Consider the following 115,343-nt stretch of genomic DNA (forward strand, 5'->3'; position numbering starts at 1 on the left):
TGCGCCCCAGCTTCTCCCGGACATCCGGCATGGCCAGGACCTTGCGCACGGACTCGTACCATTGCGCGGCCACGTCGGGCGCGGTGCCCGCGCGCACGTACAGCAGGTAACGCGACGAGGTCACCAGGTTTGGAAATCCGGATTCTGCAAACGTGGGCACGTTGGGCAGCGCGTCGGCGCGCTTGTCGCCGGCCACTGCCAGCACGCGGAGCTTGCCCGCGCGGTGGTATTCCATGAAAGTGGTGGTTGCGTCCATGCCGGCCGATATCTGGTTGCCCATCAGGTCCGTGACAAGGGGTCCGCCCCCGCGGTAGGGCACCAGCGTGCTGCCCGTATGGGACTGTGCGACGAACTCCACCGCCAGGAAATGGAGCAGCGTACCAACCGTACTGATGCCAATGGAATGCTCGGAAGGCCGGGCCTTGGCCGCCTGGACAAAATCGGCCAGTGTCTTGATCGGCGAACTTGCACTCACCGCCAGCCCGAACTGAACGCCGGCCACGTCGGTAATCGCCTTGAAATCGGTGACGGGATTGAAGCGCATGTTGTTGTAGATCAGCGGGCCGATGAACATCGGATCCACTGGCGCCAGCAGCACGGCGTTGCCGTCGGCGGGCGCGTTCTTCAGGACTTCCGCCGCCACGCGGGTGCCGGCGCCGGGACGGTTGTCGACGATTACCGTGTGGCCCATCGCGTCCTTGAGTTTCTCCGCCAGCAAGCGTCCCATGAAATCGGCCGGCCCGCCCGCCGGGAACGGCACGATGATGCGCGAGACGGTCTGGCCCCAGGCCGCGCGCGAGATCACGCTGCCGGTACACAGGACGGCGGCGGTACCGGCCAGCATGGCCCGGCGCGAGAGGCGCACGGCGTCGAGAGGGTTGTGGTCGTTCATGCGTTGCTCCTGGTTTGTTTGCGGGGATTACCGGGCGGTGAATGGGGTGAAGTGCGCTGCGTCTTCGATGACCTGGCCTGCTTGCAGCAGCAGGTCTTCCCTGAAGCGCCAGGCCATCAGTTGCACGCCAACAGGGATGCCGCCGGCCATGCCTGTGGGTACCGAGAGCCCCGGCATGCCGAGCATGGCTGTGGCGAGCAGGGGGCTCTGGGCATCGAGCAGCGCGTGTGTTTGTTCCAGCGTGCCGATGTCCGCGTCTTGCGCGCAGGGGCGCTGCCATGACACCGGCATCAGCACCAGCGGATAGTCGTGCAGGAAGACCGACCAGTTGCGCGCCAGTGTCTGGCGCCGCGCCAGCGCATCGAGAAAGCCATCGCGGCTGGTTGGCGCCATGCCCTCGATCATGTTGCGCTGGCTGCGCCACATGGCTTCGTCGCCGTGGTGTTCCACGCCCGCGATGATGTTGCGGCGGCTGTCGTCCGTGATCAGCGTGCGCCATAGCGCCGCGGCTTCGAGGAAATCGGGCAAGGCGGCGTCTTCCACCGCGTAGCCGGCTTGCTGTAGCCATTGCGCGGCACTGTCCAGCGCCTGGCTGACCGCAGGATCGATGGGGATGCCCGGGCAATGCTTGAAGAGCGCCACTCGGATCGGGCCCACGGGTGGCGGCAACTCCAACGGCGCCGGTACCCACGCTGGATCGCGCGCGTCGTAGCGGGCCATGGCGTGATAGCCGAGCCGCAGGTCGGCCATGCTGCGGGCCATGGCGCCCTGCACCGACATCAGTTGCGGCGTGATGCTGCGCTCGGCGCTTGCGCTGGGGTTGTAGGCGGGCACGCGGCCTACCGTCGGCCGCAGGCCGGGCACGCCGCACGCATAGGCCGGATAGCGGATGGAGCCGCCGATGTCGTTGCCATGGGCTAGCGCGCCCATGCCGCAAGCCACCGCGGCAGCGGCGCCGCCACTGGAGCCGCCGGGCGTGATATCCGCATCCCAGGGGTTGAGCGTGCGGCCGTGCAGGCCGTTGTCCGTGAACCAGCGCGACGAGTAGGTGGCCGTATTGCTGCGGCCGACGATGATGGCGCCGGCATGGCGCCAGTGCGCCACCTCGGGCGCATCTTCGCGCGCGATGTTGTCCTTGAGCGGGATCACGCCGTTGGTGGTGGCGTGTCCCGCCTGGTCCACGTTGATCTTGATGGTGACCGGCACGCCGTGCAGCGGGCCGAGCTGGGCGCCGCTCGCGACCAGCTGGTCGGCCGCATCGGCACTCCCCAGCGCTTCCTCGGCCAGCACCTCTGCCAGCGCGTTGATGCGCGGGTTGAGTTGTGCGATGCGTGCAAGCACGCTGGCCGTGGCCTCGCGGCACGAGATGTCGCGGCTGCGCACGGCGGCGGCGATGTCGACGGCGCTCCAGCGCCACAGCGTTTCGGGGGTGTTCACGTTGGGACTCCAGGAATTTCGGGCAAAAGGATCCCGCCCCCATGCAAAGCGGGAGTTCGGCGAGGCGGACGGTGGGTGCCGGCGGGCAAAGCCCGCGCGACGGCGGGTTAGTCGCTCGGGTGCATCAGCAGGCTTCCCCGGTCGACGCGTGATTCGGCCTCAAGGGCGAGGGCTTCGGCGTGCTCCATATGCTCGTGCATGAGCGCGCGCGCACGGTCGGCATCGCGCGCGCGGAAGGCGTCCATCAGGCCCGAGTGGCTGTGGATGATTTCGTCGTCGAAGCGGTCGAAGCTCTCCTGCGCGTTGCGCACGACAATCACGCGGCGAATGATGTCGTTGAGCAGGCGGCAGAACAGCGCCAGCATGGGGCTGCTGCACGCATCGGTCAGCCGGTCGTGAAACAGCAGGTCCGCTTCGCGCCGCTCGTTCCAGTCCGCGCTGCCGCCGTGCGCCGGATGGCTCAGGCCGATCAGCGCATCGAGATCGGCCAGGTCGGCGTCGGTCAGGCGCAGTGCCACGTTGGCAGCCAGCTCGGGCTCCACCGCGCGCCGCAAGGCGTAGAGCGTGGCGATATCGACCGGCTGGAAGTAGAGGAAGTTGGAGACGGCTTCCAGGCAGCGGTCGTACGAAGGCTGCGCCAGCGTGGCGCCGCCGTTGGGCCCGGTGCTGACGGTGACCAGGCCCTGCACCTGCAAGGCGGCCAGCGCCTCGCGCACGGTCCCGCGCGCCACGCCCATCTGCTCGATGAGCGCGGCCTCCTGCGGCAGCTTGTCCCCCACCTTCTGGTGCGTCTGGACGATCCAGCGCTTGATGTCGGTGACCACCTGGTCGGAGCGCTTCACGCGCCTGGTGCCCGATATCTTGGGCTTGGGATCCTTTGACATCACTTGCAGCCTATTTATGATCATAATTATCATGATTATGATCGGCTGGCTGGTTCTTCCAATACGGGTATTCCCTGCGGCGTGGCCCAGCGCCTACAGGTCCTGCGCCCCGCAGGCCCGCTCGGCACCCGCAGTCGCCTGCGCATTGCCAACCAGGGCCAGCAACCCACGCTATAGAGCGTGGTGGATTTCGTGCTTGAGGCTGGGATCGGCTGCGGACATGGTGGCTCGGAGTCCGCCTGAAGGGCGTGGGCTGTTGTGCCGGAGGGAGGATTGCGGCGGCGAGCCCTACGGCGGATGGCGCAGCTATCATTTGCCTGGTGCCCAAATGACGGCAAGCAAAAAAATGAACCGTGAGATCACCGACGCAGCCACGCTGCGGGACGCGCTATCAGAGTTGGGAGCGGATGACATCGATCACCATGGTCGCGCGCTGTCCGCGCATCTGCTCGGAACCTATGCGCTTCTTGGCGCCTGGGGCAATCCCCACTTCGTCGCGTTAGCTGGGGCGTTCCACAGCATCTATGGCACGGAAGAGTTCGCGGCCAAGGCACAGCCGCTTTCGCGCCGCGGGACGATTGCTGGCCTGATAGGGACCGAGGCGGAGAACCTTGCCTACTCCTTCTGCATCGCCGACCGGAGAGCGCTATACAACGTGCCGATCGAGGGCCCATTTCACATTGTTGCGCCAGAGCATGGGCATCGGGTTGCCATCAGCAGAGGCACCTATGCAGCGCTGTTGGAAATCGAGGTGGCCAATATTGTCGAGCAAGCCGCAAACCAGAAGGGCGTTTCTCAAGCCGTGGTTCAATTCTGGCTGCGCGCATTTGAGTCACGGCGGCCGTTTCTTTCGAGTGGCGCCGTTGCGGCTTATCGGGTGGTACTAGCTGATTACGAGGTTCGTGGGGTGTAGAAAAGCCCGCGCCAGCCAGGGACGTCCCCCGGCACCAATGCACTCCATAGACAAGCCTGCCATGCCAGAGACCCTGAAAATCCGGAAAGCAACCAAGGCAGATGCCCCGGCGCTTTGCTCTGCCGAGCGGACAACAGCCGCCACCCCGGCCTGCTTGTATCGCGGCAACATGAGTTCCATGAATCCGCATTCGAGCAAAAGATCGAAGCCCTATCGACAAAGGGCTCCTATCTCGTAGCCGAGGTCAACGGGGAGCCGGTTGGCCACGCGCTGCTGGAGCCGTTGGGACTGGAATCCGTTGCGCACGTCTTCACGCTGACGATCGTCGTCCATCCCGGGCACCTTGGCCTTGGGATCGGAACCGCGCTGATGGCGGCACTGCTGGCATGGGCGGATCGCACACTGGCCGTCGAAAAGATAGAACTGCGCGTGCGCGAGACCAATAGGCGGGCTCGCATTCTCTATGCGCGTTTTGGCTTTGTTCAGGAGGGACGTTTCGAGAAGCGGATACGTCTGCCCGATGGGTCATATCTGGCCGATATCTCCATGGCCAGATTTCCTCAGCCTGAATAGAGGCCAATTGGCGCCCCCGAAAGCGAAGCTGGAGACACCCGACGCCGGCCACCACGCGCCCAACTGGCTGCCACGCGTTGGTGACTCGCCCGGCACCGCCTACACTTCGCGACACCAGCCGGCGTTTCATCGCAGCGACCTGCCCACCGCACAGGTGTGCGCCGAACATGAGCACCATCGCGTTTCCGACAAGACTCTGACAAGACTGGAAGCCCACCATGCTCACCGGAATCCTCCACCACACGCCCCTCCGGGTCTGGGCCTTGCTCGCGGGCCTGATCGCGCTCGGCCTCTCGCAAACCGTCCCCAGGCGGATGACGCCGGCCCGCGCCACGGCAGTGCCCATCGCCATGGCACTGGTCTCGCTGGGCGGTGTCATCTCGGCCTTCTCGCGGCAGCCGCTCGCGCTGCTTGGATGGGGAGTCGGCGTGGCTGCCGCCATGACGCTGGCCAATGCCATCGGCTCGTGGAACGGCATTCGCTGGCTGGAGGCGGATCGCCGCCTGATGGTGCCCGGCAGCTGGGTGCCGCCGGGGTTGATCCTCTGCCTGTTCATCACCCGCTTTGCCGTGAACGTTGCCATGGTGGTGAACGCCGGCTTGCTGTGGCATGGTGGCGTAGCGATGCTGATCGGCTTTATCTACGGTGCCGTTAGCGGTATCTTTCTGTCACGCAGCCTGGTCACCTGGAGGCTGACCCGGCAGGCTATGCCCAACAGCGTGCCGGGCTGATCACTCAGGCCGCCACGGAAGCCAGCAACCGCTGTCCCGAACCACGTCCAGGCCTGCAGTCATGAACGCACTCGAGAAGTTTCAGCTGTTTATCGCGGCCCCGTCGGTGCTGGCATTCGCCTTGATCGAGGCCATCATCCTGTCGCGCCGCCAGCGTTACGACTGGCGGGCGTTCGGGGTGTCGGCGCTGGACCTGGTGGCGCGCATTGCGGTGGGGATTGCCTTGCCGCTATCGATCGCGGCGCCACTGGTGCGCCTGGCTTTCGAGCACCGCTTGATGACGATCCATCCCAGCGGCTGGATCGCGCTGCCGCTGCTCTTTATCGGGCAGGAGTTCTGCTACTACTGGTATCACCGTGCGGCGCACAGGGTGCGATGGTTCTGGAGCAACCACGCGGTGCACCACTCGCCGAACCAGCTGAACCTGTCGGCTGCGTTTCGCATCGGGATTCTCGGCAAGCTGACGGGCACGGCGCTGTTCTTTGCGCCGCTGGCGTGGATCGGCTTCGAGCCGCGGATTGTGTTTGCCGTGTTGTCGCTGAACCTGCTTTATCAGTTCTGGATACATGCGACGTGGATTCCGCGGCTGGGCTGGCTGGAGGGGATCATCAATACGCCGTCGGCGCACCGGGTGCATCACGCGTCCAACCTTGAGTATCTGGATGCGAACTATGGCGGTGTGCTGGTGGTGTTCGATCGCTTGTTTGGCACCTACGTGAAGGAGCGCGCAGACCTGCCCTGCCGGTATGGCCTGGTGCATCCGATCGAGAGCGTGAATCCGCTGCGGATCGAGTTCACGCAGTGGGTGCATCTGTTGCGCGACCTGGCCGGGGCGCGCAGCCTGCGCGCGTTCCTCGGGTACTTGTTCATGCCGCCGGGCTGGGCGCCGCATGGCGAGGGCAATACCACGGCGGAACTACGCGCGCGGCGCCCGCAGGCCGAGATGTCGCGGGGGTTGCCGGTGGCTGACATCCGGCCACAGCGCATCACGCGCTATCCCGCTAAGGAACTGGCCTGGCTGTGGCGCGAACTGCGGATTGGCGTGCCGGTGGCGTTCGGCGCCGCCGGCTTCTTCACCATCTTGTTCCGCGAGCCGTTTGGCGCGAGCCTGGCCTATTCCCTCTGCATCACGGTGATGATCCAGCTCCTGATAAAGGTGGGCCGCTATGGACTGCTGCGCTGGCTGCCGGATCACTCGGCAGGGGCCACTCCCGGCGCGCCCGCCACGCAGCGGCGCTGGCCGGACTGGAAGTGGATGGCCCCGTGGATTGTCGTGTCGGGCGTGGCGGGCTACTTCGGCGGGCATGCGATCGGCGACGTGCTGACCGGCGGCCGTGGCGCGCCGGCGGATCTGGCGCAGAATCCGCGCGCCCTGCTGCTGAGCATGACGGTGGTGCTGGTGCTGGCATTCGCCATCTCCTACTTCCACTATGCACGCGGCCGCCTGGCGGCGGCGGAGGCACGCACGCAGGCGGCCATGCGCAGCGCCGCGGAGAATCAGCTGCGGCTGCTGGAGTCGCAACTGGAGCCGCACATGCTGTTCAATACGCTGGGCAACCTGCGCGTGATGATCGGGCAGGACCCACAGCGCGCGCAGGTGATGCTGAACCAGGTGATCTCGTTCTTGCGCGCCACGCTGCAGGCGTCGCGCTCCGGCTCGCATCCGCTGTCTTGTGAGTTCGATCGCATCGCGGACTATCTGGCGTTGATGCAGGTGCGCATGGGCGCGCGGCTGCAGATCGAGCTCGATCTGCCCGCCGGCCTGGCCAGCCTGCCTGTGCCGCCGCTGCTGCTGCAACCCTTGGTGGAGAACGCCATCAAGCACGGGCTGGAACCCATCGTCGCGGGCGGCTGGATCAAGGTGACGGCGCGCCGCGAAAGCGGCATGTTGGTGCTCGGCGTGCGCGACACCGGCGTGGGCTTGAGCGAGTTGCCGCCCGGCTCGGATTGCTTTGGCACATCGCAGGTGCGCGAGCGGCTCGCCCAGCTCTATGGCAAAGCGGCGAGCTTCCAGTTGCTGGCTGCCGGCGATGACGACGGCGGCACGCTGGCCACCGTGCGCCTTCCGCTATCCTGACTGACTGCTGCCCACCCTGCCCGATATCGCCTCCATGCAAACCACTGCCCTGATCGCCGAAGATGAAGCTTTGCTCGCCGCGGACCTCCAGGCGGAGCTGGCCCGCTTGTGGCCGGCGCTGAACATCGTCGCGACCGTAGGCGACGGCGAGGCCGCCGTGGCGCAGGCGCTCGCGCTGCAGCCTGATCTGCTGTTCCTGGATATCCGCATGCCGGGCATGAGCGGACTGGAGGCGGCGCAGACCCTTGCCGAGGATTGGCCCGACCCGGCCAAGCCGTTCCCCCTGATCGTCTTCGTGACGGCTTACGACAAATACGCCTTGCACGCGTTCGAGCATGCAGCCGTCGACTACGTGCTGAAGCCCGTGCAGGCCGACCGCCTGGCAAAACCTGCGCGCGCCTGCAAGCCACGTTGCAGCAGCGTGCGGCCCCCAGGCCGCACCGCCATCGCTGGACGCCACCATGGATCAATTGCGCGCGCTGCTTGGCGTCGGGATGCCCACGGCGCTCGCCGCGCCGGCCGCCAGCCCGTTGCAGGTGATCCAGGCGAGCGCCGGCAATACCATCACGATGGTGCCGATCGGCGAGGTGCTGTATTTCGAGGCCGCGGACAAGTATGTGCGGGTGGTCACCGCGCAACGCGAGCACCTGATTCGCATGTCGCTGCGGGAGCTGCAGATGCGGATCGATCCGGCGTGCTTCTGGCAGGTCCACCGCAGCACCATCGTGCGCTGCACGGCCATTGCCAGCGCGCTGCGCGATGACAGCGGCAAGCTCACCCTGACCTTGCGCGACCGGCCGGAAAAGCTGGGCGTCAGCCGGCTTTATGCGGACGCGTTCAAGGGGATGTAGGTGCCATGCCGCCGTAGCCGCATCTGCGCCCGTTCTACAGCCGCCCCCTATGTTCGTTCCCGCACTGACCGAAGGACAAGGTAGTGCATAGATAGAGCCACTTTGCCCAGCAAGTCACATGACTGCGCCTCATCGCATCGAGAGCGGGGCGCTTGGAGCGACAGATGGCACATCTTCCTGATAGTCCCGGCGACGAACACGAAAGCGAAATCACGCTGGTGCTCAATATGGAGCCCGAGGTATTCATGGGGGTGCGCGATGAATTTCTCGCACGCCTTCACGCGGTACTCGGGGTGGAACCTGGCGCCATCGAGATCACCAGCATCCGGCACGGTTGCACCAAGGTATCGCTAAAGAGCAGCAGCAAGATCGCCGCCAGGATCCTGGCGCTGGCGAACGCGTCCGCGCTGGCCGAGCAGGAGGAGTCGGAATTCCGCATCTGCTTTCGCGTGCGCTCCGGTCACTTCAGCGAGCACGAGGTGCTGATCCGGCGCGACGGGCGCGAATTCACGTGGCTCCATCTGTCGGACGTGCACTTTGAAACCGCTGCGAACGCCCATGCGGGCAGCCAGGACCGCGTGAAGAAGGCGTTCCTGGACGATCTCGAATCCGTCCTTGACGATGACGATCTCAAGCCGGATGCCGTCTTTGTCACCGGCGACATATCCAAGACCGGGACGCCCGCGGAGTTTGACAAGTCCTTTGATTTCTTCACGCAATTGCGGGATAAGCTACCCAACAAGGGGGCTCGCTTCCTGTTTGTCCCGGGCAATCACGATGTCGACCGGGGCGTCGTCAAACGCTTCACCCGGGAAGAGGAAAGCGCCAAATCCCGGCTCACCGGCAACGAGGCGATCATCGACTACCTCACCTCCCCGGCCTGCAAGGACGATCGCGATCGCGTGTTTGCCAGGCTGGAGAACTATTTCGTTTTCCTTGGCAAATGCCAGGCGCTGGGCCAGCCCGCCGTCAATCACGGGTACTTCTACACCGACAAATGGCAGCACAGCGGCATCACCGTTGGCGTAGCAGGCATGAACTCGGCCTGGCGCTGCAGCTCTGACGGGGATCGCGACAACCTGATACTTGGCGTGCCGCAGATCGACGCCAGCATCGACGGGCTGGCCGGCGCGGATCTGCGCATCTTGCTGCTGCATCATCCCGCGGAGTCGGACTGGTTTATCCGCGACGACATTCTTTACCAACGGGCAAAGCTGGGATCGTTCGATTTCGTGCTTCGCGGGCATGAGCACGATCCGCACGGCGCGTCCCTGCGGCAACTGGATGCGGATCCGAATTTCCGCTTCGCCGCCGGTGCGCTATACACGCACGAGAAGTACCCAAAGAGCTTCAACGCTGTGCGGGTGAACCTGGATCACGGATCCGCACGCCTGTTTTACTGGCGCCTGTCGACGGGAAAAATGGAATGGGTGCGGGACGTGGATTTCCACAGGGATGGCAGCATCCAGTTTCCGCTCGGCCAGAAGATCAAGGCGCGCCTGGCGGCGCGGGCTTGACCGCATCCACAGGCGTGGCGGGCGCTTGCGCGCCACGCCCGCCCTCCCTTGCCCGGCCACATCTTGTACGGCGCGGCTCACGGCAGCCTGCAGCGCTGGCCTGCTATCGGCCAGCGCGCTCCCCTTCAGGCTGGCCCGATGGGCGTGAACGGCGAGCAGCTTGCATGCCAGGCGCATCTGGAGATCATGTGCTCCGGCGATAACCCGATACCAGCAAGGCTATCCCCTCCCGTATGATCCTGCGCTGGTGTCTGGGTGTCACCGACTTCTTGCGCAGCGTGTTGGCGCCGCACCATCATTTCCGGCCGGATTTATGCCCGCCCGCGCACACTGCGCGGCGTTGGGCCGTGGCATGCCGCGTGCGTAGTGAAGGGGAGCGCCGAGCCCGGCGCTCCTCCACCACAACCCACTCAGGAGAGAACCATGTCCACCCTATCCATCGGGAACCTGCCCCGTCTCAGCGAACTTGAGCAGGCCGCCCGGATTGCCGTGACCGGCGGCACCGGCGTCTACCCCATGCCCATGATCATCCGCAGGGAGCCCGGCTATGGCGAGTTTCCGAAGCTGCCCGAGATGCCAGGAATGCCAGCGATGCCAGAAATGCCCGCGGTCCTGCGGCCGTTCCCGTGCGGCTCGCCGATCTATCACGGGCCAATGATGGGGCCCGACTCCGGCGAGCCCAAGGTCATTCCGCTATGACCTTTTCCCCGTTGCCCCCTTCAACCCCACAAGATCCAAGGCCGCATAGATGCCGAACCCCGCTTTCAAGGAGCACGCCATGCACAACAAATCTGCCAATGCCGCCATCACCGCCGCCGCCGCGCTTGCGGCCGCTTTGCTCGCCGGTGCCGCCCAAGCCGCCACCCCACAAGACCGCGCCCTCTACGGTGACCGTGACGGTGACCGTTACGGCTACAATTTCCATGTCGGCAAAGTCGACCCGTACACCGACGGCGGCCGCACCGCCAAGTTCGACTCGTTCGGCGAAGGCGCACGCCAGGTCGACCCGTACACCGATGGTGGCCGCACCATCGCCGGGATGGACCGCAGCGGCGTATCGTCCGATCCGGCGCGCAACTTCGACGTCTACACCGACGGCGCCAGGGCCTGAGTGCCGGCCAGCGAGCGAAAGCACGCATCGCCGTGCTTTCGCTCGATCAGGCTCAGGATTTCAGCACGGGCGGTTCCAGGTTCCACAGCTTGCTGTCGCTGGTGGACACCGCCACGGCGCCTTCCCGGATCGCGCTGCGGATATCGTCCTTGTTGCAGACGAACCCCGAGGTCACGATGGGCGGCGGCGCCTTGCGGTCCTGGGTGGAAAGATGCGCGAACCGCCAGGAATTTTGCGAGTATCAGCGGGCGAACGCGGCCCCAATTGCGCGACTTGCGAAGCGGCAAGCTGCAGGTTCCGCGTCATGGGCCCGATCCCGGCGCTCAATGCGGAATTGGAAAATGCGTCAAGGAACAAGCCTCCCAGCGCGAGCCACCAGATAAAGCCGGCTCTGCCTTTTATGCCCGGGCATGCATCAATAATGTCAAGAAGAGGAATCCCAGCGGCAAGCGCGCTTTTTCCCGCCTCTATCAGTACGATGTATGACGGTCTGTCGGCAGGCGCATGACCTGAATTTCCGGTCCAGTACGGGTTTCGCAGGAACTTGCTACATTGCTGACTGCTGGCAAAAAGGCGGCCTCACATTGCCGCCTCGCTCACCTCGCACCGACAGACCAAGGAGACATCAAATGCACGCCGCACTTCAACTTCGTTCGCAAATCAAGAGCAGCGGTGAACTCGAGCTGTCGCTAGACAGCATCGACACGCCGCACCCCGGCCCGGATGAAGTGCTCATCCGCATTGAAGCCTCTCCCCTCAACCCGTCCGATCTCGGCCTGCTGTTCGGCGCGGCCGACATGCGCACGGCCAAGGCCAGCGGCACGGCCGACCGCCCGGTGGTCACCGCGCGTGTGCCCGAGGGCGCGATGCGCAGCATGGCGGGACGCATGGATGCATCCATGCCGGTAGGCAATGAGGGCGCGGGCGTGGTCGTCGAGGCAGGCTCGTCCGCCGCGGCGCAAGCGTTGCTCGGCAAGACCGTGGCGGCCGTTGGCGGCGCGATGTACTCGCAGTACCGCTGCATTCCCGCGGACCAGTGCCTGGTCCTGCCCGAGGGCGCCACGCCCGCCGATGGCGCGTCGTCATTCGTCAATCCGCTTACCGCGCTGGGCATGGTCGAGACCATGCGGCGTGAAGGACATAGCGCGCTGGTGCACACCGCCGCGGCCTCCAACCTGGGCCAGATGCTCAACCAGATCTGCCTCAAGGATGGCATCAAGCTGGTGAACATCGTGCGCAAGCAAGAGCAGGCAGACCTGCTCAAGGCACAAGGCGCGGTCTATGTTTGCAACGCCGCATCGCCCACGTTCATGCAGGACCTCACCGAGGCGCTCGTCGCCACCGGCGCCACGATCGCGTTCGACGCCACGGGCGGCGGCAAGCTCGCCGGCCAGATCCTCACCTGCATGGAAGCGGCCTTGAACAAGACGGCCCGCGAATACAGCCGCTATGGCTCCACCACCCACAAGCAGGTCTACCTCTATGGCGGCCTGGACACCAGCCCGACCGAGTTCAACCGCAACTTCGGCATGGCGTGGGGCATGGGCGGCTGGCTGGTGTTTCCGTTCCTGCAGAAGCTCGGGCGCGAGCGGGCGGACGAACTGAAGCAACGCGTGGTGGCAGAGCTGAAAACCACCTTTGCCAGCCACTACTCGAAGGAGATCTCGCTGGCCGAGGTGCTGAACCTGGATATGATCGCGGCCTACAACAAGCGCGCGACGGGGGAGAAGTACCTGATCAACCCGAACAAGGGCCTGGCCGGGTAAATCATCCCGGGGCGCCTGGCGCGCCCACGGTGCCAAGAATCAGCCGTTGCGCCGCAGCCAGCGGCGCGGCGCTGCCGGCCGGCAATGGGTGAGCGCGTTCCAGCTCCGCGGCGTTGTGGAAGCTCACCCAGGTGCTGCCTTGGCCGTCATCGCGCACCAGCACGCGCAAGGGCAAATCCAGCGCAACGCTCGGTGCCGCGAGCATCAACGGCGTTCCCCCTTTGGGGTTGCCGAAAATCAGCACCTGCGTGGGCGGCATCGCCAGCCCGGCATTGCGGGCGGCCTCGGCATGGTCGATCCGCGCGAAGATCGTCATGCCTTTGTCCTTGAAGGCCGCGAGCAGGCGCTCCACGGTCGTCTGAAAATCGTAACGGCTGGGGAAGGTTTCCATGACGTTGCCTTGTTGGTTGCCTGAATCACTGTATATCCCCGCCTCTCGCCTGCCGCGTATAACCTCGGACAGGGCCTTGAATGAAGTGCGCGATCAGGACCCCGGCATGAGGCGGAGCGCATCATTCATCACAGCAAGCCGGGCGGCATACGTTTTTTGCTCCGACACATAGCCTTCATAAATGCGATTGATTTACATTTACAATTAGCTGTATCGCGCCCCAGTGGCAACAATCAGGTAACGGTGCCCCGGGGCAGAGCGGTTCGCTCACCTGCCGGCGTCATAGTTCCGATCGAACGTCGCTTAAATCACGCAAGCCATGCCGCCGACTCCTGACCAATCCGCCTTGTCCGCCATGCCCGCCCTGCCCGCCAACCCGCGGCTTGCCCCGCCGGCAATGCCGCGCCTGGCCTACCTGGGCGCCGGCGCCCTGGTCGCGGTTGGCTACATGGATCCCGGCAACTGGGCCACGGCCATCTCCGGCGGCGCCAGGTACGGCTATAGCCTGCTGGCGGTCATTGCGGCGTCCAGTCTCGTCGCCATGCTTCTGCAGTGGATTGCCGCGCGCGTCGGCGTGGTCACCGGGCGCGACCTGGCGCAACTCAGCCGGGAACGGTTCTCCCGGCCCGTGGTGCTCACCCTGTGGGTGGGCAGCGAGATCGCCATCATTGCCTGCGACGTGGCCGAGGTGGTCGGCTGCGCCGTGGCGCTGCAACTGCTGCTGCACGTGAACCTGTGGGTCGGCGTGCTGATCTCGGCGGTGGCCACCGTGGCCATGCTGGCCGTGCACCGCGAAGGGCGGCGCACGCTGGAAGCGCTGGTCGGCACGCTGATCCTGCTGGTGGCGCTGTGCTTCGTCGCACAGTTGGCGATGGCGCAGCCGGACTGGGCGGCGGTCGCCGACGGCTTCGTCCCCACGCCGGAACTCGTGCGCGATGCGGGCATGCTATGGCTCGCCGCCGGCATCGTGGGCGCCACCGTGATGCCGCACAACCTTTACCTGCACGCCTCACTGGTACGCAAGCACAGCCCTGGCACCGTGCAAGGACAGCCGCCTTCGTCCACCGCACCGGCACTGGTGCAGGCGCTGCGCGGGGTCAGCATGGACACCTTCGGCTCGCTCACCTTCGCCTTCCTGATCAATGCCGCGCTGCTGATCGTGGCGGCGGCGGTGTTCCACGCCAGCGGCATGACCCAAGTGGCCGACCTGGCCGACGCGCATCGCTTGCTCGACCCCTTGCTGCATTCCCGATGGGCCAGCTTGTTGTTCGCCGCCGCGCTGCTCGCCTGCGGCCTCAACTCGACCCTCACCGGCACGCTCGCCGGGCAGGCGGTGATGGAGGGCTTCCTCAACCTGCGCATGTCGCGCATGCGCCGCGCGCTGCTGACGCGCGGCCTGGCGATCGTGCCCGCCCTGGTGGCAGTCGGCGTCTTCGGCCAGCATGGCTCGGCGGAACTGCTGGTGGCCAGCCAGGTGGTGCTCAGCATCAGCCTGCCGCTTGCCGTGCTGCCGCTGATCGGGTTCGCCTCCCGCGCCGACCTCATGGGCGCGTGGCGCGTGCGCGGCCTGCCGCTGGCGCTGGCGTGGCTGAGCGCGCTCGCCATCCTGTTGCTGAACTGCGCGTTGCTGTGGCAGAGCGTGATGGCGTGATGCCGCGCGCTAGACACCAAGCGCCGGGACGATCGCGGTCCCCCTCCACCTGTCTTGAAATGAACCCCGTTGCGGCCTAGCTTAAAGCTATCGGCGAGGGGAGCGGCCAGGTTGCAGTGGGAGATGAGCATGCCAAGTCCAAAGGAAGTCGCGCAAGCCACATACGATGCGTATCGCCGGGGCGATATCGACACCATCATGGGGTTCATGGCTGAGAAGGTCGACTGGAAACTGGTCGGTCCACCCAAGCTCATGCGCTATGCCGGGCAGCGCGAGACGCACCCGGAGATTCGTCGGGTGTTCGACCAAATGGCGGAGGACGACACCATACAAGTATTCCAGGAGCGCGAGTTCATCGAGGCGGGCGACGAACTCGTCGTACTGGGCTTCGTGAAAGGGTACACAGTGCCAGCGGGCAAGTCCTTCGAAACCGAATGGGCGCATGTCTTCACGATCCGCAACGGCAAGATTACGCGCTGGCGCGGCTTCTACGATACAGCTACCCGATGCTGCTAGCGCGCTAGCGTGCTGGCGCGGTGTTGCGCCGCCATGACCGGCGCAGGGTAGCGCGGGCGTCCGATTTACAATCGAGGAATTCAGCACCGGATCGAATGTCCAGAGGGGATTCTTTTGCTTAAGGTTTGGGGGCGGCGCAGTTCATTCAACGTGCAAAAGGTGCTGTGGCTGATCGGCGAGCTCGATCTTGCGCACACGCACATACCGGCCGGCGGCAGTTTCGGCATCAACGAAACGCCTGGCTTCCTGGCCATGAATCCGCATGGCAAGGTGCCTGTCATCGACGATGGCTGCACGGTCGTCTGGGGTTCGCACAGCATCTTGCGATGCCTTGCCGCCCGCCATGGCCGCCCCGGTTTCTGGGACGAAGATGCCGGCAGGCGCTCCGCGAGCGGCCGCCGCTTCCCTATGTGGAGGCATGGTACGAGCGGCTCAAGCAACGTCCCGCCTATCGCGAGCACGTGATGGTTCCGTTCGATGAATTGCGCGGGCGGCTCGACTACTGATTGACCGATCGCGCGCCAAACCAAAAACAAGAAGCACAGAGGAGACTACCCATGCCCCACCCGTTGATCCGCATCACCCTGCTGTCCGCCGCCCTTCTGCTCGCCTCCATCTCCGCCCTCCCCGCCCATGCCGACATCCGCGTGGGCATCGACGTTTCCACCACCGGCCCCGCCGCCTCCATCGGCATCCCGTCCAAGAACACCGTGATGATGTGGCCGCAAACCCTCGGCGGCCAGCGCGCGCAGTACGTGATCCTGGACGATGGCTCCGACCCGGCAGCGGCCGTGCGCAATGTGCGCAAGCTGATCTCCGAGGAGAAGGTGGATGTGGTGGTGGGCCCCAACATCACGCCCACCGCCATCGCCGCGCTGGATGCCGTGGCGGAAGGTGAGACGCCGATGGTGGCGCTGGCGGCATCGGCCGCGATCATCGAGCCGCAGTCGGACCCCAAGCGGCGCTGGGCGTTCAAGATGCCGCAAAACGATTCGCATATGGCCACGGTGCTCACCGAGTACATGGGCAACCATGGCGTGAAGACGGTGGGCTTCATCGGCTTCAGCGATGCTTACGGCGAGAGCTGGTGGCGCGAGTTCTCCAAGCTGGCGGACGTGCGCAAGCTCAAGGTGGTGGCCAACGAGCGTTTCTCGCGCAACGACACTTCGGTGACCGGGCAGGTGCTCAAGCTGATGGCGGCCACCCCGGATGCGATCCTGATCGCCGGCGCGGGCACGCCGTCGGTATTGCCGCAGAAGACCCTGGCCGAGCGCGGCTACAAGGGGAAGGTCTACCAGACGCACGGCATCGCCACCTGGGATTTCCTGCGGGTGGGCGGCAAGGATGTCGAGGGCACGCTGTTCCCGACCGGGCCGGTGGTGGTGGCGCGGCAACTGCCGGACAACCACCCGGTGAAGAAGGTGGCGATGGATTTTGTGACACGCTATGAAGCGAAGTACGGCGTGGACAGCATCACGCAATTCGCCGGCGATGCCTGGGGCGCCTGGATGCTGCTGGACGACGCCGCGCGCCGTGCCGGCAAGAGCGGCGCGCAGCCGGGCACGCGCGAGTTCCGCCACGCCATGCGCGATGCGCTGGAGACGACCACCAACCTGACCATTCCCAATGGCGTGATGAACCTGAGCGCGAAGGACCATCAAGGCTTCGACCAGCGCTCACGCGTGATGGGTGTGATCCGCGACGGCAAGTTTGCCTACGCGTCCGACAAGTAAGGAAGCTTTGACATGAGCAATACGAGCAATACGAGCGGTATGAACGTTATGACGATTGGCTTTATCGGCCTTGGCGCCATGGGCACGCCGATGGTGCGCCGCCTGCTCGCCGGCGGCCACGCCGTGCGCGCCTTTGTACGCCGCCCCGAAGCCGCCGACATGGCCCGCGCGCTTGGCGCCGTGCCCTGCACAACACCGGCGGAGGCCGCGCGCGGCGCTGCGGTGGTGTTCACCAACGTCACGTCATCGGAAGACGTGCAGGCCGTGCTGCTGGGCGAGCACGGCGTGATCGAAGGCGCGACGCCAGGCACCATCTGCATCGACCACAGCACCATCTCACCCATCGTCACCCGGGAGATCGCCACACGGCTGGCCGAGCGCGGCATCGAAGCGCTGGACTGCCCCGTCTCGGGCGGCACCGTGGGCGCCGAGGCCGCAAGCCTCACCATCATGGTGGGCGGCAAGGCCGAGATGCTGGAACGCGTGCGGCCCCTGCTCGCGCTGCTGGGCAAGACCATCACCCATATCGGCGACCACGGCGCGGGCCAGGTCGCCAAGCTGTGCAACCAGATCGCGCAGGTGGTCAATATCGAAGGCATCGCCGAAGCCATGCGCTTCGCGCAGGCGCAGCAGGTCGACAGCGGCCGCGTGCTGCAAGCCATGGCCACCGGCATGGCCGGCAGCCGCATGCTCGACATGATGGGGCCGAAGATGGTGGCGCACGACTTTGCCCCCGGCATCGAGGCGCGCCTGCACGACAAGGATTTCGGGCTGGCCGCCCAGATCGCGCAGCAGCTCGGGCTGGAACTCCCGGCCATGCAAGCCACCTCGCGCCAGCTCGCCACGCTGATGGACAAGGGCTGGGGCAAGGACGATACGTCGTCGTTGTTGCGGGTGCTGGAGGGCTGAGGGGCTAAGCCACCCCCATCATCCGCCGCACGGCAAGCAGCAACGGGCTGTCCCGGTCGGCGAAATCATCCATCACGTTGAAGTGGTGCCTGCCGGGCATCGGCACATGCGCCGAGCCCGGTGCCGCCGCGTTGGCGGGCCAGCCGGCGCGCAGCAGGTCCGTCTGCCGGTGGTATTCCTCCGGTTCCAGGCCGCCCACGGCGGTTACCAGCAGGGCATCCGTGGCCGGAGGCAGGAAGGCCGGCGAGAGCCGGTCCACATCCCCTTCCGACAGCTTCAGGTCCACCTGCAGGAAGTCCGCGCGGCGCAGCGGCTCCAGGTCGTGCAGGCCGCTCACCGAGACCACGCCCTTGACCAGGTCGGCCGGCAGGTCGCTGCCCACCCGCTGCCACAGCGTGGTGAGCATCATCGCGGCCATCTGGCCGCCGACCGAATGCCCGGCCACGAAGATGCGCGACTTGTCATGGCCAAGCCGGTCCGCCTCGCGGTACAGCCACGCCACGCTGCGCACCGCCTGCAGCAGGATGGTTTCCACGCTCACCGCCGGGCACAAGGAGTAATTGGTCACCGCCACCGAGACGCTGCAGTGGGGCAGCGCGTTGGCCACCAGGCTGTGGTCGCGCTTGTCCAGCGCGCGCCAGTAGCCGCCGTGCAGGAACACCAGCAGCGGCGGCGCCTGGCCGGCAACGGCGCCAGGTTCGGCGGGGAAGTAATCGAGCCGCTCGTCCGCGTCGTGCGGGCCGGGCTCGGCGCCGGCATAGCTCAGGTCCTCCAGCCAGCCGGCGCGCTCGCGCACCTGCCGGGACATCTGCGCCCAGCGCGCCATGTGGACGACGTTGTCCGGCACCTGGGCGCGGCTGTTGTACTGGACCGCGAAGTAGGCGGGATCCTCCGACGGCAACTGGGCAAGGCTGGCAAGGGACGGCAGGGCTGGCATGGTGCTCCGGCATGAAGGGGAAAAGCCGGGCGGCGGCGCGGCTGCGATAATGCTATGCGAGTTCGCACACCGCCAGGTATCGACAGAATCCCGGATATAGCAACACCAGCACATCACCGTCGCACCGCCCATGGTCGTCAAACGCCATCTGCGCGCCGGCCAGGACCAGCAGCAAGGTCCGCCCGCCGGCGCCTCGCCCAGCACCCTGCCGCCCTGCCCCCTGTGCGGGCGCGCGATGGTGCCCGGCCCCAGCACCGACCTGCACCATCCCGTGCCGCGCAGCCAGGGCGGGCGCGCCGCCGTGGCCATGCACCGGGTCTGCCACCAAAAGATCCACTCGGTCTTCACGGAAACCGAGCTCGCCCAGGCCTACCACGACTGGCAACGCCTGCGCGGCCACCCCGCCATGGCGGACTTCATCCGCTGGATCGCCCGCAAGCCGCCTGAATACTACGATCGGAGCCGCGCCACGCGGGCCAGGCGAGCCCGGTCGGGAGGCCCTGGCCGGGGCTAGTTGTGACCGGGCGGAATTTGCGGCATAATTCCCGGCTCAGCACCATGCTGGCACGCCGGTTCGTCGGCAAATCAGCCAGCATCCACTCAGCCCGGGTGGTGAAACAGGTAGACGCAGGGGACTCAAAATCCCCCGACGAAAGTCGTGTCGGTTCGAGTCCGACCCCGGGCACCATCAACTTAGGCGCAAAGCCTTATCCCATAAGCCTTTCAGGGCAGTTCAGTCGTGTTTCTGTGGTAACTTCAGTGGTAAGTTGCCCATGCTAATTCAACACGGCGTCATCTCCATCACCTTGAAATACTGCTATCTCCGCTCTGGGGTCTACTACTTCCAGCGGCCCATCCCACGCGACCTCCAGACGCACTACGGTAAGAAGCTGATGAAGGCCAATCTCCGCACGTCTGACATGGCTACGGCGGCGCGAACGATTGACCGCATGAACAAGCAGCTTGAAGCCGATTGGGCGATGCTCCGCGCTGACCCCAGCTCCTCGCTTAAGGCCACGAGGAAACACGCTGAAGCGTTCCTAGCGTCTTGGGGTGTCGCCCCCACTGGGGAGCGCGATGAGACCACCGAGGCTGCCATCGCGCTCCTACATGACTACCTAGACGGAAAGCGCGAAGCTCACGCAGAAGGCGACGAGAAAACGTACCGGACCGCGAACGGAGCCGAATACCTCACTCCGGTCGAGAGCACCGCCATGCAGATGCTCGCTGGCACTCTCAAGCCCACCCTTAGCGATATGCTGGACCTCTACCTAGAGACCCACCAGAAGCGGGGAGATGAGAAGTTTGAGGCCTACGCCAAACGGGCTTTTGGGGGACTACTGGCGGCAGTCGGAGATAAGGCCATCGATGATCTGACGCGCGACGATGCGCGCTTGTACATCGCCAAGCAGCTGGAAAAGGGAAACAAGACCACCACAGTTCGCAGACGCCTGAACACCTTCAAAGCGGCCATGACCATCTATATCCGCGAAAAGGAGATACATCGGGCCAACCCTTTCGAGGCCATCCGAATTGCGGCTGAAGGGTCTGACGCTGAGGGCCGGGAGCCATTCACAGCGGTGGAACTGGCTACGCTGGCGAAGAAATGCAAGGACCATGACGATGACATGCGGTGGCTTCTTGCAATTCTTGCAGATACTGGTGCGCGGCTTTCGGAGATTGCTGGGCTCACGCTCGCGGAGATTGATCTGAAGGCCGAAGTTCCGCACATCGTGCTTGAGAAGCAGCCTTGGCGCGGCCTAAAGAATGACTGGAGCGTTCGCGCAGTCCCTCTTTTGGGTCTCGCCCTGTGGGGAGCACGGCGCGCGATTGAATCCGCAAAGCCCGGGCAGCGCTTTGCCTTCCCCCGCTACACCTCAGAAGCTGGCTGCCGAGCTGAGTCAGCATCCGCAGGCCTTGCCAAGTGGCTCCGCACGAATGGGCTTGATCACACCGTACATGAACTGCGCCATACCATGGCCGACCGCCTACGGGAGGTGAATTGTCCTGAGGAGGTACGCCACTCTATAGGCATCTCCTTATACAGAAGTCATGAGTCCTCAGCCCGTAGCGCCAGGATCATGAACGCAGCATCCATGGTTCGCTGCATGCCGATCCAGATCGTTTTGGCGCCGGGCTCGCCATCACTCTTGCGGCCCAGGAAACCACCCAGTGACGCGATCAAGCGAATCATTTGATTGAGCGTGACGGGCGTCTTTGGACGCGCCTTCTTCGCGAGTAGATACGCGCCTCGTATCTCATCGGCATCAAAAAATAGCGACGCGTCCAGGTCAGGGCAGGTTCTGCCCAAACGCATCAGCCGGGCAACGCGCCACGCCACGACCATGTAAAACACCAGAGCCCGTTCCACGCGGTCCATGTGGGATAACTGTAAAGCTTCCACCTTGCACCCGTTCTTCAGGACATTGAAGAACATTTCAATCTCCCACCGGGCTCGATACCAATCGATCAGCTCGACGACGGCATCTGTATCTTGCGCCTCCCGGTTGGTCAGCAGTCGCCACACGACAGGGGTAACGCCTGCCGGGGCGCCGATCTCCTGGGCCACAATGCAGGTGACGGCGGGCCCCGTCTTACCCGGCAGCTTCACGCGTTGCGCACGTAACTCCTGCTTGACCTCGCGCGCCTTCTGGCCTGCGCGCCCCGGCAGGATGAAGCCGATCTCCCCCAGAGCTTCGCTGGCGTCTACCGTGTCCCACAGCTTGCCTGTCTCACCAAGGCTGCGGTTGTGTTGGGAACGTATCAGCCAGTCTGCAGGATTGCCGAGCTCATTAGCACGCTCCATCATCGCAGCGATATCGCCTTCCCGATCCGCCACGTAGACCAGGCGAGTCTCAGGCAACATCGCGGCCTGTTCTGCAACGCGTTCGTAGCTTTCAGTCCACCGTACGCTCTCTGTAATACCAACCCGCTGCCCGTTTGCATCCAGCGGCTCCCGGGCCCACATCCAGGCGTCGATCACACCGAGTGGTTCCCGATCCGGCGTCACAGCATAGGTCGGATGGAGATACATCCCCTCTGCGCTTCGTAGCTCAAGGGCCCGAGCCCATCGATCTCCTGGCCGTTAAAGTTCAGCTCGGTCGTGTCTGCAATGCACAGCACCACCGGGAATTGCCGCGCCCGCCCTGCCGTGCGCTCCCAATGCGGCTGCATCATGTCTGTCCACTCGACTTCCTCGTTGCCGAAAAATCGATAGGCAGCGATGGTCTCTGCCCAGTCCTCGCATGCGCCCGGAATGCTCGCAGTCGGCCTCGCAGCCAGTCGCTTCAGCAGCCCCTTCGCCCGTCGGTCCCGCCTTGGATCGCCAAGATCCAGCACCTCAAATTCTTCGTCCACCCATGCCCCCGACTCGTCGTTCATTCGCGCTCGAAAATCTAGGAGTAAACGCGAGTCCGCGCGAGTTTACAACCCCTCCCGCCCAAGTCCCATCAAATTCTGGCCGCACTGCGCCCGGTCAGGACGCTGGACTTCTGTATAAGGAGATGCTCTATAGGGGGTGGGCGACACGCGGGGAAGCGGCTAAATATGGGAAAGGATATTCGCTGTTAGTTAAGCGGCAGTGGCTTGCCAAGGTGACAAGTGGCACCCAGTAGAAAAACTCGGAGAGGGGCGATGAAAGCGATTGGCCGCGCAGCATTTGTACTGGTATTTCTTGTAGGCGTGATTGCGGTGGGGCTCCTCGCTATCAAGGGGGTTGCTTGGGCTGCCACTACTTGGCTCCCTGCCCTGATAAAAGCAGGGTGGCTAGTGCTCGCGGTGGACGTACTGATTCTCCTCCCGCTGTCCATCTTCAAGCGCTTGCGTGGATTCACTGGCGGCGGCATCTTCGCGTCGTCCTACCTATTCGGCCTCATTACATTCTTGATGGGTTTCGTAACCACTTGGATGCTCTGGGGGAAATGGGCGGTAATCGTCGGCATCCTGATGTTCGGTGGGGCCGTGGTCCCATTTGCGCTGCTAGCCGCCTTGTTCGATGGGATGTGGGGCCTGTTCGCTACGCTTCTGAGCCTCTGCGCCCTAACGTTCGGCGCAAAACTGGTAGCGGTGATGCTGTGGGAGTCACGCCCAGCCCCTGACACTATTGACGCTTAGGCAATAACGCGATTGGGGCCGCACTAAGGTCCCAGCAGCCGCAGAGCAGCGGGAAGCACAGTGCATGTCTTTCCCTTGTGGAACGCTAGGCCCGAACGGCGAATATCAAGTCTACTCCCGGGGCTTCATCAAGCCCCCTCCCGCTTGCTACGGTCACACCCTCTGTCACGCAGGGGAGTCATGCCCACGGTTCGAAAGCGCAACAGCGGACGTTTCCAGGCCATTGTCCGTATCAAGCCGCACCCCGACTATTCCAGAATGTTTGATAGCGAAAGCGACGCAAAGGCGTGGGCCGCTGAGCTGTCTGAGCAATTGCAGGCTGTACGCAAGGAGCGGAAGATACGCGCCTCCCGGTCCCTGACTCTGGGCGACGCTCTAGCAAAGTATGCTGAGGAAGTCTCATCAGAGAAAAAGAGCGCATACCATGAGCGCAAGCTCATCAGGGTGTGGCGCGCGCACCCACTGGCCGCTCGGCCGCTGAGCGAAATTCGCGGCGTAGACCTCGCGCGGCACAAACAGACTCGACTGAAGGCCGGAAGGGGCGGAAATACCATCCGGCTGGAACTGGCTATTATCTCGCACCTGTACACCGTAGCCAGGACGGATTGGGGTCTGGACTATCTGGTCAATCCCGTAAAGACCATGCGAATGCCAAAGCTGCCGAAGGGCCGAGACCGCAGGCTGAGAAGTGGGGAGCTGGAACGGCTGCTCCAGCATTGCAAGGGAAACGGTGATACAGCCCTTGCCGCCGCTATGGAGTTGGCAGTGGAAACGGCCATGCGCAGGAGCGAGCTGGCGGGTCTCGTGTGGTCTGTTATTGATCTGAAGGACCGCACGGCATACCTCGCAGATACAAAGAACTCAACGTCACGCACGGTCCCGCTCTCCCTGCGTGCTATGGCCGTGCTCGAATCACTTGAGAGGAAGAAGGAACGCGTTCTAGGACTAAAGCCTGACACCATTTCCCATCGCTTCAGCGCGGCCTGTAACGCCTGCGGCATTGAAGGCCTACGATTCCATGACCTCCGGCACGAAGCAGTCTCGCGGCTATTTGAAAAGGGCTTCAGCATGGTGGAGGTGGCAACCATCACCGGACACCAGACAATGCAAATGCTCAAGCGATACACGCATTTGGACCCGAGGACGCTGCTGGACCGCCTGGGGTAGCTCAGCTAGACCACCCAACTCTGCCTTTAGTTGCGCTCTTTTAGTCGTTAGCGGGCTGGGGGAGCCCCAGCTTGTGATAGAAAAAAGCGCGCAGTTTCATCTGAAGTTCATCCAATACTTCCTGCGGTGCAACTTCCCCTTCGTAGGGGGACAGCGCTTGCTCAACTATCGCCCTGATGTGAAGCCCATCAGCCCGCGCATAGTGGCGAGAAAGCAGGCCAAGGAAGCGAGCTTGATATGCCTTACGCGCAGACGCATCTGGCACCTCCGCGCCGGAGCCAAATGGCGGCAGAACGTGTGCATCAAAATGTGGGTTCCGTATCTCTGCCGGATTCCCCTCCCGAGTGGGGTCGACCAAGTATGCTAGCTGAAATTCTTCGCCAGCAAAGCTATCAGACAAACGAATCAGAAATGGAATGCTTCCAAAAAACTGAACGATACCATCAACGCAGCCGCCCGTTGAATAGACACCGACGAAGTGATCGAACTCTCCAATACTCGGTACCGAGAAGTTCTCGTCAGTCGTAGCCCATCGCACATAGCTGCATGCTTTTCCCCTTCCTTGCAACACAAAATTCCTAACGCTATCAAACGCTGACGACAGAGCCACCTCCGTCATCTCCTCCCCCAGTAGATTGAAGGCCGATTTCAATGCACCGCGGAAGAAATCGTCGCCTCCCAGGCCAGACCGAAGCCTGAATCGCTCGGAGCAATACGTTTCCTTCACGACCCTTTTCCCGGTCAACTCACTCGGTACAATCGAATGGGAGGGATACCTCTCCCGCAGTTGAGCCAGCGCCCATCCCAGTTGCCTTTCATCACCAAGAGCGATATCTACATCGAAGACGTCGCCATCCACTGTCGGGGCGGAAAGTATCGGTCGTGCGATTTGCGGAACACCACCCGGCTGAAGATGGTATTTGTTTCCATTGCTGCCTTCGATATTCCTAAGAATAGGCCCACTCTCCCCTCTACCCATCTCCTTATACAGAAGTCCAGCGTCCTGACCGGGCGCAGTGCGGCCAGAATTTGATGGGACTTGGGCGGGAGGGGTTGTAAACTCGCGCGGACTCGCGTTTACTCCTAGATTTTCGAGCGCGAATGAACGACGAGTCGGGGGCATGGGTGGACGAAGAATTTGAGGTGCTGGATCTTGGCGATCCAAGGCGGGACCGACGGGCGAAGGGGCTGCTGAAGCGACTGGCTGCGAGGCCGACTGCGAGCATTCCGGGCGCATGCGAGGACTGGGCAGAGACCATCGCTGCCTATCGATTTTTCGGCAACGAGGAAGTCGAGTGGACAGACATGATGCAGCCGCATTGGGAGCGCACGGCAGGGCGGGCGCGGCAATTCCCGGTGGTGCTGTGCATTGCAGACACGACCGAGCTGAACTTTAACGGCCAGGAGATCGATGGGCTCGGGCCCTTGAGCTACGAAGCGCAGAGGGGGATGTATCTCCATCCGACCTATGCTGTGACGCCGGATCGGGAACCACTCGGTGTGATCGACGCCTGGATGTGGGCCCGGGAGCCGCTGGATGCAAACGGGCAGCGGGTTGGTATTACAGAGAGCGTACGGTGGACTGAAAGCTACGAACGCGTTGCAGAACAGGCCGCGATGTTGCCTGAGACTCGCCTGGTCTACGTGGCGGATCGGGAAGGCGATATCGCTGCGATGATGGAGCGTGCTAATGAGCTCGGCAATCCTGCAGACTGGCTGATACGTTCCCAACACAACCGCAGCCTTGGTGAGACAGGCAAGCTGTGGGACACGGTAGACGCCAGCGAAGCTCTGGGGGAGATCGGCTTCATCCTGCCGGGGCGCGCAGGCCAGAAGGCGCGCGAGGTCAAGCAGGAGTTACGTGCGCAACGCGTGAAGCTGCCGGGTAAGACGGGGCCCGCCGTCACCTGCATTGTGGCCCAGGAGATCGGCGCCCCGGCAGGCGTTACCCCTGTCGTGTGGCGACTGCTGACCAACCGGGAGGCGCAAGATACAGATGCCGTCGTCGAGCTGATCGATTGGTATCGAGCCCGGTGGGAGATTGAAATGTTCTTCAATGTCCTGAAGAACGGGTGCAAGGTGGAAGCTTTACAGTTATCCCACATGGACCGCGTGGAACGGGCTCTGGTGTTTTACATGGTCGTGGCGTGGCGCGTTGCCCGGCTGATGCGTTTGGGCAGAACCTGCCCTGACCTGGACGCGTCGCTATTTTTTGATGCCGATGAGATACGAGGCGCGTATCTACTCGCGAAGAAGGCGCGTCCAAAGACGCCCGTCACGCTCAATCAAATGATTCGCTTGATCGCGTCACTGGGTGGTTTCCTGGGCCGCAAGAGTGATGGCGAGCCCGGCGCCAAAACGATCTGGATCGGCATGCAGCGAACCATGGATGCTGCGTTCATGATCCTGGCGCTACGGGCTGAGGACTCATGACTTCTGTATAAGGAGATGCCCTCTACCACCTCGGGTCCCAAGCAGGTTTCTTATCTCCCGCAGCCCCTTCTCCAGAGCAACGTCAATAGTCCTACCGAACAAGTCCTGTACCGGGTCAGACGATATGCGCTTCGATGTCCAGCGCGCCCCAAGAAAGTTCTGCAGGATGTGTTCACCCGCTGCTTCGTCAAAATCTTCGAGGCTGTATATGCACCTATTCATGTTCCTTTTCGCCAAGTTCGCGCCAACATTGCCGACAGCGGATACGTTGCTTTAGCCCGTACCCAATGGCTAGCTTACCTTACGACCCCCACTTATGGAACTGAGAGACAAACTATAGGTATATAGGAGAGACTGGCTAGCGATTGCCTGAGCAGTGGAACTATTACTGGTACTCACGCTCAGCCACAAAGCAGTGACAGCCAGCAGCGTCACCAGTGGCCTCCCCAAAGATGCCTGAGCATTGACAACTGGATAGCCTGCTGATTACCTCACTCTACAGTTACCAGTCCTTCCAGCCCTGTATGTAGCTTGAACATTGCCAACATTGCAGCCTCGGCTTCATCAGCCAAGTCTTCCCTGACAACCAGCGCATCGTGAACCGGAAGAGCGACTACCCCCTTGTCGCGGAGCGCTAGCAGGATGTCAACGATGATATTGCTCTCCACGCGCATCGCCTCCATGCCCGCCCTACGATAGAAGTAATCAGCGATTGGGGTATTGTGGTCTTCAATGGCTTTGCAGACACGCGACATGCTCATGCCATCTGGCAATGGGCTGGAAATGTCTTCCAGGCGATTGAACCTGCTCCCCACATGGGTCATAGCTCCGAAGACTTGCTTCACCAAGGAGCGATGCTTTAACAGGCTAGGAACAGCATAGGCATCGCCAATGAATGGCATGCCAGCCATCCCGTAGATGATGCGTGGTCCCATCTGCGAGAAGTCCAGCATTATTGTATCCATGCCATCAATGAGGATGTCCCGCCTCTCCCGCTTCCCCATTTGCTGCCAAAACCCGCCACCCAATCTCCCCCGTGGTCAAAGCGGCCATTGTTGAACACGCGGTGCATCATGCGGTCCTGAGGGTTCACGCCGGGGATGTCTTGAGCTAGCTCGATGTCGGCCTGAGAGAGCCATACATTGAGGGCTGCAATCTGGCTGCGGAGGGCAATGGTCTCCTCAGTGTCTTCATAGCGCACAAGCATGCCCTTCCCTTGGACCTTCTCCGACCTGAGGACAATGACCTCCTCCAGACCATCCGTACCGAAGTCGGAGAACTGTAGGTCCAGATGGGAGGCCCGCTCCAGGAGCCGCTTGGATGCCCTGAAGGTGGTCTGCTTGATAGATGCGCCCCGATACTTGCAGACATCCCCCAAGCGAACCTCCAACAGACCACACCCATCCAGCAGGTCCATGACCATCGGGAGCTTGTCACCCATGACCGAAGAGCGGTAACGACACCTACGGCCCAGCACGGTCTTTGATCGTGATGCGGTGAGCCACTCTCCAGGCTTCGTCAGGTTCCGCAGCAGCGCATCACAGAGAAGCGCTTCCGCTTGCCGCTCAAAAACATCTTGGTCAGCGGCACGCCGCGCCCGTGTGCGGGGCATTACTGCTGCCTCATGCTTCTCCATCTCGGAAACAATCGCCCCAACGAACTCCGACAGGTCCGCCAACCTAGCAATCCGGTGGGGATTGAACCAGCGGTCTCCCAGCCCCTTCTTTTTCTTCTGGATCATCTAAACTCCTAGCGATTACTGTGCGTGCCTTGGCCCCTTCAGCGAGGTCAGCTTCTTGTCCTTCGCCAGTTCCCTCATCAGTTCCCTGCCGACTGCCGTAACGAATACCACAGCACGCCCATTCACATCTCTGGACTCGAACCAGCGGCGGTCTCCAGCGCGGGCCTTGCGTGGGACATACTTCCCCTGCCTGCGAATCAGATAGCCGAGGTCATGGAGGTCCCGGCTTACGGCAATCGCATTGATCCCATTGAGGGTCTTGGCGAAGTCGATAAGGGGCACTGGCGGCTCTGGGTTCACGGGCGCATCCCAGTCAATCCAAGCAGGGCCGGAGGACTCCCGGACCTTGCGGGCCGCAGCGGGGCTAGCAGCATTCGGGTTATTCAGGCCCGCAAGGGTGGCGGCGGCCTTGGCTTCGGTCAGTTGGTCTTTTCCCTCCCACGGCGGCAGGGATTCATCTTTAATGGTGGTGTTCATGGGTCTTGTGGAAAGGAATAGGAGCCCGCGAAGGGCTCAGGAAAGCAGCCAGCCGCACTCAGGCCCAAGGCTTCACAATGCCAGCGCTGTAGCCCAACGCCTCCGCCAGCCAGGCTGAGTCCGCAGCCTCAGGGACCAGAGCAAGAAACTCAGGCTCCAAGCCGGGGCATCCATACCAGCCGCTAGTGTTCAGAGAAGTTGCACAGTCCGCAGCACTTGGAAATAGCCAGTACCAAGAGCTATCGCCTTCAGCGGTGCGGATGAGTCCTGACACGGCAACAACACCGCGAAGCTCTGCCATCGTCCGAAAGTGTTGGGGGCCATGCCCTGTGACTAGCTCACCATCAGCAAAACGCACGTGGCCGTATTCCGAGCGCGCAATGGCGCCCATGAGCGCATCCAGTGCGCCCTGTTTGGGTTCATTCATAGGTAACCTGTGAGAGGGTAAAGAAAGGAAAGGGCCAGCGCAAACCGGGGAGGCCCAAAGGGGGATTACTGCGAAGTGCGGGAGGCTTCCCGGATGCCCTGCACGAACGCGCTGGGTCCCGCCATCATCAAAGACCGAAGCTTATTTCTTCGTGTGTCCTCCACGCGGTTCCCTTCGGAATTCACGTAGGTGACCTTAAGCGCATCCCTGAAACCCTGCGCATCGCCCTCAGCGAGCTTCCAGAGGGCTGTCTTGAACTGAGCGGGATTCCCTGTCTGATAGGCAACATCCGCCAAGGCAGCACGCTGGCCCTCGCTCATGTTCGCCCACATGCCAGGCTTAATGGCATCCACGGACTGCTGTGCGAGGGACTCATAGCGCGGTTTGGTGACCCGCAGGAGGCGAGCGGCTTGCTCAGGGGTAATCTGCACAGTGCCAGCCTTGATGCCATCCAGCTTCTCCACGGGAATCCCAGCACGCCTGAAGTCCTCCGCAACGGTGGCCGCGTTGGCATTCAGGTTGTACCCGTAGCCGATGTTGTTCCCGGCTTTCGGGTTCGGGTCAGCCGTGGCTTTGAGTACCAGCCCTTCGCCCATCGCAGTGAGGGCTGCGAAGTGTTCGCCCTCAGCCACAAAGGAGGCAGCTTGATTCACCTGAATCTTCGAGCCCTGTCCGGTAAGGCGGGACCCGGCGAGGCCGGTAAAATCGGGCCTGTCCATAGGGAAGAGAACCCGCCGCGCGTTCGCAACAGAGAATGCCTTCTCCCGGACCTGCTCCATCTGCGCCGTGGTGGTCTCATTGATTTGCCTGAGGCTCCTGGCCTTGGCGATTACATCAGAGCTTTCGGCTAGGTCCTGCGCGGTTGCAGTACCTGCACTCAGCTTCTGCTTGAGGGCGCTGAGAGATGATCGCTCGGTGTCGCTTAGTACCTTCTGGGCTGCATGCTGGGAAATGATTTGGTCAAAGGTCACATCCTCCAGCTTGTGGATAGGATTGCCATTCACGAAGGCTCGGAGCTGGTACTGTCCATCCTTGCCATGGACGAGGCCCACGGACTGAATGGGGTCACGCTGACCGGTGATGAATCCGCCAACGGCGTCCATAGCGCCATGAATCAAGCCGTCATTGGGAACCATGCCGTATTTCACCTGCGCCTTCTTCACGTAGGCCGTAACGGCTTCGGCAACATCCGCGCTGGCCCGGCCCTCAGGCACCTCCACATTGATGCGGTTGGCCTGGTCATAGACGAAGGCAGAGCGGACACGATTGACGATATACCTATCGGCCTGCTCGGGGGTGGCATTTGGATTCCGCAGGTAGTACCGTTGAAGATCAAGCTGTGCCCAATTGGTTACAGCATTCTCGTTCACTGCCGCCCCCTTCCAAAGCGCTCGGCTACCCAGCCTGTAATAGGCCAGTGCTGCCAACCTTCGGTGGTCAGGTTTGCGACTGTCTTGGCTGTCTGTGCTTTCCATTCAGGGTTGCTGGTGAGTTCCTTGGCGGCCTTGACCGCTTCGGCGGAGACAGACCGATATGCATTACCCACTGCGGTCTGCGCGTCGATGCCGCCTTGCCTGTCCTTCACATAGGAGCCGTACACCGAATCGGCCTTTTCATCGAAATACAAGGCGCGAACTTGGTCCGGCATGCCAGCATAGAGCGCGGCTGCAAGCATGAACTGGCTGGATGGCTTGCCGTCCTTGGGCGGTACAGCATTAACCGTACCGTCAATCATGCCCTTCAGACGTGAGTTAGCAATGTCGCTCCGGCCAGACCGCCCGGTAATGTCCACAATCGAGTGGATTGCCTGGCGCACTTCAGGGGCTTGTGAAAAGTCCCCGCTCTGCTGCGCAGACGCGGCCCGAATTAGTAGATCAGTATCAGGGCCTGTGGCGGTATCGATGGCTGCCTGAGCGTGTTCTTTGGTAAGCCCCCATGCTGTACCGTTACCGACAGCTAAGACGGACTGCGTGGTTACCTTCGCCTTCTCTGCCAGCTCTTGGTCACGCCGCCACGCGGACAGCGCAGCGTTCGCATCATGGAACTGATTGAGGGGGCCGATGCGGCTCACGTAGGATTCGATAGATGGAGCATTGCCAGACTTGGCCGCTTCTTCATCCGCTACGGACTGCTTGAAGAAGTCAACCTGCTGACCCTGCTGAATCCGCTTGTTCTGCTGACTGACCGCCTGTTCCCGCGCCGATGCAATGTGCGCCTTCAGCTTCGGATTCATATCAGCCATCGTCAGGCCCGTTGCGGGGTCCTTGTGATTCGTGAAGATGTCGAACAGCTCAGGCTGACCGCCCGCCTTGGACGAATTCATCTGAGCTTGCTGGAAGACCATCTCCGCAACCTCCGCGCGGGTCTGTAGGCCCATCTGCTTGCGCACGGGCTCTACGTCATTGACCAGCGCTTGATACTGTTGCTCAGGTGTCTTCGAGGGAGCCATTGCGGAGCCCACGAGGGACGATAGAGTCTGCGTGGCGTTCTCCTTCAGGCGCTGAAGTTGCACCTGGCGGAAGTCACTCCGGACGCTAGCGGCGGTCGCAGCGATGGACTTAGCAACAGCCTCACGGATGGCCGGGTCAGTGATGCCCTGCGTTTGCTCGCGGGTGTGCTGGGCGAGGAAGGCTTCGGGGTTGAAGTCCTCCGCGTTCTTGCCCTGCTCGTACTGGCCCAGGATGTCATTGCTGATCTGGTTACCAATCTTCGCACCGACAGCCTGGCGGTAGCCCGCTGAGAACGTAGGGGCAAACGCTGGGTCTACCTTCTGGTCCTCAGGGAGCGGTGGAACCTGAATAGGGCCGTGCTCAATGGGGCCAAGGGTGTCCGCTAGCTGCCCCTGCGCGGTGCCCGCCTTGAAAGCTGCATCAGCTTCCTTGGCTCCCTGCACCTGTACGTACTGCTCAAGGGCAGGGTTGAAGCTCTTCAGGCCGGTGATGAGACCGTTCAAGGTCTGGTCCTGAATGGGCGCCGCAAAGGTGTCTACCGGGCGCGCTTGGGGTGTCGAAAAGACTTGGCGCTGGGCGGCGCTAGCGGGGCCTTGGTGGCGTTCAGTGATGGACCGAGGAAGTTGCTGGGGGTCAGGCATAGGATAGCGAATAGTGGAAAAAGAAAGAGCCCGCTAAGGGCTCAGAATCACGAAGAAACAGATAGGCTCATGCAGAAGCATAAACATGGGAGAGGCAGCACAAGCACCGCCTCGCACCTCAGGTAGAACCCTTCACTGCTGCGCTCTTGGCCTGGTCGACCTTGGCTTGTTGACTTACGTATGTCCCCGCGATTTGCAACCCAGCCCCGATGAGGCTCGGCTGCTGAACTTGGGACTGGCGGCTTACGGCTGTCGCATAGCCGCTACGGGCTGCTTGAGCGAGTTGCTTTTGGGCGGCTTGGGAGTTGCCCTGAATGGCTGCAATGTCTTGCCCAGCGCTGAAGTTGGCCTCATTGGTTACGCGGTCGTTACTGCCACCCGTGGTTCCAGACTCGTTCGCTAACGCTTGAAGATGACCGGTCTCAATCATGGCTTGGCGCGCGCGCTCAGACATCTGATCCTTCGCCTGTGTGTCCTGCTCGACCTGCTGATTGCGGGTCTGGACCACGTTGTCATCGTAGGCCGCTTGAATTGCGTTGGTCTGCTTTCGTGCTGACTCACCTTGAATGGCCAAGCCCGCAATCGCAGTAGCAGCGGCAACAATGGTTACCGGCTCACACATTCGAGGGGCTCCGATGGAACAGCCAGAAGGCCTCGCCAGGCTTGCCGAACCCAGAGCACACGTCGCCAATGGTGAAACCCAAGTGCTTGAGCCATTCAACGGTGGCCGTGTTGTGCTCGCTAACGGCATTGCAGAGCATGCTGTAGCGGCCCTCAATACTGCTCAGCCAAGCTCGGGGATGTTCCAACATGAGGCGCGGGTGTCGCTCCACCTCAGGGGCACACAGCATCCAGACCGTCCCCAGCGTGCCATTGCGGCCCACACCGATGATCCCGATTACCTCTCCGTCCTTGAGGCAGGACCAAGATTCATCGGAGAGCCTGACGCCATCTAGGAGGCGGTCAACGATTGGCCGGTCACTGACCCGGGCGAGTTCATCAAGGTCACTAGCGCGAAGCCGAGGGGCCAGTGCTGCGGCGTCTTCTGGAGTTGCTGGGCGGTACTTGAGACCGTCCGGAGTGGGCTCAGGGGGCCACGATGGCGAGGGCTTGCCTCGCTTTGCGCGATGGTTGGTAGCTGACATGGGTTTAACTGGAGGATGAAAGGGAAGCCGCAGGGATGGCAGATGCCACCTCCACGGACCTGACCGGCAGGGAGTGTCTATCCCCCAGTGGCGCTGAATTGGTCAGATGGGAAGCGCCAGGAAATGCGTACGGGCGGTAATTCAGCGCACGAATTCATGTGCTGCCCAAATTTGCCCTATTGCGAGAGGGAGGTTTTAGAGGCCATTTCCCCGCTAGCCCTTATTGGGCAAGGCTTTATGGGTGCCAGAAACACAAAAGCGCCAACCGATGACCGGAAGGCGCTTTGTAGGGAGACTGCTGGGGCCGCTTGGGGGCCTAGAGCGAGGGTGGGTTTTAGCCTTCGACGGAGGCAGTGACCAGCCAGCGGCGCAGGATGAGCATTTCCCAGCTACCCTTTTCTTCCCCTGCACACGCTTCGAACAGGCGCGGGGTACGGTCGCGGGTTACATAGTCAGGGCAGATGTGCAAGGCACGCTTGCCGATGCGGAGGAAGAAGCTGCGGGAGCCGTCGATGGACAGCGAGAAGGGAACGCGGGAGATGCTGAGGATGGACATGCGGGACCTTTGCAGGTATTGGGGCTTGCGGGATGCTCGCCACACAGGGAAGCCATGATAATAACCCAATGGGTTACAGGTCAACTAGTTTCTTCTCGGGGTGCCTGCCCAGCTTCAGAAGCAGCAATTCCCACACAGCAAGGGGAATCCCGCGATGGTTCTCTGAATCCTTCGGGAGGACCCACTTGTGAACAGTTAGCTTGGATACGTGGACAAGCGCTGCGAAGTCCTCGCGGCTCAAGCCGGAATCGTTCAGCAATGCGCGTACTTCTTCAGGGGTGGGCTGCTTGAGTTCAGTCATGGGGGCCTAGCGTGGTCAGTAATGAGTGACTGAAGTTTACGCGCTCCCGGTTGAAGCCGTAAATGTAGGTGAGCTATACAAGGCTAATGGGGGGTACAAAAAAACTTTGCGTCTCCTATAGTCTGGACTTCGGCATGGCTGAATCGACCGAAGTTAGGTAGCCAAAAACGAACAGCAGCATTCCTTAGGGGTTGCAATGGCTCTTGAATACCGGAACTTGGATGACGTGACGCGCCAGCTGATGGCTGCTGAGGTAGCCGAGGACTTGAGAGGAAATAAGCTCTATTTCAGTCCTAGGCTGAGTCCAGTTGGCCGCGCTGGCTGGGCTGAGCTATTCGCGGAGGCGATTAACGCGAACCACGATGACTGGCTAGCGCAGGAGATTTACAGGCGCCGCTTTCTGAACGAAACGGAGGAGCGGCACTACCCCGCCACCGGAACGGTGTCCGTAGCAAAGGTCCCTTCCAATGCCCATGAGGTACTGGCTGAAGGGGAGTTCAATCGGTTCTATATGCGGGGCATCTGCCTACGTGCGATAGACATCAATACCCGCCCAGTAGCGTTCCGAGCGCGCTATTCGGAGAAGCCTCGATCAGAATCCGAGAGGCTCATCGGACAGGCGTTTGAGCCAAATGCTCTACTTGCTGCGCTTCGAGCTGAGCCCTATGTTGACAAAGCGCTCGGCATGCCCCTGGCCCGAATTCCGGATTGTCGATTTACTTACCGGCCTAAGTGCCCATTTGAAGCCATGGGAGGGAGGCGGAGAGATTCCCTCCCCAAAACGCTGGGTCACGCTGCGCTGGATACGGCCGTCTCCCGAATCCGCATGATGGTCGGCCTGCCGGTGTCGAACTCTCGCGCCAACGCCGATACAGCTTCCCCTTGAGCTAGCATGCGGCTAACTTCCCCCGCTGCTCATTGGTCTGCGCTAATGGCTTAATATGGTCTCCCTACAGATTTCTCCGGAGCCCATAAGTGGAAGCAGACAGCCCAGTCTCGGTTCGCCAGAATCCCCCAACTGCCCAGCGTATTTTTTCAGCTTTGCTAAGCGCACGCGCGGCTATGGGCGTGCTGCTGACTGTCAGCGGCTATTTTGTTGGGACCATGTACTATTCGCGGTACCTGGCGCGCTTCCACTTGGACAACCAACTATTTCCCCTGGACGCATCCGGCAATTTCGTCATGGGAGCTGTTGCCGTTTTCAGGCTGAGTACGCACATCCTGCATTCACTCAATACGCACCCGTTTCTGTCGCTGCTTGGGGCGCTTGGTTCAGTTCTGTACATAATGTGCTTGGCCGCCATATTCAGCACCAAGCCGCGCACAAGCCTGGCGCCAGAAAAGAGCAGCAAGATGCGTCAACAGATGCGCGACCTTTGGGCAACAAAGCATTGGCTTCGAGCTGGTGCAAAGGGGGCACTGATTGCAGGCTTCACTGTCTACGCCACTTTCGTCTTCTTGCTGGCAGTTATTTTCGTTATCGCAGTCCCTGCCATCATTGGTCAAACCGCTGCCGACCTCGCGTATGACGAAGCGGTAAAGGCGTATGCCGGAGGCTGCGAGAAGCCCGGGAAGGCCGTTTGCCTCCGTTTGGACCAGGACAATAAGCCAGCGGTTGAGGGTTTTCTCATTGCCGCGTCGCCCGATCAAATTGCCCTCTATAGCTCCGGAACTGTCAGCGTCGTCCCCATGAAGGGGAACAGGCTCGTATCGTTAGGATTGGCTCCCAAGCGCTAGCCCCCCAGCATCCGCTCCCTCAGCCTGCCTCAGATATTGATATAGGGTCTCCCTGCTGATGCCTAGGTCACGCGCAATAGCGGCCTTCTTATCGCCCGCTGCAGCCCGCTGCTTCAGAGTGGCGACTTGCTCAAGGTTCAATGCGGCCTTGCGGCCCTTGTACACCCCTTTCTCCCTAGCGATGGCGATACCCTCACGCTGGCGCTCACGGATCAAAGACCGCTCGAATTGAGCAAAGCCGCCAAGCATGGTCATCATCAGGGTAGCCATAGGGTCATCGCTCTGGCCGCTGAAGGTGAGCCGCTCTTTCACAAACTCCACGCTCACATGCTTAGCGGTCAGCTCACGGACCATGCGCAGGAGGTCTTCAGTGTTCCGCGCCAGGCGGTCCATCGAATGCACCACCAGCGTATCGCCTTCCCGCACGTAATCTAATGCCGCTTGGAGCTGGGGCCGCTGGATATCCTTGCCGCTGGCCTTGTCCGTGAAGGTCTTGTCCACTGCCACGCCTTCCAACTGGCGGTCCGTGTTCTGGTCTACCGTGCTCACCCGCACATAGGCAACCCGCTTACCTGCGCTCATGTCCCTGCTCCCATCCCAGAAGTGTCAGAATGGACTCTAAGACCCATTACTGATTATGTCAAGAAAATCCAAATAAGGCCCTAACCTGACAGATGCGGCGGGATGATCCTGACGTCCAGTTGGCGTACACCTCAGCCTGACATTCTAAAGGAGGGCACCAAAACGGCGGAGTATCGCAGACAATACTTCCTTGCCCAATCAACCTGAATCAAGCATGGCGACCATAAATGACAATGGGCACGTTATTGCGCACTGCCCCACTTGTAACGGGGCACTAACCGCGTTCTTGATAGGGGACCCTATGCGCGGAGAGTTCGGGCAAATCTTCCGCGCCGCTGAAGGGGGCAGGAGATATACAGGCTCGCTCGATGCTCAGGATGCGGCGCTGGCGCGCTCATTACGCTAATGGGCTACGCGGATCACCGTGGCTACGTTGACTTAGTTGATTTCTACCCAGAGGCGGAAAACCGCTCAACCCTTCCTGAGGGAGTTCCAACGGGAATCGTCAAAGAATTCAGGGAAGGCGAAGAGTGCGCTGAGGCCGGATGCTACCGCGCGGCTGCGGCACTGTTCCGCTCGGTGCTAGATAAAACTCTCCGCGCAAATGGGTACAAGCTGAAGAAGGGCACGCCACTGGAGCAGCAAATTGATCTAGCCGCGTCAGACGGAGTGATCACTGCCGCGCGTCGCAAGCGTGCGCACGATGAAATCCGGACACTAGGAAACTACGTCCTTCACGAGGAGTGGCGTGAGGTTTCCAAAGCCGAGGTTGAGACTGCGCGGCAGTATGCGGCACACCTATTGCACGACTTTTACGATGATCGAGAAACGGTACTGACAGTGCTGCGCTCCAAGCAGCGCGTTGCAGATGATGACCAGCCAGTGGACGTCGATGAAGAAGCAAACGGCGAATAACGGGAGTCGCCAGGCTAACTCAGCGGCCAGCTAGAGGGTACGCGCACGGGCGTCTAATGGGCTGCACGTGTCTGAATGGCGCGGGTGCATACGCTGGCGCGCGAGGGGGCACGGGGGGAAAGCCAGGGTGTGGCTTTATCAGATACCCTCTCGGATTTTTGGGGAATTTTATTTGCCCTCCTCAACTCCATACAGTACAGTCAATTACCCCTCAAGGGTAACTACCAAAAATCAACCATACCTGATATGGTTATTATATTAACCTTACTTTCGAAAATTTAACTCTCAGGGGAAAACCTGTGGTTCAAAGCTTCGCAGATCACTTCGGAATTCCAGTGGAAGTCTTTGATGCCACGGGCGCATTTGATCCAGTGTTAAGTGTCGATACGCGCCTCTTCATTGATCCAAGCCACTTACGCCATACGAATGTACCCGAACTGGCACCCAGCTACGAGCGAGTTTCTGCCCATTTCGGGAACGTCTTACGTGTCATAGCTGGAATCAACAAGAAGGGGGATGCCTTGTGGCGCGCTGCGGACAAGATGCTAACTTTTCCCGAGGTCAACGGTCTTTGCATTGGGTACGCAAAGAACAGCACGGGCGGCAGCGGCATGGGACCCAAGCTTCGAGGCCAACTTTGGGGACAATACATGAAATTGTTCAGGCTGGCGTAAAGGACCCGGCTCTGTTTGAACTCGTGGGCGCCTTTGAGGAAAATATCGGACCTGATCGTATTAGCGACATGATCGCACGGATTATTATTCAGGACCTTATCGCCTTCACTCAACGCGTTTGCAGCGACTGTGGCATCCCAATGGAGGCACTTCCAGTCGTCAGGGGTGAACCGAAGGAAGACATGCCGAGGAATCCCTTAACTGGTACTGCAGTGATACTGGTTCCGAGAAATGTCTTACGCGACCTCCCTGTAGCAGAAGAGTTTGGCGACATCTATTGGATCACACAGCAAAATGATCAACTACGGAAGGAGATGAATCAGATTTTGGGTGATTCATGGGGCAAGGCCACGGTCACTGAGATGAAGTATGCCCTGCGCAAGTCCTTCATCAGCCAGCCAGACGCTCTTCGTGAGGTTATTGAGGCGTACCTAAAGGGGCAGAGAGATCACTACGATTTCGAAGAAGACCGCTCGGGCGAAGTCGCTTGGTATAGAGCTTCACGGCAGGTTGTAGACAACGTCCCCCTCCCGTTGAAACTCTCCGAGCAGCCCCCGCTGGACGAAGTTGAAGGAGTGGTTTTAACTATCTGCAATCACTTCAAGAAGCTCCTTGAGGACAACCAACTCTGCAAGCTTCTCTATGACAAGAATGGGCAGCGCAAGCATGAATCAGCAGCCCAACTTCTGTTCTTCGGCGTTGCCTCAGCCTACTGCCGCGCAAACAACTTGGACCTCTCGCCCGAAAGCGACGGGGGACGAGGGCCGGTGGACTTCAAGGTAAGCCGAGGGTTCGAAGGAAAAGTGCTGGTCGAGATAAAGCTGACGAGCAACTCACAGCTCGTGCACGGATTCGAGCGGCAACTCCCGATTTATCAGCAGGCGGAAAAATGCAACTCGCGGGGTATATCTTGTCATCGACAATGGAGGGGCATCCGATGCCAGGATTGGTGGATTCAGGAATAAGATCATCGACGCGGAGGGGAAAGCGCCAAAGGTCATCTTCGTGGATGGCGTCCCAAGACCCTCCGCAAGCAAGGCTGACTTCTAGAAAATCATGCCCAGTGGAGGTGGCGCCTACCGCCAAATGGGAAAGGACTATTGAGTGGGATATACAGCGGAAGATTCTGCACGGTTCGTGCATGAGTGTGGGCATACCCTAGTCGGGCTTAGCGACCTCATAGAGCGGTGCGTTATCCAAGCACGTGGGCAAACCGTGCCTGTAATTGAACATTTGCAACACGGGGCAGGCCGCCGCCTGCAAGTCATGGCTCGGGCGTTGACTAACATTTTTCGCCTGTTCCCGCCCGACATACAACACCCGATGAAAAAGGATGATCTGGAGGATGTCCAGATCAATCTGCATGCTTACTTCATTAATCTCTATGGAGTGTTCGAGAACTTCGCGTGGGCGTTCGTCCACCGCCACGGGCTGGACGCTCAACTAGACATCCGTGATGTCGGGCTGTTTCACAGGAAGACGAGGAAATTCCTCCCGCAGAAACTTGCGGAGTATGTAGTCTCTGCCCCCACGGCGCGCTGGAGGGATGAGTATCTAAAGACGTATAGGGATGCCTTAGCCCATCAGGTTCCACTTTACGTTCCACCGAGCGTCTTCACACCAGAGGAAGGCGAGTTGTTTCAACGTCTGTTCAACGACGAGATGGCGCTTCTCCAAGCTCATGAGTTTGCCAAGGCTGATGAGATGTCCGCGCGGCGGCTTGCACTTGGGAAGCCAAGCTTCGTCTTCGTTCCTGCATTTTCGAATATGAACCAACAGCGTCCCGTCTATCTCCACCCGCAGCTCATCAGCGACAGCATGACCGTGATGGAATGCGGGCAGGTTTTCTTTGATCACTGGCACCAGCACGCCTGATTGGGGCTGCTGAGTCGAGTTCGTGGTAACCTCTGTGGTAACTTTTCAACCCGCCACAGCGCGCGATCAGTCCCCATAAGGCTTTCCGGCCAGCGCCCTAAGTTCGAAAGTCCGACCCCGGGCACCACTGCATTTCCCAAGAAAAACAAGTAGATACGATACGGCCGTCCGTAGGGGAATGGGTTGCAGTTGCGGCAGTCCGTGGCCGCATCGGTGGCATCCCGGCTCGGCAAATGACTCAACCGGGCAAGACGAATTCCGCTTTGAGCGTGTGCAGCAATTCAAAAGTGTTCAGCACCTGAACGCCAAAGTGCCGACAGACGTTAGGAATTAGGAATTTCCTCTTAACGTCCGGATTGAATGCCTCATGGGTAACAACCGCCGCACCGGTCACCATGGCTTTCGCGATCAACCACGGGTCAGCACCGGACAGAAAATCTTCCAAGGCGCCCACCTTCATGCGAGGGGACTGGGCAGCAACTTGCGCAGCGACCGTAGCGAACGCCTCTTGTGTCGGCGCATCGGTTATCGGAACAAAGATTCCTGCGTGATCGGCCGCCCAGTCCCTCAGTTCGTCGTAACCACGCAACAGTTCATCCGCGATCATTGTGATGCTGCCAATTTCCCGCGTCTGATTCTTGTGCAAGATCCACTGCCAGTAGCCTGGACAGATGGCCATATGGTAGTAGCGGTTCTTCGCCTCAATGAGCGTATTGGAGTCAAGCAGGTACCTCATTCGGCCAGAGTCTCCGCATAGTTCCGTATTTTCGCTGGCTGCATGCCCAACAACTTGCCGGCATCACGAAGAAGTAATCGACCGCTCATCGTCTCTGCCAATACAGCCCGGCTGAAACGTGGACTATTCTTGGCGCCGGCGTTGCGATAAAAGCTCCCGCCGGATTTCTCCCTCTGGCGGAAGGCCTCCAGTTCCTGAAGGTAGTATTCGGAATAGTCTTCTCGACTGATATAACCGAGGTCGGCAGCGCGCCGCACGATTACTAACTTGCTGACATGAAATCGAGTAGCCAATTCCGGCAGATTCAGATGCCACTCTTCGCGACTTAGCCAATGCCGGCGGAACTCCAGCTCCGGCACCAGGAACTCGCCAGCAACTGCATTGCAGAAAGTCTCTTCTCGTCGGATATTCGCGTGCGAAACATTCGAGACACCACTGCTGCCTATCCACACATGGGCCAGTTCGTGGATCAAAGTAAAGAGGCGCGCCGCAGGTGCGTCGGCACTGTTTATGAATATGGTTCGTCAGAAAAATGTGTGGGTTGACGGAGGCTCAGGAAGATTGCCAAGTGCATGATATAGCGCGATTTCCGTCGCCCTGAAGGTTCGGAATCCGTACGATTTTCTCATGGTGACTTTGGCCTTGTTGTTCAGACCCTCGATGATGCCGCTGGAGAACTGCTTGCGCGCATGGAAGTAGTTGAGGATCAGCTCACGGTGGGCACGCACGGTGCGGGCGAACTTCTTCATTGGCTCGATGCGCGAGCGCATCACCTGAGTACACCACTGGTCGAGGAATTTTCCGGCCCAGACCGGTGAGATGTAATCCCAGAGCTGCTGGAATTCCTCTTTGAGCAGCCAGGCCCGCACGGTGCGCAGGTTGTACTGCAACAAGTCACGCATGCGCAGTCGCTGTCTGTCGGTCAGGTTTTCCGGACGTTTGAGCAGGCACCAGCGGGACTTCTTGAGCACCGGCTCGTATCCATCGCGGACCATGCGGCGTGATTCGTCAGCGCGGACCTCATCGATGGCCTTATTCATCTTCGCAACGATGTGGAAACGGTCCAGGATATTCAGCGCATTGGGGCAATGCAGCGCTATCATCTCAAGGTAGGGCTTCCACATGTCCGAGCAGACGAACTCAACCTTCTCACAAAGCTGTTTTTCGATCATGGCGAAGAACTTCGCGAAGCTTTCTTTCGTGCGCTCCTGCCCAACCCATAGCAGACGGGTGCAGCCAGCCTCGATCTGGTAGACCAGTGTGAGGTACTTGTGTCCACGACCATACTGGATTTCGTCGACGCCAAAGGCACGGATCGTACCGAGTTCGCGATGGCACAGCCCCCAGTCGACCACCCACTCCACAGCGTTGAAGACTTTCTCCCAACTGGTGCGGAAGCTTTGTGCCGTCTCCTTCCACGACAGCTTGCGTGCCCACTGCGCCAGGAGTCGGGTAGCAGCGGCGCATTACTGCGCCGCTGCCCCTAAGAACCGGACAGGCGAGTTTCCCCGCATCCGGCTCAAGCCATTCCGATCAGCACCATGGGCTGGCACCGGGCAATCCGGCAGAGCGTTTCGAGGTTCGACGACGGGCGAAATAATCGTGCCATTCCGGGTCGAACGGATTAGCGGACGCGCGAATCTTGATGTGGCGGGTGATCGCCACCGTCGATGCACTGAAGAGTCTAAGACCAAAGATTTTGCCCCTGGCTGCGCTCATCGTGGCGAAGTTCCACTGCCGGCTTCCGTCCGTGGGGAAGTACCTATCTTTAACCCAACGTGCTCCTTTATTGGGGTGCCTGCGCATTGCCCAATTCCAGAGCAGGCGCCAGATGTGGTGGTCGATCGATGTGAACACTGCTTTCGCCACGATGTGACGGTGGTACATGGCCCATCCCCGAATAACTGGGTTGAGTTGCCGTATCAACATCTCCTGCGTGGCGCTCGCATTGTCCTTGATGATCTCTCGGACCTTGCTCAGCAGCGACTTGATGCTCTTATTCGCTGGCTTGATCAGCAACTGGAGCCGTACTTGCGTACGTTCTGCCCGAGAAAATCGAATCCCTCCGATATGTGCGTAATCCGCGTCTTCTCCTCCGACAGTTCCAGCCCGCGCGCCGCCATAAAACGACGGATAGCGGGGAGAACTTTGGTTTCGAGAACTTCCTTCGACGCACAGGTCGCGACAAAATCGTCAGCGTACCGGATGACGTGAACCTTGAGCTTGAGTCTTCGGCGCGCGCCTGCCGACAATCCGACACTTGCGTAGATGGCCGCCTCCAACCCGTCCAACGCCATATTCGCGATCACGGGTGAGATGATGCCCCCTGGGGTGTACCCGCCCGCGTCTCAAACAAAGATCCCTCATCGATGTACCCGGCCTCCAGCCATTTGCGCAGAACCGTCCTATCCATCGGTATGTGCTCCAGAACCCAGGAATGACTGAAACTGTCGAAGCAGCCTCGGATGTCACCCTCTAGAATCCACTCCGCCGAACTACGTAATGACAGAGCGTTGAAACACTGTTCGATGGCATCGGCGGTCGAGCGTTCAGGCCGGAAGCCATAGGAGTTCAAGTCCGCCAGGGTTTCCGCAACAGGTTCCAGCGCGAGCTTCCACAAAGCCTGCATCGCCCGGTCCCGCATGCAAGGAATTCCCAACGGACGCCGTTTCCCATTGCTCTTGGGTATGTAGATGCGCCGCAACGGCATCGCTCGATAGCCGCGATGCCGCAGCGACAACATCCCTTTCCATCTGGCCGCCGGGGATTTCCAAATCCTCCCGTCCACCCCCGGCGTTCTCTTACCTCGATTCTCCGTCACTCGCTTCACGGCCAACATCTTGCCGCTATGCGAGCGGGTCAACAGACGTTGCAAGACTTTCACCTTGCCCCATCGGCCTTCCCGAACTCCCTTGGCGATACGCATCTGAAGCCGCTTCACTTCCGCCTCGATGTGGGACCAGTCCACCTGATCCCACATTTCCGCGGCAGGCGAGGACGCACCATCGCCCGGCACATTCGTGTCGTTCGCTGTCATCTGCTTTCCCTCGTACAACGGTTTTTTCAAGATTCTCTCGCCATGAATGACCATGCGGAAGTCTGCCCGCTTTCGCGTAGGATGATGTTGTCTTGCGACGCAATCCCTATCCGCCAGATTACCCAGCGGCCTTCGCTTCTTCCGCAATCCTCTGCCCGCACCACTCACAGTCTTCCTTACGGTTGACCTGCCCAACCGGGCAGCGATACGGGTTTACCGTGTTCCGCGTAATTCGCACGAACGGGTTAGGTTCCGCTTTTCCACCGGTAGCGCTTTCGTCCGTGCTGCCCCATGCCGTAGAGAGCAGACCCGCTACATTCCCGTTTTGGGTAGGGCCTGTCAGTGTCTTTGGCCCGTTGCTTATGACGGTGTTTATCAGCGATTCAGATTCCTTAACCTTACCGTCCAGCCTAGCGCCCCCTCCGCATTGACACTTGCAGAGGAACGTCGATCTCACGATCTCCGTTTGGCTATCGCCGGGCTACATTGTCTCGGTGGCTTCACACTCAGCCGTTGCCAGCCACGCATGCACCGATAGACTACGGGCGACGGAACGCCCGGTTTCCTCCCGTCAGACTTCGACGGTAAAACAACGAACTACGCGACTTTCACGTCGCACACAGCATGTAAGCCCGCGTGAGCGTGTGCTTGCCATCGGCCCACGGCAGGGCTTCGACCTTGACGCCACAGTCACGACAATCGACGCGCCGCATGGTATAGAGCAAGAACACGGCAAAACCCCAGACCGGAATAAACTCGAACCTGCGCTGTGCGAGCGTGTCGTAACCCCGCGCAGGCTGGCTACAGCATGAACAGATCGGCTTCGAGCCCTTGCGCGGCCGTACGTCGATCTCGATGGACTGGGTTGCCTCGCACAGCCGCGCACCTTCATAAACGAAACCGGGAATATGATGACAGGCATTCAGCAGGCGGGTCAGCAACATGGTTAGCAGGGTCAGAAGCGACAAGGGCAAAGCCGCTATTGTCGCCCCGGATCTCGATGCACTGGCGCGCTACGTCCCGGACCTTAAGGACTGGCCCGCTTCATGGCGCTTCGACAACGAGGATATCCCGCCTGGCCAGGCGATCGTAGAAGTGTTCACGCCTTTCCTGCAACACCTGCTCGCACAGGGATATGCGCGCAAGACGTTGTACCGCCACCGCGATAACCTCTGGATACTCGGCGGCCATCTCATTGAAGTCCGTTACGAAGACAAGCATGCAGCCGCGATGGATGCCAATGCGCTCGTTCTCAGCCAGATCCATGAATACGGTGGTCCCTTGATAACTCGGCATCTTAGTGAAGATGCCCAGAGCTCTTTCGACGCGACCTGCAAGAAGCTCTATCGCTTCCTTTGTCCCTCGTAAATCGCCTCAAACTACCCACAGATTCCCCCGACGAGCCATGAATATAACTGGCGCCAAGGAGTCGCTTACAGCGAAGCCGCGGAATTCGCCAACGTCGAGCTTGCGGCGAGTGTGGGTTCCGACTATGCCGCTTCGCATGACGAGGATGCCGAGGATGCCGAGTGCCTCCGCAGAACGCACTAGCCTACGAAAGTACTCGTCCCCGCTTTGACTTCGGTCATCGTGATCCACGCCAAGCCTTTTCCGCATGTCATCGACGACTTCACTGACCAGCGACTTCACCGTGAATCGACCGACAAAATCCAGCTTTTCGCGCTCTTGATCGTTCAAATAGTCGAGGTACCAGACTTGTTTGCGCAACACATCTCGAATTGTATCGAGCAAATCAATACTGGGCCGCGGTGGAGGATTGCCCCCACCGTTCGCAGATCCGGCAAAGGCAAGCTCTTCCTCGGTTGGCGCAAGTAGAAACAAGAAGCCAAAAGGTACGTGCGCAACGGAGGCCCACTACTGAGCTTGCTTGAACGTCGGCAAGCTATCCCCGGCTTCCCATGCAACCACCTGGTCTGGCTTAACGGACAATCCCTGTGCGAGTGCATGCTGAGTTAGCCCGGCGCGTTCCCGCGACCAACTCAACAGAGCAGGATTGATGTGTGCATGGGTGATCATAGGAGCGATGTTAAGCGACCTGCAGCCGGCTGTCATCCGTCTCCAAGCTTGCTTAACTTCGCCGCACGGTGGTCACCTGCGGCGACGCATCGTTGAGCGCCAACCAAGGCTCCTCGCCATCAGCGGTGTGATTCATGGTTGTACGTCGATACGAGGACGTCTGCAAGGCAGGTCCCCGCGGAGGATCTCGCATGGATGCCATCGCGCCCTTCTTCGTCTGTGCGGCGACTACGTATAGAAAAACTCAACCCGCTCCCCTGCCCCCTCCATCGACTGGCCAAACGTAATCCAGCCATGCCCTCTCAGCGCGACCTCATCGCGGCGCAGGATGATTTCGTCATCGCCGTCGATGGCGATATGCGTGCCATTGGCGCTTCGGTCGATCAGCATGTATTTTCCTGCCCGGAACTCGATGGTTGCGTGGAACCGCGAAGTCTGCGGATCCGCCACGACGATCGTCATCGCGGCGTCGCGCCCTATCGTGACCGGCGGCGACGCGCCGTTCATCCGGACCTCCTTCTCCCGATACCGTAGCGTGAGCAGCGCGGGGCGGCTCGCGCGCGGGTTCACTTCGGCGAGGATGGTCATGTCGGCGTTCTGCTGCCATATCGCTTCGAACAACTCCACGGGTTCGGCTTTGCCGCGCACCTGTATCGGGTAGAGGTAGCGCATCGCCTTGCGCAGCCTGGGCGGCAGATGCGCCACGGCGTCCTTGCTGGTGATGATCTGTCCTTGCGATGCGAGCTTGGCGAGGCGCGCGGCAAGGTTGACCGTGTCGCCGAACACATCGCCCGATGCGTCGCGCAGGATCGGGCCGTGGTGAAAGCCAATATGGATCGACATGGGAAGACCGGATACCGGTGGCAACGCGGCAATCGCCATTTGCATTTCGAGTGCAGCCTGCATTGCATTTTCGGCGGAGGGGAAGACCGCCATGACTTCGTCCCCGATGGTCTTCACCACCCGGCCTCGCTGCGCCGACGAGCAGGATTTCATCAGGGCGATGCATTGCCCGATGGCGCCGAAGGCGGCCGCATTGCCGGCCTTCTCATACAGCTTGGTGCTGTTGCTGATGTCCGCGAACAGCACGGACCCGTCTGAGTCGGACACCGCAGGCATCGATTCCCGGTCCATATGCGTCTCAACCTGTTTGCTCACCGCGCGCCTCGCGTGGCGCTCTGCACTGATGGTAGTACGCGGCCGAACGCTTAAAGGAATGTTTCCGCGATATCGATCGATGAGCGCTGGCCGAGTGCGTCGAAATTTGCCGAGAGCCAGGCTTCGGCCCGCTCGCGCCCTAGCGTGAACAGGCCGCGCAGGAAGTCCCAATCCGCGTTGAACTTGCTGGACGCGCCCAGTCGCGCCATCTCGGCTTCGGCATCGATGCTGTGGATCAGCATGCGGCGGTAGCGTGCCGGATCGAGCGCGCCTTCGTCGATCAGCCGGGTGATGAATTCGATGGCGCGCATCTCGCGCATCAACGAGGAGTTAAAGCTGAGCGTGTTGATGCGGTCCAGGATTTCGCGTGCGGTGACAGGCACCTGGGGAATATGGATCGGGTTGAGGCGGATGATCAGCACATCGCGGCTGTCGGTCTCATAGATCAGCGGATAGATCGGCGGGTTGCCCATGTAGCCGCCGTCCCAGTAATACTCGCCGTCGATCTCCACGGCCTGGAAGAGCGAGGGCAGGCAGGCCGAGGCCATCACGGCCTTGGCGCAAACCTCGCCGGTGCTGAACACGCGGATGCGCCCGCGCAGCACATTGGTCGCGCACAGGAACAGCTTGACGCTCTTGCTGTGCTGCAACACCTCGAAATCGATGGTCTCGTCCAGGATGTTCTGCAGCGGGTTGAGGTTGCACGGGTTGAGCTGGTAGGGCGAAAAGAAGCGGGTGAGATGGTCGAACATCATCCACGCTGGCGACATCTCCATATGGCCACCGCCGCCCATCAACCTGTCCAGCCAGGTGGGTTGCAAGGGACTCAGCCTGGCGCACTCGGACACCTTTCGCCAGCACGTCTCCAGTGCCTGCCGCGCGCCCTGCGGCCCACCGCTTGCGAGGCCATAGGCAAGCACGGTGGCATTGACGGCGCCGGCGCTGGTGCCACTGATGCCGTCGATGCCGATGCGCTTGTCTTCCAGCAGCCGGTCCAGCACGCCCCAACTGAATGCCCCGTGGGTGCCGCCGCCTTGCAGCGCGATATTGATGCGGCGGATCGCGGGGGTTGTGTGGCTTGCATGGCGGCCTCCAGTTTGAGTGCCTTGGTGCTTCTACTGCCCTTGCGTGCCGGGGAGCGGCGCTGGCTGGGCGAGCCGCCACGCCAGGTTGCGCCGGGCGCTGGCTTCACAGCGAGCGTGGAACACCTCCGTATGGTAGATGCGGGGGCGCGCCAGCAAGGCATGCAAAAAGCACGGGCGCGGGCGTCGTAGCCGGCATCGTCCAGCCCGGGCTGCTCGGCCCGCAGCTTCGCCTCGTTCTGGAGAAACCGTGCCAGGCTTCCGCCCATGTCCGCCAGGTCGATATCGACGGTGAAGCGGGCACCGGCGTCCGCAGGCGCGGCGTCGTGTGTGGTCGCCATGATCATCTCGGCGACGTGGGCCACTGTGGCGATGCGGCCGCCGGCGTGGTGCGCAAGCCACGCGACACTGCGCGGCTCGTTGTCTGCCGCGCCGGGGACATAGATCACGTCGTGGCACCACAGCGCCAGCTCCACGGTGTCGGGATCAGGTATCTGCGCGCGTGCCCAGTCCAAATGGCGCAGGCAGCGGCGAATATGATCGAGCGTGTGATAGTGACGCACCGGCTCGGCGTAGTGACGTGCCAGGCCGGCATAAACGGCTTCGGCGTGCGTGCCGCCGCAGCGCGACCACAGCGCCAGGAAGCGAGCTTGCGTATCCATTGCCGTCTCCTTCGTGCCAGGGGCGCGGCCCGATCGTCCATGCTGGCCATCATTCAACTACCCCTATCGCAGCGTAGTGCATACGGGAGAACAACTGGCGCATTGCCTGGTTTCACAGTCCATGTGCAGTTTAGGATACAAGAGACTGATCAGGTACAAGTCGCCGCCCGTACGCAAAGCGCAAAGGCGCCGATGACAGGTTGACGCTGGGCCGATGCCGGCATTGTCCTGCATTGGCCCAGCGCACACCTCTGGTATGGTGCGCAGTCCGCCGTCCGCCGCCTAGCCGCATGCCCCCTTCCCTTCTTGCTTCCTTCCTGCCTGCGTCCTGGCTTGCCCCGCTAGAGGGCGCCATGCCGATGGACCTGTCCTGGTTGTTGCCATCGATCTTCACACTGGCGGAATGGGCGATCCGCCTGGCCATGCTGGTCTACGTGCCGCAGCGCCGCGCGCCCGCGGCGGCGCGCACCTGGTTGCTGCTGATCTTCTTCCTGCCTTGGGTGGGACTGGTGCTGTATGCGCTGTTCGGCCGCATCTACTATCCCAAGTCGCGCCGGCTGAAGCTGGCCCGGATCAACCAGGGCATCGCAAGCGTACGGGACCGGGTGGCGCGCTTCGCGCCATTGCAGCCGCTGCCTGCCGCGGTTGCCGCCGATGCGGCCGGCCTGATCGAGCGGCTAGGCTCGTACTCGCCGATGCGGGGCAATGCCGTGGCGCTGCTCGACAACTATGCCGCGACCGTAGCGGCGATGATTGCCGATATCGACGCCGCCAGGCGCCAGGTCCATCTGCTGGTCTATATCTACGCTGCGGATGCCACGGCCGGCGCCTTCACCGACGCCCTGCTGCGGGCGAGTGCGCGGGGCGTGCGCTGCCGGTTGCTGGTGGACGCGCTAGGTGCCCGCTCTGGCTGGCGCGCGTTTGCAGGCAAGCTGCGCGAGGGCGGCGTGGAGGTGGTGCAGGCCCTGCCGATGCGCTCGCTGATGGCGGTGCTCAAAGGCAAGAGCGCGCGCTTCGACCTGCGCAATCACCGCAAGATCCTGGTGGTGGACGGCAGCATTGGCTATATCGGCTCACAGAACGTGATCGATGCCGAGTCGATGCCGGGATTGCCCAATGAAGAACTGGTGGCGCGCGTGACGGGGCCGGTGGTGGCGGAGCTGCAAGCAGTCTTCCTGGCCGACCGCTACCTGGAAACCGGCGACAGCAACTTCGACATCGACAGCTTCCCGCCCATGGCCGAGCAAGGCCCGCACATCGCGCAGATGCTGCCCAGCGGGCCCGGCTACGGCACGCAGAATGCGCAGATGGCGCTGATCAGCATGGTCCACCGCGCGCGCAGCGAAGTGGTCATCACCACGCCCTACTTCGTGCCGGACGAAGCCTTCCTGCAAGCGCTGCACCTGGCCTGCTACCGTGGCGTGGCGGTACACCTGGTGTTGTCGCAACGGATCGACCAGCGCTTCACGCAGGCCGCGCAGGAGGCTTACTTCGGCGTGCTGCTGGACTCGGGGGTGCAGATCCACCTGTACCGCCCCGCCTTCCTGCACGCCAAGCACGTCACCATCGACGATGAGGTCGCCATGGTGGGCTCGACCAATATGGATATCCGCTCGTTCGCGCTCAACGCGGAAGCCGCGCTGGTGATCTATGACCGCGATGTGGTGGCGCGCATGCGGCAGATCCAGCAGCGCTACCTGGCCAACAGCGAACAGGTGGTGCGCGCGGTGTGGCAGCGCCGCCCGCTGCATACGCGCACCTGGCAGAACCTTTGCCGGCTGGCGGATTCGCTGCTGTAGATGGCCGTAGATGGCTATAGATGTGACAACGCGACCCGTGCTGCCATTGGCAACACGGGTCGCGTGAGGTGCTTCCTGCCTTTCCTGGTTTCCCTGCCCGGGCTTAACGTGCTTCCACGTAGCCCAGCATCGTTTCCAGCATCGTCTTCAGCGTGGGCTGGATGCGCGTGGCCAGCGCTTCGTCATAGGCGAAGGGATAGGTCTCGCTCATGTAGGCCGACTGCGTCAGCTCCAGCTGCACGGCTTGCACGCCCTGCGCCGGCGCGCCGTACTGGCGCGTGATATAGCCGCCCTTGAAGCGCCCGTTGAGCACGGAGGTGTAGCCCGGCAAGGCGCCGGCGATATCCAGCAGCTGGTTGGCCAGCGCGGCGTCGCAGCTCGCGCCGTTGGCGGTGCCCAGGTTGAAGTCGGTCAGCTTGCCTTCGAAAAGCGCGGCAGCACCGAGCGGATCGAGTGGGCGTCCCACAGCGCCACGGTGCCGTGCTCGGCGCGCAAGCGGGCCAGCTCCTCGGCGAGCGCGCCGTGGTACGGGCGCCAGATGGCGTCGCGGCGCGCGGCGATTTCATCGTCGGCGGGCAGGCTGCTGGCGTCGGCGTAGATCGGCGTCTTGTCGAAGGTATCGACCGGGCACAGGCCGGTGGTGTCCTGGCCGGGGTAGAGATTGGCGTTGTCGGGCGGGCGGTTCAGGTCCACCACGTAGCGCGAGTGGGTTGCCACCAGGATGGAGGCGCCGAGCTCGCGCGCGAAATCGTACAAGCGTTCAAGATGCCAGTCGGTATCGGGCACGGTGCGTGCCTCGGCGGTCAGCCGGTCGGACACGGAGGCCGGCAGGTGGGTGCCCACGTGCGGCATCGACACCAGCATCGGGCGCGTGCCGCGATGCAGGGTGAAAGCGGGAGTATCGGTCGAGAAGGGCATGTTTTCTTGTTTGCAACTTTGCAACGAAAAGGCGCTGTGCTCAGCAATGCGGACCTGAAGCTTGTAGCGTCAAGCATCAGGCCGCATGGTGCGCCGGGTTTTAGTCGGACAGCAGGCTTGCGCGCGCAGCGGCAAAGCGCTTGCCAGCGTCGGCCTGCAAGGCGTGCGTACCATGCTGCACGCGCGTGCGGCCCGCCGTGCGGACTTCCGCTAGTGTCTCATGCCCATGGTTGGTGAACACATGGACCGCCAGGGCCTGGCTGCCGGACAAGCCCGAGAGCGCGGGATGCGCGCCGTCCAGCACGACGAAATCTGCCTGCTGCCCGACGGCAATCGCGCCAATCTCCCGGCCCGACGCACGCGCACCGCCGAAAGCGGCATCGAGGTAAAGGCGATCCGCCACCTGCTTGTGCGCGTCGGACGCCAGCACATTGCGTTTTTGCAGCGCCAGCCGCTGGCCGTACTCGAACAGCCGCAGCTCTTCCACCACGCTGACGCTCGCGTGGCTGTCCGAGCCGATGCCCCAGACGCCGCCCTGCCCCAGGTACGGCGCGGCATCGAACACGCCATCGCCCAGGTTGGCCTCGGTGGTCGGGCAGATGCCGGCCACCGCGCCGCTGTGCGCCAGGCGCCGGCGTTCATCCCAGTCCAGGTGCGTGGCATGCACCAGGCACCAGCGCGCATCCACCTCGGCATGGTCGAGCAGCCACGCCACGGGCCGCGTGCCGGTGAGGGTGATGCACTCGTCCACCTCGCGCTGCTGCTCGGCGATATGGATGTGCACGGGCGCCTTTGCGTCCAGCGCGTGCAGGCCCGCCACGGCGTCGGCGAGGCTTTGCGGCGGCACCGCGCGCAGCGAATGCGGCGCCAGGCCCAGCCGCGCCTGGCCGTGGCATTGCGGGGCCAGGCGCCCGAGCAACGCGAGCATGGCGCTGGTCTCATGCAGGAAGCGGCGCTGATCGGGCACCGCGGGCTTGTTGCCGAAGCCGGCCGTCTGGTACAGCACCGGCAGCAGCGTGATGCCGATGCCGGCGGTCTGCGCGGCGCGCAGCAGGCGCAGCGACATCTCGGCAGGGTCGGCGTAAGGCTTGCCGTCCGTGTCGTGATGCACGTAATGGAATTCGCAAACGCTGGTGTAGCCCGCGCGCAGCATCTCGATATAGAGCTGCGTGGCGATGGCTTCCAGCGTATCGGGCGAGAGCCTTAGCGCGAAGCGGTACATCAGCTTGCGCCAGCTCCAGAAGGAATCGCTCTCCTGGCCGTCGGCCAGTGTCTCGTTGCGGTATTCGGTCAGCCCGGCAAAGCCGCGCTGGAACGCGTGCGAGTGCAGGTTGGGCATGCCCGGCAAGAGCGGCCCGGCGGCGCGCGGCACGCCCTGCACGGGTAACGCGCCGGCCTGCACCGTGGTGAATGCGCCGGCGTCGTCCCAGGCCAGCAGCACATTGCTGGCCCAGCCCGTGGGCAGCAAGGCCTGCGCGGCAAACAGGCTTCCGGCGCTCATGGCTGCGCTCCTTGCGCTTGCGTGGCGGCGGGATAGACCTTGCCCTGGCGCACCACGGCGGCGGCGGGATTGCGCCCGAACCAGTAGGCCAGCTCGGCCGGCGAATCGACGTTCCACAGCACGAAATCGGCGGCGCGCCCGGCGGCCAGCAGGCCGTGCCGGTCGGCCGCGCCCAGCGCGCGCGCGGCGTGCGTGGTGACGCCTGCCAGCACTTCCGGCACGGTCAGCCTGAACAGGGTGCACGCCATATTCATCATCAGCAGCAGCGAAGTGACGGGTGACGTACCGGGATTGTGATCGGTGGAGATCGCCATCGGCACGCCATGCCGGCGCAGCAGGTCGATCGGCGGCAGGTTGGTGTCACGCAGGAAATAATAGGCGCCCGGCAGCAGGACCGCCACCGTGCCGGACTCGGCCATGGCGGCGACGCCGGCCTCGTCCAGATGCTCCAGGTGGTCGGCCGACAGCGCGCGGTAGCGCGCGGCCAGCGCGGTGCCGCCCAGGTTGCTGAGCTGCTCGGCGTGCAGCTTGACGCGCAGGCCGTGGCGTTGCGCGGCCTGGAACACGCGCTCGGTCTGCGCCAGGCTGAAGCCGACGGATTCGCAGAAGGCGTCCACCGCATCGACCAGCCCTTCCTCGGCCAGCGCAGGCATCATGGTGTCGCACACCAGCGCGATGTACTCGTCGGCGCGGCCCGCGTATTCCGGCGGCAGCGCGTGCGCGCCGAGGAAGGTGGTGTGCACCGTCACGCCGAAGGCCTCGCCCAGGCGGCGCGCCACCCGCAGTTGCTTGCGCTCGCTGGCGAGGTCCAGGCCGTAGCCGGACTTGATCTCCAGCGCGGTCACGCCCTCGGCCAGCAGCGGCGCGAGGCGCGCGGCGGCCAGCGCGAACAGCGTGTCTTCGTCGGCAGTACGCGTTGCGCGCACGGTGGAGACGATGCCGCCGCCGGCGCGGGCGATTTCCTCGTAGCCGGCGCCGGCCAGGCGCATGGCGAATTCATCGGCGCGCTGGCCGCCGTACACCAGGTGGGTGTGGCAGTCGACCAGGCCCGGCGTGATCCAGGCGTTGCCGGCATCGTGGTGCGCCAGCGCGATGTATGCCTGCGGCAGTTCGGCCTGCGTGCCGAGCCAGACGATGCGGCCTTGCTGCACGACCAAGGCGGCGTCGCGGATGACCTTGGCGGGATCGCCGTCGGGCAGCAGGTGGCAGCGATGCCAGACGCCATCGGCGCACGAAGAGTTGACGGCGGCCTGCGCCGGATTCAAGTTCATTACGGGTTCTCCAACTCCAGTTCCAGGGTGACGCATAGGCAAAGCGCGGGCTCCGACATCGCCTGCAGGCGATAGGGCACCGCTACGCCTTCGGCGAACAACATGCCGTCGTCGCTGGCCAGCACGGCTTGCCCGCTTTGACCGGCAACGCCGTGGCGCCATGCACCCTCGACCACCAACAACAGCACAACGTGCGCACCGGGCGCGATCGTGAATTCGTCGCGCGCCGCCACAACACTCGCGCGGCAGCGGCCACGGCGCGTCATCACGTTGAAGTCGCGCGTGGTGCCATCCAGCAGGGTTGCCTGCACGCCGCGCTCGCCGGCAAAGGCGAATGGCTCGCCCACGGTATCGAGGCGATGATCGAAGCTGCCATTGTCGGCCTGCAGGCGCACGCCCGCGCCTTCCAGCAGCACGATCTGGCGATCGATGCCGGGGAAGGCGGAGAACGGGCCGTCGGCGGCGATGTCGGCCACGCTCACGCGCCACAGGAACGCGTCCATGCCGGCGCCCGGCGGCCACGCCGCGATCTCGCGCGTGATGCCGCCGCCGTTCTTCCAGGGCTGCGCGGCCAGCGCGCCGAGCGAGAAGCGTTCGACGCCGTTCATGCGCCTGCCGCCTTCGGCACCATCGGCAGGTTCAAGCCCTTCTCGTGCGCGCAGTCGATGGCGCTTTCGTAGCCGGCATCGGCGTGGCGCATCACGCCGGTGGCCGGGTCGTTCCACAGCACCCGCTCGATGCGCTTGGCCGCGGCATCGGTGCCGTCGCAAACAATCACCACCCCCGCATGCTGCGAGAAGCCCATGCCCACGCCGCCACCGTGATGCAGGCTGACCCACGTGGCGCCGCCGGCGGTATTGAGCAGCGCGTTGAGCAGGGGCCAGTCGGACACCGCATCCGAGCCGTCGCGCATGGCTTCGGTCTCGCGGTTGGGGCTGGCGACCGAGCCGCAATCCAGGTGGTCGCGGCCGATCACAATGGGGGCCTTCAGCTCGCCGTTCTTCACCATCTCGTTGAAGGCCAGGCCGGCGCGGTGGCGCTCGTCCAGCCCCACCCAGCAGATGCGCGCTGGCAGGCCCTGGAAGGCGATGCGGTCGCGCGCCATGTCGAGCCAGCGGTGCAGGTGCGCGTCCTCGGGGAACAGCTCCTTCATCTTGGCATCGGTCTTGTAGATGTCCTCGGGGTCTCCCGACAGCGCGACCCAGCGGAACGGGCCCTTGCCGCGGCAGAACAGCGGGCGGATATACGCCGGCACAAACCCCGGGAAGTCGAAGGCATTGGCCACGCCCTCGTCAAAGGCGACCTGACGGATGTTGTTGCCGTAGTCCAGCGTGGGCACGCCCATCTGCTGGAAGGCCAGCATGGCCTGCACGTGCTTGACGATGGAGGTCCTGGCAGCGGCTTCGACCGATTTCCGATCCGCCGCGCGCGCGGCTTCCCACTGCGCCACGGTCCAGCCCGCGGGCAGGTAGCCGTTGACCAGGTCGTGCGCCGAGGTCTGGTCGGTGACGATGTCCGGGCGCATGCCACCGGCCTGCGCGCGCTTGACCAGCTCCGGCATGATCTCGGCGGCGTTGCCGAGCAGGCCAACCGAGATGGCCTGCTTGTTGCGCGTGGCCTCTTCGATCATGGCCAGCGCTTCATCGATGGTGGTGGCCTTCTTGTCGACGTAGCGCGTGCGCAGGCGGAAGTCGATGCGCGACTCCTGGCATTCGATCGCCAGCACGCAGGCGCCGGCCAGCACGCCGGCCAGCGTCTGCGCACCGCCCATGCCGCCCAGGCCGGCGGTGAGGATCCACTTGCCGGTGAGATCGTTGTTGTAGTGCTGACGGCCGGCTTCGACAAAGGTTTCGAAGGTGCCCTGCACGATGCCCTGCGTGCCGATATAGATCCACGAGCCGGCGGTCATCTGGCCGTACATCATCAGGCCGGCGCGATCCAGCTCGTTGAACTTGTCCCAGGTGGCCCAGTGCGGCACCAGGTTGGAATTGGCGATCAGCACGCGCGGCGCGTCGGCGTGGGTGCGGAACACGCCCACCGGCTTGCCGGATTGCACCAGCAGCGATTCTTCCTCGCCCAGATTGCGCAGGCTCTCGAGGATGGCGTCGAAGCATTCCCAGTTGCGCGCCGCCTTGCCGATGCCGCCGTACACCACCAGGTCCTGCGGGCGCTCGGCCACGTCGGGATCCAGGTTGTTCTGGAGCATGCGGTAGGCGGCTTCGATCAGCCAGTTCTTGCAGTGCAGCTCGGTGCCGCGCGGGGCGCGGATTTCGCGCTGGCCACGCGGTTCGACTGCCTTTGTGAATTGGTGTTCGTTGGCGTTCATGTCTGGTTCTCCTGCGTGTTGGGTTCAACCCGCGCTGCGGTGATTTTTAGTGCGTCGCATCTGGTGGCGCCCGCCCTCTCCTCGGCCCCTCTCCCACAAGTGGGAGAGGGGAGCAAACCGGCGGCATTAGCCGAAGCCGGCCTCCCCTCATGGGGAGAGGGGCGGTTCGGCTAGGCGCCACTTGAAGCGAAGCCAATGGTTTTGTCCAGCACGGCCGGCTTAGACCACGCCCACCTGCGACGGCAACATCTGCCGCACGGCCTCCGGCCAGCCGGCGCCCGCATCGCCCTGTTGCACCCACTGCTTCATCGCTTCGATATCCGGCGCGAAGTAGCGGTCGCCCTCCACGAAGGCCACGCGCTCGCGGATGCGCGCAATCTCGGACTCGATCAGCGGCGAGGACTCCAGCGGGCGATGGAACTCGATGCCCTGCGCGGCGGCCATGGCTTCGATGCCGACCACCACGGCGGTGTTCTCCGCCATATCGCCCAGGCGGCGCGCACCAAAGGTGGCCATCGACACATGGTCCTCCTGGTTGGCCGAGGTCGGCAAGCTGTCCACGCTGGCGGGATGCGCCAGCGACTTGTTCTCGGAAGCCAGCGCCGCTGCGGTGACCTGCGCGATCATGAAGCCCGAATGCAGGCCGCCGTCGCGCACCAGGAACGGCGGCAGGCCGGACAGGCCGGTATCGAGCAGCAGCGCTAGGCGGCGCTCGGAGATCGCGCCGATCTCGGCGATGGCCAGCGCGATGATGTCGGCGGCAAACGCCACCGGCTCGGCGTGGAAGTTGCCGCCCGAGATCACGTCGCCCTGCTCCGGGAACACCAGCGGATTGTCGGACGCGGCATTGGCTTCGATCTGCAGCACGCGCGCGGCGTGTTGCAGGTTGTCCAGGCAGGCGCCCATCACCTGCGGCTGGCAGCGGATGGAGTACGGGTCCTGCACGCGGCCGCAGCTCACGTGCGAATCCACGATCCGGCTGCCATCCAGCAGCGCGCGCACGGCGCCGGCCACGGCAATCTGACCGGCCTGGCCGCGTGCGGCATGGATGCGCGCGTCGAAGGGTTTCACCGAGCCCTTGATGGCTTCCAGCGACAACGCGCCCGCCACGAGGCCAGCGGCAAAGATGTCCTCAGCGGCGAACAGGCCGGCCAGCGCCAGCGCGGTGGAAACCTGCGTGCCGTTGAGCAACGCCAGCCCTTCCTTGGGGCCCAGCGTGAACGGCGCCAGCCCGGCGTGAGCCAGACCCTCGGCCGCCGGACGGCGCACACCGTCGATCATCACCTCGCCTACGCCGATCAGCGTGCACGACATATGCGCCAGCGGCGCGAGGTCGCCCGACGCGCCCACCGAGCCCTTGGCCGGAATGCACGGCGTGACGCCGGAGTTGGCCAGCGCCAGCAGCGCCTCGATGATCTCCGGGCGAATGCCCGAATGGCCGCGCGCCAGGCTCACGGCCTTGATCGCCAGGATCAGCCGCACGGTGTCGGCGGCAAGGTCGGCACCGGTGCCCACGCTGTGCGACAGCACCAGGTTGCGCTGCAGCTCGGCCAGCTTGTCGTGCGGGATGCGTGTTTGCGCCAGCTTGCCAAAGCCGGTGTTGATGCCGTAGACCACGGCATCGGCGTCGATGATGTCCTGCACGGTGGCCTGGGACGCGCGCACGCCGGCCCAGGCGGATTCGTCCATCGCCAGGCGCACTTCGCCGCGATGGATGCGGCGCAGGTCGGCCAGCGTGACGGCGCCGGGCTGCAAGGTCAGCAGCGGGCGGGAAGTTTGGTTGGCTTGGGTGGCGCTCATTTGTATGTCCCTGTCTATACAGCCGGGTTCGTAAGGTGGCTGGTGGATCTGAAAAAACTAACGGCCCATGGCTGGTTCAGCCGAAGGCCGGATTGCCATCGGCGCGGAATCGGCTGCCTAGGCGGTAACGGTTGCCTGGGTGCAGGCAACGTACAAAGGTAACGGGGGTGCCGCCCGTCCAGGTGCGGCGGGTCAGCAGCAGGCACGGCTGGGTAGCCGGCATTTCCAATTGGGTAGCCTGCTCCGCCGTGGCGGAGATGGCGTCGACCACATGCTCGATCTGGTCGTAAGGCACGTGGCGCAGCAGGTATTCGCCAGGTTTGACCGCATCGGCGGCGGCGAAATCCTGGTTGATGAAGTCCGGCGCCACGCGCGGGTTCACATAGCGGTCTTCGAGCTGCACCGGCACGCCGTCCTCACGGTGCACGCATACGGAGTGGAACACCGATTCGCCGGTGCGCAGGTCCAGCGCTGCGGCTACCTCGATGGAGGCAGCCACGCGTTCCACCACCATGACGTCGCAGGCGTAGTCGTGGCCGCGCATGCGGATCTCGTCCTGCAGGTTGACCACGTTGAGCAGCGTCGATTGCGGCTTGTGTTCCGCCACGAACGTGCCCACGCCCGCCACGCGCACCACCCTGCCCTGCTCGGCCAGCTCGCGCAGCGCGCGGTTCACCGTCATGCGCGACACGCCAAAACGGGTCACCAGCTCCTGCTCGGACGGCACGCGGTCACCCGGCTGCCATGCGCGGCTCTGGATATTGCGCGCGATGTACTCCTTGACCTGCTGGTAAAGCGCGGCGGGAGTGGCATCGGGAACGCCCCGGCGGTTGGCGGTGGCAGCTTTCATGGGCTCAGTGCTCGGCGGCGGCCATGGCCTCGGCGCGGATTTCCTCGGTCAGTACCGCCTTCAGTTCGGAGAACTCCGGCGAGGTCTTGATGGTGTAGTGGCGTGGGTGCGGGAAGTCAACATCGATGGTGCGCTTGATGCGGCCCGGCCGCGCCGAGAACACGGCAACGCGGTTGGCCATGAAGATCGCCTCGTCGATATCGTGCGTGACGAACAGCACGGTCTTGCGCGCGGCCTCCCAGATGCCCAGCAGCAGTTCCTGCATCAGCACGCGGGTCTGGTTGTCCAGCGCGCCAAAGGGCTCGTCCAGCAGCAGGATCTTGGGATCGTTGGCCAGCGCCCGGGCAATCGCCGTGCGCTGCTGCATGCCGCCCGAGAGCTGCTTGGGGAAATGCTGCTCGAAGCCGCGCAGGCCCACGCGCTGGATAAAGAAGTCGCTGCGCTCGCGCTGGTCGGCCTCGCTCATGCCGCGCTCGCGCAGGCCAAAGCGCACGTTCTGCTCGATGGTCAGCCATGGGAACAGCGTGTAGGATTGGAACACCATGCCGCGCTCCGCGCCCGGACCGGTGACTTCCTGGCCGTCGAGCAGCACGCGCCCGGTGGTGGGCGTATCCAGCCCGGCGACGATGCGCAGCAGCGTGGACTTGCCGCAGCCCGACGGGCCGAGGATGGTGACGAAGTCGTTGTCCGCCACTTCGAAATCGGTCGGCTGCAAAGCCAGGGTCTGGCCGCCGCGCGGATTGACGAAGGTCCGCGAGACCTGCTGGATGGACAGCGCGCTCATTTGATCGAACTCCACGGGAACAGGCGCTGGTTGGCCAGCTTGAATGCCAGGTCGGAGACCAGGCCGATGCAACCGATCACGATGATGCCGAAGATGATCTGCCCGGTGTTGAGCAGCGCCTGGCTGTCGGTGATCATGTGGCCGATGCCGGAGGACGAGCCGATCAGCTCGGCCACGATGACGTAGGTCCAGGCCCAGCCCAGCACCAGGCGCAGGATCTCGGCGATCTCGGGCGCGGCGCCCGGGATCAGCACGCGCCGCACGATGCCGCTGCTGTTGGCGCCCAGCGTGTAGGCCGCCTCCACCAGGTCGCGCCGCGCGCCGCCCACCGTCACCGCCACCATCAGCACGATCTGGAAGAACGAGCCGATAAAGATCACCAGCACCTTCTGCGCCTCGCCGATGCCCGCCCACAGGATCAGCAGCGGGATAAAGGCCGACGCCGGCAGGTAGCGGCAGAACGAGACGAAGGGCTCGAAGAACGCCTCCGCCGCCTTGTACGCGCCCATGAAGATGCCCAGCGGCACGGCCAGCGCGGCGGCCAGCACGAAGCCGCCCAGCACGCGCCATACCGTCATGCCGACATCGCCGATGAAGTTGTACTCGGTAAACAGCAGCACGCCTTCATGGGCCATGGTCATCGGGTCGGCCAGGAAGGTGCGCGGCACCATGCCACCCAGGGTCACCGCCGCCCACACGGCGAAAAACACCACGAAGAACGACGAACCCAGCACCCAGCGCGCGCTGGGTGACCGGCGCCAGCGGCGCCAGCCAGGGATGCCGGCGCGCGGGCGCCCGAGTCGCCGCGGCGGGGCGGGCTTTGTAGCTGGATTCGCGGCGGGCGAACCAATGTGAACCTGCGTCATGGCACCAACCTCGTTACTTGATGAAGCGCGCGTCGTACAGCGCCGTTACGTCCGGCACCTGGCGGATCACGCCGATCTCCAGCAGCACCTGCGCCGCTTCCTTGCTGAAGCTGGCCAGCTCGCCGCCGAAGAACTTGCGGTTGGCGTCACGATCCTGCCAGCGCAGATAGGCGGAGGACTTGGCGAACTGCTCGCCGCTTTGCTTGACCGCCGCGCCCATGATGTCGTTGGCCTTGGCCGGGTCCTGCTTGATCATGTCGAGCGCTTCGAAGTAGCTATCGACCAGCGCTTGCGCGGCCTTGGGATTGTCCTTGAGCCACTTCGGCGCGCAGCCCAGCGTATCCATCACCATCGGGTAGTCCAGCGTGGTGGCCAGGATCTTGCCCTTGTCCGGGTTCTGGCGCACGGACGACAGATACGGCTCATACGTCATGGCAGCATCGTTCTGGCCCGAGACGAAGGCCTGCGCGGCGGCTTGCGGCGACAGCGTGGTGGTCTTCACGTCCTTCAAGCTCATGCCGTTCTTCTTGAGCATCCAGGCCAGGCCGAAGTAAGGCGCGGTGCCGGGCGCATCCACGCCGATGGTCTTGCCCTTGAGGTCGGCAAAGCCCTTGACGTCGCCGCGCACGGCCAGGCCGTCGGCACCGTAGGACTTATCGAGCTGCACGATCTGGGTGATAGGCACGCCGTTGGCGTTCCAGGCCACATGGGTCTCGACCGTGGTGGCGGCGCACTGGATGGCGCCGGAAGCGAGTGCCAGGTGACGATCCTTCTGCGGAATCATCTTGATGTCGACGTCGACACCGTGCTTCTTGAAGATGCCGGCTTTGTCGGCCAGCGTCAGCGGCGCGAAACCGGTCCAGCCGCTCATGCCCAGCGTGACCTGCGTGGCTTGCGCTTGCGCGGTGCCTGCGGCACCCAGCGTGGCGACGACTGCTGCAACGGCGACGGCTAGCGACTTACCGCTACGGATACGAAATCCCATCTTGCTGGCTCCTTTGGTGTGATGCGAACGGGGCCGCGCCAGCGTTGGCGGCGGCCGGATCGCCCGGCTCAGGCGGCGCCGTACTTGCAGCGCCGGTCATTTGCCAGGCAATTTAGCAACCCTGTATATACAAGTCAATGCAGTAGTTAACCCGAGGCGAAGCGCGGAACTGGCGTTGCCGGCACTTACGTACCGCCGAGCCTGGAACAACGGGAAACAGGCACGTTACGCGATTGGGCCAGGTGCTCGCCAATGGCCGCCGATGCCCACTGAGGGCGCATCCGGCACATGCCGCTTTCGCCTCTGCGCACCAGATCTGCGCATCGCTAGGCCGGCTACATCACTTGCTGTCTATACAGGATCGAGCGGCAACACTAACGCAAACGGCGTGCCACCGCACCGTGGAGGGATGAGGAAAGAAAGCGCTCCTGGCAGACGCCGGGAGCAGCTGAATTCAGGCGTCGAAAAAGGACGCCACGGTGGGATAGCGCAGCCGCAGGCGCAGCTCGCGTTTGAGACGGGCGTTCTCCAGCCGGCGCGATTCGCTCATGAAGCTGAGCAGGGTCGGCTCAACGGCCTCGCGCAACTGCGCGCGGGCGAGGCGCGGCGGCCGGGGCAGCCCGCGGCGGTCGGCCACCAGGTCGAAGTAGTCGGCCATGCGCATTTCCGAATCGTCGCTGGCGTGCACCACCCGCTGCGCGCGGCCGCGGAACAGCGACGCCACCATGGTGCGGGCCAGGTCCAGCGCATGGATGTGGTTGGTATAGACATCGTCCTGCGGCGCCAGCGCCGGCGTGCCCTTGGCCAGGCGGGCCAGCGGCAGCCGGTCTTCGGCATAGATGCCGGGGATGCGCACGATGGAAGCACGCCAGCCGGCATGGCGCCCAAAGTCCCGCACGGCCTGCTCGGCCGCCACGCGGCGCCGGGCGCGCGCGGTTTGCGGGCGCACCGCCTGCGATTCCGCCAGCCTGGCGCCGCCGCGATCGCCATATACGCCCGAGGTGCTGGCGTAGACAAACGCTGGCGCCGCGGCACTTCGGCCGGACCTGCCGTTGCCCCGGTCGGGTAGAATAGCGGGCTTGGCAAACCATCCGCCAGGCCGTGCGGCGCAGCGCCGCCAGGCACCACGCCGCAAAGCGCGCAGCAGCGCCAGCGTGCGGGGATCGCCCTCGCCGCGGGACGGCGGCGGCGCCAGGTGCAGCACCCTGTCGGCCAGCCCGGCCAGGCGCGCCAGCGTGGCGGGCCGGTCCAGGTCGGCCACCAGCGGCACGGCGCCGTTGTCCCGCAGCGCCGTGCGGCGGGACGGCTGCGAAGTGATGGCAAAGACGCGCCAGCGCGTCGATAGAATACGCAGGCAACGCGTGCCCACATCCCCACAGCCAACGATGAGTAGGCGCGGGCGACCCAGGCGGCGTCGCGACAGATTTTTGCTCATAGAGTGATTATGGCTTATCAAGTTACCGTCATGCCCAGCGGCCGCACGTTCGAAGCGGCCGCGGATGAAACTCATCCTTACCGCGGCCCTGCGCCACAGCATTGGCCTGCCCTACGGCTGCAAGAACGGCGCATGCGGATCCTGCAAGGGCCGTGTCACCGCTGGCGGCATCGAGCAGGGCGATCACGCACTTTCCGCGCTGTCCACGCAGGAAAAGACCGAGGGCCGCGCGCTGTTCTGCTGCGCTAAGCCCACCTCGGACATCACCATCGAATGCCGCGAGGTGCAAGGCGCTGGCGACATCCCGATCAAGAAGGTGCCGTGCCGCGTCGCCACGCTGGAACGCGTGGCCGACGACGTCGTCGTTGCGCGCCTGCAGTTGCCCGCCACCGAGCGCATGCAGTTCCTGGCCGGCCAGTATGTCGAGTTCCTGCTGCGCGACGGCAAGCGCCGCAGCTACTCCATCGCCACGCCGCCGCACCAGGAAGGCCCGATCGAGCTGCACATCCGCCATATGCCCGGCGGCACCTTCACCGACTACGTGTTCGGCGCCAGGGACGGCCAGCCGGCCATGAAGGAGCGCGACATCCTGCGCTTCGAAGGCCCGCTCGGCAGCTTCTTCCTGCGTGAAGACTCCGACAAGCCCATCATCCTGCTGGCCTCCGGCACCGGCTTCGCGCCGATCAAGGCCATCGTGGAGCATGCGGTCTACACCGGCATCACCCGCCCGATGACGCTGTACTGGGGCGGCCGCCGCCCGCGCGATCTGTATATGCACGCGCTGTGCGAGCAGTGGGCGCGCGAGCTGCCCAACTTCCGCTACGTGCCGGTGGTCTCCAACGCCCACGACAGCGACGACTGGGGCGGGCGCACCGGCTTTGTCCACGAGGCCGTGATGGAGGACCATCCCGACCTGTCCGGCTTCGAGGTCTACGCCTGCGGCGCGCCGGTGATGATCAATGCCGCGCGCAAGGACTTTTCCCTGCGTTGCGACCTGCACGAGGATGCCTTCTTCGCCGACTCGTTCACGTCGGAAGCGGACATGCATCCGGCAGGTTCGGTACCGCCGGCACCGGCGGCCTGAGCGCCACCCGGTCCGTTCCTACGCGACAACAATGCCCGGCCCCGCCAAAATTCGTTTTGACAGCCGGGCGCCTGGGCCTTATATTGGCCGCCATGAACTACGCTATCAACCGACGCAGCTACCGTACGTTGCTCCCCACCGGGGTGCCTCGCGGCTGACCGTCCATAGCTTCTGTTCAGGTCAACAAGCCACGGGCAATCCCCGTGGCTTTTTGTTTTTCTGCTCTCCTCCCCCTGTTTCACGCCGACCCCTGGAGTCCGCCATGGCATTTGCTGAGTACCCCGTCCAATCCCTGATGTACATCACCAACCGGCCCGAGCTCGTCTTTACCGAAGGCAAGGGCTCGTGGCTCACGGACCATAACGGCAAGCGATACCTGGACTTCGTGCAAGGCTGGGCGGTCAACTGCCTGGGGCACTCCAACCAGGCCATGATCGATGCGCTGGTGGCACAGTCGCAAAAGCTGTTCAACCCGAGCCCGGCGTTCTACAACGAACCCATGCTCAAGCTGGCCAAGCAGCTCACCGACGCCAGCTGCTTCGACAAGGTGTTCTTCGCCAACAGCGGCGCGGAAGCCAACGAAGGCGCGATCAAGCTGGCGCGCAAATGGGGCCGCAAGCACAAGCACGGCGCGTTCGAGATCATCACCATGGACCACAGCTTCCACGGCCGCACGCTCGCCACCATGAGCGCGTCGGGCAAGGCCGGCTGGGACACCATCTTCGCGCCGCAGGTGCCGGGCTTCCCCAAGGCCGAGCTGAACGACCTGGCCTCGGTCGAGAAGCTGATCAACGACAAGACCGTGGCCATCATGCTGGAGCCGGTGCAGGGCGAAGGCGGCGTGATCCCCGCCTCGCGCGAATTCATGCAAGGCCTGCGCAAGCTGGCCGACCAGCACAAGCTGCTGTTCATCGTCGACGAAGTGCAGACCGGCTGCGGGCGCTGCGGCACCATGTTCGCCTATGAGCTGTCGGGCGTGGAGCCGGACATCATGACGCTGGGCAAGGGCATTGGCGGCGGCGTGCCGCTGGCAGCCCTGCTGTGCAAGGCCGAAGTCGCCAGCTTTGAAGCCGGCGACCAGGGCGGCACCTACAACGGCAACCCGGTGATGACGGCCGTCGGCAGCGCCGTGATCTCGCAGCTGACCGCGCCCGGCTTCCTGCAAAGCGTGCAAGAAAAAGGCGCCTACCTGCGCGAGCAGCTGCTGGCGCTGTCGTCGGAGTTCGGCCTGGGCGGCGAACGCGGCGAAGGCCTGCTGCGCGCGCTGGTGCTGAGCAAGGACATCGGCCCGCAACTGGTGGAGGAAGCACGCGACATGCAGCCGCAAGGCCTGCTGCTGAATTCGCCGCGCCCCAACCTGCTGCGCTTCATGCCCGCGCTGAACGTGACCACGGAAGAGATCGACCTGATGATCGGCAATCTGCGCACGCTGCTGAAGAAGCTGGCCTGATAGCGGTCCGCTCGCAATAAAAAAAGCCTGGTGCAAGAACGCACCGGGCTTTTTCTTTGATGCGGCGAAAGACCCTCGCCGCATAACGGGAGATTCAAACCTTCACGGCTACACCGAATGGTTCTCCATTCCCGTCGGTTTGCTCCCCTCTCCCACTTGTGGGAGAGGGGCCGGGGAGAGGGCGGGCGCTCGACAAGCCATCGGATCGCAAGAACCACGGGCTCCGTGTCAAGTGGCTCCTAGCTAAGCCACCCCTCTCCCCCTGAGGAGAGAGGAGAGACAGCCGTCGTCATAGCGAGTGGTCTTGGCCCATACGGCGGCTTCGGCCAACGCATCGAAGGCCTTATCCAGGCAATCTCACTCGCCCAGGTACGCCGCCCTCACCTTCGGATCGTCCAGCATCTGCTTGGCGTCGCCGCTCATGGTGACCAGGCCCGATTCCATCACGTAGCCGCGGTGCGCGGCCTGCAGCGCCAGCCGCGCGTTCTGCTCGACCAGCAGCACCGTCACGCCCAGCGCGGAGACGTCGCGCACCACCTCGAAGATCTTCGCCACCATGATCGGCGACAGGCCCATCGAGGGCTCGTCCAGCAGCAGCAGCTTGGGCTGGCTCATCAGCGCGCGCGCCATGGCCAGCATCTGCTGCTCGCCGCCCGACATGGTGCCGGCCAGCTGGTTGGCACGCTCCTTCAGGCGCGGGAAGATGCCGAACATGCGATCGATGTCGGCCTTGATGCCGGCCTCGTCGATCCGCGTGTAGGCGCCCATCTGCAGGTTCTCGGTGATGGTCATGCGCGCGAACACGCCGCGGCCCTCCGGCACCATGGCCAGCCCCTGCTTGAGCAGCGTGTAGCTGGGCACGCCCTTGATGGACTTGCCCATGTACTCCACGTCACCGCCAGCCCAGCCCTGCAGGCCGGTGATGGCCTTCATGGTGGTGGTCTTGCCGGCGCCATTGGCGCCGATCAGCGTGACCAGCTCGCCCTCGCGGATCTCGAGGTCGATGCCCTTGACCGCCTGGATGCCGCCGTACGCGACCTTCAGGCCCGAAATCTTCAGTAGTGTGTCTTTCATTGTGTCTTTCCCCGTCAGTGCGCCGGGGTACCGAGGTAAGCCTCGATCACCGCTGGATTGCTCTGGACTTCATGCGGCAGGCCTTGCGCGATGACCTTGCCATAGTCAAGCACGGTCAGGCGGTTGCACAGGCCCATCACCAGCTTCACGTCGTGCTCGATCAGCAGGATGGTCTTGCCATCGCTGCGGATCTTGTCGAGCAGGCCGCGCAGCTCCACTTTCTCGGTGGCGTTCATGCCGGCGGCGGGTTCGTCCAGCGCCAGCAGCTTGGGCTCGGTGGCCAGCGCCCGCGCGATTTCCAGGCGGCGCTGGTGGCCGTACGACAGGTTGCGCGAGGTGAAGTGGGCGTACTTGCCAATGCCCACGTACTCGAGCAGGTCGTGCGCCCAGTCTTCCACCGAGTGTTCTTCACGCCGGACCGAAGGCGGGCGGAACACCGCACCTAACAGGCCAGCCTTGGTACGCACGTGCCGGCCCACCATCACGTTCTCCAGCGCGGTCATTTCGCCAAACAGGCGGATGTTCTGGAAGGTGCGGGCGATGCCGGCCTTGGCGACTTCGTGCACGGCGGTCGGCTGGTAGGCCTTCCCACCCAGCACGAACTCGCCGGAGTCCGGCGTGTACAGGCCGGTGATGACGTTGAAGAAGGTGGTCTTGCCGGCCCCGTTGGGACCAATCAGGCCATAGATTTCACCCGGCTGGATTTGCAGGCCCACATCGGACAGCGCCTGCAGGCCGCCGAATCGCTTGTTGACCCCCTGTACCGACAGGAGGAGATTCTCGTTGCTCATGATGTCCTCCTGGTCAGAAACGGCCAACGCTGCCCGGGCGGCGGATCACCGGCCGGTCTTCCTTGCGCGGCGACGGCCACAGGCCTGCCGGGCGATACAGCATCACGCCAACCAGGGCCAGCCCGAACAGCAGCTGGCGCAGCACTTCGGCATCGACGATGGTATGGCCGAAGATCATGTTCTGCGCCGGCTCCGCCACGGCACGCAGCAGTTCCTGGAAACCCACCAGCAGGACACCGCCGAGTATCACGCCGGGAATGTGGCCCATGCCGCCAAGCACCACGATGGCGAGAATGTAGATGGACTCCCACAGCACGAACGACTCGGGCGAGACAAAGCCCTGGAAGGCGCCAAACACGGCACCCGACGCACCACCAAACGACGCGCCCATGGCGAAGGCCAGCAGCTTGATGTTGCGGGTGTTGATGCCCATCGCCTTGGCGGCGATCTCGTCTTCGCGGATGGCCACGAAGGCGCGGCCGATGCGCGAGTCTCTGCAGCCGCAGGCAGATGAACACGATGGCGATCACCAGCACCACCAGCAGGTAGTAGTACATGAACACCGGCGTGAACTTCAGCCCGAAGATCTCGTGCGTCTTGGAGAAATTGAAGCCGAAGATGTGGACCGGGTCCACCGCGGTGATCCCCTTGGGACCGTTGGTGATGTTGAGCGGGCGGTCGAGGTTGTTCAGGAAGATCCGGATGATCTCGCCGAAGCCCAGGGTCACGATGGCGAGGTAATCGCCACGCAGCTTGAGCGTAGGCGCACCCAGCAACACGCCGAACGTGGCGGCCACGAGAATCGCCAGCGGCAGCACGAACCACATGGACAGGTGCAGGCCATTCGGGAAAAGCTGGTGGATCCACTCGAACTGGTTGGCCAGGTGGGGCGAGCCCAGCAAGGCCATCATGTACGCGCCGACGGCATAGAAGGCGATGTAGCCCAGGTCGAGCAGGCCGGCAAAGCCCACCACGATGTTCAGGCCAAGCGCCAGCATGATGTAGATCAGTGCGAAGTCCAGCACGCGCACCCAGTAGTTGCCGCCCAGCGTCTGCACCAGGAACGGCGCGCACAGGGCGATGACCAGGAAGCCAAGCAACGCGGCCATGGTCTTGGCTGGCGTCTTGGTCAGCGGCGCAGCCTGCGCCGCCGAGGATGGAATCGGGGTGTTCATGGATTCTCTCTCCTTAGGCGCGTTCGGAAACCCGCTCGCCCATGATGCCGGACGGACGGAAGACAAGGACGGTGATCAGCACGATAAAGGCGAACACGTCTTGGTAGTTGGAGCCAAATATGCCACCCGTGAGATCGCCGATGTAGCCGGCGCCCAGGGCTTCGATCAAGCCCAGCAGCATGCCGCCGACCATGGCGCCCGCCAGGTTGCCGATGCCGCCCAGCACCGCGGCGGTGAACGCCTTCAGGCCCGGGATGAAGCCCATGTAGAAGTGGGCATTGCCGTAGTTGGTGGCCATCATCACGCCGGCCAGCGCGGCCAGCGCGGCGCCGATCATGAAGGTGGCCGAGATGACGAAGTTCGGGTTCACGCCCATCAGCCCCGCTACCTTCTGGTTCTCGGCGGTGGCGCGCATCGCGCGGCCGAGCTTGGTGCGGTTGACCAGGGTCAGCAGGCCCGCCATCACCATCAGCGCCATGCCGATGATGACGATTTCCTTGCCCGTGATGGTGGCGCCGGTCGAGCCGATATCGATCGGCGACGAGGGCAGCAGCTGCGGGAAGGTCAGCGGGTTGCGCGACCAGATCAGCATGCCCATCGTCTGGAGGATGATGGACACGCCGATGGCGGTGATCAGCGGGGCCAGCCGCGGCGCGTTGCGCAACGGCCGGTAGGCCACCCGCTCGATGGTGTAGGCCAGCACGGCGCAGACCGGCATGGCGATCAGCGTGGCGATCACCAGCGTGAGCCACTCCGGCAAGCCGGGGAAGAATTTCTGCAAGCCAAGTATGGCTGACAGGGCGGTCAGGGCGCCGATCATCAGCACGTCGCCGTGGGCGAAGTTGATGATCCCGAGAATGCCGTAGACCATGGTGTAGCCGAGTGCGATCAGCGCATAGATGCTGCCGAGCACCAGACCGTTCACGATCTGCTGGATAAGGATATCCATGAAAACTCCTTGCTTCCGTCCAAATTCCCTCGGCATGGTGTGGATGCCGGGGGGACGTTGATATGTTGGGTGGTTTGGTAGTGTCGTTTTCTGCTGGTAAGCGGCCTGCCTACTCCACCCATGGTAAGGATGCTGCATGTATGGCAAGGCTAAAAAACGGCACCGCAACATACTCGCGGTGCCGTTCGGATGGGCCGGTAAGCCCCGGATTACATCTTCACGACGTCAAGGACGGTCTTCTTCTTGTCCTTGTACTCGTACAAGGTGATGGTGCCTTCCTTCATGTCGCCCTTTTCATCGAAGGCGATGTTGCCGATCAGGCCCTTGTAGTTGGTCTTGGGCATCTCGGCCAGGATGGCCGCCGGCTCGGTCGAGTTGGCGCGCTTCATGGCGTCAACGACGACCATGACGGCGTCATAGGTGAACGGTGCGTAGATCTGCACCGGCGCATTGAAGCGAGCCTGGTAGCGCTTGTCGAAATCGGCGCCCTGCTCCATCTTGGACAGTGCCAGACCGGCTTCCGAGCAGATGATGTTGGACACGGCATCGCCGGCCAGCTCAGCCACCTTGTCGGTACAGACGCCATCGCCGCCAACGATCTTGGAGCTGATGCCGAGTTCCTTGGCCTGCTTGGCGAACGGGCCGCCGGTGGCGTCCATGCCGCCGTACATGATCACGTCCGGCTTCTTGCCCTTGATCTTGGTCAGAATGGCCTTGAAGTCGGTGGCCTTGTCGTTGGTGGCTTCACGCGCCACCACGTTCACGCCGGACGCCTTGGCGGTCTTCTCGAACTCGTCGGCCAGGCCCTTGCCGTAGGCGGTGGCATCGTCGACGATGGCCACGGTCTTGGCGTGCAGGCTCTTGGTGGCGTAGTTGGCCAGTGCCGGGCCTTGCTGGGCGTCGGTGGCCACCACGCGGAACGTGGTCTTGAAGCCTTGCTTGGTGTAGTCGGGGTTGGTCGACGACGGCGAGATCTGCACGATGCCGGCATCGCTATAGATCTTGGAGGCCGGAATCGATACGCCCGAGTTCAGGTGGCCAACCACTGCCACGACCTTGGCGTCCACCAGCTTCTGCGCCACGGCGGTGCCCGTCTTCGGGTCGCCCGCGTCGTCTTCGCCGACCAGCTCCAGCTTGATCTTCTTGCCGTTGATCTCCAGGCCGGTCTTGTTGACTTCTTCCACGGCCAGGCGGGCGCCGTTTTCGTTGTCCTTGCCAAGGTGAGCGATACCGCCGGTCAGCGGTGCAGCATGGCCGATCTTGACTACGACATCGCCACTGCCTGCTGCCGGCGCGGTCGCCGCGGCAGGTGCCGATGCTGCCGCATCAGCGGGCTTTTCTTCTTTCTTGCCGCAAGCAGTAACCAGCGCCACTGCGGCTGCGATCGGCAGAATCTTGGCAAACGTGATTTGCATGAGTGATCTCCTAGGATTCACATGATCAGGGTAAACCAACGCCCCCCGGACGTTTCCCCTGAACCGCCATAGTTTAGTTTCAATTTGAAACGCGCGAATTGTATTCCCTTTTTAAACGGATGCAATATGCGACGCAACAACCTGAAGGATTAACCCACCAAATGAGCTAGGGAATTTCCCCAATGCGCGCATTGGGGCAATTCCCGCCTACATGGAGGCTAGCCGTTGATACTAACAAGATTCGTGCCTACCGCGTGCCACAGGGCAGCTTTGATGCTTGCAAGTCACTCCGGCGGGCCGCGTATTAAATAGGTGTTTCATTTAATATCAACCAGCTCATTCAAATACGAGGAACGGGTGCACCGGCACCATAATAGGGAAATCCCCAATTACAGGGATTTCCCTTATTTGTCTTTTTGGACAGACAGGTATAAGGCCGTTCGCACCGGGCTTGTGCATTATCCAAGGGATGGCAGGCAATATAGGGTGCTATATCTTGGTGCAACCCTGGCGAGAGAATGGTGCGCAACGGCGTGCAACCGGTGCGACGGAGGGGTGCCTGCCGAGCGCAAACGGCAGCGCAAGCGGCAGCGCAAAAAGCAACGGCCCGCGAGAGCGGGCCGTCTTGCCAGACAATCAGGTGTGGATCACGCTGATCAGGCGGGCGTGACCTGTTGCAGGCCGCGCGGCAAGGGAAACGACATCTTCTCCTCGATCCCGTCCAGCGCGCGCACGTTGCGCGCACCCAGCAGGTGCAGGCGCGCGACGATGGCCTGTGCCAGCGCCTCGGGGGCGGAGGCGCCGGCGGTCAGGCCGATGCGGCGCTTGCCCGCGATCCATTCCGGCTGGAGCTGATCGGGCGAATCAATCATGTAGGCCGGCACGCCCAGGCGCTGCGCGAGCTCGCGCAAGCGGTTGGAGTTGGAGCTGTTGGGGCTGCCCACCACGATCACCACCTCAACCTGCGGTGCCATGAACTTCACGGCATCCTGGCGGTTCTGGGTGGCATAGCAGATGTCCTGCTTCTTGGGCTCGCGGATCAGCGGGAAGCGCGCCTTGAGCGCGGCGACGATCTCCAGCGTTTCGTCCACCGAGAGCGTGGTCTGGGTCACGAATGCCAAGCGCTCGGGATCAGCCACGTGCAGCTTGGCGACATCCGCGGAGGACTCGACCAGCAGCATGCCGCCTTCAGCCTGCCCCATGGTGCCCTCGACTTCAGGATGGCCCTTGTGCCCGATCATGATGATCTCGCAGCCCTCGGTGCGCATCTTGCCGACTTCCACGTGCACCTTGGTCACCAGCGGGCAGGTGGCATCGAACACGTTCAGGCCGCGCACGGCGGCATCGGCGCGCACTTCCTTGGAGACGCCGTGCGCACTGAAGATCACAGTCGACCCGGGCGGCACTTCCTCGAGCTCCTGCACGAAGACCGCGCCCTTGCGGCGCAGGTCTTCCACCACATAGGCGTTGTGGACGATTTCGTGGCGCACGTAGATCGGCGCGCCGTAGCGTGCAAGGGCGCGCTCGACGATCTCGATGGCGCGATCCACGCCGGCGCAAAGCCGCGCGGCTGCGCCATCAGGATCTCGGCATCGGGGGCTGTGGTGGGTTCAGACATGCAAGGATTCGACTCATGGGTGCCGGCACGAGGCCGGCCGGTGGTCTGCTTAGAGAATGCCGATCAGTTGGACATCGAACAGGATGGTCTGTCCGGCCAGCGGGTGGTTGAAATCGAACAGCGCCGACGTCGTGCCGATCTCCTTGAGCACACCGGCGTACTTACCGCCGCCGGGCGCATTGAACTCAACCAGGTCGCCCGGGGCGTAGTCCTCTTCAAATGAAGAGTTCTCGCGCAGCGTCGCCAGCGAAACCCGTTGCAGCAGCTCGGGATTGCGCGGGCCGAAGGCGTGCTCCGGCGCCAGCCGGTAAGTCATGCGCTCGCCCTCCGGCATCCCCAGCAGCGCCTGCTCCAGTGTAGGCGCGAACTGGCCTTGTCCGAGCAGCAGCGTGGCGGGCTTCTCCGCGAAGGTACTGACGATCTCAGTGCCGTTCTCCATGGAGATGCTGTAGTGAAGGGTCAGGAAGGAGTCCGCCTGCACGGTCTTGCGGCCATCCACGGTGCCGTCCCCGTCCTTCGGGCCGGAAGCAAAAGTTTGCAAAGTCATAGGTGCTCAACCAGTCAACAACCCGTATTGTAAGCGACTCGACCGAGCGCCGCCTTCTCCGCGGTGCCATTGTTCCGAGGGGATCGTGCCATGCGCATTACCGATTGGCCCAGCAATGAGCGGCCACGCGAGAAACTGCTCAGCGGCGGGGCCGCTACGCTCTCAGATGCCGAACTGCTCGCCGTTTCCTGCGCGTGGGCGTGGCGGGTAAGAGTGCCGTTGACATCGCCCGGGAGCTGCTGAATGATTTCGGCACGCTCAGCGGCCTGTTTGCGGCCGACGCGACGCAACTGGCCCGCGTCAAGGGCGTTGGCGGCGCCAAGTACGCGCAGTTGCAGGCGGCCCGTGAGCTGACGCGGCGAGCGCTGGGCGAACAGCTGCAACTGCCCGGGGCACTGGATTCCCCACGGCGGTGCGCGACTATCTGCGCCTGTCACTGGCGGGGCTGGCCCACGAAGTGTTCCTGTGCCTGTTCCTGGACGCCCGCAACCGCCTGCTGGCCAGCGAGGAGCTGTTTCGCGGCACACTGACCCAGACCAGCGTCTATCCTCGAGAAGTAGCACGAAAGGCACTTGCACATAACGCCGCGGCGGTCATCGTCGCGCACAACCACCCGTCCGGCAACACCACGCCCAGCGCCGCGGATCTCGCCATGACCCGCGCGTTGACCCGCTCCCTGGCCCTGATCGACGTGCAAGTTCTTGACCATTTCATCGTCGCAGGTAGTAACATCCACTCCTTCGCCGAACACGGCCAGCTGTGATGCAAGATGCGATGCGCGTTGTGATGCGCACCGCACGGATGCACACCCCTGAATGGTAAACGAGAGAAGGCATTGATTCACTAGTGCTTTCCGTTCTATAATGTTCGTTTGCTGAAGTCTCAACCGCTGCAGTCCGGGCCAGCGCGCCTTTTGTTGATCTGTTGCGAACATTGTCCACGTAGAAGAGTTAGGAGTGCTTCATGGCACGCGTCTGTCAAGTGACCGGGAAAGCGCCGATGGTCGGCAACAACGTTTCCCACGCAAACAACAAGACCAAGCGTCGTTTTCTGCCCAACCTGCAGAATCGTCGTTTCTTTGTTGAATCGGAAAACCGCTGGGTGAGCCTGCGCGTCTCGAACGCCGGCCTGCGCCTGATCGACAAGAAAGGCATCGACACCGTGCTCGTGGATCTGCGCGCACGTGGCGAAGTCTAATTAGGAGCACATCATGGCCAGCAAAGGCGGACGCGATAAAATCAAGTTGGAGTCGACTGCAGGTACGGGTCACTTCTACACGACCACCAAAAACAAGCGCACGATGCCGGAAAAGATGGAGATCATGAAGTTCGATCCCGTCGCCCGCAAGCACGTGTCGTACAAGGAAACCAAGATCAAGTAATTGATCCTGTCTTCCTCATGCCGATCGCGCGGCATGTCGGTAGAAACCCCGCCCAGGCGGGGTTTTTGCTTTTCGGGCCGCAAACGCCGCATTGCGCAGCCGACGCCTCTCGACGCCCTGCCCCACGCTGCTTGCTTGCCCACGCGAGCCCGCTGGCGGTGTACACTTTCCAGCTTTCCTGCCTCCCGACCGCGTGCCGCGCGCGTCTCTCGCACCATGAACTTCGATGTCGCCATTGTCGGCAGCGGACTGGCCGGTCTGACGGTCGCGCTGCAACTGGCCGACACCCATCGGGTTGTCATCATTTGCAAACGTGCCATGACGCAAGGCGCCAGCGACTGGGCCCAGGGCGGCATTGCCGCTGTCCTGGACTCGGGCGACAGCCACGATGAGCACACGCAGGACACCTTGGTGGCGGGCGCCGGCCTTTGCGATGACAGCGCCACGCGCTACATCGTCGAGCATGGGCGCGAAGCCATCCAGTGGCTGATCGACCGCGGCGTGCCGTTCACCCGCGACGACCAGGCGGAACTCGGCTACCACCTGACGCGCGAAGGCGGGCATAGCCGCCGGCGCATCATCCACGCGGCGGACGCCACCGGCCATGCCGTCGTGTCCACCCTGAGCGAGCAGGCGCGCCAGCATCCCAATATCACGATCATCGAGGACCACTTCGCGGTGGACCTGATCACTTCGCGCAAGCTTGGCCTGCCGGGCAACCGCTGCTACGGCCTCTACGTGCTGGACGACGCCAGCGGCGAAGTGCAAACCATTACCGCAACCCACACCGTGCTGGCGACAGGTGGCGCGGGCAAGGTCTATCTCTACACCACCAACCCCGACACGGCCACCGGCGACGGCATCGCCATGGCCTGGCGCGCGGGCTGCCGGGTGTCGAACATGGAATTCATCCAGTTCCACCCGACCTGCCTGTATCACCCCTACGCCAAGTCCTTCCTGATCTCGGAAGCCGTACGTGGCGAAGGCGGCCTGCTGAAGCTGCCCGATGGCACCCGCTTCATGCCGGAACATGACGAGCGCGCCGAACTGGCTCCGCGCGACGTGGTGGCGCGCGCGATCGACTTCGAAATGAAGAAGCGTGGCCTGGATTACGTGCACCTGGACATCAGCCACCAGCCCGAGTCCTTCCTGCGCGAGCATTTCCCGACCATCCATGCACGCTGCCTGGAACTCGGCATCGACATCGCCCGCGAACCCATCCCGGTGGTGCCGGCGGCGCACTATACCTGCGGCGGCGTGGTGACCGACACCGCTGGCCGCACCGATCTGTCCAACCTCTATGCGGTGGGCGAGACCGGTTGCACCGGCCTGCATGGCGCCAACCGGCTGGCCTCCAATTCGCTGCTCGAATGCATGGTGATCGGGCGCGCCGCGGCCCTCGACATTGCCGGGCAGGACAAGGCTGGGCAACCGGACATCGCGCTGCCCCAGTGGGATGAAAGCCGCGTGGCGGATGCCGACGAGGAAGTCGTCGTCTCGCACAACTGGGACGAGTTGCGCCGCATGATGTGGAACTACGTGGGCATCGTGCGCACCAGCAAGCGGCTCGAGCGCGCCCAGCACCGCATCACCCTGTTGCGCGAGGAGATCGCGGAGTACTACGCCAACTTCCGGGTCACCCGCGACCTGCTGGAGCTGCGTAACCTGGTGGAAGTCGCCTCGTTGATCGTGGATAGCGCGTATTCGCGCCATGAGAGCCGCGGCTTGCACTTCAGCCGCGACTATCCGGAGACGTTGCCGAAGGCGCTGCCAACGGTCATGCAGCCGGAGTTCAAGCGGGAACGGGCCAAGTAAGCCTCGCTGGCCTCTCGCCATAAAAAAGCGCGCCTTGGCGCGCTTTTTATGCTCCGGGCCGATCTTGCCTACTCGATGATCCGCAACGAATAATCCGTCGCGCGCACATCCTTGGTCAGCGCCCCTACCGAGATCCGGTCCACCCCGGTTTCGGCGAAAGCACGGATGGTGTCTGCATTGACGCCACCCGAGACTTCCAGCAAGGCACGCCCTGCATTGATACGCACGGCATCGCCCATCATCGCCTCGGTAAAGTTGTCGATCAGGATCGACTTCGCGCCAGCCGCCAATGCCTCTTCCAGTTCGGCCAGGCTTTCCACCTCGACCTGGACCGACACACCCGCATCCAGCGCGGCCGCTGCCTGCATGGCAGCGGTGATGCTGCCGGCCGCCGCGATATGGTTTTCCTTGATCAGGATGCCGTCGTACAACGCCAGGCGCTGGTTGTCGCCACCACCGACCCTGACCGCGTACTTCTGCGCCAGGCGCAGGCCCGGCAATGTCTTGCGGGTATCCAGCACGCGCGCCCGGGTGCCTTCGACCAGGTCGGCATAGCGGCGCGTGGCGGTTGCTACGCCGGACAACAACTGCAGGAAATTCAGCGACGGCCGCTCCCCGGTCAACAGCGAGCGGGCCGGGCCAGTGATCTCGCAGACCACCGAGTCCGGCGCCATGCGAGCGCCTTCGGCCTGCTGCCAGTCGACCTGAAGGGCAGGATCGACCGCGCGCATGCACGCCTCGAACCACGGCTGGCCGCACAGCACGGCTTGCTCGCGCACGATCACGCGCGCCCGCGCCGGCTTGCCGGCGGGCACCAGCATGCCGGTCAGGTCGCCGCTGCCGACATCTTCGGCAATAGCTGCGCTGACATTGGCCTGGAGCGCCTCGGCGAGCGCCGGGCCATAGCTGTCGAAAATAGCGTTCACGCTCGAATTCACGGAATTCACGTTTGGATTGCTGCTCATGCCGGGCCGATTCCCTTGAACAAGGCCTGCTCGCTGGCCAGGTCGGCCTTGGGCCGCACATTGGCCTTCTGCTGCGCGGCGAAGTCGAGCATGCGGTCGATGCAGGTCACGGCTTGGCGGCCAATATCCGCGTCGACATGGATTTCGTTATGACCGTTCTCCAGCACTTCGGCCAGGTTGGTCAGTGCGTTCATCGCCATCCAGGGGCAGTGCGCGCAACTCTTGCAGGTGGCGCTGTTGCCGGCGGTGGGGGCTTCGATGAAACGCTTGTCGGGCGCTGCCAGGCGCATCTTGTGCAGGATGCCATTGTCGGTCGCGACAATGAACTCGCGGGCGTCCAGTTCCTTTACCGCGGCGATCAGCTGCGAAGTCGAGCCCACCACGTCGGCCTGCTCGACCACATTGGCCGGCGACTCCGGATGCACCAGGATCTTGGCGTTGGGAAACTCGCGGCGCAGCAGGTCCAGCTCGATGCCCTTGAACTCGTCATGCACCAGGCAGGAACCCTGCCACAAGAGCATGTCGGCGCCGGTCTGCTTCTGGATATAGCCGCCCAGGTGCTTGTCCGGCGCCCACAGGATCTTCTCGCCACGCGCGTGCAGGTGCTCGACGATCTTCAGGCCGATGCTGGAGGTCACCATCCAGTCGGCGCGCGCCTTCACGGCGGCGCTGGTGTTGGCATAGACCACCACCGTGCGATCGGGATGCGCATCGCAGAACGCGGCGAATTCGTCGGACGGGCAGCCCAGGTCTAGCGAGCAGGTTGCGTCGAGGTCGGGCATCAGCACGGTCTTTTCCGGGCTGAGGATCTTGGCGGTCTCACCCATGAAGCGAACCCCGGCCACCACCAGCGTCTTGGCCGGATGATCACGGCCAAAGCGCGCCATCTCCAGCGAGTCCGACACGCAGCCGCCGGTTTCCTCGGCCAGGTCCTGCAGGTCGGAGTCGACGTAATAGTGCGCTACAAGCACCGCATTACGTTGCTTCAGCAGAGTCTTGATGCGCGCTTTGAGCGCCGTGCGCTCCTGTGCCGACAGCACGGGAGGCACTTTGGCCCAGGCGTGGGCGACACAGCTGCCGCCTTCGGGGGACTCCGTCGAGAGGTTCGGCTTCTCGAACTCGACGGCTTTGATCGTTTGGGGGTCATCTCCGATACTCCTCTTGGACAGCGCGCCTCGGATACCGCTTGGTATCCCGCTATCGCCGCTGGCCCTGATATTGGGGGAGTTTAGCGAAAACAAAAGCCCCGCCAGTGGCGGGGCTTTTGGGCGAGCTAAATTGTATCAGGCCACGCCAGCTCGGGCATCAGCCCGCATCAGGCATAACGGCGCAGGCGCAGCGAGAAATCGTGCAGTGCCTGGATGCCGCTGGCCTCGGCGCGGTGGCACCAGGCCTGCAGCTGCGCCAGCAGCTGTTCGCGCGTCAGGTTGGAGCGGCCCCAGATCGCGGCCAGCTCGCGGCGCATTTCCACGAAGGTATGCAGCGATTTGTTCTGCTCCACGATGCTGGCCAGTTGCTGGCGCTGCGGATCGGCCAGCTTGGCTTCTTCGCGGTGGAACCACTTGCGAGCGGGCTTGAAGCTGCTGTACTCGGCCACACGGGCCTCCTTCAGCTTTTCCAGTTCCTGCTTGTAGGCGCTCTTGACCGCCTTGGCATAGCGCGCCATCACGTCATAGCGATTGGCAATGATGGCTTCCAGCGTGTTGTGGTCAACCGGGCGGGCATCCACCAGGCGAGCCTTGGGCGGGGTCTTCTTGACCTTGGCCAGGCCGACAGCCTGCATGGCGCGGATGTAGCCCCAGCCGATGTCGAACTCGTACCACTTGATCGAGAACTTGGCCGACGTCGGGTAGGTGTGATGGTTGTTGTGCAGTTCTTCGCCGCCGATGATGATGCCCCACGGCGAAACATTGGTCGAAGCGTCCTCGCAATCGTAATTGCGATAGCCCCACCAGTGGCCCAGGCCATTGATGATGCCGGCGGCGTGGATCGGGATCCACAGCATCTGCACGGCCCATACGCTCAGGCCGATCACACCGAACAGGGCGACGTCGACGATCAGCATCAGGCCAACGCCTTGCCAGCCAAAGCGCGAGTAGACATTGCGCTCGACCCAGTCGTCCGGCGTACCATGACCGAACTTGGTGATGGTCTCCTTGTTCTTGGATTCGGCGCGATACAGCTCCGCGCCTTCCAGCAGCACCTTCCGGATGCCGCGGGTCTGCGGGCTGTGGGGATCGTCTTCGGTCTCGCACTTGGCGTGGTGCTTGCGGTGAATGGCGGTCCACTCTTTGGTGACCATGCCGGTGGTCAGCCACAGCCAACCACGGAAGAAATGCGAAACGATAGGGTGCAGATCCAGCGACCGGTGCGCCATGCAGCGGTGCAGGTAGATGGTCACGCCCGCGATGGTGATGTGCGTCACCACGAGGGTGTAGATCACGATCTCCCACCAGGACCAGTTGGCGAGGCCATTAGCGGCCCAGTCAAGAATAGTGTCGAACAAACTGTTCTCCGTCGATTAAACAGGGGCATTCAGTGCGGCGCGACAAGGCGAGCCGCAAACAAGGTGCAGAAAAAGGCCTGCAAATTCAATGATTGCGTCATATGGCGCCTGCCTGAAACCCCGGCACTCGCCGGAGCCCCCAAGGCATGCGCGTCTGGCGCCTTGGGCAAAACTGCTGCCTGCGGCGGGACTGGACACGAGCCGCTGCAATCTGGCGGCTGTCTGGTGGGGGCGGGAGGTCGAACAAAGTCATCCGAACGAAACGCGCCTTTCGAATGAACCCGCAACTACCTAGGATTCTACCGGAACCGCATCGAGCGGACATCCGCTTTTTCCCTCAGTTTGATGTTAAGCAACACGGATTGTTCCATAAGGTGGCCTAAACGCCCCGTGAACACTCACGACGCGGCGCCAGTCATGGCACCCGGCAGCCCAATATGCGCTGCTTGAGCCTCTTTTGTGGATTCGTCACTGCCGTCGACTCCCGCTTTCCCCAGCACGCGCACCTCGCGCTGCGGATACGGGATCGAGATGCCATGTTCCCTGAACTTCCGCCATATCGCCCGGTTCATCGCCGATTGCACGCCGAGCTTACCGTTCTGCGGGTCGGCGATATAACCAGCCAGCTCATATTCGATGCCATTGTCGCCGAACAGCACCAGAAATGCCGACGGCCCCGGCTGTGCCAGCAATCTCGGGATGCCTTGAGCGGCCTCGACCAGCAAGGCCAGCACCATTTCCGGATCCGCCGCGTAATCGGCCTGAACACGGGTTGCAACGCGCACATTGGTGTTGGAGAACGAGTGGTTCTGTACCGCCTGCGCCACCAGTTGCTCGTTCGGCACCAGGGTTTCGCCATCGCCGTTGCGCACCACGGTGTAGCGCGTGCGGATCTGCGAAACGATCCCCGTGTATTTATCGACCGTGATCTGGTCGCCCAGCTTGACCGAGCGGTCGAGCAGGATGATGAAACCGGAGATGTAGTTGCTAGCGATCTTTTGCAAGCCCAGCCCCAGGCCAACGCCCAGCGCGCCGCCAAACACGGACAGCACGGTGAGGTCGATGCCGACCAGCGACGGGCTCAGCAACAGGGAAACGAGTAGTAGCAGCGCCTTGGAGATCCGGGACAGGACCACTTTCAGGTTGCTGTCCAGCCCGCTCGAGCGCATCAGCCGCTCCTCCAGCCACGAACCGAACCACATGGCCACCAGCACGGTGACCAGGATCCACACCACGGCCACCAGCGTGTCTGCCAGGCTGATCTTCTGCTTGCCGCCCAGTGAAAAGCGGATGCCGTCCATCCAGTGCACCACATCCCACAGCAAACCCAGCACATAAAGCGCCATCGCCGCCCAAACCAGGGTAGTCAGCACTTTTTCGACCAGCAGCAGCATGCCGTGCAGCTGACCATTGCCCGACATCACGCGACGCAAGATGTAGAAGGCGAAATAGAGGAAGGTAATGCCGGAAAGAGGCACCAATGCGAGCCGTAGCACGCTGATGGACATCATCGGCGCCAGCCCGAAGCGCGCGCCCATCACCAGCAGCCAGCCGAACAACGGGAACATGGCGCGCTCCAGGCTGGCCGCGGCGAAGCGCAGGGAGAAGCTGGATCCGGCGTAGCGGGCTTCGAGGCGCTTGACGATCAATCTCGCCAATGGCCAGGCCACAGCCAGGCAGGCAGCAAGGACCGCCAGCTGCCAGATGAAGCCGGGGCCACCCGCGTCGCGGATCAGGTCATCGAGCATCTTGCCAAAAGCCGGATGCGCAACTTGGAGTTCGTTCAGGGAAGTGGGATTCATGCTTTGCCATGGCTGGCAGGGACCATCCGGTCAGGATCAGCGGCCCCTGGCAAGGTAAGCGGGACACTGCATGACGTCACTGCATGCCCCGCGACCAAAAAGTCAGCCATTCTAGCCGCCCTGCTCCGCGCGGCGCAGGATTGGCGCTGGGCCTGCCGGGCAACCTGGTCCCTTTTCCATGCGCGGATCGCTGTCAGCCGCACCTTCCCCGGCAATCCGGCATGCGACGCCACGGCTCGGCAATGCGTTGCAGCCGATCTCGCAGGTCCGCCCCCGGATGCAAGGGGCCACATAACAGGTCGACGCAATAGTCGATCACCCGTGCCCGCCCGGGCGGGTTCAGCATGCCGTGGTCAAGACCAGCGACGGTCTCGATCTGCAACTGCGAGAAGCCGGCAAGGCCAGCCAGCGTTGGCCCGAAGAAGCGCGCCAGCTCGAAAGGCCCGGGATCGTCCGGCCCGAACAGCAGGCGCAGGACCGTGCCGCGTGCGTCGAGCGTCCGGAGCAAGTCCTCGATTTCCCACTGCTCGTGCGCGGCAGGCTTGGGAAGGACCGATGCCGCGTTGATGCCGGGCGTGCCCTCTTCTGCCGTGGGTGCGCTGCGGCCATGGATCAGCCAGCGGGGCCGTGTGAACGGCTCCCGGCGCAACAAGCGCTGCAGGTTGACCAGCACGGCGCCCACCACGCCCGGGTGCGCGCCCGCGGCATGCAGGCTGACATTGGCGCCATAGCTCACGCCGAAGGCCACCACCTCGCGATGGCCGTGGGCAAGCAACCAGTCGCAGGCGGTGATGGCATCGCGGTATCCGTCCGGATCGGCCGGCACGGCCGCGATGGCCTGCGCGCCAACGGATGCGTCCCCGATGCCCCGCACATCGATGCGAAACGAGGCAACCCCGCGCGCCGCCAGCCGGCGCGCCAGCATGACGCCGCAACGGCCGGCACCGACGTGATGCGTGCCGCCGGAATTGTTGATCAGCACGGCCGGCCGCTCGATGCGCGCCCCGAGCGGCTCGCACAACATGCCAAACAGGCCCTGGCCAAAACGCACGGGCGTTTCCATCCATTCGCCGGAGCACAGGCAAGAGGCCTCTGCAGCCACCATCGCCCCGCCCCCTGGGCCAGGCTCGCCAGCCGGTGCCGCTGGCGCCATATCGGCAATCCAGCCTGCCACCGCCGCGAAGGTCGCCTCCGGCGGGGTGCCATGCAGCGGATCCTGCAACCAGTCGATCACCTCGGGGAAAGGCACCACCCGCACCTGCGCGCCCAGCGTGCCGTAGTGGTGCGCCAGCGGGTCAACCTGGGGCTCCCCGCCTGCGACCAGGATTCTCGGGGCGGGCGCGCGTGGCGCATCGAGCAAGTCGAGGCCGCCAAGGCCATCGACCACCGCGCCTGAGAAATGGATGCCAAGGATGTCGATGCCCGCTTGCTGGCCAGTGCCAGGCGCAGGCCCGGACTCCACCGCGCGGCCAGCAAGCGAGCGCCAGGTCTGTGCGATCATCTTCATCTCCCGCACCAGCATCCTGCCGCTCGCCACGGGCGCAAGCAGCGCCAGCGCATCGACGCGCAGCCCGGCCACGCGGCGCTCGGCAGCCAGCGCCGCCAGCGAGGCGCCGCCGCGCACGCCCAGCAGCACGAGTTCCTGGGCACCGGACATGCGCCTGAGCAACTTGCCAGCGGCGCCGATCCCGGCAAGCCAGGCGTCGATGCAGGACGCGCCCGGCGCCGGCGCGCCGGCATGGTCAGGGTCGGCGGAGTCACCGGTGCCTGGATAGTCGAACCTGAGCACAGGCACGCCCTGGGCCGCAAGCCGCTCCGCTAGCCGCGCCAGGCCGGCATGCGTCCACAAGGCTTCGTGCCCGATCGCATTGCACAGCAGCACCGCGCGCTGTCCCTGGGCCGGGTGGTACCAGCCAAAACATCCGTCGAAGTGCAGCGGCGTCATGGCGCAAACGCCTTGCGCCTGGCCTGCCGTGCGCCCCCGCAGCAACGCCCAGGCGCTCGCAACGCGCCTGCAACTGGCCGCGATCGATCTTGCCGTTCACGTTCATGGGAAGGCCGTCGAGGCAGACGATGCGATCCGGTTGCGCGTAGACCGGCAGGCTCTGCCTGCAAGCCAGCCGGATCCGCGCCATGCGCGCGCCGAGCTCGCCCAGCGCTGCGTCGCCCGATGCCTGCACAAAGGCGATCAGCCCTATCGGCTTGCCGGCGTCATCCAGTGGCCACGCCAGCACGGCGCACTGCGCGCTGCCGCTGGCAGCCTGCACGACCTGCTCGATCTCCTGCAATTCCACGCGGTTGCCGCGAATCTTCACCTGCATGTCGATGCGGCCGTGGTAAAGCAACCCATCGGGCGATTCGGCCACGGCATCGCCGGTGCGATACCAGCGGCTGCACGCCCGCCCGGGATAGGTGCGTGTGAAGAAGCGCTGCGCGTCGAGCGGGTTGGCGCGCAGATAGCCCTTGGCAAGCTGCGCGCCGCCGATCAGCAGTTCGCCCTGCGCGCCGGGCGGCACCGGCGCAAGCGCGTCGTCGACAATCATCAGCTCGACCCCGGCATATGGCTTGCCGAGCGGCACCGCGGGACGCGACGCATCGGCAAGAAAAGTCTCGGTCAGCTCAAAGGTGAGCATGATCACCGTCGCCTCGGTGGGTCCGTAGCCGTTGACGATGCGCGTGTTCGGCGCCGCCCGCGACCACGCCCGCGCCAGCGTCTTGGGCAAGGCCTCGCCCCCCATCAAGGTCATCCGCACGCTGGGAAACGCGCCGGGCGTCAACTTGCGGAACTGCTGCATCAACGCCAGTACGGAGGGCACGCTGGCCCAGTGGGTAATCCCGTGTTCACGGATAAAGCCGGCCAGGTAGAGCGGATCTTGCAGAGATGGCACATACAGGCAGCCTCCGTTCGCCCAGCAAACGTGCATGTCATGCACCGAGAAATCGAAGGTGAGATCGGCGAACTGGCTAAAGCGCGCGCCAGGCTCGCATGGAAAGCGCCGCATCTGCGCGCTGACATAGGCCGCAGCGCTGGCGTGCGGGATCATGACGCCCTTGGGCGGCCCGCTGGTGCCGGAGGTAAAGATCAGGTAGGCGAGGTCATCGCCTGAAACGGTCACGGGCGGCCCAGGCGGGTCATGCACAAGGGCGCCGGCGGCAACGGGGCGAAACGCGCGCCGCCTCCCGGACACCCGGTTGCCGGCAGCGACTCGGGATCCATCAAGAGAATGCGCAGATACGGCGGCAGCAACGGCATCAACGCAACAAGCTGCGCTGCGCATGCGCGATCGACCACCATCACGCGCGCGCCTGAGCGCTGGACGATGGCGGCGTTGCGTGCCGGGGGAAATTTGGGGTGCAACGGCACGTAGGCCATGCCGGCGGCGAGCACGCCGAGCAGGCCGGCGTACGCGCAGACGCTGCGGTGCGCGAACAGGATGCAGTTGCGGCTCCCGTCGCCTGAATGCGCCGCCAGCGCGGCACTCACGCGGCCCGCGCGCGCGCGCAGTTCCTCATAAGCGTAAAAGCGTCCGTCGACCCACAAGGCGTGGTCGCGGGGCTGCCGTGCAGCCGTCTCGAAGAAGAAAGAATGCAACATCCCGCCTCCCGACCGAGCGCGTCGCCCCCTTTACGGGACCGGCGCGCCCTGGAACCCCATCCGAACAGTGTGCGGCGCCGATCCACCTTGCGCGGTCGCGCGCCGTTGTACTTGCCTGGCGCGCGTTGTCTTGCCAACTTAGCCTGCATTGCCCGACAAGACAAGTTACGACGCCTTTAATGTATTGAACTTAAGAGCTTGTTCCATTGGTGCGAATGGGCGATGCAAATGGAGGCGGACTGCGCTCTACGATGGCGGCAATCATTTGTCCGGGAGCGGGTGCGCACCGGCCAGCCCCGTGCTGGCACCATTCGCGACTGGGTTTCCCCGAGCCGGCGCGCGCCTTCACGGGCCTGCCCGCGCGCCACAAAGTATGAGGAGTCGCCCAGAAGGCTTAGTCCATCAAGACCCGCGTATCAACACATAGCGGCCATACTGCCGACGTACAGCGTCCTCGCGGCGCGCGCGCAGGCCGAGCGGCGCAGGCGAATTGCATGCCTGCCCGGGATGGCGGGTGGCAAAAGAAGGGGGACGGGAAAGGCGGCTGGGACCGGACGGCCCCAGCGCGGGAAATTCGCCAGTCGGCCGGCGCCACGGGGATGCTTCCCCTGGCGCGGCCGCCTGGTGGATCCGGCTTTAGCTGACGCGCTCCAGCACGGCGGCGAAGAAGCCGTCGGTCTGGTGCAGGTGCGGGTAGAGCGCCAACATCTCGGCATCCTCCGGCAAGCCGGGCACCGTGATTTTTTGCTCGGCCAGCACCTGTGCGGCGGGCACCAGGCGGAAGGCCGGGTGCGAGGCCAGGAAACCACGCACGATGCCTTCGTTCTCGGCCTCCAGCACGCTGCACGTTGCGTAGACCACGCGCCCGCCCACCTTCACTAGGCGCGCGGCGGATTCGAGAATGGCCGCCTGCTTGACGGTCAGCTCCAGCACCGATTGCGGCGACTGGCGCCACTTCAGGTCCGGATTGCGCCGCAACGTGCCCAGGCCGCTGCAAGGCGCATCCACCAGCACGCGGTCGATCTTGCCGGCCAGGCGCTTGATCTTGGCGTCGTGCTCGGAGTCGATCAGCACGGGGTGCACGTTGGACAACCCGCTGCGCGCCAGGCGCGGCTTGAGGTTGGACAAGCGCTTCTCGGACACGTCGAACGCATAGAGGCGGCCGGTGGAGCGCATCAGCGCGCCCAGGGCGAGCGTCTTGCCACCCGCGCCCGCGCAAAAATCGACCACCATCTCGCCGCGCTTGGGCGCGACCAGGTTGCACAGCAGCTGGCTGCCTTCATCCTGCACTTCGACCAGCCCGTTGACGAACACCGGCAGCTGGTTGAGCGCCGGCTTGCCGGCCAGGCGGATGCCGGACGGCGCCATCGGCGTCACCTCGGCCTTCAGCCCCGCGGTGGTCAGCTCGGCCAGCGCGGCCTCCTGCGTGGTCTTGACCAGGTTGGCACGCAGGTCCAGCGGCGCCGGGCGCAGCCGAGGCATCGCCCAGCGCTTCGACAAAGGCTTCATCGTGGCGCGCGGCCAGTTGGTCGAACAGCCATTCGGGCAGGTTGGCGCGCACGCGCGGCGCCAGGCTGGAACGCTCGATCGTGGTCAGCCGATCGAGCCATTCGCCCTCTTCTGGCAACAGGAACGGCGTCAGCACGTCGCGGCCCAGCGTGGCGGCCAGGCCCAGCAGGGCCAGGCGGCGCTGCGAAGCACCCGTGCCGCTGGCGGCGAACTGCGCAAACTCCACGCGCCGGCGCAGCACGGCAAACACGGCTTCCGCGATGATGCCGCGCTCGCGATGACCCAGCTTGGGGTTTTCGCGGAAGTAGTAGCTCACCACCACGTCGGACGGGCGCGTGAACATCAGCACCTTGCCCAGCAGGCGGTCGATGTGCTGGATATGGACGGCATGCAGGCCGCCATGGGGCCCGCGGCCTTGCTGCGGGGCCTGGCTGTCGTGCGCGTCGCGCGAGCGGGCCTGGCGAATGGGCGTGCCCTTGTGATCCTTGTTCTTGTTGCGAACGGGCTGACGCGCCCCTGCGGTATTGCGGCTCATGACTGCACCTCCGTAGCGGCAGCAAAGGCCGTAAACAGCTGGGATTCGGGTGGTTCGACCCGGACTACGCCGGCATGCACGCGCAGCCGGCCTTCGACAAACCAGCGCACAGCGCGCGGGTAGATAACGTGTTCGCACGGCAACAGGCGCGTGGCCAGGCTCTCGGGCGTGTCGTCCGGCAGCACGTCAAGCGCGGCCTGGACGATAACGGGGCCGTGATCGAGCTCGGGCGTGACGAAATGCACGCTGGCGCCGTGGACCTTGACGCCCGCCTCGATGGCTTGCCGGTGTGTATGCAGCCCCGGAAAGCACGGCAGCAGCGACGGATGGATATTCAGCATGCGCCCGGCATACTTGTCGACAAAGCCCGGCGTCAGGATGCGCATGAAGCCGGCCAGGACCACCAGGTCCGGCGCGAAAGCGTCGATGGCATCAGCGAGCGCCGCGTCAAAAGTGGCGCGGTCATCATATAACTTGTGGTCCACCACGCCGGTAGCCACGCCGTGGTCGGCGGCAAATTTCAGACCTTCGGCGTCTGGCCGGTTGGACAAGACCGCCGCTACGCGCGCCGGCCAGCCTTCGGCGGCACAGGCGCTGACGATGGCTTCCATATTGGAGCCCCGCCCGGAAATCAGGATAACGATATTTTTCATCGCGCAATTCTACCAAGCCGGGGCCAGTACACGACCAAAGCGAGCGCATTAGGCACTTAAAACACGCGAAACCCTCGCCGCAGCGCCATTTCGCATGGCCTATACGCAACGTGAACTCACGCCCGATGGATTGTGACGCCTCGCCCGCTCTGCTAGAGTGGCTGCTATCGTCCACGCGCAGTCCGTTAACACGGCTTTAAGTGACAACAAGGACGAACTGGGAAATTAGACGGGAAATCGCATGTCGAACGCTGCACCGACCTTGTTGGTGGTCGATGATCATCCTATGGCCTTGTCTGGCACCACCGCGTTTTTGGCGGAAGTGATGCCCGACGTCGCCGTCCACGCCGCGGGGAGCGCCAAAGAGGCGTTGAATACCCTGCAGCAAGGACTCAGGCCTGACATCGTGCTGCTGGATATCTGGCTGACCGACGGTACCGGCTTCGACGCCATGCAGGCGCTCAAGACACTGGTACCTTCCGCTCGCTTTATTTTTATGTCGGCCGAGGCCACGCCCGAAATCGTGGGCCGCGCGCGCGCGCTCGCCGCCTGTGGCTTCGTCGGCAAGCACCTGGACGCCAACGCATTCACCGCCGCCGTGCGCAAGGTGCTGGCAGGCGACACCTCCTTCCCCTCGGACGAAGCGCTCAGTGGCCGTGCCCAATCGTTCGGGCCGGCGCACGGCATCCCGGTCACCCCGGCGGAACTGGGGCTGACCCCGCGCCAGGGCTCGGTGCTGGCGCTGGTGCTGGAAGGCCTGCCCAACAAGGTCATCGCGCGGCGGCTCGGCCTGACGGAAAACACCGTCAAGGAACACGTCTCGGCCATCTTGCAGCGGCTCGGCGTGCGCACCCGCATGCAGGTCATGTCGCGCATGGAGCGATTCCGCCTGCGCCAGTAACGCGCATTGGCAACGCCAGCCGATCAACCGTGCAGGCGACAAATAAAAAATGGGCCAGCGCGTCATGCGCCGGCCCATTTTTTAGGCATGCGCGGCTCAGGCGGGCCGCAGCCAGCGCCGGAGCAGCAGCCTGAGCGCGGCCGGATCGACCGGCTTGGGCAGCACGAAGTAGCCAGCCTCCTCGGCCGCCGCCAGCGCGGCGGATTTCAGGTCGCCCGACAAGAGCGCACTGCGCGCCTGCGGCTGGGTGTTCTGCCAGCGCTCCAGCAGGTCCAGGCCATTCTCGCTGCCGGGCAGGCGCAAGTCGCAGAAGATGATGTCCGGCTTGAGTCCCTGGAGGAACAGGCGATCGGCATCCGCGCCGTGCGCGGCGCAGGCAACCTCGATGCCCCACGCTTCCATCAGCGCGATCCACGCCTTGCGGATCTGGGTATCGTCGTCGACCACCAGCACGGTGCCGCGCAGGTGGTCGGGCTTGGCGTCCTCTGCCTGCGCATTGGCCCGCACGGTACGGATGGTGGCCACGGTCTCGGCCGCCACCGGCGCCAGCGAGAACCAGAACACCGAACCCCGGCCCGGCACGGAACGCACGCCATAGGTGCCGCGCATCAGCCGCACGCATTCCTTGAAGATCGCCAGCCCCAACCCCAGGCCCTGTGAGGGTCGCGCTGCGGGTTATGCACCTGGTAATACGGCGAGAAGATGTCCGGCAGATGCTCGGGCGTAATCCCGGCCCCGGTGTCCCACACTTCCACGCGGATATGCTTGCGGCGCTCGCGCGCGGTCACCAGCACGCCCCCGCGCCGGGTGTAGCGCAGGGCGTTCTGCACGAGATTGAACAGCGCGCGGCGCAGCAGCACGGGCTCGGCCATGGCGTACAGCTCTTCGGGCACGCGCGGTGTCAGGGTCAGGCCGCTCTCGCGCGCGTCGGCGGCGAACTGGCTCATGACCTCGCTGATCAGGTGGCTCAGCTCACACGGCTCCAACGTGGGCAGCACTTTGCGGCCCTCGAGCTTGGACAGATCCAGCAGCGAACGGAACAGCAGGTCGATGGTCTGGGTGCCGGCGGCCACCTGCTCCACCAGCGGATGGAGCGAGGACGACTTGTTGCGGGCGCGCAGCGCCTCCACCAGCATCACCAGCGCATGCACCGGCTGGCGCAGGTCATGGCTCGCGGCGGCCAGGAAGCGCGACTTTTCCTCGCTGGCATGCAGCGCCCTCTCCTTTTCCTCCTGGAATTGCTTGGCCAGCCTGCGGCTGTCGCTTTCCAGCTGGATGGCCCGCACCAGCGTGCGCTGCAGGTTCAGGGCATGGCGCGTGAGCATGATGGCGTAGACCACCAGCAGCAACTGCACATAGGTGCCATGTCCCGGGAACGCGTACTCGGCCAGCAGGATATTGGGCACCAGGATCGGGATGCCGGCATAGACCAGGTTGGACGGCACCGGTGACTGCGCGGTGACGCCGCCCGCCAGCACGCCAAGCGCCAGCAGGTACAACACGCTGGAGAAGACGGTGGAGCCGGTGTAGAGATGCAGCAGCGCGGAGCTGCCCCAGGTCAGCCCGGTCAGGAAGGCCATCGCCCGCATATTGGCCCACCATTTGCGCGTGTGCGCCGAACGGCTCATGGTGGCGCAATCGCGCAGGTAGCCGAAGTAGAACCAGCTGGTGGCCGCGGTCAGCACCAGCATGACGCCGCACCAGCCCACCAGGGCGCTGTGATCGGCGGCCGACCAGAAGGCGATCGCGGTCAATGCCGGAAGCACCACCGAGGCGACGATGGCGGTGGGGGAGACGCGATGGATGGTCGCCAGCAGCTTGGCCCGCGTTTCGGTATCGAGCGGAGGCCCTGGCGGCGGCAGGATTCGGTTTAGCAGCGCGTTCAAGGGAGGGCTGGGGGCAGCGAGTGCGATCCGCCATATCATGCCGCCTTTTGGGGCACAACGCCACGTCAATGGGTCGATCCGTGCACAAAAACGCCAGTGCCGGCATGCCCGCCACCGCCGCCAGGCCAAACTTGTCCACCATTCGCCTTATAATGCTCGCTTTACCCAAACGCTTGTTGCCGTCCTCGTGAAAGTCTTCCGTGGCCTGCCCAACGCCGAAAGCCGGGCGCCCTGCGCCCTCACCATCGGCAATTTTGACGGTGTGCACCGCGGCCACCAGTCGCTGCTCGCCCGCGCGCGCGCCGCGGCGGATGCACGCGGGCTGCCGCTATGCGTGATGACATTCGAGCCGCATCCGCGCGAATTCTTCACGCCGGACAAGGCGCCAAGGCGCATTGCACTACTGCGCGACAAGCTGGAAAGCCTGCGCCGCAACGGTGTCGACCGCGTGGTCGTTGAGCACTTCAACGCACACTTCGCCGCGCAATCCCCACAAGCGTTTGTCGAGAACGTGCTCTGGCACGGCCTGCATACGCGCTGGCTGCTGGTCGGCGACGACTTCCGCTTCGGTGCCAGGCGCGCCGGCGATTTCGCCTATCTGCAACAGGCTGGCGTCCAGTTCGGCTTCGACGTGGAGCAGATGGGCTCGGTCTCCGAAGGCGGCGTGCGCATCTCCAGCTCCGCCGTGCGGCAGGCGCTGGGCGATGGCGATCTCGAACACGCGCGCCGCCTGCTTGGCCATGGCTATGCCATCAGCGGGCATGTGGTCCACGGCCGCAAGCTCGGGCGCGACCTGGGCTTTCCCACCATCAACCTGCGCATCTCGCACAAGCGGCCGGCTGTCAACGGCATCTTCGTGGTGCAGGTGCATGGGCTGGCCGAGCACGCCATACCAGGCGTGGCCAGCATCGGCGTGCGCCCGACCATTGAAGATGCCGGCCGGGTGCTGCTGGAAGTGCACCTGTTCGACTTCAAGCAGAACGTCTACGGCAAGCTGGTGCGGGTCGAGTTCATGAAGAAGCTGCGCGACGAAGCCCGTTTCGACGGGCTGGAGGCGCTGACCGCCGCCATTGCCAAGGACAGCGCGGACGCTCGCGCCTTCTTCGGCCTGACTGTGCCGGGCTCGCCCGAGGGCACGCCCCCGGCAGCGGGCAGCCGCGACTTCGCCACCTCCGCCACCGACCGAATTAGCTAGCGCCCCGTTCCCGCGCGGCGGGACCCGGGTCGCTACCCCAACCCGAAGCCAGGCCGCGGCACCCTCCGCAGCCGGTCCACGCCGTACCGCGCGCCCGCACCCAGCCGAGCTAGTGCCGCGCGCCAACTGAATTGCCCCGAGAATCGACATGTCCAACGACAAACGCGCCAAGCCCGAAAAAGCAAGTACCCGGTCAACCTGCTCGAGACCCCCTTCCCGATGCGCGGCGACCTGCCCAAGCGCGAGCCGCTGTGGGTCAAGCAATGGCAGGACAAGCAGCTCTACAAGAAGATCCGGGCCGCTCGCAAGGGCGCCAAGAAGTTCATCCTGCACGATGGCCCCCCGTACGCCAATGGCGACATCCACATCGGCCACGCGGTCAACAAGGTCCTCAAGGACATGATCGTCAAGGCGCGCGGCCTGACCGGGCTGGACGCCGTCTATGTGCCGGGCTGGGACTGCCACGGCATGCCGATCGAGATCCAGATCGAAAAGCAGTTCGGCAAGGGCCTGCCGGTGCAGGAAGTGCAATCGCGCGCCCGTGCCTATGCCACCGAGCAGATCGCCCGCCAGAAGCTGGACTTCGAGCGCCTGGGCGTGCTGGGTGACTGGGAACACCCCTACCTGACCATGAACTACAGCAACGAAGCCGACGAGCTGCGCGCGCTGGGCAAGATCATGGAAAAGGGCTACGTGTTCCGTGGCCTGAAGCCGGTGAACTGGTGCTTCGACTGCGGCTCGGCGCTGGCCGAGGCCGAGGTCGAGTACAAGGACAAGACCGATCTTTCCATCGACGTGGGCTTCCCCTTCGCCGAGACCGACAAGCTGGCTCACGCCTTCAAGGTGCCGGCCGAGCAACTCGCCGCCAAACCCGGCTGGATCGTGATCTGGACCACCACGCCGTGGACCATCCCGTCCAACCAGGCGCTCAACGTGCACCCGGAGGTCGAGTACGCGCTGGTCGATACCCCGCGCGGCTTCCTGCTGCTGGCCACCGAGCGCGTCGAAGAACAGCTCAAGATCTACGAACTGGAAGGCAAGGTGCTGGCCACCACCACCGGCGCGGCGCTGTCGGAAATCCGCTTCCACCACCCGCTGTCCAAGATGGACGCGGGCTACGACCGCCTGTCGCCGGTCTACCTGGGCGACTACGTCACCACCGACACCGGCACCGGCATCGTGCACTCGGCGCCGGCCTACGGCGTGGAGGATTTCCAGTCGTGCAAGGCGCACGGCATGAACGACAGGGACATCATCAGCCCGGTCATGGGCGACGGCGTCTATGCCAGCACGCTGCCGCTGTTCGGCGGCCAGAAGATCTGGGATGCCAACCCCAAGATCGTCGAAGTGCTGAAGGCCTCGGGCAACCTGTTCAAGCTCGCACAAGTACACCCACAGCTATATGCACTGCTGGCGTCACAAGACGCCGATCATCTACCGTGCCACCTCGCAATGGTTCGCGGGCATGGACGTGGATCCGGTCAATGACGACGGCAGCAACGGCCCGACCCTGCGCGAAACCGCGCTCGCCGGCATCGAGGCAACCGAGTTCTACCCGGCCTGGGGCAAGCAGCGCCTGCACAACATGATCGCCAACCGGCCCGACTGGACCCTGTCGCGCCAGCGCCAGTGGGGCGTGCCGATGGCCTTCTTCCTGCACAAGGAAACCGGCGCGCTGCACCCGCGCACACCGGAGCTGCTGGAGGAGATTGCCAAGCGCGTGGAAGCGCACGGCATCGAAGCCTGGCAGACGCTGGATCCCAAGGAACTGCTGGGCTCCGATGCCGCCCTGTATGAAAAGAACCGCGACACGCTCGACGTCTGGTTCGACTCCGGCACCACGCACTGGACCGTGATCCGCGGCTCCCACCGCGAAGACCTGTACGACGCGTCGGCCGACCTGCCCGACGGCCGCCTGGCGGACCTGTACCTGGAAGGCTCTGACCAGCATCGCGGCTGGTTCCATTCGTCGCTGCTGACCGCGTCGATGCTGTACGGCAAGCCGCCCTACAAGGCGCTGCTGACGCACGGCTTCACGGTCGACGGCGAAGGCCGCAAGATGTCGAAGTCGGTCGGCAACACGGTGTCGCCACAGGACGTGTCGAACAAGATGGGCGCCGAGATCATCCGCCTGTGGGTGGCCTCGACCGATTACTCCGGCGAGCTGTCGATCTCCGACGAAATCCTCAAGCGCGTGGTGGAAGGCTATCGCCGCATCCGCAACACGCTACGCTTCCTGCTGGCCAACCTGGCCGACTACGACCACGCGCAGCATGCGCTGCCGGCGTCGGAATGGCTGGAAATCGACCGCTACGCCGTCGCCCTGACCGGCCGCCTGCAACAGGAAATCCTGTCGCACTACGACGGCTACGAGTTCCACCCTGTGGTCGCCAAGCTGCAGACCTTCTGCTCGGAAGACCTGGGCGGCTTCTACCTGGACGTGCTGAAGGACCGCCTCTACACCACCGCGGCCAACTCGAAAGAGCGCCGCGCCGCGCAGAACGCGGTGTACCACATCACGCAGGCCATGCTGCACTGGATGGCGCCGTTCCTGTCGTTCACGGCGGAAGAGGCATGGCAGATCTTCGGCCATGGCACCGAGCACACCGACACCATCTTCACCAGCACCTACTACGAGGTGCCGGCGATCGACCAGGCCGACGACCTGCTGCAGAAGTGGCACGTGATCCGCGAAGCCCGCGCCGAAGTCACTAAGCAGCTCGAAGCGGTGCGCGTGGACGGCGAGATCGGTTCCTCGCTGCAAGCCGAAGTCACCATCCAGGCCGGTGGCCCGGTGCTGGCCGCGCTGCAGAGCCTGTCCGACGACCTGCGTTTCGTGCTGCTGACCTCCGCCGCCAAGGTAACGCCGGCGCCGGAAGGCGGCGACCTGCTGGTCACGGTGACGCCCTCGGTACACGCCAAGTGCGAGCGCTGCTGGCACTACCGCGCCGACGTCGGCCGCGACCCGGCCCATCCCACCCTCTGCGGCCGCTGCGACAGCAACCTGTTCGGCGCCGGTGAACACAGGAGCCATGCCTGATGGCCGCTACCACCACGCGCACCGTGCGCGGCACCAAACGCGCCAGCAGCAAGGGCTCGAAGGGCAGCAACGCCACGCCACTGCTGTGGATGGCGTTCGCCCTGCTGGTGATCGTGCTCGACCAGTTCTTCAAGATCGTCATCGTGCGGACCTTCGCCTACGGCGAATCCCGCCCGGTGACCCGCTTCTTCAACCTGGTGCTGGTCTATAACAAGGGCGCCGCCTTCAGCTTCCTGGCAGACGCCGGCGGCTGGCAGCGCTGGTTCTTCACCGGCCTGGGCGTGCTGGTGGGGCTGTTCATCATCTGGATGCTGTACCGCCATACCGGGCAGCGCCTGTTCTGCTTCGCGATCTCGCTGATCCTTGGCGGCGCCATTGGCAATGTGGTGGACCGCGTGGTGTACGGCCATGTCGTCGATTTCCTCGACTTCTACGTGCGCAACTACCACTGGCCGGCGTTCAACGTGGCGGACTGCGCCATCACCGTGGGCGCCGTGCTGCTGATCGTCGACGAACTGCGGCGCGTTCGCCGGCATTGAGGCCGCACCAACGTTCCAGCTGCACCCGCTTCATGCGGGCGTCAAGCCGCTGACAAACCTGATGCACAAGCCGAAGCCGCCAAACAGGCCAAAGCCGCGCATCGTGACGACGTCCTTCGCTCCCTCTCCCCTCAGGGGGAGAGGGGCTTAGCTAGGAGCCACTTGAAGCGAAGCCTTCGGTTTTGTCCAGCACGCAGGCGGCATTTGAAGCGCCCGCCCTCTCCCCGGCCCCTCTCCCACAAGTGGGAGAGGGGAGCAAACCAGCGGTAGAGTCAAAGCATCACTCGGTGTAGCCGTGATTTCCGCCCCCAGGCGGAAATCACCCACGCGCGATGCGCAGCGAGCCGTAAAGGTTTGAATCTCCCGTTATGCGGCGCCTCGTCGGCAAGCCAAAAGAGCGGAAAAGAGGGACCCATGTCTGAGCATCGCCCTAAGGCGATGTGAGTTTGGGTCCCGGCCGCTCTTTGGCTTGCCGACGAGGAGTCTTTCGCCGCATCCGGGTCGCCTTCTTTGCCTACTTTCTTGGCGAGACAAGAAAGTAGGTCGCCTCCCCGCAGGGGAGGTGAAACTGCCTTTGACCTTAAGCCGTTGAGCTGAAGCAGCGCCGATGGAGACGCTCGAAGCGCGTGGCGGCGCCCGCCAACGCACTCGCGGGCAAGCCGGTATTATTGATGACTCTCCGGCGCGGGAGTTGCAGACCTTGCTGGCTGCCGCAACTGCCGGACAACAACCTTCAAGCGAAGAGCATATCCATGGATCTGCGAGGCAAGCATCTCGTCCTTGGCCTGACCGGCGGCATCGCCTGCTACAAATCGGCCGAGCTGGTCCGCCTGCTGACCAAGGCCGGCGCCACCGTGCAGGTGGTCATGACCGAAGGCGCCACCCAGTTCATCACGCCGGTGACCATGCAGGCACTCTCCGGGCGCACGGTCTTCACCTCCCAATGGGACGCGCGCGTGGGCAACAACATGGCCCATATCGATCTCTCGCGCGAAGCCGATGCCATCGTGGTCGCGCCCGCCTCCACCGATTTCCTCGCCAAGCTGACGCATGGCCTGTGCGACGACCTGCTGACCACCCTGTGCATCGCTCGCAACTGCCCGTTGCTGGTGGCGCCGGCCATGAACCTGCAGATGTGGTCGGCCCCCGCCACCCAGCGCAACGCCGCCCAGCTGCGCAAGGACGGCGTGACCCTGCTGGGCCCCGGCAGCGGCGACCAGGCGTGCGGCGAAGTCGGCGACGGCCGCATGCTGGAGCCGTTGGAGCTGCTTGCGGATATCATCGCGTTCTTCCAGCCCAAGCCGCTGGCCGGGCGCCGCGTGGTGATCACGGCCGGCCCCACCTTTGAAGCCATCGACCCGGTGCGCGGCATTACCAACCGCTCCTCCGGCAAGATGGGCTTTGCCATCGCGCGCGCGGCCCGCGAGGCCGGCGCCGACGTGGTGCTGGTGGCTGGCCCGACGGCCCAGCCCACGCCGCGCGGCGTTGCCCGAACCGATGTGGAAAGCGCGCAGCAGATGCACGACGCGGTAATGGCGGGCTTGCCCGGCGCCGATGTGTTCATCGCCGTGGCGGCCGTGGCCGACTGGCGTCCCGCCGAAGTGGCCAGCCAGAAGCTGAAGAAGGCCAACGATAGCGACACGCCGACGCTGCAGTTCGTGCAGAACCCCGACATCCTCGCCGCCGTGGCCGCAAAGCCGGACGCACCCTATTGCGTTGGCTTTGCCGCCGAGAGCGAAAAGCTCGAGCAATACGGCGAGCAAAAGCGCCAGCGCAAGAACGTGCCGCTGCTGGTGGGCAATATCGGCCACCACACCTTCGGCATGGACGACAACGAGATCGTGCTGTTTGATGCCCACGGCATGACCCGCCTGCCGCGCGCCGACAAGCTGACGCTGGCGCGCGACCTGGTAGCGGCCATCGCCCAGCGCCTGCCCGCGCGCCGTTAAGCCTGCATGAATGCCCGGCATCCTCGATCCTCACCCGGCCCCAACCCTGAACATGTCCGCAAGCAAACCCAAAGTGCGCCTCTCGGTGCTCGACCAGAGCCCGGTCATCGCCGGCCATCACGCACGCGATGCGCTGGCCGCCACCGTGGAGCTGGCGCAGGCCGCGGATGCGCTGGGCTACACCCGCTACTGGTGCGCCGAGCATCACGGGCTGCGCGGCGTGTGCAATCCGGCGCCGGAAGTCATGCTGGCCCGCCTGGGCAGCGTGACCAAGCGCATCCGGCTGGGCTCGGGCGGCGTGATGCTGCCCTACTACAGCCCCTTCAAGGTAGCGGAGCAGTTCCGCATGCTGGAGGCCCTGTTCCCGGGCCGCATCGATCTTGGCGTGGGGCGCGCGCCGGGCGGCGACATGCGCACCGCGCAGGCGGTGGCCATGGGCCAGTACAACCGGGGCGACCAGTTCGCGGAGCAAGTGCAAGACCTGTCCTGGCTGTTCCGTGGCGAGGTGCCGCCGGGCCATATCGCCGAGGGCGTGGTGCTGCAGCCCGAGATCGATACCCGGCCCGAGCTGTGGGTGCTGGGCTCCAGCGACTACGGCGGCGCCCTGGCGGCACGCCTGGGGCTGCGCTTTGCCTTTGCCCACTTTATCAATCCGCATGTGGGGCATGCCGTCGCGCAGCAATACCGCCGCGATTTCGAGACGGGCTATGACGAGCGGCCCTACAGCGCGGCGGCCATCTTCGTGATCTGCGCCGATACCGAGGCCGAGGCGGCAGAGCTGGAGCGCGCCGTGGACCTGCGCCGGCTGCAGATGGCCTATGGCGTCAACGCACCGATCCCCTCGCTCGCCCAGGCCGCGCAGCACGAGCTCGGCGAGCGCGACCGGCTGATCGTCGAGCGCGAGCGCCCGCGCACCATCTGCGGCACGCCCGAGCAGGTGGCGCAGCGCATGCTGGCCCTGCGCGAGCGCTTCCTTGCCGACGAACTGGTGGTGCTGAGCGTGGCCGCCAGCTACGCGGCGCGGCTGCGCACCTACGAGCTGCTGGCGCAGGCGTTCGACCTGTCGGGCGACTAAGGGGCAACCAAGCTCGGCTATCATCTCGGGTTGCCAACGTTTTTAGTTTTTCCGGGACCGACCAGCCATGACATTCGAAGCCAACCCCACCGTCGAAATCAAGGTGCTTGACGCACGCCTGCACGAATGGGGCCTGCCGGCTTACCAGAGCGATATGGCGGCGGCGATCGACCTGCACGCCTGCCTGGACGCCGCCCTCACCATCGAGCCGGGCACGCCGGCGCAACTGGTGCCTGCCGGCATCTCCGTGCACATGGGCAACCCCTACATGGCGGCCACTATCGCGCCGCGCTCGGGCCTGGGCCACAAGAAAGGGCTGGTGCTGGGCAACTCGATCGGCGTGATCGACGCTGACTACCAGGGCCCGATCATGGTGAGCGTGTGGAACCGCAATGCGCCCGGCACCGAGCCGATCATGATCCAGCCAGGCGAGCGCATCGCGCAGATGATGTTCGTGCCGGTGCTGCGGCCCGTGTTCAAGACCGTGGAAGTCTTCTCCGAAGACACCGTGCGGGGCGCGGGTGGCTTTGGCTCAACCGGCGTGCATCACGCCAAGAGCGGCAGCTAAGCGGGAGGAGCGGCGCGCTTGACGTTATTTTGACGCTATTGCTATTGCGTTAGCGCGCCTGCTCGAACAGCAGCGCTACGCCACCGGCCGCCGAGGCAGGAATCAGGCTCTCGTCGGGGCCCAGGTCGAGCGCACCGACGCGCGCCTCGCGCCAGCCGCGGCGGGCCGCGGCCAGGTCGCTGGTGCGCAGCCGGATGGCGGCATACCCCGGCACGGCGCGGCGCACGTGCTCGGTGCCGGTCGCGGCGGCCAGCGCCTGCGGCGTGGTCACCACCAGCGTGGCGCCACCCAGCGCCAGGCTGCAGATGTGATCGCTCAGTTGCGTCATCTCGCCGCCGGTCAGTTCGGCGTAGGCACGCCCGGCAGCCTCCACCAGCGACGGCGCCACCACCAGGAACATGGTAGCGATGCCCACGGCGCCGTTGGCATGCGTGGTCCACTCTGGACGCCACAGCAGCTCCGGCGTGCGGTGCTCGCAGATAAAGAAGCGCGCGCCCGGCGCATCGTCGATCGCGGCGACGCGGAAGGTGGCGGTATGCTCCGCGCCATCGTCCAGCCGCACCGGCCGCGAGAACTCGATCGGGTCCGAAGTGTGCCAGCCGCCACCGCGCAGCTGCGCCGCGGCGGCGAAGGTGTCGCTGCTCTTGCAGGACAGCCCCGCGCAGCCGCCCCCGGCTTCCTGCGCATCCCAGTAATACTGCCGCATCGGGCTGGGCGCGGTGACATGCAGCAGCTCAAGATAGTCGCGCGTCAGCATGACGCAATGGTTCTGCGAGCCAAGCGTGTGGTAGCCGCGCGGCGTCAGCGTGAAGCCAAACCCGCGCCAGGCTTGCGCCGCAGCGTCAAGGTCGGGACACACCATCACGGCGTGGTCTAGCGGTTCCATCGTCATCGCACCCTCTCGCTTCAATCGAACTGGATATTGGCCTTGCGCGCCACTGCCTGCCATTTGTCGTGCTCGTGGCGCACCAGGCTGGCCAGCTCGGCCGGGCTGCCGCCCACGATCTCGAAGCCCTGCACGGCCAGCGCATCGACCACGCGCGGCTGCCGCAACGACTGGACCAGGGCGTCGTGCAGGCGAGCCACAGTCGGCTCCGGCAACCCGGCCGGGCCAAACACGCCGATCCAGGAATAGGCTTCGAAACCGCGGTAGCCTTGCTCGGCCACGGTTGGCAATTGCGGGAACTGGCGCAGGCGGGTGGTGCCGGTCACGCCAAGCAGCTTGATCGTCTTGGCAGCCACATGCGCCTGCACCGCCGCATAGCTGGAGAAGAATACGTCAACTTCATTGGACAGCACGGCCTGCACCGCCGGGCCGCCGCCTTTGTACGGCACATGGAGAAAGCGCACGCCGGCTTCGGTAGCCAGCGCCTCTGCGGCGAGCTGGTTCAGGCTGCCGATGCCGGAAGACGCGTAGTGGATGCTCTCCGGCTTCTGCCGCGCCATGGCGACCAGCTCCTTCACGTTGGACGCGGGCAAGGAGGGGTTGGCCGCGATCACCAGCGGAAAACGCACCAGTTGCGAGATCGGCGTGAAGTCGCGGAACGTGTCGTAGGGCAGGTTCTTGTAGGCAAACGGGTTGATGGCATGCGTGTCGAACGCCATCAACAGCGTGCTGCCGTCCGGCTTGGCCCGGGCCACGGTGCTCGACGCAATCAGGCCACCGGCGCCGGGCTTGTTGTCGATCACCACCGTCTGGCCAAGCCCGCTCTTCAGGCCGGGCTGCAACTGACGCGCGACGATATCGACGCTGCCGCCCGGAGGGAACGGCAACACCATGGAGATGGGACGGCCGGAGGCGCCTGCCGTGGCATCGCCACCCAGGCCAGCCAGGCCAGGCACGGGAATCAGGGGCATCGCGCCAAGTGGCAACGATTTGAGCAGCAGGCGGCGCAGCCGCGAGCGTTGGGATTGGGACATCGGGTACTCAGACGGATGGCGGGAACACAGCTGCAGTGCGCAGCGGCACCCGGCCAAAACAAAAAGGGCGGCATCGCTGCCGCCCTGTATTTTGCCCGAGGATAGCACGAATTGCAGGCAAGGTCCGCTCTGCCTGCCCCTCACGCTTCGTCCTAGACTTCCGCCTTTTCGTTTTCCGGTGCTTCGGGCGGTTCCGCGGCTGCCTCGGCAAAGTCCAGCTTGATCTGGTCCTGCTCGTCGAGATCCACCACCACCCTGCCACCGGACACCAGCTTGCCGAACAGGAGTTCGTCAGCCAGCGCCTTGCGGATCAGGTCCTGAATCAGGCGCTGCATCGGACGTGCGCCCATCAGCGGGTCGAAACCCTTCTTGGCCAGGAACTTGCGCAGGTGGTCGCTGAAGCTGGCTTCCACCTTCTTCTCGTGAAGCTGCTCCTCAAGCTGCATCAGGAACTTGTCGACCACGCGGAGGATGATTTCCTCGTCGAGCGAGCGGAAGCTGATGATGGCATCCAGCCGGTTACGGAACTCGGGCGTGAACATGCGCTTGATGTCGACCATCTCGTCGCCCTGCTCGCGCGAGGACGTGAAGCCGATGGTGGCGCGGTTCATGGTTTCCGCTCCCGCATTGGTGGTCATGATGATGATCACATTGCGGAAGTCGGCGCGGCGGCCGTTGTTATCGGTCAGCGCGCCATGGTCCATCACCTGCAGCAGGATATTGAAGATATCCGGATGCGCCTTCTCGATTTCGTCCAGCAGCAGCACGCAGTGCGGCTTCTTGGTGACGGCCTCGGTCAGCAGGCCGCCCTGGTCAAAGCCCACATATCCCGGCGGCGCGCCGATCAGCCGGCTCACCGCGTGGCGTTCCATGTACTCGGACATGTCAAAGCGCAGCAGCTCGATGCCCATGATGAAGGCAAGCTGCTTGGCCACTTCGGTCTTTCCCACCCCGGTCGGGCCGGAGAACAGGAAAGAGCCGATCGGCTTGTCCGTCTTGCCCAGGCCGGCGCGCGACATCTTGATGGCTGAAGCCAGCGCCTCGATGGCCGGCTCCTGGCCGAACACCACGGATTTCAGGTCGCGGTCCAGGGTCTGCAGCTTGCTGCGGTCATCCTGGTTGACGCTCTGCGGCGGGATGCGGGCAATGCGCGAGACGATGTCCTCGATCTCGCCCTTGCCGATGGTCTTCTTCTGCTTGGACTTGGGCAGGATGCGCTGGGCCGCACCGGCCTCGTCGATCACATCGATGGCCTTGTCCGGCAGGTGGCGGTCGGTGATGAAGCGTGCCGACAGCTCGGCCGCCGCGGTCAGCGCCGCAGCCGCGTACTTGACGCCATGGTGCTCCTCGAAGCGCGACTTCAGGCCGCGCAGGATCTGCACGGTCTGGTCGACCGACGGCTCCACCACGTCGATCTTCTGGAAACGACGCGACAGGGCCGCGTCTTTTTCGAAGATGCCGCGGTATTCGGTGAAGGTGGTCGCGCCGATGCACTTGAGCTGGCCCGACGACAGTGCCGGCTTGAGCAGGTTGCTGGCGTCCAGCGTCCCGCCCGAAGCGGCGCCCGCGCCGATCAGCGTGTGGATCTCGTCGATGAACAGGATCGCGTTCGGATTGTCCTTGAGCGACTTGAGCACGCCCTTCAAGCGCTGCTCGAAGTCCCCGCGGTACTTGGTGCCGGCCAGCAGGGCGCCCATGTCGAGCGAGTACACGACGGCCTTCTCCAGGATGTCGGGCACTTCGTTCTTGGTGATGCGCCAGGCCAGGCCTTCGGCGATCGCGGTCTTGCCGACCCCAGCCTCGCCCACCAGCAGCGGGTTGTTCTTGCGCCGGCGGCACAGCACCTGGACCACCCGCTCGACTTCGCTTTCGCGGCCGATCAGCGGATCGATCTTGCCGGCCTTGGCCAGCGTGTTCAGGTTCTGGGTGAACTGCTCGAGCGGGCTTTCCTTGCCATCGCCGCCTTCGCCCTCGGCCGTGCCGTCGCCGTGCTTGGCGGGCTCGGACTGGTCCTTGCGGATGCCATGGCTGATGAAATTGACCACATCCAGCCGGGTCACGCCCTGCTGCTGGAGGTAGTACACCGCGTGCGAGTCCTTCTCGCCAAAGATCGCCACCAGGACATTGGCCCCGGTCACTTCCTTCTTGCCGTTGGAAGTGGACTGCACGTGCATGATGGCGCGCTGGATGACGCGCTGGAAGCCCAGCGTAGGCTGGGTATCCACCTCGTCGGTACCAGGCACCACGGGCGTGTTGTCCGCGATGAAGTTCTTCAGACTGGTGCGCAAATCCTCAATATTGGCTGCGCAGGCGCGCAAGACTTCCGCTGCCGTGGGGTTGTCAAGCAACGCCAGTAGCAGGTGCTCCACGGTTATAAACTCGTGGCGTGCCTGCCGGGCTTCAACAAACGCCATGTGCAGGCTGACTTCCAATTCTTGCGCAATCATGCTTCCTCCATCACGCATTGCAACGGATGACCCGCCTGCCGTGCGTGGGTTGACACCAGCTCGACCTTCGTTGCCGCGATATCCCTGGTATAGATGCCGCAGACCCCCTTACCTTCCCGGTGGACGGTCAGCATGATCTGCGTCGCCGTCTCCCGGTCCCTGCTGAAATACTGCTGCAGGATCATCACGACGAACTCCATCGGGGTGAAGTCGTCATTCAGCAGCAACACCTTGTACATGGCGGGCGGTTTGAGCGCCTGCTCTTTCCGCTCCAGTACGGTGCCTGCTTCGCGTTGTGGGACATTTGCCAGCCGTGTAGCCATGGCTTTATTCTAACCCTTACGCACAACTCTGCAATTTGGGGAAAAGACGCCGGATTCAAGAGGCCGATGCAGCGGCCGTCCAAATTCCTGGGATGCCGAAGGCATCCGGGCTCACCTCGTGGGTCACCTGAACGAGGGCGCACTCTTTCGCGGTGCGCCCTTTCCCTCCAAAATACCACCTATAGCCGTTCCTTTCCCGCCACACCCTACCGGGAGTGGGGAATCTGCCAACTTGACAGTGCGCAGGTTTGACAGAAGAATCGTTCGCACATTCACGTCTGGTCAAGCGAGCCAAGCAATAGTCCTGACTGAGTGATCCGTGAGCAGGGAGGCCCACGAATCCAGCGGCGGCGAGTCAGCACATCAAACTGGCCGCCACGCGGTGTCCGCACTGAGTCGTGCCTTTGCGCCCGACCCGGTTCCATCCGGGCAGCGCGCGAGAACACTAGCCGGGCACCCACTGGCCGCGGCGCCTTCCCCCGCTCGTATCCTGCTTTTTTTGTTGGGGGAGTTTATGGCAAGCGGTATCGTCAAATGGTTCAATGACGCCAAGGGCTTTGGGTTCATCAAGCCGGACGACGGCGAAGAAGAACTGTTTGCGCACTTTTCGGCCATCCAGATGAATGGCTTCAAGACCCTGAAAGAGGGTCAGCGCGTATCCTTCGAGATCATCCAGGGCCCCAAGGGCAAACAAGCCACCAATATCCAGGATAACGCCTGAAGATTCGGTGCGCGGCCGCACCAGCCGGTAGAGCTTGAGGCGGCCACGACAGGATGCGGGGGATCATCCCCGGAACGGGATCGGCCTGCCCCGCCCCAAAGCATGCAGGCTGAACAGCAGCACGTAACGCATCCGACAAAAAGCCCGGTCAGGTCAATGCCGGGCTTTTTGCTTGCCTGCTTGCCTGCCTGCCGGTTGGCCCGTTGCCAGCCTCTTTCCGCGATTCATCCGTTTCTGGCCGTTTGCATCGGCTTTCTGGCTGATTTTTGCGCGATTTTGGCTGGAATGAATCGGAAGCCCTGGCGGCGACTGCCGGGACTCTTCGATCAGCGCCCCAGCCTTTAGCGAACCCAAGGTCCCAAGCGACTCGCCAATGAAAAAGCCCCCGGGCTTCCTCTCGGAAGCACAGGGGCCTGTTGCGGCGCGCCGAGCCGCCATCCGCGCAGGAAGGCAGCGCACGCCCGGGGGCTTACATATTGTCGATCATCACCTGGCCAAAGCCCGAGCACGACACCTGCGTCGCGCCTTCGAGCAGGCGGGCGAAGTCATAGGTGACCTTCTTCGACAGGATGGACTTCTCCATCGAGGAGATGATCAGGTCGGCGGCTTCGGTCCAGCCCATGTGGCGCAGCATCATCTCCGCGGAGAGGATTTCGGAACCCGGGTTCACATAGTCCTTGCCGGCGTACTTCGGTGCGGTGCCGTGGGTGGCTTCGAACATGGCCACGGAGTCCGACAGGTTGGCGCCCGGGGCAATGCCGATGCCGCCGACCTGGGCTGCCAGCGCGTCGGAGATGTAGTCGCCGTTCAGGTTCAGCGTGGCGATCACCGAGTATTCGGCCGGGCGCAGCAGGATCTGCTGCAGGAAGGCGTCGGCGATGGCGTCCTTGATGACGATTTCGCGGCCGGTCTTCGGGTTCTTGAACTTGCACCACGGGCCGCCGTCGATCAGCTCGGCGCCGAATTCCTGCTGTGCCAGCTCGTAGGCCCAGTCACGGAAGCCACCTTCGGTGAACTTCATGATGTTGCCCTTGTGCACGATGGTCACCGACGGCTTGTCGTTGTCGATCGCGTACTGGATGGCCTTGCGCACCAGGCGCTTGGTGCCTTGCTTGGAAACCGGCTTGACGCCGATGCCCGAGGTATCCGGGAAACGGATCTTCTTCACGCCCATTTCGTTCTGCAGGAAGGCGATCAGCTTCTTGGCCTGGTCGCTTTCCGCTTCCCACTCAATGCCGGCGTAGATGTCTTCCGAATTCTCGCGGAAGATCACCATGTCGATCTTTTGCGGCTCGCGCACCGGCGAGGGCACGCCCTTGAAGTACGCAACCGGGCGCAGGCAGACGTACAGGTCCAGTTGCTGGCGCAGCGCAACGTTGAGCGAGCGGATGCCGCCGCCAACCGGCGTGGTCAGCGGGCCCTTGATGGACACCACGTAATCCTTCAGGACTTCGAGAGTTTCTTCAGGCAGCCACACGTCGGGGCCATACACCTTGGTCGATTTCTCGCCGGCATAGATCTCCATCCAGGAGATCTTGCGCTTGCCGCCGTAGGCCTTGGCCACGGCTGCGTCGACCACCTTGATCATCACCGGGGTGATATCCAGGCCCGTACCGTCGCCTTCGATGAATGGAATGATCGGATTGTCCGGAACATTCAGCGAAAAATCCTGGTTGACCGTGATCTTTTCGCCGGCCGGAACCTTGATGTGTTGATACATGACGTCTCCAGTACGGAACGGGGGGTTGCAACGAGCCGCCGGATTCGTGACCTGGCGGCGAGATTTGGATGGCGCGCGGGCATTTTAACGGCGATCGGCGCTGGGGGATGCCGCAGCGCACCACGCTCGGACTGCCCGGCTATGCGTCACACGCATACAGGTCTTATATAAGACATAAGACCGTTTCGTATTATGCAGCAAAATTTCATGATCCGCCATCCTGGCCGTAGCCCGCGCCGCCCGGCGCGGGCTACGGCATACTGACGCCCCATACTGACGCCATTAATGCGCCCTACCCGCGCGCCAGGCTCCAATACTCTCGATGACGCTGATCGCACTGAACAAACCCTTCGGCACCATGAGCCAGTTCTCTGCGCACCCGTCGCGCCCGACTCTCGCCGACTGCGTGCAGCGGCCCGGCGTGTATCCGGCAGGAAGGCTCGATGCCGACAGCGAAGGACTGCTGCTGCTGACCGATGATGGCATCCTGCAGGCGCGCATCGCCGATCCGCACCACAAACTGCCCAAGACATATCTGGCCCAGGTCGAAAACGTGCCGGACGAAGCCGCCCTGGCGCACCTGCGCAATGGCGTCGACCTCGGAGACTTCCATACCCTGCCGGCGCGGGCGCGCTGCATCGACGAGCCGGACTTCCTGTGGCCACGCACTCCTCCAGTGCGATTTCGCGCCGCCATCCCTACCCAATGGCTGGAACTCGAGATCCGCGAGGGCAAGAACCGCCAGGTGCGCCGCATGACCGCGGCAGTGGGATTTCCGACCTTGCGCCTGGTGCGCGTGCAGATCGGCACGCTCGACCTGCGCACGCTCGGACTGGCGCCAGGGCAATGGTGCGAGATCGAGCCGAGCGCGCTCGGCCTGCAAGCCATAGCCGCGCCACGCACCCGCACGACCGCGCGCGGCAGCGGATCGGGGGCCGCAACCAGCCCCCAGGATCGGCGCCCTGCTCGCCCTCGCGCAAAAAGTTACAAAAATTAACAAGTCGCGAGTCAACGACTCACCGCCTCGTTTCGTTTTTGACACTGACGCGTCGCATACGAGTACGAGTCAAGCTCTTCCGAATCGATTTACCTTCGAGGTAGTTAAGCATGAACAAACTGATCGCTGCTCTGGTTGCCGGCCTGTTCGCCACCGGCGTTTTCGCCCAAGCCGCCGCACCCGCACCGGCAGCCCCGGCTGCTGCAGCGCCTGCCGCCGAAGCACCGGCTGCAAAGCCCGCGACGAAGAGCACCAAGAAGTCCAAGAAGCACGCTCACAGCAAGACCAAGGCTGCTCCGGCTGCCAAGGCCGACGCTGCTGCAACGAAGTAAGAGTTTGCAGGCAGGCCGGGCTTTACGCCCGGCAAGCAAGGCAGGCTGCCCGCAAGGCGCCTGCCTTTTTCTTGCTCGCGGCGGTAAGGCCTGCTGCAACGACGTGGAATATTTGATCGCGCCGCTCGCGCGGTAGCTGCGCTATGCTGGCGGCTGTCCCGAACCCGTCATTCGCCGCTCCAATTCATGCGCCCTTTCTTCAAGAACCTGCTCGTCGGCGGCAGCGCCTTCGCCGCCATGGCCTGCGCCTGTGCCCAGTCCCCGGCCAGCTTGCCGGTCAGGCAACTCACCGCTGGCATGTACGCGATCAAGGCGGAAATCGCCGCCACGCCCGAGGCCCGCGAGCTCGGCCTGATGTACCGCAAGACCATGCCCGCCAACGAGGGCATGCTGTTCGTGTTCGAAGAGAAAGCCGGACACTGCTTCTGGATGAAGAATACCGACCTGCCCCTGTCGATCGCCTTCCTGGCCGATGACGGGTCCATCGTCAATATCGAAGACATGGCGCCCCAGACCGAGGACAACCACTGCCCGCGCGCGGCCGTGCGCTACGCGCTGGAGATGAACAAAGGCTGGTTTGTGCAGAAAGGCCTGAAGGCCGGCGCGAAGATCGGCGGCCTGCCGCAGGCGCGCTAGATAGGAAGGGCCACGCGCGCGGCAGCATGGCTGCTGCCGCGCCTTCCGGCGACAGGAGATCAGTCGCGGAAGTTGTTGAAGTCCAGCGGCGCCTCTGGAACGTCCTTGCGCAGCAGCGCGATCACGCTCTGCAGGTCATCGCGCTTGGTGCCGGTGACACGCACCGCGTCGCCCTGGATGCTGGCCTGCACCTTGATCTTGCTGTCCTTGATCATCTTGACGATCTTCTTGGACAGATCGCCGGTGACGCCCTTCTTGATGGTGATGACCTGCTTGACCTTGTCGCCACCGATGCGCTCGGTCTTGCCGTAGTCGAGGAAGCGCACGTCGACATTGCGCTTGGCCATCTTGCTGATCAGCACGTCCTTGACCTGGCCGAGCTTGAAATCGTCATCGGCGAACGCGGTAAGCTCGTTCTCCTTGTGCTCGACCCGCGAATCCGAACCCTTGAAGTCGAAACGGTTCGTGATTTCCTTGTTGGCCTGCTCGACCGAGTTCTTCACCTCGATCATGTTCGCTTCGCACACTACGTCAAACGACGGCATTGCATTCTCCTTGTCTAGCTGCGTGTTGCTGTGTCTTGCTGTGTCTTGCCACTTGCCCGCGGCATATCCGCGGGCCTTGTCGTCGCGCGCGCCGGCTGGCGGCGGCGCTTACGTATAATCCAGCCTACCCTGCAGTCCGATGCCGTCGACCCCGGCGGCCGCTTCACCTTTCCCTTGCATGGCAGATTTCCTCGAATTTTATCCCCTGCGCCGCCACAATACATTCGGATTCGACGTGCGCGCGCGCTTTGCCGTGCACGTGCGCAGCGAAGCCGACCTGCTGGCCGCCTTGGCTGACCCGCGCGCGCAAGGCCTGCCGCTGGTCGTGCTCGGCGGCGGCAGCAATGTGGTGCTGACGCAGGACCTCGACGCCCTGGTGCTGCTCATGGAGATCCCCGGCTACGCGGTGGCCAAGGCCGACGGGGCCCACCTGGTCACGGCCGGCGCTGGCGAGAACTGGCATGCGCTGGTCTGCCGCACCGTTGCCGACGGCTTGCCGGGCCTGGAAAACCTGGCCCTGATCCCCGGCACCGCGGGCGCCGCGCCAATCCAGAACATCGGCGCCTACGGCGTGGAGCTGCGCGAGCGCTTCGACAGCCTGCGCGCATTCGACCGGCGCAGCGGCGAATTCGTCCGCCTGACGCTGGAACAATGCCAGTTCGCGTACCGGGACAGCCTGTTCAAGCGCGAGGGCCGTGACCGCTACATCATTACCGCGGTCACGCTGCGCCTGCCGCTGCCGTGGCAGCCGATGCTGGGCTATGCGGAACTGGCGCGCGAACTGGCCACGCAAGGCACGGCGGCAGCCCCCACGGCGGATGGCATCCGCGACGCGGTGATCGCGATCCGCTCGCGCAAGCTGCCTGACCCTGCGCAGGTCGGCAATGCCGGCAGCTTCTTCAAGAACCCGGTGGTGGGCGCCGAGCAGCGCGATGCGCTGCTGGTGCAGCATCCCAGCCTGGTCAGCCATGCGCAGCCCGACGGCAGCTACAAGCTGGCTGCCGGCTGGATGATCGATCAGTGCGGGTTCAAGGGCTTGAGCGACGGCCCGGTGGGCGTCTACGGCAAGCAGGCCCTGGTGCTGGTGCACCACGGCGGCGGCACCGGAGCCGCGCTGCTGGCGCTGGCCAACCGCATCGCGGATGCGGTGCAGGCCCGCTTCGGCGTGCGTATCGAGCCCGAGCCGGTGGTGCTTTAACCGGCATCAACCACCATTGACCACCAGCCCCGGTGTGCTTCGCCGGGTTCAGGCGAAGTGGCAGACGTAGTCCAGCGTTTCGGTCACTTCGATATCGAAGCTGCTGTCGCCGGGCACGTTGAACTGCTGGCCGGCGCCATAGGTATGCCACTGGTCTTCGCCAGCCAGCTTCACGCGGCACACGCCGCCATTGATTTCCATGATTTCCGGAGCGCCGGTGCTGAAGGTCAGCGCGGCGGGAAAGATCACGCCCAGCGTCTTGCGCTTGCCGTCCGGGAACAGCACGGTGTGGCTCACGCACTTGCCGTCGAAGTACAGGTTGGCTTTCTTGACGACGGATACGTTGTCGAACTGGCTCACGCTATTTCTCCTTGATGCTTGGTTCTGGATGACTGAAATCTGACTGGAATCTGGAATGTCGAACGAGAGCGAGGCGGCGCAAAAAGGGGCCATGGCGGCCCCCTTCTGCTGAGTGCTGACTGGCCGGCTGCGGCCCGAACCGAGCCGATGCCGGAAAGCCCGCCTTACTCGCCGCGCTGGCGGCGTGCGTTTTCGGCGATGCGCATGCGCAGCGCGTTCAGCTTGATGAAGCCGCCGGCATCGGCCTGGTTGTAGGCGCCGCCGTCATCGTCGAAGGTCGCGATGGTCTTGTCGAACAGCGTGTCCTTGGAGTCGCGCGCGACCACGATGACGTTGCCCTTGTACAGCTTGACGCGCACCCAGCCGTTGACCTTGGCCTGCGTGTGGTCGATCAGCACTTGCAGAGCCTTGCGCTCCGGGCTCCACCAGTAGCCGTTGTAGATCAGGCTGGCGTAGCGCGGCATCAGGTCGTCCTTCAGGTGCGCCACTTCGCGGTCGAGCGTGATCGACTCGATGGCGCGGTGGGCCTTCAGGATGATGGTGCCGCCGGGGGTTTCGTAGCAGCCGCGGCTCTTCATGCCGACGTAGCGGTTTTCCACCAGGTCGAGGCGGCCGATGCCGTGCTTGCCGCCCAGGCGGTTCAGCTCGGTCAGCACTTCAGCCGGGGTCATGCGCTTGCCGTTCAGGCCGACGATGTCACCGCCCTCGAATTCGACGTCCAGGTACTCGGCCGCGTCCGGTGCGTTCTCCGGCGACACGGTCCAGCGCCACATGTCTTCCTCGGCCTCGGCCTTGGGGTCTTCCAGGTGGCGGCCTTCGAAGGAGATGTGCAGCAGGTTGGCGTCCATCGAGTACGGGGCGCCGCCCTTCTTGTGCTTCATGTCGATTTCGATGCCGGCCTTTTCAGCGTAGGCCAGCAGCTTTTCGCGCGACAGCAGGTCCCACTCGCGCCACGGGGCGATGACCTTCACGCCCGGCTCCAGGCCGTAGTAGCCCAGCTCGAAACGGACCTGGTCGTTGCCCTTGCCGGTAGCGCCGTGCGACACAGCGTCGGCGCCGGTGCTGCGCAGGATTTCGATCTGGCGCTTGGCGATCAGCGGACGCGCGATCGAGGTGCCGAGCAGGTACTCGCCTTCATAGACGGCGTTGGCGCGGAACATCGGGAAGACGAAATCGCGCACGAATTCTTCGCGCAGGTCGTCGATAAAGATGTTTTCCGGCTTGATGCCGAACTTGAGCGCCTTCTGGCGGGCAGGTTCGAGTTCTTCGCCCTGGCCGATGTCGGCGGTAAAGGTGACAACCTCGCACTGATAGGTGTCTTGCAGCCACTTCAGGATCACCGAAGTGTCCAGCCCGCCGGAGTAGGCGAGCACGACTTTCTTGATATCGCTCATGTTCGACTCGATGCGAAAAGTAAGCGTGGCCGGCCACAAAGCCAGTCACGCGAGAAAAAGGAATGCGGAAAAACCGCTATTTTGACACGTCCGTCCCGGCTTGGGCGGCACTTGGCGAGCCGGGCGGGCATGCGGGCGCCGGATTGGCACACCGCATGTGCGCCAAACGTGGCACCGCCCCGCCGGCGATCAGTAACGCCCGCAGAGCAGGTATTCCATCAGGGCCTTTTGCACGTGCAGGCGGTTCTCGGCCTCCTCCCACACCACGCTCTTGGGACCATCGATGACCGCCGCCTCCACTTCCTCGCCGCGGTGCGCGGGCAGGCAGTGCATGAAGAGCGCATCGTCGCCGGCGCGATCCATCATGGCGGTGGTCACCATCCAGTTCTGGAAAGCGCGCTTGCGCGCGTCGTTCTCGGCCTCATAGCCCATGCTGGTCCACACATCGGTGGTGACCAGGTCGGCGCCCTGGCAGGCGGCGAGCGGATCGTCGAACACCTTGACCAGGTGCGCGGCCGTTGCCGGCACCATGGCCGGATCGAGCTGGTAGCCGGGAGGCGCCGAGAAATGGAAGGTGAAGCCGAGGCGTTCGGCCGCCTGGATCCAGGTGTAGGCCATGTTGTTGGCGTCACCGATCCACGCGACCGTCTTGCCGCGGATGCTGCCGCGCTGCTCGATGTAGGTGAAGACATCGGCCAGCACCTGGCAGGGATGGTATTCGTTGGTCAGCCCGTTGATCACCGGCACCCGCGAATGCGCGGCAAAACGCTCGATGATCTCCTGGCCGAAGGTGCGGATCATGATGATGTCGACCATGCGCGAGATCACCTGCGCCGCATCCTCGATCGGCTCGCCGCGCCCCAGCTGGGAGTCGCGGGTGTTGAGGAAGACGGCGTGGCCACCGAGCTGGTGGATGCCGGCCTCGAACGACAAGCGCGTACGAGTCGAGTTTTTCTCGAAGATCATGGACAGCGTGCGATCGTGCAGCGGATGCCATGTCTCGTAGTTCTTGAACTTGGTCTTCAGAATCCGTGCGCGGTCCAGCAGGTACTCGTACTCGTCGGGAGTCAGGTCGCTGAACTGGAGGTAATGCTTGATCGAAGTTGGGCTCATAAAACAAAGAAGGCGGCTCGGTAGTGGCATGCCGCCATGAAGGGTTCATGACCTGGCCATGCCGCGGAGCCGCCTTTCGCGTCGCTTACGCAATTTATCTCAAGGAATCATAAGGGATTATTACTGCTTTGGCGAGCGTGCACGGCACCTCGCGAGGCACGGAGGCTTATGCGCGAGTCTTATATAAGATATAATACCCGCTGATTCACGCGGGGCCCGGCATACCCATGCCACCGCCCGCTGCCGGCATCAAAAGTGCCCCCGCCGACACCGACGCCCCCGCCGCCACGGCCGGAATGAAACGAACTAATCGTTTCCTGGCCGCGTCAAACGGGCTTCCGTTTGGTCAGTCTGGCGGGTTTACCGTCGAGTCACCCGTCTTATCCCCGCAGTCCCATGAATCCCACAGTTCGCGAATACTTCATCCAAGGCATCACCAAGGAAGGCAAGACCTTCCGCCCAAGCGACTGGGCTGAACGACTGTGCGGCGTGATGGCGCAATTCCGCCCCGAGGGCGACACCGGCGACCCCCGCATCACCTATTCCCCTTACGTACGGCCCGTCATGGCAGGCGGGCTGAAAAGCGTGGTGGTCGATGCGCGGCTGCGCGACATCGAGCCCAAGGCGCTGGACTTCGTCCTCAACTTTGCCCGCGACAACAACCTGCAACTGGTCGAGGCCTGCTCGCTGGAGTGAGTCCGCGCTGAAGCTGCGGCCTCGCCGCAGCAAAGCTAGCCGCATGCACCTTCGGGACCAGCGCAAGCCAAATTACAAAGCAAAAAGAGCTCGTCAAATGACGAGCTCTTTTATCGGACGGACCATCCTCAGGCGATCCACCCTGCCGACTGACTACCTGACCAGGACTGTGACGCGCCACCTAAGCGACGCGACCATGCGCAATGGCCGGCGAACAGCCGGAAGGTGCCCGGCTTTCGCCCGGCACCAGTGCCAATATCAGGCAGCCATCGACTTGATAGCCGACGACAGGCGCGACTTGTGGCGTGCAGCCTTGTTCTTGTGCACGATCTTCTTGTCGGCGATGGCGTCGATGATCGATTGCGAGTTCTTGAAGATCTCGGCAGCAGCAGCCTTGTCGCCGGCTTCGATCGCCTTGCGAACAGCCTTCACTGCGGTACGCAGACGCGAACGCAGGCTGGAGTTGTGGGCGTTCTGTGCGACGGCCTGGCGCGCGCGCTTGCGAGCTTGTGCGGAATTTGCCATTTAAGTAGATTTCCTGAATTCAGATGCGTGCCCGACGGAAGGACGGAGCAAACCGCGGACACAATTAAGTGCACATCAAGCGACCCGGGATGCACTGGCACACGAATCCGGAACGCAACTAGCCTTGTGAATCGGCAATTATACACACAAGAAAAAGCGGCTGGCAAGCCGAGCCATGCCTCATCTAAGGCGGGGTGACGCAAAGGCCGATATACGGGCGCCTGCGGGGCCAAACCGTATAATACGCGCCACACCGGCCCCGCCCTCGCGTGGCCTCGATGCAACTTTGGCGCGCGCCCGGCGTCTGATCCCGGTTCGCACCGGCGGTCCGACCCACGCTGCCGCCGCCACCCCTTGCCGCCGAACCCATCTTGAACCTGCTCAAAGCGCTCGCCACCATCAGCAGCCTGACGATGCTGTCGCGCATCACGGGCCTCATCCGCGAGATCCTGATCGCGCGCGCCTTCGGCGCCTCGGACATGACCGACGCCTTCAACGTGGCGTTCCGCATCCCCAACCTGCTGCGCCGGATCTTCGGCGAGGGCGCGTTTTCGCAAGCCTTTGTGCCGATCCTGGGGGAATATCACAGCAAGCGCGGCGAAACCGAGACCCGCGCGCTGATCGATGCCGTTGCCACGGTCATGACCTGGGTCCTGATGGGCGTCTCGCTGCTTGGCGTGATCGGCGCGCCGGTGGTCATGATGGTGGTCGCCACGGGCTTTCGCCAGCATGGCGGCGAAACCTACGACGCCGCGGTCTTCATGACGCGCGTGATGTTTCCCTACATCGGCCTGATCTCGCTGGTGGCGCTGGCCTCCGGCATCCTGAACACCTGGCGCCGCTTTGCCATGCCGGCCTTCACCCCGGTGCTGCTCAATATCTGCCTGATCATTGCCGCGCTGTTTGTCGGCCCGCACATGGCGCAGCCAATCTACGCGCAGGCCTGGGGCGTGCTGGTGGGCGGCATCCTGCAACTGGCCGTGCAGATTCCGGCGCTCCGGCGCCTGGGCGTGATGCCGCGCCTGCGCT

96 protein-coding genes, 1 tRNA gene and 19 pseudogenes (2 of these 116 only partly in view) are annotated in these 115,343 nt (G+C 63.7%); 47 read left to right on the forward strand and 69 right to left on the reverse strand.

The annotated features are described in order from the left end of the window. The 3 genes from OMK73_RS24065 to OMK73_RS24075 all read right to left on the reverse strand — a co-directional run. Positions 1-892: the 5' portion of a Bug family tripartite tricarboxylate transporter substrate binding protein gene (locus OMK73_RS24065; RefSeq protein ID WP_267604235.1), read on the reverse strand. 113 nt of this gene lie to the left of the window's left edge; 892 of the gene's 1,005 nt are visible here — the first part of the coding sequence; its start codon is at positions 890-892; the stop codon falls past the left edge of the window. Positions 893-919: 27 nt separating this feature from the next. Beyond that, the gene (locus OMK73_RS24070; RefSeq protein ID WP_267604236.1) at positions 920-2,329 is read right to left on the reverse strand and encodes an amidase family protein; all 1,410 of its coding nucleotides are present in this window, start codon (positions 2,327-2,329) and stop codon (positions 920-922) included. A 107-nt stretch (positions 2,330-2,436) separates the two neighbouring features. Continuing rightward, complete coding sequence (locus tag OMK73_RS24075; protein WP_267604237.1) at positions 2,437-3,213, reverse strand: FadR/GntR family transcriptional regulator; 777 nt, start codon at positions 3,211-3,213, stop codon at positions 2,437-2,439. Positions 3,214-3,541: 328 nt separating this feature from the next. Between OMK73_RS24075 and OMK73_RS24080 the strand changes: the two genes are divergently transcribed. From OMK73_RS24080 to OMK73_RS24120, 8 genes and pseudogenes are all read left to right on the forward strand, one after another. Beyond that, the gene (locus OMK73_RS24080; protein WP_267604238.1) at positions 3,542-4,126 is read left to right on the forward strand and encodes a DUF6817 domain-containing protein; all 585 of its coding nucleotides are present in this window, start codon (positions 3,542-3,544) and stop codon (positions 4,124-4,126) included. Positions 4,127-4,240: 114 nt separating this feature from the next. After that, entirely contained in the window at positions 4,241-4,699 is a 459-nt protein-coding gene (locus tag OMK73_RS24085) for a GNAT family N-acetyltransferase (RefSeq protein WP_267604239.1), read from the forward strand. Positions 4,700-4,917: 218 nt separating this feature from the next. After that, positions 4,918-5,430, forward strand: coding sequence for a DUF6622 family protein (locus OMK73_RS24090; RefSeq protein WP_267604240.1), 513 nt, complete (start codon positions 4,918-4,920; stop codon positions 5,428-5,430). Positions 5,431-5,491: 61 nt separating this feature from the next. Further along, entirely contained in the window at positions 5,492-7,507 is a 2,016-nt protein-coding gene (locus tag OMK73_RS38410; RefSeq protein ID WP_324291763.1) for a sterol desaturase family protein, read from the forward strand. Positions 7,508-7,541: 34 nt separating this feature from the next. Beyond that, a pseudogene (locus OMK73_RS39345) lies at positions 7,542-8,358 on the forward strand (LytR/AlgR family response regulator transcription factor). 164 nt (positions 8,359-8,522) lie between these two features. Next, a complete protein-coding gene (locus OMK73_RS24110; RefSeq protein WP_267604241.1) occupies positions 8,523-9,875 on the forward strand; it encodes a metallophosphoesterase family protein in 1,353 nt (450 codons plus the stop codon). A gap of 423 nt (positions 9,876-10,298) precedes the next feature. Beyond that, positions 10,299-10,574 (forward strand): hypothetical protein, encoded by a 276-nt coding sequence (locus OMK73_RS24115; protein WP_267604242.1) that lies wholly within the window; start codon positions 10,299-10,301, stop codon positions 10,572-10,574. Positions 10,575-10,653: 79 nt separating this feature from the next. Continuing rightward, complete coding sequence (locus OMK73_RS24120; RefSeq protein ID WP_267604243.1) at positions 10,654-10,986, forward strand: hypothetical protein; 333 nt, start codon at positions 10,654-10,656, stop codon at positions 10,984-10,986. A 52-nt stretch (positions 10,987-11,038) separates the two neighbouring features. Here OMK73_RS24120 and OMK73_RS24125 read toward each other — a convergent pair. Next, positions 11,039-11,203 (reverse strand): annotated as a pseudogene (locus OMK73_RS24125) (glycerol-3-phosphate responsive antiterminator); the annotation flags it as partial. A 1-nt stretch (position 11,204) separates the two neighbouring features. Then, a pseudogene (locus tag OMK73_RS24130) lies at positions 11,205-11,457 on the reverse strand (hypothetical protein); the annotation flags it as partial. 158 nt (positions 11,458-11,615) lie between these two features. Here OMK73_RS24130 and OMK73_RS24135 point away from each other — a divergent pair. Next, complete coding sequence (locus OMK73_RS24135) at positions 11,616-12,752, forward strand: zinc-binding dehydrogenase (protein WP_267604244.1); 1,137 nt, start codon at positions 11,616-11,618, stop codon at positions 12,750-12,752. A gap of 1 nt (position 12,753) precedes the next feature. On the opposite strand, the gene OMK73_RS24140 is transcribed toward OMK73_RS24135, so the two are convergent. Beyond that, positions 12,754-13,143, reverse strand: a complete 390-nt coding sequence (locus tag OMK73_RS24140) for a DUF302 domain-containing protein (protein WP_267604245.1) — start codon at positions 13,141-13,143, stop codon at positions 12,754-12,756. 355 nt (positions 13,144-13,498) lie between these two features. Here OMK73_RS24140 and OMK73_RS24145 point away from each other — a divergent pair, with 355 nt between their 5' ends. The 5 genes and pseudogenes from OMK73_RS24145 (at position 13,499) to OMK73_RS24165 (ending at position 17,952) form a co-directional block, all read left to right on the forward strand. Next, positions 13,499-14,794, forward strand: a complete 1,296-nt coding sequence (locus OMK73_RS24145) for an Nramp family divalent metal transporter (RefSeq protein WP_267606497.1) — start codon at positions 13,499-13,501, stop codon at positions 14,792-14,794. A gap of 129 nt (positions 14,795-14,923) precedes the next feature. After that, positions 14,924-15,310 (forward strand): nuclear transport factor 2 family protein, encoded by a 387-nt coding sequence (locus OMK73_RS24150; protein ID WP_267604246.1) that lies wholly within the window; start codon positions 14,924-14,926, stop codon positions 15,308-15,310. A gap of 114 nt (positions 15,311-15,424) precedes the next feature. Then, positions 15,425-15,816: pseudogene (locus OMK73_RS39350) on the forward strand (glutathione S-transferase). 51 nt (positions 15,817-15,867) lie between these two features. Next, a complete protein-coding gene (locus tag OMK73_RS24160) occupies positions 15,868-17,043 on the forward strand; it encodes an ABC transporter substrate-binding protein (protein ID WP_267604247.1) in 1,176 nt (391 codons plus the stop codon). A 39-nt stretch (positions 17,044-17,082) separates the two neighbouring features. After that, positions 17,083-17,952, forward strand: a complete 870-nt coding sequence (locus OMK73_RS24165) for an NAD(P)-dependent oxidoreductase (protein WP_267606498.1) — start codon at positions 17,083-17,085, stop codon at positions 17,950-17,952. A 4-nt stretch (positions 17,953-17,956) separates the two neighbouring features. Here the strand turns inward: OMK73_RS24165 and OMK73_RS24170 are convergent, their stop codons facing one another. Continuing rightward, entirely contained in the window at positions 17,957-18,889 is a 933-nt protein-coding gene (locus OMK73_RS24170; RefSeq protein ID WP_267604248.1) for an alpha/beta hydrolase, read from the reverse strand. A gap of 130 nt (positions 18,890-19,019) precedes the next feature. Here OMK73_RS24170 and OMK73_RS24175 point away from each other — a divergent pair, with 130 nt between their 5' ends. From OMK73_RS24175 to OMK73_RS38425, 3 genes and pseudogenes are all read left to right on the forward strand, one after another. Then, positions 19,020-19,403 (forward strand): HNH endonuclease, encoded by a 384-nt coding sequence (locus OMK73_RS24175; protein WP_267604249.1) that lies wholly within the window; start codon positions 19,020-19,022, stop codon positions 19,401-19,403. A gap of 89 nt (positions 19,404-19,492) precedes the next feature. Then, positions 19,493-19,577 (forward strand) — tRNA-Leu (locus OMK73_RS24180). 85 nt (positions 19,578-19,662) lie between these two features. Beyond that, positions 19,663-20,880, forward strand: a pseudogene (locus OMK73_RS38425) (phage integrase); the annotation flags it as partial. Between the two features lie 59 nt (positions 20,881-20,939). Here the strand turns inward: OMK73_RS38425 and OMK73_RS24190 are convergent. Next, a pseudogene (locus tag OMK73_RS24190) lies at positions 20,940-22,225 on the reverse strand (IS4 family transposase). Between the two features lie 297 nt (positions 22,226-22,522). On the opposite strand from OMK73_RS24190, the gene OMK73_RS24195 reads away from it, so the two are divergent. Further along, positions 22,523-23,002 carry a hypothetical protein gene (locus tag OMK73_RS24195; RefSeq protein ID WP_267604250.1) on the forward strand — a complete coding sequence of 160 codons (480 nt, stop codon included), beginning with the start codon at positions 22,523-22,525 and terminating at the stop codon, positions 23,000-23,002. A 180-nt stretch (positions 23,003-23,182) separates the two neighbouring features. Further along, positions 23,183-24,169 (forward strand): site-specific integrase, encoded by a 987-nt coding sequence (locus OMK73_RS24200; RefSeq protein WP_267604251.1) that lies wholly within the window; start codon positions 23,183-23,185, stop codon positions 24,167-24,169. 40 nt (positions 24,170-24,209) lie between these two features. Here OMK73_RS24200 and OMK73_RS24205 read toward each other — a convergent pair whose 3' ends face one another. Continuing rightward, a complete protein-coding gene (locus OMK73_RS24205) occupies positions 24,210-25,028 on the reverse strand; it encodes a hypothetical protein (RefSeq protein ID WP_267604252.1) in 819 nt (272 codons plus the stop codon). A gap of 242 nt (positions 25,029-25,270) precedes the next feature. On the opposite strand from OMK73_RS24205, the gene OMK73_RS24210 reads away from it, so the two are divergent. Beyond that, positions 25,271-26,602 (forward strand): IS4 family transposase, encoded by a 1,332-nt coding sequence (locus OMK73_RS24210; RefSeq protein ID WP_267604253.1) that lies wholly within the window; start codon positions 25,271-25,273, stop codon positions 26,600-26,602. 491 nt (positions 26,603-27,093) lie between these two features. Here the strand turns inward: OMK73_RS24210 and OMK73_RS24215 are convergent, their stop codons facing one another. From OMK73_RS24215 to OMK73_RS39355, 10 genes are all read right to left on the reverse strand, one after another. Further along, positions 27,094-27,555, reverse strand: a complete 462-nt coding sequence (locus OMK73_RS24215; RefSeq protein WP_267604254.1) for a hypothetical protein — start codon at positions 27,553-27,555, stop codon at positions 27,094-27,096. Continuing rightward, positions 27,555-28,343 (reverse strand): hypothetical protein, encoded by a 789-nt coding sequence (locus OMK73_RS24220; protein WP_267604255.1) that lies wholly within the window; start codon positions 28,341-28,343, stop codon positions 27,555-27,557. Before OMK73_RS24220 ends, OMK73_RS24215 begins: the two co-directional genes overlap by 1 nt. Positions 28,344-28,358: 15 nt before the next feature. Continuing rightward, positions 28,359-28,820 carry a hypothetical protein gene (locus tag OMK73_RS24225; RefSeq protein ID WP_267604256.1) on the reverse strand — a complete coding sequence of 154 codons (462 nt, stop codon included), beginning with the start codon at positions 28,818-28,820 and terminating at the stop codon, positions 28,359-28,361. 492 nt (positions 28,821-29,312) lie between these two features. Further along, on the reverse strand, positions 29,313-30,617 hold the full coding sequence (locus OMK73_RS24230) for a glycoside hydrolase family protein (protein WP_267604257.1): 1,305 nt from the start codon (positions 30,615-30,617) through the stop codon (positions 29,313-29,315). Next, entirely contained in the window at positions 30,614-32,200 is a 1,587-nt protein-coding gene (locus tag OMK73_RS24235) for a hypothetical protein (protein WP_267604258.1), read from the reverse strand. The genes OMK73_RS24230 and OMK73_RS24235 overlap by 4 nt, the downstream gene beginning before the upstream one ends. A gap of 256 nt (positions 32,201-32,456) precedes the next feature. After that, entirely contained in the window at positions 32,457-32,960 is a 504-nt protein-coding gene (locus tag OMK73_RS24240; protein WP_267604259.1) for a virion core protein, T7 gp14 family, read from the reverse strand. Then, the gene (locus OMK73_RS24245; RefSeq protein WP_267604260.1) at positions 32,953-33,150 is read right to left on the reverse strand and encodes a hypothetical protein; all 198 of its coding nucleotides are present in this window, start codon (positions 33,148-33,150) and stop codon (positions 32,953-32,955) included. Before OMK73_RS24245 ends, OMK73_RS24240 begins: the two co-directional genes overlap by 8 nt. A 667-nt stretch (positions 33,151-33,817) precedes the next feature. Next, the gene (locus OMK73_RS24250) at positions 33,818-34,039 is read right to left on the reverse strand and encodes a hypothetical protein (protein ID WP_267604261.1); all 222 of its coding nucleotides are present in this window, start codon (positions 34,037-34,039) and stop codon (positions 33,818-33,820) included. A 73-nt stretch (positions 34,040-34,112) separates the two neighbouring features. After that, positions 34,113-34,340, reverse strand: coding sequence for a helix-turn-helix domain-containing protein (locus OMK73_RS24255; RefSeq protein ID WP_267604262.1), 228 nt, complete (start codon positions 34,338-34,340; stop codon positions 34,113-34,115). A 789-nt stretch (positions 34,341-35,129) separates the two neighbouring features. Next, positions 35,130-35,234, reverse strand: coding sequence for a hypothetical protein (locus OMK73_RS39355; RefSeq protein WP_420715563.1), 105 nt, complete (start codon positions 35,232-35,234; stop codon positions 35,130-35,132). Positions 35,235-35,315: 81 nt separating this feature from the next. Here OMK73_RS39355 and OMK73_RS24265 point away from each other — a divergent pair, with 81 nt between their 5' ends. Further along, positions 35,316-36,077 (forward strand): hypothetical protein, encoded by a 762-nt coding sequence (locus OMK73_RS24265; protein ID WP_267604264.1) that lies wholly within the window; start codon positions 35,316-35,318, stop codon positions 36,075-36,077. On the opposite strand, the gene OMK73_RS24270 is transcribed toward OMK73_RS24265, so the two are convergent. Then, positions 36,054-36,659 carry a recombinase family protein gene (locus tag OMK73_RS24270; RefSeq protein ID WP_267604265.1) on the reverse strand — a complete coding sequence of 202 codons (606 nt, stop codon included), beginning with the start codon at positions 36,657-36,659 and terminating at the stop codon, positions 36,054-36,056. The genes OMK73_RS24265 and OMK73_RS24270 overlap by 24 nt on opposite strands. A 405-nt stretch (positions 36,660-37,064) precedes the next feature. Between OMK73_RS24270 and OMK73_RS24275 the strand changes: the two genes are divergently transcribed. The 4 genes from OMK73_RS24275 (at position 37,065) to OMK73_RS24290 (ending at position 40,123) form a co-directional block, all read left to right on the forward strand. Continuing rightward, positions 37,065-37,574, forward strand: coding sequence for a DUF4145 domain-containing protein (locus OMK73_RS24275; protein ID WP_267604266.1), 510 nt, complete (start codon positions 37,065-37,067; stop codon positions 37,572-37,574). 335 nt (positions 37,575-37,909) lie between these two features. Continuing rightward, positions 37,910-38,248: a hypothetical protein gene (locus tag OMK73_RS24280; RefSeq protein WP_267604267.1), complete on the forward strand. Its 339-nt coding sequence runs from the start codon at positions 37,910-37,912 to the stop codon at positions 38,246-38,248. Then, on the forward strand, positions 38,212-39,213 hold the full coding sequence (locus OMK73_RS24285; RefSeq protein WP_267604268.1) for a hypothetical protein: 1,002 nt from the start codon (positions 38,212-38,214) through the stop codon (positions 39,211-39,213). The genes OMK73_RS24280 and OMK73_RS24285 overlap by 37 nt, the downstream gene beginning before the upstream one ends. A 250-nt stretch (positions 39,214-39,463) precedes the next feature. Beyond that, positions 39,464-40,123 (forward strand): hypothetical protein, encoded by a 660-nt coding sequence (locus OMK73_RS24290; protein ID WP_267604269.1) that lies wholly within the window; start codon positions 39,464-39,466, stop codon positions 40,121-40,123. A 238-nt stretch (positions 40,124-40,361) separates the two neighbouring features. Here the strand turns inward: OMK73_RS24290 and OMK73_RS24295 are convergent, their stop codons facing one another. The 6 genes and pseudogenes from OMK73_RS24295 to OMK73_RS24325 all read right to left on the reverse strand — a co-directional run. Further along, positions 40,362-40,859: a DUF4411 family protein gene (locus OMK73_RS24295; protein WP_267604270.1), complete on the reverse strand. Its 498-nt coding sequence runs from the start codon at positions 40,857-40,859 to the stop codon at positions 40,362-40,364. Beyond that, positions 40,856-41,377 (reverse strand): ImmA/IrrE family metallo-endopeptidase, encoded by a 522-nt coding sequence (locus OMK73_RS24300; RefSeq protein ID WP_324291822.1) that lies wholly within the window; start codon positions 41,375-41,377, stop codon positions 40,856-40,858. Before OMK73_RS24300 ends, OMK73_RS24295 begins: the two co-directional genes overlap by 4 nt. Positions 41,378-41,383: 6 nt before the next feature. Then, positions 41,384-42,304, reverse strand: a pseudogene (locus tag OMK73_RS24305) (ISL3 family transposase); the annotation flags it as partial. Positions 42,305-42,392: 88 nt separating this feature from the next. Next, complete coding sequence (locus OMK73_RS24310; protein ID WP_267604271.1) at positions 42,393-42,878, reverse strand: group II intron maturase-specific domain-containing protein; 486 nt, start codon at positions 42,876-42,878, stop codon at positions 42,393-42,395. Then, a pseudogene (locus tag OMK73_RS24320) lies at positions 42,872-43,950 on the reverse strand (reverse transcriptase domain-containing protein). Before OMK73_RS24320 ends, OMK73_RS24310 begins: the two are co-directional and overlap by 7 nt. A 566-nt stretch (positions 43,951-44,516) precedes the next feature. Beyond that, positions 44,517-44,840, reverse strand: a pseudogene (locus OMK73_RS24325) (transposase family protein); the annotation flags it as partial. Between OMK73_RS24325 and OMK73_RS24330 the strand changes: the two are divergent. Beyond that, positions 44,839-45,264, forward strand: a complete 426-nt coding sequence (locus OMK73_RS24330; RefSeq protein ID WP_267604275.1) for a hypothetical protein — start codon at positions 44,839-44,841, stop codon at positions 45,262-45,264. The pseudogene OMK73_RS24325 and the gene OMK73_RS24330 overlap by 2 nt on opposite strands. Positions 45,265-45,270: 6 nt before the next feature. Here OMK73_RS24330 and OMK73_RS24335 read toward each other — a convergent pair whose 3' ends face one another. The 5 genes and pseudogenes from OMK73_RS24335 to OMK73_RS24350 all read right to left on the reverse strand — a co-directional run bounded on the left by OMK73_RS24335 (position 45,271) and on the right by OMK73_RS24350 (position 48,835). Then, positions 45,271-45,738: a hypothetical protein gene (locus tag OMK73_RS24335; protein ID WP_267604276.1), complete on the reverse strand. Its 468-nt coding sequence runs from the start codon at positions 45,736-45,738 to the stop codon at positions 45,271-45,273. A 33-nt stretch (positions 45,739-45,771) separates the two neighbouring features. Beyond that, positions 45,772-45,969, reverse strand: a complete 198-nt coding sequence (locus OMK73_RS39360; protein WP_420715564.1) for a helix-turn-helix domain-containing protein — start codon at positions 45,967-45,969, stop codon at positions 45,772-45,774. A gap of 192 nt (positions 45,970-46,161) precedes the next feature. Further along, positions 46,162-47,067, reverse strand: a complete 906-nt coding sequence (locus tag OMK73_RS24340; RefSeq protein WP_267606501.1) for an adenylate/guanylate cyclase domain-containing protein — start codon at positions 47,065-47,067, stop codon at positions 46,162-46,164. Between the two features lie 74 nt (positions 47,068-47,141). Continuing rightward, a complete protein-coding gene (locus OMK73_RS24345; protein ID WP_420715672.1) occupies positions 47,142-48,152 on the reverse strand; it encodes a patatin-like phospholipase family protein in 1,011 nt (336 codons plus the stop codon). A 54-nt stretch (positions 48,153-48,206) separates the two neighbouring features. After that, positions 48,207-48,835: pseudogene (locus tag OMK73_RS24350) on the reverse strand (hypothetical protein). A 353-nt stretch (positions 48,836-49,188) separates the two neighbouring features. Here OMK73_RS24350 and cls point away from each other — a divergent pair. Continuing rightward, positions 49,189-50,634, forward strand: a complete 1,446-nt coding sequence (gene cls, locus OMK73_RS24355; RefSeq protein ID WP_267604278.1) for a cardiolipin synthase — start codon at positions 49,189-49,191, stop codon at positions 50,632-50,634. Positions 50,635-50,737: 103 nt separating this feature from the next. On the opposite strand, the pseudogene hutG reads toward cls, so the two are convergent. From hutG to OMK73_RS24410, 11 genes and pseudogenes are all read right to left on the reverse strand, one after another. Beyond that, positions 50,738-51,552, reverse strand: a pseudogene (gene hutG / locus OMK73_RS24360) (N-formylglutamate deformylase). 100 nt (positions 51,553-51,652) lie between these two features. Continuing rightward, entirely contained in the window at positions 51,653-53,053 is a 1,401-nt protein-coding gene (locus OMK73_RS24365; RefSeq protein ID WP_267604279.1) for a formimidoylglutamate deiminase, read from the reverse strand. Beyond that, the gene (gene hutI, locus OMK73_RS24370; RefSeq protein ID WP_267604280.1) at positions 53,050-54,324 is read right to left on the reverse strand and encodes an imidazolonepropionase; all 1,275 of its coding nucleotides are present in this window, start codon (positions 54,322-54,324) and stop codon (positions 53,050-53,052) included. The genes OMK73_RS24365 and hutI overlap by 4 nt, the downstream gene beginning before the upstream one ends. Beyond that, complete coding sequence (locus OMK73_RS24375; RefSeq protein ID WP_267604281.1) at positions 54,324-54,932, reverse strand: HutD family protein; 609 nt, start codon at positions 54,930-54,932, stop codon at positions 54,324-54,326. Before OMK73_RS24375 ends, hutI begins: the two co-directional genes overlap by 1 nt. Further along, positions 54,929-56,650, reverse strand: coding sequence for a urocanate hydratase (gene hutU, locus OMK73_RS24380; protein ID WP_267604282.1), 1,722 nt, complete (start codon positions 56,648-56,650; stop codon positions 54,929-54,931). The genes OMK73_RS24375 and hutU overlap by 4 nt, the downstream gene beginning before the upstream one ends. A 219-nt stretch (positions 56,651-56,869) precedes the next feature. Beyond that, a complete protein-coding gene (hutH, locus tag OMK73_RS24385; protein WP_267604283.1) occupies positions 56,870-58,450 on the reverse strand; it encodes a histidine ammonia-lyase in 1,581 nt (526 codons plus the stop codon). Positions 58,451-58,526: 76 nt separating this feature from the next. After that, positions 58,527-59,300, reverse strand: coding sequence for a histidine utilization repressor (gene hutC, locus OMK73_RS24390; protein WP_267604284.1), 774 nt, complete (start codon positions 59,298-59,300; stop codon positions 58,527-58,529). A gap of 4 nt (positions 59,301-59,304) precedes the next feature. Next, entirely contained in the window at positions 59,305-60,084 is a 780-nt protein-coding gene (locus tag OMK73_RS24395; RefSeq protein ID WP_267606502.1) for an ABC transporter ATP-binding protein, read from the reverse strand. Then, positions 60,081-60,950 (reverse strand): annotated as a pseudogene (locus OMK73_RS24400) (ABC transporter permease). The gene OMK73_RS24395 and the pseudogene OMK73_RS24400 overlap by 4 nt, the downstream one beginning before the upstream one ends. A gap of 13 nt (positions 60,951-60,963) precedes the next feature. Next, the gene (locus OMK73_RS24405) at positions 60,964-61,935 is read right to left on the reverse strand and encodes an ABC transporter substrate-binding protein (RefSeq protein WP_267604286.1); all 972 of its coding nucleotides are present in this window, start codon (positions 61,933-61,935) and stop codon (positions 60,964-60,966) included. 454 nt (positions 61,936-62,389) lie between these two features. After that, positions 62,390-63,370, reverse strand: coding sequence for an NAD-dependent epimerase/dehydratase family protein (locus tag OMK73_RS24410; protein WP_267604287.1), 981 nt, complete (start codon positions 63,368-63,370; stop codon positions 62,390-62,392). Between the two features lie 9 nt (positions 63,371-63,379). Between OMK73_RS24410 and OMK73_RS24415 the strand changes: the two are divergent. Next, positions 63,380-64,454, forward strand: a pseudogene (locus OMK73_RS24415) (CDP-6-deoxy-delta-3,4-glucoseen reductase). 262 nt (positions 64,455-64,716) lie between these two features. Beyond that, positions 64,717-65,904 (forward strand): acetylornithine transaminase, encoded by a 1,188-nt coding sequence (locus OMK73_RS24420; protein WP_267604288.1) that lies wholly within the window; start codon positions 64,717-64,719, stop codon positions 65,902-65,904. A 357-nt stretch (positions 65,905-66,261) separates the two neighbouring features. Here the strand turns inward: OMK73_RS24420 and OMK73_RS24425 are convergent, their stop codons facing one another. The 7 genes and pseudogenes from OMK73_RS24425 to OMK73_RS24455 all read right to left on the reverse strand — a co-directional run bounded on the left by OMK73_RS24425 (position 66,262) and on the right by OMK73_RS24455 (position 73,473). Next, a complete protein-coding gene (locus tag OMK73_RS24425; protein ID WP_267604289.1) occupies positions 66,262-66,978 on the reverse strand; it encodes an ABC transporter ATP-binding protein in 717 nt (238 codons plus the stop codon). Between the two features lie 14 nt (positions 66,979-66,992). Beyond that, entirely contained in the window at positions 66,993-67,769 is a 777-nt protein-coding gene (locus OMK73_RS24430) for an ABC transporter ATP-binding protein (protein ID WP_267604290.1), read from the reverse strand. Positions 67,770-67,782: 13 nt separating this feature from the next. Further along, positions 67,783-68,944, reverse strand: a pseudogene (locus OMK73_RS24435) (ABC transporter permease subunit). A 13-nt stretch (positions 68,945-68,957) separates the two neighbouring features. Then, a complete protein-coding gene (locus OMK73_RS24440; RefSeq protein WP_267604291.1) occupies positions 68,958-69,893 on the reverse strand; it encodes a branched-chain amino acid ABC transporter permease in 936 nt (311 codons plus the stop codon). Between the two features lie 209 nt (positions 69,894-70,102). Beyond that, on the reverse strand, positions 70,103-71,308 hold the full coding sequence (locus tag OMK73_RS24445; RefSeq protein WP_267604292.1) for a branched-chain amino acid ABC transporter substrate-binding protein: 1,206 nt from the start codon (positions 71,306-71,308) through the stop codon (positions 70,103-70,105). Between the two features lie 656 nt (positions 71,309-71,964). Continuing rightward, a pseudogene (ispH, locus tag OMK73_RS24450) lies at positions 71,965-72,926 on the reverse strand (4-hydroxy-3-methylbut-2-enyl diphosphate reductase). 49 nt (positions 72,927-72,975) lie between these two features. After that, complete coding sequence (locus OMK73_RS24455; RefSeq protein ID WP_267604293.1) at positions 72,976-73,473, reverse strand: FKBP-type peptidyl-prolyl cis-trans isomerase; 498 nt, start codon at positions 73,471-73,473, stop codon at positions 72,976-72,978. A gap of 90 nt (positions 73,474-73,563) precedes the next feature. On the opposite strand from OMK73_RS24455, the pseudogene radC reads away from it, so the two are divergent. The 4 genes and pseudogenes from radC to nadB all read left to right on the forward strand — a co-directional run bounded on the left by radC (position 73,564) and on the right by nadB (position 76,669). Then, positions 73,564-74,236: pseudogene (gene radC, locus OMK73_RS24460) on the forward strand (RadC family protein). 200 nt (positions 74,237-74,436) lie between these two features. Further along, a complete protein-coding gene (gene rpmB / locus OMK73_RS24465) occupies positions 74,437-74,670 on the forward strand; it encodes a 50S ribosomal protein L28 (RefSeq protein ID WP_006157507.1) in 234 nt (77 codons plus the stop codon). A gap of 13 nt (positions 74,671-74,683) precedes the next feature. Continuing rightward, the gene (gene rpmG, locus OMK73_RS24470) at positions 74,684-74,854 is read left to right on the forward strand and encodes a 50S ribosomal protein L33 (RefSeq protein WP_006157508.1); all 171 of its coding nucleotides are present in this window, start codon (positions 74,684-74,686) and stop codon (positions 74,852-74,854) included. Positions 74,855-75,070: 216 nt separating this feature from the next. Further along, positions 75,071-76,669: an L-aspartate oxidase gene (gene nadB, locus OMK73_RS24475; RefSeq protein WP_267604294.1), complete on the forward strand. Its 1,599-nt coding sequence runs from the start codon at positions 75,071-75,073 to the stop codon at positions 76,667-76,669. Positions 76,670-76,737: 68 nt separating this feature from the next. Here nadB and nadC read toward each other — a convergent pair whose 3' ends face one another. From nadC to purN, 9 genes and pseudogenes are all read right to left on the reverse strand, one after another. Continuing rightward, positions 76,738-77,634, reverse strand: a complete 897-nt coding sequence (gene nadC, locus OMK73_RS24480) for a carboxylating nicotinate-nucleotide diphosphorylase (RefSeq protein WP_267604295.1) — start codon at positions 77,632-77,634, stop codon at positions 76,738-76,740. After that, the gene (nadA, locus tag OMK73_RS24485; RefSeq protein WP_267606503.1) at positions 77,631-78,788 is read right to left on the reverse strand and encodes a quinolinate synthase NadA; all 1,158 of its coding nucleotides are present in this window, start codon (positions 78,786-78,788) and stop codon (positions 77,631-77,633) included. Before nadA ends, nadC begins: the two co-directional genes overlap by 4 nt. 161 nt (positions 78,789-78,949) lie before the next feature. Next, positions 78,950-80,140, reverse strand: a complete 1,191-nt coding sequence (locus OMK73_RS24490; protein ID WP_267604296.1) for an acyl-CoA desaturase — start codon at positions 80,138-80,140, stop codon at positions 78,950-78,952. Between the two features lie 398 nt (positions 80,141-80,538). After that, complete coding sequence (locus OMK73_RS24495) at positions 80,539-81,942, reverse strand: mechanosensitive ion channel family protein (protein WP_267604297.1); 1,404 nt, start codon at positions 81,940-81,942, stop codon at positions 80,539-80,541. Between the two features lie 193 nt (positions 81,943-82,135). Then, on the reverse strand, positions 82,136-83,737 hold the full coding sequence (locus OMK73_RS24500; protein ID WP_267606504.1) for a serine aminopeptidase domain-containing protein: 1,602 nt from the start codon (positions 83,735-83,737) through the stop codon (positions 82,136-82,138). Further along, positions 83,700-85,058 carry an amino acid adenylation domain-containing protein gene (locus tag OMK73_RS24505; RefSeq protein WP_267604298.1) on the reverse strand — a complete coding sequence of 453 codons (1,359 nt, stop codon included), beginning with the start codon at positions 85,056-85,058 and terminating at the stop codon, positions 83,700-83,702. The genes OMK73_RS24500 and OMK73_RS24505 overlap by 38 nt, the downstream gene beginning before the upstream one ends. Beyond that, a complete protein-coding gene (locus OMK73_RS24510; protein WP_267604299.1) occupies positions 85,055-85,537 on the reverse strand; it encodes an AMP-binding protein in 483 nt (160 codons plus the stop codon). Before OMK73_RS24510 ends, OMK73_RS24505 begins: the two co-directional genes overlap by 4 nt. Positions 85,538-86,173: 636 nt before the next feature. Beyond that, positions 86,174-87,581, reverse strand: a pseudogene (locus OMK73_RS24515) (RsmB/NOP family class I SAM-dependent RNA methyltransferase). Next, the gene (purN, locus tag OMK73_RS24520; protein WP_267604300.1) at positions 87,578-88,234 is read right to left on the reverse strand and encodes a phosphoribosylglycinamide formyltransferase; all 657 of its coding nucleotides are present in this window, start codon (positions 88,232-88,234) and stop codon (positions 87,578-87,580) included. The pseudogene OMK73_RS24515 and the gene purN overlap by 4 nt, the downstream one beginning before the upstream one ends. 241 nt (positions 88,235-88,475) lie before the next feature. Here purN and OMK73_RS24525 point away from each other — a divergent pair, with 241 nt between their 5' ends. Continuing rightward, positions 88,476-89,135: a response regulator gene (locus OMK73_RS24525; RefSeq protein WP_267604301.1), complete on the forward strand. Its 660-nt coding sequence runs from the start codon at positions 88,476-88,478 to the stop codon at positions 89,133-89,135. Positions 89,136-89,231: 96 nt separating this feature from the next. On the opposite strand, the pseudogene OMK73_RS24530 reads toward OMK73_RS24525, so the two are convergent. Next, positions 89,232-91,060: pseudogene (locus tag OMK73_RS24530) on the reverse strand (hybrid sensor histidine kinase/response regulator). Positions 91,061-91,208: 148 nt separating this feature from the next. Between OMK73_RS24530 and OMK73_RS24535 the strand changes: the two are divergent. From OMK73_RS24535 to dut, 6 genes and pseudogenes are all read left to right on the forward strand, one after another. Next, on the forward strand, positions 91,209-92,216 hold the full coding sequence (locus OMK73_RS24535) for a bifunctional riboflavin kinase/FAD synthetase (RefSeq protein WP_267604302.1): 1,008 nt from the start codon (positions 91,209-91,211) through the stop codon (positions 92,214-92,216). Between the two features lie 148 nt (positions 92,217-92,364). Next, positions 92,365-95,256 (forward strand): annotated as a pseudogene (ileS, locus tag OMK73_RS24540) (isoleucine--tRNA ligase). Continuing rightward, positions 95,256-95,795: a signal peptidase II gene (gene lspA / locus OMK73_RS24545; RefSeq protein ID WP_267604303.1), complete on the forward strand. Its 540-nt coding sequence runs from the start codon at positions 95,256-95,258 to the stop codon at positions 95,793-95,795. The pseudogene ileS and the gene lspA overlap by 1 nt, the downstream one beginning before the upstream one ends. A 752-nt stretch (positions 95,796-96,547) precedes the next feature. After that, positions 96,548-97,744 (forward strand): bifunctional phosphopantothenoylcysteine decarboxylase/phosphopantothenate--cysteine ligase CoaBC, encoded by a 1,197-nt coding sequence (gene coaBC, locus OMK73_RS24550; protein WP_267604304.1) that lies wholly within the window; start codon positions 96,548-96,550, stop codon positions 97,742-97,744. Between the two features lie 52 nt (positions 97,745-97,796). Further along, positions 97,797-98,819 (forward strand): LLM class flavin-dependent oxidoreductase, encoded by a 1,023-nt coding sequence (locus tag OMK73_RS24555; RefSeq protein WP_267604305.1) that lies wholly within the window; start codon positions 97,797-97,799, stop codon positions 98,817-98,819. Positions 98,820-98,886: 67 nt separating this feature from the next. Beyond that, positions 98,887-99,387 (forward strand): dUTP diphosphatase, encoded by a 501-nt coding sequence (gene dut, locus OMK73_RS24560; RefSeq protein WP_267604306.1) that lies wholly within the window; start codon positions 98,887-98,889, stop codon positions 99,385-99,387. A 49-nt stretch (positions 99,388-99,436) separates the two neighbouring features. Here dut and OMK73_RS24565 read toward each other — a convergent pair whose 3' ends face one another. From OMK73_RS24565 to clpS, 4 genes are all read right to left on the reverse strand, one after another. Beyond that, positions 99,437-100,279 carry a VOC family protein gene (locus OMK73_RS24565; protein WP_267604308.1) on the reverse strand — a complete coding sequence of 281 codons (843 nt, stop codon included), beginning with the start codon at positions 100,277-100,279 and terminating at the stop codon, positions 99,437-99,439. A gap of 14 nt (positions 100,280-100,293) precedes the next feature. Beyond that, positions 100,294-101,307, reverse strand: a complete 1,014-nt coding sequence (locus OMK73_RS24570) for a Bug family tripartite tricarboxylate transporter substrate binding protein (protein ID WP_267604309.1) — start codon at positions 101,305-101,307, stop codon at positions 100,294-100,296. A gap of 152 nt (positions 101,308-101,459) precedes the next feature. Beyond that, on the reverse strand, positions 101,460-103,754 hold the full coding sequence (clpA, locus tag OMK73_RS24575; RefSeq protein WP_267604310.1) for an ATP-dependent Clp protease ATP-binding subunit ClpA: 2,295 nt from the start codon (positions 103,752-103,754) through the stop codon (positions 101,460-101,462). Continuing rightward, the gene (gene clpS / locus OMK73_RS24580) at positions 103,751-104,077 is read right to left on the reverse strand and encodes an ATP-dependent Clp protease adapter ClpS (protein WP_006157525.1); all 327 of its coding nucleotides are present in this window, start codon (positions 104,075-104,077) and stop codon (positions 103,751-103,753) included. Before clpS ends, clpA begins: the two co-directional genes overlap by 4 nt. Positions 104,078-104,591: 514 nt before the next feature. On the opposite strand from clpS, the gene OMK73_RS24585 reads away from it, so the two are divergent. Next, positions 104,592-104,798 (forward strand): cold-shock protein, encoded by a 207-nt coding sequence (locus tag OMK73_RS24585; RefSeq protein WP_150986000.1) that lies wholly within the window; start codon positions 104,592-104,594, stop codon positions 104,796-104,798. Between the two features lie 469 nt (positions 104,799-105,267). Here OMK73_RS24585 and icd read toward each other — a convergent pair whose 3' ends face one another. Further along, on the reverse strand, positions 105,268-106,518 hold the full coding sequence (gene icd / locus OMK73_RS24590; RefSeq protein WP_043349336.1) for an NADP-dependent isocitrate dehydrogenase: 1,251 nt from the start codon (positions 106,516-106,518) through the stop codon (positions 105,268-105,270). 322 nt (positions 106,519-106,840) lie between these two features. Between icd and OMK73_RS24595 the strand changes: the two genes are divergently transcribed. The 3 genes from OMK73_RS24595 (at position 106,841) to OMK73_RS24605 (ending at position 108,483) form a co-directional block, all read left to right on the forward strand. Then, complete coding sequence (locus tag OMK73_RS24595; protein WP_267604313.1) at positions 106,841-107,515, forward strand: pseudouridine synthase; 675 nt, start codon at positions 106,841-106,843, stop codon at positions 107,513-107,515. A gap of 110 nt (positions 107,516-107,625) precedes the next feature. Beyond that, a complete protein-coding gene (locus tag OMK73_RS24600) occupies positions 107,626-107,847 on the forward strand; it encodes a hypothetical protein (RefSeq protein ID WP_150985996.1) in 222 nt (73 codons plus the stop codon). Positions 107,848-108,084: 237 nt separating this feature from the next. Further along, entirely contained in the window at positions 108,085-108,483 is a 399-nt protein-coding gene (locus OMK73_RS24605; protein WP_420715673.1) for a DUF192 domain-containing protein, read from the forward strand. Between the two features lie 59 nt (positions 108,484-108,542). Here OMK73_RS24605 and OMK73_RS24610 read toward each other — a convergent pair whose 3' ends face one another. After that, on the reverse strand, positions 108,543-109,028 hold the full coding sequence (locus tag OMK73_RS24610) for a YajQ family cyclic di-GMP-binding protein (RefSeq protein ID WP_006157531.1): 486 nt from the start codon (positions 109,026-109,028) through the stop codon (positions 108,543-108,545). A 178-nt stretch (positions 109,029-109,206) separates the two neighbouring features. On the opposite strand from OMK73_RS24610, the gene murB reads away from it, so the two are divergent. Continuing rightward, positions 109,207-110,226: a UDP-N-acetylmuramate dehydrogenase gene (gene murB / locus OMK73_RS24615; protein ID WP_267604318.1), complete on the forward strand. Its 1,020-nt coding sequence runs from the start codon at positions 109,207-109,209 to the stop codon at positions 110,224-110,226. A 48-nt stretch (positions 110,227-110,274) separates the two neighbouring features. On the opposite strand, the gene OMK73_RS24620 is transcribed toward murB, so the two are convergent. The 3 genes from OMK73_RS24620 to argF form a co-directional block, all read right to left on the reverse strand. Next, positions 110,275-110,586 (reverse strand): pyrimidine/purine nucleoside phosphorylase, encoded by a 312-nt coding sequence (locus tag OMK73_RS24620; RefSeq protein ID WP_267604319.1) that lies wholly within the window; start codon positions 110,584-110,586, stop codon positions 110,275-110,277. A 164-nt stretch (positions 110,587-110,750) separates the two neighbouring features. After that, positions 110,751-111,980, reverse strand: a complete 1,230-nt coding sequence (locus tag OMK73_RS24625; protein WP_267604320.1) for an argininosuccinate synthase — start codon at positions 111,978-111,980, stop codon at positions 110,751-110,753. A gap of 189 nt (positions 111,981-112,169) precedes the next feature. After that, on the reverse strand, positions 112,170-113,093 hold the full coding sequence (gene argF / locus OMK73_RS24630; protein ID WP_267604322.1) for an ornithine carbamoyltransferase: 924 nt from the start codon (positions 113,091-113,093) through the stop codon (positions 112,170-112,172). A gap of 396 nt (positions 113,094-113,489) precedes the next feature. Between argF and OMK73_RS24635 the strand changes: the two genes are divergently transcribed. Then, positions 113,490-113,789 carry a DUF3579 domain-containing protein gene (locus tag OMK73_RS24635; RefSeq protein WP_006157536.1) on the forward strand — a complete coding sequence of 100 codons (300 nt, stop codon included), beginning with the start codon at positions 113,490-113,492 and terminating at the stop codon, positions 113,787-113,789. Between the two features lie 258 nt (positions 113,790-114,047). On the opposite strand, the gene rpsT is transcribed toward OMK73_RS24635, so the two are convergent. Further along, positions 114,048-114,314: a 30S ribosomal protein S20 gene (rpsT, locus tag OMK73_RS24640; RefSeq protein ID WP_006157537.1), complete on the reverse strand. Its 267-nt coding sequence runs from the start codon at positions 114,312-114,314 to the stop codon at positions 114,048-114,050. Positions 114,315-114,685: 371 nt separating this feature from the next. Between rpsT and murJ the strand changes: the two genes are divergently transcribed. Further along, positions 114,686-115,343, forward strand: partial view of a murein biosynthesis integral membrane protein MurJ gene (murJ, locus tag OMK73_RS24645; RefSeq protein WP_267604324.1) — the 5' end (the start) only. It continues 896 nt past the right edge of the window; the window shows 658 of its 1,554 coding nt (coding positions 1-658); its start codon is at positions 114,686-114,688; its stop codon lies off the right edge, out of view.

Source organism: Cupriavidus sp. D39 (assembly GCF_026627925.1).
In the GTDB taxonomy this organism is placed as follows: domain Bacteria; phylum Pseudomonadota; class Gammaproteobacteria; order Burkholderiales; family Burkholderiaceae; genus Cupriavidus; species Cupriavidus ulmosensis.

Coding starts and splice junctions, on each gene's coding strand:
- OMK73_RS24075 (WP_267604237.1), bottom strand. CDS start 3,213: ATGTCAAAGGATCCCAAGCCCAAGATATCGGGCACCAGGCGCGTGAAG.
- OMK73_RS24080 (WP_267604238.1), top strand. CDS start 3,542: ATGACGGCAAGCAAAAAAATGAACCGTGAGATCACCGACGCAGCCACG.
- OMK73_RS24090 (WP_267604240.1), top strand. CDS start 4,918: ATGCTCACCGGAATCCTCCACCACACGCCCCTCCGGGTCTGGGCCTTG.
- OMK73_RS38410 (WP_324291763.1), top strand. CDS start 5,492: ATGAACGCACTCGAGAAGTTTCAGCTGTTTATCGCGGCCCCGTCGGTG.
- OMK73_RS24110 (WP_267604241.1), top strand. CDS start 8,523: ATGGCACATCTTCCTGATAGTCCCGGCGACGAACACGAAAGCGAAATC.
- OMK73_RS24115 (WP_267604242.1), top strand. CDS start 10,299: ATGTCCACCCTATCCATCGGGAACCTGCCCCGTCTCAGCGAACTTGAG.
- OMK73_RS24120 (WP_267604243.1), top strand. CDS start 10,654: ATGCACAACAAATCTGCCAATGCCGCCATCACCGCCGCCGCCGCGCTT.
- OMK73_RS24135 (WP_267604244.1), top strand. CDS start 11,616: ATGCACGCCGCACTTCAACTTCGTTCGCAAATCAAGAGCAGCGGTGAA.
- OMK73_RS24140 (WP_267604245.1), bottom strand. CDS start 13,143: ATGGAAACCTTCCCCAGCCGTTACGATTTTCAGACGACCGTGGAGCGC.
- OMK73_RS24145 (WP_267606497.1), top strand. CDS start 13,499: ATGCCCGCCCTGCCCGCCAACCCGCGGCTTGCCCCGCCGGCAATGCCG.
- OMK73_RS24150 (WP_267604246.1), top strand. CDS start 14,924: ATGCCAAGTCCAAAGGAAGTCGCGCAAGCCACATACGATGCGTATCGC.
- OMK73_RS24160 (WP_267604247.1), top strand. CDS start 15,868: ATGCCCCACCCGTTGATCCGCATCACCCTGCTGTCCGCCGCCCTTCTG.
- OMK73_RS24165 (WP_267606498.1), top strand. CDS start 17,083: ATGAACGTTATGACGATTGGCTTTATCGGCCTTGGCGCCATGGGCACG.
- OMK73_RS24170 (WP_267604248.1), bottom strand. CDS start 18,889: ATGCCAGCCCTGCCGTCCCTTGCCAGCCTTGCCCAGTTGCCGTCGGAG.
- OMK73_RS24175 (WP_267604249.1), top strand. CDS start 19,020: ATGGTCGTCAAACGCCATCTGCGCGCCGGCCAGGACCAGCAGCAAGGT.
- OMK73_RS24195 (WP_267604250.1), top strand. CDS start 22,523: ATGAAAGCGATTGGCCGCGCAGCATTTGTACTGGTATTTCTTGTAGGC.
- OMK73_RS24200 (WP_267604251.1), top strand. CDS start 23,183: ATGCCCACGGTTCGAAAGCGCAACAGCGGACGTTTCCAGGCCATTGTC.
- OMK73_RS24210 (WP_267604253.1), top strand. CDS start 25,271: ATGAACGACGAGTCGGGGGCATGGGTGGACGAAGAATTTGAGGTGCTG.
- OMK73_RS24215 (WP_267604254.1), bottom strand. CDS start 27,555: ATGCTGGACTTCTCGCAGATGGGACCACGCATCATCTACGGGATGGCT.
- OMK73_RS24220 (WP_267604255.1), bottom strand. CDS start 28,343: ATGATCCAGAAGAAAAAGAAGGGGCTGGGAGACCGCTGGTTCAATCCC.
- OMK73_RS24225 (WP_267604256.1), bottom strand. CDS start 28,820: ATGAACACCACCATTAAAGATGAATCCCTGCCGCCGTGGGAGGGAAAA.
- OMK73_RS24240 (WP_267604259.1), bottom strand. CDS start 32,960: ATGTGTGAGCCGGTAACCATTGTTGCCGCTGCTACTGCGATTGCGGGC.
- OMK73_RS24245 (WP_267604260.1), bottom strand. CDS start 33,150: ATGTTGGAACATCCCCGAGCTTGGCTGAGCAGTATTGAGGGCCGCTAC.
- OMK73_RS24250 (WP_267604261.1), bottom strand. CDS start 34,039: ATGTCCATCCTCAGCATCTCCCGCGTTCCCTTCTCGCTGTCCATCGAC.
- OMK73_RS24255 (WP_267604262.1), bottom strand. CDS start 34,340: ATGACTGAACTCAAGCAGCCCACCCCTGAAGAAGTACGCGCATTGCTG.
- OMK73_RS39355 (WP_420715563.1), bottom strand. CDS start 35,234: ATGCTAGCTCAAGGGGAAGCTGTATCGGCGTTGGCGCGAGAGTTCGAC.
- OMK73_RS24270 (WP_267604265.1), bottom strand. CDS start 36,659: ATGAGCGCAGGTAAGCGGGTTGCCTATGTGCGGGTGAGCACGGTAGAC.
- OMK73_RS24275 (WP_267604266.1), top strand. CDS start 37,065: ATGGGCTACGCGGATCACCGTGGCTACGTTGACTTAGTTGATTTCTAC.
- OMK73_RS24295 (WP_267604270.1), bottom strand. CDS start 40,859: ATGAGGTACCTGCTTGACTCCAATACGCTCATTGAGGCGAAGAACCGC.
- OMK73_RS24330 (WP_267604275.1), top strand. CDS start 44,839: ATGGTTAGCAGGGTCAGAAGCGACAAGGGCAAAGCCGCTATTGTCGCC.
- OMK73_RS39360 (WP_420715564.1), bottom strand. CDS start 45,969: ATGACAGCCGGCTGCAGGTCGCTTAACATCGCTCCTATGATCACCCAT.
- OMK73_RS24340 (WP_267606501.1), bottom strand. CDS start 47,067: ATGGACCGGGAATCGATGCCTGCGGTGTCCGACTCAGACGGGTCCGTG.
- cls (WP_267604278.1), top strand. CDS start 49,189: ATGCCGATGGACCTGTCCTGGTTGTTGCCATCGATCTTCACACTGGCG.
- OMK73_RS24365 (WP_267604279.1), bottom strand. CDS start 53,053: ATGAGCGCCGGAAGCCTGTTTGCCGCGCAGGCCTTGCTGCCCACGGGC.
- hutI (WP_267604280.1), bottom strand. CDS start 54,324: ATGAACTTGAATCCGGCGCAGGCCGCCGTCAACTCTTCGTGCGCCGAT.
- OMK73_RS24375 (WP_267604281.1), bottom strand. CDS start 54,932: ATGAACGGCGTCGAACGCTTCTCGCTCGGCGCGCTGGCCGCGCAGCCC.
- hutU (WP_267604282.1), bottom strand. CDS start 56,650: ATGAACGCCAACGAACACCAATTCACAAAGGCAGTCGAACCGCGTGGC.
- hutH (WP_267604283.1), bottom strand. CDS start 58,450: ATGAGCGCCACCCAAGCCAACCAAACTTCCCGCCCGCTGCTGACCTTG.
- hutC (WP_267604284.1), bottom strand. CDS start 59,300: ATGAAAGCTGCCACCGCCAACCGCCGGGGCGTTCCCGATGCCACTCCC.
- OMK73_RS24395 (WP_267606502.1), bottom strand. CDS start 60,084: ATGAGCGCGCTGTCCATCCAGCAGGTCTCGCGGACCTTCGTCAATCCG.
- OMK73_RS24405 (WP_267604286.1), bottom strand. CDS start 61,935: ATGGGATTTCGTATCCGTAGCGGTAAGTCGCTAGCCGTCGCCGTTGCA.
- OMK73_RS24410 (WP_267604287.1), bottom strand. CDS start 63,370: ATGAGCAAAAATCTGTCGCGACGCCGCCTGGGTCGCCCGCGCCTACTC.
- OMK73_RS24420 (WP_267604288.1), top strand. CDS start 64,717: ATGGCATTTGCTGAGTACCCCGTCCAATCCCTGATGTACATCACCAAC.
- OMK73_RS24425 (WP_267604289.1), bottom strand. CDS start 66,978: ATGAAAGACACACTACTGAAGATTTCGGGCCTGAAGGTCGCGTACGGC.
- OMK73_RS24430 (WP_267604290.1), bottom strand. CDS start 67,769: ATGAGCAACGAGAATCTCCTCCTGTCGGTACAGGGGGTCAACAAGCGA.
- OMK73_RS24440 (WP_267604291.1), bottom strand. CDS start 69,893: ATGGATATCCTTATCCAGCAGATCGTGAACGGTCTGGTGCTCGGCAGC.
- OMK73_RS24445 (WP_267604292.1), bottom strand. CDS start 71,308: ATGCAAATCACGTTTGCCAAGATTCTGCCGATCGCAGCCGCAGTGGCG.
- OMK73_RS24455 (WP_267604293.1), bottom strand. CDS start 73,473: ATGACTTTGCAAACTTTTGCTTCCGGCCCGAAGGACGGGGACGGCACC.
- rpmB (WP_006157507.1), top strand. CDS start 74,437: ATGGCACGCGTCTGTCAAGTGACCGGGAAAGCGCCGATGGTCGGCAAC.
- rpmG (WP_006157508.1), top strand. CDS start 74,684: ATGGCCAGCAAAGGCGGACGCGATAAAATCAAGTTGGAGTCGACTGCA.
- nadB (WP_267604294.1), top strand. CDS start 75,071: ATGAACTTCGATGTCGCCATTGTCGGCAGCGGACTGGCCGGTCTGACG.
- nadC (WP_267604295.1), bottom strand. CDS start 77,634: ATGAGCAGCAATCCAAACGTGAATTCCGTGAATTCGAGCGTGAACGCT.
- OMK73_RS24495 (WP_267604297.1), bottom strand. CDS start 81,942: ATGAATCCCACTTCCCTGAACGAACTCCAAGTTGCGCATCCGGCTTTT.
- OMK73_RS24510 (WP_267604299.1), bottom strand. CDS start 85,537: ATGTTGCATTCTTTCTTCTTCGAGACGGCTGCACGGCAGCCCCGCGAC.
- purN (WP_267604300.1), bottom strand. CDS start 88,234: ATGAAAAATATCGTTATCCTGATTTCCGGGCGGGGCTCCAATATGGAA.
- OMK73_RS24525 (WP_267604301.1), top strand. CDS start 88,476: ATGTCGAACGCTGCACCGACCTTGTTGGTGGTCGATGATCATCCTATG.
- lspA (WP_267604303.1), top strand. CDS start 95,256: ATGGCCGCTACCACCACGCGCACCGTGCGCGGCACCAAACGCGCCAGC.
- coaBC (WP_267604304.1), top strand. CDS start 96,548: ATGGATCTGCGAGGCAAGCATCTCGTCCTTGGCCTGACCGGCGGCATC.
- OMK73_RS24555 (WP_267604305.1), top strand. CDS start 97,797: ATGTCCGCAAGCAAACCCAAAGTGCGCCTCTCGGTGCTCGACCAGAGC.
- dut (WP_267604306.1), top strand. CDS start 98,887: ATGACATTCGAAGCCAACCCCACCGTCGAAATCAAGGTGCTTGACGCA.
- OMK73_RS24565 (WP_267604308.1), bottom strand. CDS start 100,279: ATGACGATGGAACCGCTAGACCACGCCGTGATGGTGTGTCCCGACCTT.
- OMK73_RS24570 (WP_267604309.1), bottom strand. CDS start 101,307: ATGTCCCAATCCCAACGCTCGCGGCTGCGCCGCCTGCTGCTCAAATCG.
- clpA (WP_267604310.1), bottom strand. CDS start 103,754: ATGATTGCGCAAGAATTGGAAGTCAGCCTGCACATGGCGTTTGTTGAA.
- clpS (WP_006157525.1), bottom strand. CDS start 104,077: ATGGCTACACGGCTGGCAAATGTCCCACAACGCGAAGCAGGCACCGTA.
- OMK73_RS24585 (WP_150986000.1), top strand. CDS start 104,592: ATGGCAAGCGGTATCGTCAAATGGTTCAATGACGCCAAGGGCTTTGGG.
- icd (WP_043349336.1), bottom strand. CDS start 106,518: ATGTATCAACACATCAAGGTTCCGGCCGGCGAAAAGATCACGGTCAAC.
- OMK73_RS24595 (WP_267604313.1), top strand. CDS start 106,841: ATGACGCTGATCGCACTGAACAAACCCTTCGGCACCATGAGCCAGTTC.
- OMK73_RS24600 (WP_150985996.1), top strand. CDS start 107,626: ATGAACAAACTGATCGCTGCTCTGGTTGCCGGCCTGTTCGCCACCGGC.
- OMK73_RS24605 (WP_420715673.1), top strand. CDS start 108,085: ATGGCCTGCGCCTGTGCCCAGTCCCCGGCCAGCTTGCCGGTCAGGCAA.
- OMK73_RS24610 (WP_006157531.1), bottom strand. CDS start 109,028: ATGCCGTCGTTTGACGTAGTGTGCGAAGCGAACATGATCGAGGTGAAG.
- murB (WP_267604318.1), top strand. CDS start 109,207: ATGGCAGATTTCCTCGAATTTTATCCCCTGCGCCGCCACAATACATTC.
- OMK73_RS24625 (WP_267604320.1), bottom strand. CDS start 111,980: ATGAGCGATATCAAGAAAGTCGTGCTCGCCTACTCCGGCGGGCTGGAC.
- argF (WP_267604322.1), bottom strand. CDS start 113,093: ATGAGCCCAACTTCGATCAAGCATTACCTCCAGTTCAGCGACCTGACT.
- OMK73_RS24635 (WP_006157536.1), top strand. CDS start 113,490: ATGAATCCCACAGTTCGCGAATACTTCATCCAAGGCATCACCAAGGAA.
- rpsT (WP_006157537.1), bottom strand. CDS start 114,314: ATGGCAAATTCCGCACAAGCTCGCAAGCGCGCGCGCCAGGCCGTCGCA.